General features: G+C 39.7%; 85 protein-coding genes and 1 pseudogene (1 of these 86 running past the window's edge). 69 read left to right on the top strand and 17 right to left on the bottom strand.

What is annotated here, in order from left to right; all coding sequences use genetic code 11:
- Nucleotides 1-477: 477 nt before the first annotated feature.
- Nucleotides 478-921, bottom strand: coding sequence for a hypothetical protein (locus tag ACGLYD_RS16155; RefSeq protein WP_399629253.1), 444 nt, complete (start codon nucleotides 919-921; stop codon nucleotides 478-480).
- 591 nt (nucleotides 922-1,512) lie between these two features.
- Between ACGLYD_RS16155 and ACGLYD_RS16150 the strand changes: the two genes are divergently transcribed.
- The 9 genes from ACGLYD_RS16150 (at nucleotide 1,513) to ACGLYD_RS16110 (ending at nucleotide 21,483) form a co-directional block, all read left to right on the top strand.
- On the top strand, nucleotides 1,513-5,028 hold the full coding sequence (locus tag ACGLYD_RS16150; protein ID WP_399629251.1) for an S-layer homology domain-containing protein: 3,516 nt from the start codon (nucleotides 1,513-1,515) through the stop codon (nucleotides 5,026-5,028).
- Between the two features lie 101 nt (nucleotides 5,029-5,129).
- Nucleotides 5,130-9,947: an endonuclease gene (locus ACGLYD_RS16145; protein ID WP_399629248.1), complete on the top strand. Its 4,818-nt coding sequence runs from the start codon at nucleotides 5,130-5,132 to the stop codon at nucleotides 9,945-9,947.
- Between the two features lie 606 nt (nucleotides 9,948-10,553).
- A complete protein-coding gene (locus tag ACGLYD_RS16140; protein ID WP_399629245.1) occupies nucleotides 10,554-13,541 on the top strand; it encodes an S-layer homology domain-containing protein in 2,988 nt (995 codons plus the stop codon).
- A gap of 842 nt (nucleotides 13,542-14,383) precedes the next feature.
- On the top strand, nucleotides 14,384-14,719 hold the full coding sequence (locus ACGLYD_RS16135; protein ID WP_399629243.1) for a hypothetical protein: 336 nt from the start codon (nucleotides 14,384-14,386) through the stop codon (nucleotides 14,717-14,719).
- Between the two features lie 311 nt (nucleotides 14,720-15,030).
- Nucleotides 15,031-15,927 (top strand): DUF2628 domain-containing protein, encoded by an 897-nt coding sequence (locus ACGLYD_RS16130; protein WP_399629240.1) that lies wholly within the window; start codon nucleotides 15,031-15,033, stop codon nucleotides 15,925-15,927.
- An 886-nt stretch (nucleotides 15,928-16,813) separates the two neighbouring features.
- Nucleotides 16,814-17,842: an extracellular solute-binding protein gene (locus ACGLYD_RS16125; protein ID WP_342539149.1), complete on the top strand. Its 1,029-nt coding sequence runs from the start codon at nucleotides 16,814-16,816 to the stop codon at nucleotides 17,840-17,842.
- A gap of 16 nt (nucleotides 17,843-17,858) precedes the next feature.
- Complete coding sequence (locus tag ACGLYD_RS16120; RefSeq protein ID WP_338655024.1) at nucleotides 17,859-18,989, top strand: ABC transporter ATP-binding protein; 1,131 nt, start codon at nucleotides 17,859-17,861, stop codon at nucleotides 18,987-18,989.
- Nucleotides 18,986-20,689: an iron ABC transporter permease gene (locus tag ACGLYD_RS16115; protein ID WP_187045881.1), complete on the top strand. Its 1,704-nt coding sequence runs from the start codon at nucleotides 18,986-18,988 to the stop codon at nucleotides 20,687-20,689. Before ACGLYD_RS16120 ends, ACGLYD_RS16115 begins: the two co-directional genes overlap by 4 nt.
- Before the next feature lie 20 nt (nucleotides 20,690-20,709).
- Entirely contained in the window at nucleotides 20,710-21,483 is a 774-nt protein-coding gene (locus tag ACGLYD_RS16110) for an HAD-IIA family hydrolase (protein WP_187045880.1), read from the top strand.
- Here the strand turns inward: ACGLYD_RS16110 and ACGLYD_RS16105 are convergent.
- Nucleotides 21,478-22,041, bottom strand: a complete 564-nt coding sequence (locus ACGLYD_RS16105; protein WP_187045879.1) for a glycerol-3-phosphate responsive antiterminator — start codon at nucleotides 22,039-22,041, stop codon at nucleotides 21,478-21,480. The genes ACGLYD_RS16110 and ACGLYD_RS16105 overlap by 6 nt on opposite strands.
- A 168-nt stretch (nucleotides 22,042-22,209) precedes the next feature.
- Here ACGLYD_RS16105 and ACGLYD_RS16100 point away from each other — a divergent pair, with 168 nt between their 5' ends.
- The 3 genes and pseudogenes from ACGLYD_RS16100 (at nucleotide 22,210) to ACGLYD_RS16090 (ending at nucleotide 28,034) form a co-directional block, all read left to right on the top strand.
- Entirely contained in the window at nucleotides 22,210-23,850 is a 1,641-nt protein-coding gene (locus tag ACGLYD_RS16100; protein ID WP_399629235.1) for a glycerol-3-phosphate dehydrogenase/oxidase, read from the top strand.
- A 429-nt stretch (nucleotides 23,851-24,279) separates the two neighbouring features.
- Nucleotides 24,280-26,472: a 5'-nucleotidase C-terminal domain-containing protein gene (locus ACGLYD_RS16095; protein WP_399633272.1), complete on the top strand. Its 2,193-nt coding sequence runs from the start codon at nucleotides 24,280-24,282 to the stop codon at nucleotides 26,470-26,472.
- 101 nt (nucleotides 26,473-26,573) lie between these two features.
- Nucleotides 26,574-28,034: pseudogene (locus ACGLYD_RS16090) on the top strand (IS3 family transposase).
- A 71-nt stretch (nucleotides 28,035-28,105) separates the two neighbouring features.
- Here ACGLYD_RS16090 and ACGLYD_RS16085 read toward each other — a convergent pair.
- Nucleotides 28,106-31,624 carry an S-layer homology domain-containing protein gene (locus ACGLYD_RS16085; protein WP_399629233.1) on the bottom strand — a complete coding sequence of 1,173 codons (3,519 nt, stop codon included), beginning with the start codon at nucleotides 31,622-31,624 and terminating at the stop codon, nucleotides 28,106-28,108.
- 293 nt (nucleotides 31,625-31,917) lie between these two features.
- Nucleotides 31,918-32,259, bottom strand: a complete 342-nt coding sequence (locus tag ACGLYD_RS16080; RefSeq protein WP_399629230.1) for a thioredoxin family protein — start codon at nucleotides 32,257-32,259, stop codon at nucleotides 31,918-31,920.
- 327 nt (nucleotides 32,260-32,586) lie between these two features.
- Between ACGLYD_RS16080 and ACGLYD_RS16075 the strand changes: the two genes are divergently transcribed.
- From ACGLYD_RS16075 to ACGLYD_RS16025, 11 genes are all read left to right on the top strand, one after another.
- Nucleotides 32,587-33,861, top strand: coding sequence for a serine dehydratase subunit alpha family protein (locus tag ACGLYD_RS16075; RefSeq protein WP_399629228.1), 1,275 nt, complete (start codon nucleotides 32,587-32,589; stop codon nucleotides 33,859-33,861).
- Between the two features lie 33 nt (nucleotides 33,862-33,894).
- Nucleotides 33,895-34,851 (top strand): thioredoxin-disulfide reductase, encoded by a 957-nt coding sequence (trxB, locus tag ACGLYD_RS16070; RefSeq protein ID WP_399629226.1) that lies wholly within the window; start codon nucleotides 33,895-33,897, stop codon nucleotides 34,849-34,851.
- Between the two features lie 253 nt (nucleotides 34,852-35,104).
- Nucleotides 35,105-36,496 carry a TldD/PmbA family protein gene (locus ACGLYD_RS16065; protein WP_399629223.1) on the top strand — a complete coding sequence of 464 codons (1,392 nt, stop codon included), beginning with the start codon at nucleotides 35,105-35,107 and terminating at the stop codon, nucleotides 36,494-36,496.
- Nucleotides 36,496-37,848 carry a TldD/PmbA family protein gene (locus tag ACGLYD_RS16060; protein ID WP_399629221.1) on the top strand — a complete coding sequence of 451 codons (1,353 nt, stop codon included), beginning with the start codon at nucleotides 36,496-36,498 and terminating at the stop codon, nucleotides 37,846-37,848. Before ACGLYD_RS16065 ends, ACGLYD_RS16060 begins: the two co-directional genes overlap by 1 nt.
- A gap of 164 nt (nucleotides 37,849-38,012) precedes the next feature.
- Nucleotides 38,013-38,354 (top strand): thioredoxin family protein, encoded by a 342-nt coding sequence (locus tag ACGLYD_RS16055; protein ID WP_399629220.1) that lies wholly within the window; start codon nucleotides 38,013-38,015, stop codon nucleotides 38,352-38,354.
- Nucleotides 38,355-38,397: 43 nt separating this feature from the next.
- A complete protein-coding gene (locus ACGLYD_RS16050) occupies nucleotides 38,398-40,149 on the top strand; it encodes an ABC transporter ATP-binding protein (RefSeq protein WP_399629217.1) in 1,752 nt (583 codons plus the stop codon).
- A 30-nt stretch (nucleotides 40,150-40,179) separates the two neighbouring features.
- Nucleotides 40,180-41,922: an ABC transporter ATP-binding protein gene (locus ACGLYD_RS16045; protein WP_399629215.1), complete on the top strand. Its 1,743-nt coding sequence runs from the start codon at nucleotides 40,180-40,182 to the stop codon at nucleotides 41,920-41,922.
- Nucleotides 41,923-42,103: 181 nt separating this feature from the next.
- The gene (locus ACGLYD_RS16040) at nucleotides 42,104-42,586 is read left to right on the top strand and encodes a hypothetical protein (protein WP_399629212.1); all 483 of its coding nucleotides are present in this window, start codon (nucleotides 42,104-42,106) and stop codon (nucleotides 42,584-42,586) included.
- A gap of 205 nt (nucleotides 42,587-42,791) precedes the next feature.
- On the top strand, nucleotides 42,792-44,126 hold the full coding sequence (locus ACGLYD_RS16035; RefSeq protein ID WP_399629210.1) for a sensor histidine kinase: 1,335 nt from the start codon (nucleotides 42,792-42,794) through the stop codon (nucleotides 44,124-44,126).
- A gap of 6 nt (nucleotides 44,127-44,132) precedes the next feature.
- Nucleotides 44,133-44,876 (top strand): LytR/AlgR family response regulator transcription factor, encoded by a 744-nt coding sequence (locus ACGLYD_RS16030; protein WP_399629207.1) that lies wholly within the window; start codon nucleotides 44,133-44,135, stop codon nucleotides 44,874-44,876.
- 188 nt (nucleotides 44,877-45,064) lie between these two features.
- The gene (locus tag ACGLYD_RS16025; RefSeq protein ID WP_399629204.1) at nucleotides 45,065-45,274 is read left to right on the top strand and encodes a hypothetical protein; all 210 of its coding nucleotides are present in this window, start codon (nucleotides 45,065-45,067) and stop codon (nucleotides 45,272-45,274) included.
- 837 nt (nucleotides 45,275-46,111) lie between these two features.
- Here ACGLYD_RS16025 and ACGLYD_RS16020 read toward each other — a convergent pair.
- The 3 genes from ACGLYD_RS16020 to ACGLYD_RS16010 all read right to left on the bottom strand — a co-directional run bounded on the left by ACGLYD_RS16020 (nucleotide 46,112) and on the right by ACGLYD_RS16010 (nucleotide 46,854).
- Entirely contained in the window at nucleotides 46,112-46,228 is a 117-nt protein-coding gene (locus ACGLYD_RS16020) for a YvrJ family protein (protein ID WP_399629201.1), read from the bottom strand.
- Nucleotides 46,229-46,296: 68 nt separating this feature from the next.
- Complete coding sequence (locus tag ACGLYD_RS16015; protein ID WP_399629198.1) at nucleotides 46,297-46,515, bottom strand: DUF2922 domain-containing protein; 219 nt, start codon at nucleotides 46,513-46,515, stop codon at nucleotides 46,297-46,299.
- 147 nt (nucleotides 46,516-46,662) lie between these two features.
- Nucleotides 46,663-46,854 carry a DUF1659 domain-containing protein gene (locus ACGLYD_RS16010; protein WP_399629195.1) on the bottom strand — a complete coding sequence of 64 codons (192 nt, stop codon included), beginning with the start codon at nucleotides 46,852-46,854 and terminating at the stop codon, nucleotides 46,663-46,665.
- A 558-nt stretch (nucleotides 46,855-47,412) separates the two neighbouring features.
- Here ACGLYD_RS16010 and ACGLYD_RS16005 point away from each other — a divergent pair.
- Complete coding sequence (locus ACGLYD_RS16005; RefSeq protein WP_399629192.1) at nucleotides 47,413-48,981, top strand: glycoside hydrolase family 10 protein; 1,569 nt, start codon at nucleotides 47,413-47,415, stop codon at nucleotides 48,979-48,981.
- A gap of 506 nt (nucleotides 48,982-49,487) precedes the next feature.
- Here the strand turns inward: ACGLYD_RS16005 and ACGLYD_RS16000 are convergent.
- Nucleotides 49,488-50,396 (bottom strand): LysR family transcriptional regulator, encoded by a 909-nt coding sequence (locus ACGLYD_RS16000; RefSeq protein WP_399629190.1) that lies wholly within the window; start codon nucleotides 50,394-50,396, stop codon nucleotides 49,488-49,490.
- A 130-nt stretch (nucleotides 50,397-50,526) separates the two neighbouring features.
- Between ACGLYD_RS16000 and ACGLYD_RS15995 the strand changes: the two genes are divergently transcribed.
- The 38 genes from ACGLYD_RS15995 to ACGLYD_RS15810 all read left to right on the top strand — a co-directional run bounded on the left by ACGLYD_RS15995 (nucleotide 50,527) and on the right by ACGLYD_RS15810 (nucleotide 94,571).
- Entirely contained in the window at nucleotides 50,527-51,789 is a 1,263-nt protein-coding gene (locus tag ACGLYD_RS15995; RefSeq protein WP_399629188.1) for a dicarboxylate/amino acid:cation symporter, read from the top strand.
- A gap of 26 nt (nucleotides 51,790-51,815) precedes the next feature.
- On the top strand, nucleotides 51,816-53,096 hold the full coding sequence (locus ACGLYD_RS15990) for an aminotransferase class V-fold PLP-dependent enzyme (protein ID WP_399629186.1): 1,281 nt from the start codon (nucleotides 51,816-51,818) through the stop codon (nucleotides 53,094-53,096).
- Between the two features lie 678 nt (nucleotides 53,097-53,774).
- Nucleotides 53,775-54,656: a DUF1672 family protein gene (locus ACGLYD_RS15985; RefSeq protein ID WP_399629183.1), complete on the top strand. Its 882-nt coding sequence runs from the start codon at nucleotides 53,775-53,777 to the stop codon at nucleotides 54,654-54,656.
- Nucleotides 54,657-54,888: 232 nt separating this feature from the next.
- Nucleotides 54,889-55,551, top strand: coding sequence for a hypothetical protein (locus ACGLYD_RS15980; protein WP_399629180.1), 663 nt, complete (start codon nucleotides 54,889-54,891; stop codon nucleotides 55,549-55,551).
- Between the two features lie 162 nt (nucleotides 55,552-55,713).
- Complete coding sequence (locus tag ACGLYD_RS15975; RefSeq protein ID WP_340767061.1) at nucleotides 55,714-56,367, top strand: hypothetical protein; 654 nt, start codon at nucleotides 55,714-55,716, stop codon at nucleotides 56,365-56,367.
- A 215-nt stretch (nucleotides 56,368-56,582) separates the two neighbouring features.
- On the top strand, nucleotides 56,583-57,245 hold the full coding sequence (locus tag ACGLYD_RS15970; protein WP_399629177.1) for a hypothetical protein: 663 nt from the start codon (nucleotides 56,583-56,585) through the stop codon (nucleotides 57,243-57,245).
- A gap of 645 nt (nucleotides 57,246-57,890) precedes the next feature.
- Nucleotides 57,891-58,553 carry a hypothetical protein gene (locus ACGLYD_RS15965; protein ID WP_399629176.1) on the top strand — a complete coding sequence of 221 codons (663 nt, stop codon included), beginning with the start codon at nucleotides 57,891-57,893 and terminating at the stop codon, nucleotides 58,551-58,553.
- A 48-nt stretch (nucleotides 58,554-58,601) separates the two neighbouring features.
- Complete coding sequence (locus tag ACGLYD_RS15960) at nucleotides 58,602-60,569, top strand: DUF6792 domain-containing protein (protein ID WP_399629174.1); 1,968 nt, start codon at nucleotides 58,602-58,604, stop codon at nucleotides 60,567-60,569.
- Between the two features lie 17 nt (nucleotides 60,570-60,586).
- Complete coding sequence (locus ACGLYD_RS15955) at nucleotides 60,587-60,937, top strand: hypothetical protein (protein WP_340767065.1); 351 nt, start codon at nucleotides 60,587-60,589, stop codon at nucleotides 60,935-60,937.
- A gap of 145 nt (nucleotides 60,938-61,082) precedes the next feature.
- Nucleotides 61,083-61,376, top strand: a complete 294-nt coding sequence (locus ACGLYD_RS15950; protein ID WP_067212644.1) for a WXG100 family type VII secretion target — start codon at nucleotides 61,083-61,085, stop codon at nucleotides 61,374-61,376.
- An 80-nt stretch (nucleotides 61,377-61,456) separates the two neighbouring features.
- A complete protein-coding gene (locus ACGLYD_RS15945; protein WP_399629170.1) occupies nucleotides 61,457-61,696 on the top strand; it encodes an EsaB/YukD family protein in 240 nt (79 codons plus the stop codon).
- A gap of 13 nt (nucleotides 61,697-61,709) precedes the next feature.
- Nucleotides 61,710-63,065 carry a type VII secretion protein EssB gene (essB, locus tag ACGLYD_RS15940; protein ID WP_399629167.1) on the top strand — a complete coding sequence of 452 codons (1,356 nt, stop codon included), beginning with the start codon at nucleotides 61,710-61,712 and terminating at the stop codon, nucleotides 63,063-63,065.
- Nucleotides 63,066-63,110: 45 nt separating this feature from the next.
- Entirely contained in the window at nucleotides 63,111-67,592 is a 4,482-nt protein-coding gene (gene essC, locus ACGLYD_RS15935; protein ID WP_399633270.1) for a type VII secretion protein EssC, read from the top strand.
- A complete protein-coding gene (gene esaA, locus ACGLYD_RS15930) occupies nucleotides 67,589-70,417 on the top strand; it encodes a type VII secretion protein EsaA (RefSeq protein ID WP_399629164.1) in 2,829 nt (942 codons plus the stop codon). The genes essC and esaA overlap by 4 nt, the downstream gene beginning before the upstream one ends.
- Complete coding sequence (gene essA, locus ACGLYD_RS15925) at nucleotides 70,407-70,943, top strand: type VII secretion protein EssA (protein WP_399629162.1); 537 nt, start codon at nucleotides 70,407-70,409, stop codon at nucleotides 70,941-70,943. Before esaA ends, essA begins: the two co-directional genes overlap by 11 nt.
- An 11-nt stretch (nucleotides 70,944-70,954) precedes the next feature.
- Entirely contained in the window at nucleotides 70,955-71,317 is a 363-nt protein-coding gene (locus tag ACGLYD_RS15920) for a DUF5082 domain-containing protein (protein WP_067212631.1), read from the top strand.
- Nucleotides 71,314-71,616 carry a YwqI/YxiC family protein gene (locus ACGLYD_RS15915; protein ID WP_338655059.1) on the top strand — a complete coding sequence of 101 codons (303 nt, stop codon included), beginning with the start codon at nucleotides 71,314-71,316 and terminating at the stop codon, nucleotides 71,614-71,616. Before ACGLYD_RS15920 ends, ACGLYD_RS15915 begins: the two co-directional genes overlap by 4 nt.
- A complete protein-coding gene (locus ACGLYD_RS15910) occupies nucleotides 71,613-73,190 on the top strand; it encodes an LXG domain-containing protein (RefSeq protein WP_340740733.1) in 1,578 nt (525 codons plus the stop codon). Before ACGLYD_RS15915 ends, ACGLYD_RS15910 begins: the two co-directional genes overlap by 4 nt.
- Entirely contained in the window at nucleotides 73,187-73,975 is a 789-nt protein-coding gene (locus ACGLYD_RS15905; protein WP_399629158.1) for a hypothetical protein, read from the top strand. Before ACGLYD_RS15910 ends, ACGLYD_RS15905 begins: the two co-directional genes overlap by 4 nt.
- A gap of 21 nt (nucleotides 73,976-73,996) precedes the next feature.
- Nucleotides 73,997-74,452 (top strand): hypothetical protein, encoded by a 456-nt coding sequence (locus tag ACGLYD_RS15900; RefSeq protein ID WP_399629155.1) that lies wholly within the window; start codon nucleotides 73,997-73,999, stop codon nucleotides 74,450-74,452.
- Nucleotides 74,449-74,898, top strand: a complete 450-nt coding sequence (locus ACGLYD_RS15895; protein WP_399629153.1) for a DUF5085 family protein — start codon at nucleotides 74,449-74,451, stop codon at nucleotides 74,896-74,898. The genes ACGLYD_RS15900 and ACGLYD_RS15895 overlap by 4 nt, the downstream gene beginning before the upstream one ends.
- 74 nt (nucleotides 74,899-74,972) lie before the next feature.
- Nucleotides 74,973-75,311, top strand: a complete 339-nt coding sequence (locus tag ACGLYD_RS15890) for a hypothetical protein (RefSeq protein ID WP_399629152.1) — start codon at nucleotides 74,973-74,975, stop codon at nucleotides 75,309-75,311.
- Between the two features lie 27 nt (nucleotides 75,312-75,338).
- Nucleotides 75,339-75,596 (top strand): hypothetical protein, encoded by a 258-nt coding sequence (locus tag ACGLYD_RS15885; protein ID WP_399629150.1) that lies wholly within the window; start codon nucleotides 75,339-75,341, stop codon nucleotides 75,594-75,596.
- Nucleotides 75,597-75,643: 47 nt separating this feature from the next.
- A complete protein-coding gene (locus ACGLYD_RS15880; RefSeq protein WP_399629148.1) occupies nucleotides 75,644-76,198 on the top strand; it encodes a hypothetical protein in 555 nt (184 codons plus the stop codon).
- Between the two features lie 310 nt (nucleotides 76,199-76,508).
- The gene (locus tag ACGLYD_RS15875; protein ID WP_197485340.1) at nucleotides 76,509-77,060 is read left to right on the top strand and encodes a hypothetical protein; all 552 of its coding nucleotides are present in this window, start codon (nucleotides 76,509-76,511) and stop codon (nucleotides 77,058-77,060) included.
- Between the two features lie 223 nt (nucleotides 77,061-77,283).
- On the top strand, nucleotides 77,284-77,664 hold the full coding sequence (locus ACGLYD_RS15870) for a hypothetical protein (RefSeq protein ID WP_399629146.1): 381 nt from the start codon (nucleotides 77,284-77,286) through the stop codon (nucleotides 77,662-77,664).
- 21 nt (nucleotides 77,665-77,685) lie between these two features.
- Nucleotides 77,686-78,249, top strand: a complete 564-nt coding sequence (locus tag ACGLYD_RS15865) for a hypothetical protein (RefSeq protein ID WP_399629144.1) — start codon at nucleotides 77,686-77,688, stop codon at nucleotides 78,247-78,249.
- Nucleotides 78,250-79,350: 1,101 nt separating this feature from the next.
- The gene (locus ACGLYD_RS15860) at nucleotides 79,351-80,277 is read left to right on the top strand and encodes an aldo/keto reductase family oxidoreductase (RefSeq protein WP_067212603.1); all 927 of its coding nucleotides are present in this window, start codon (nucleotides 79,351-79,353) and stop codon (nucleotides 80,275-80,277) included.
- A 738-nt stretch (nucleotides 80,278-81,015) separates the two neighbouring features.
- A complete protein-coding gene (locus tag ACGLYD_RS15855; RefSeq protein WP_399629142.1) occupies nucleotides 81,016-83,754 on the top strand; it encodes a M14 family metallopeptidase in 2,739 nt (912 codons plus the stop codon).
- 911 nt (nucleotides 83,755-84,665) lie between these two features.
- Nucleotides 84,666-84,935 (top strand): excalibur calcium-binding domain-containing protein, encoded by a 270-nt coding sequence (locus ACGLYD_RS15850; protein ID WP_187045853.1) that lies wholly within the window; start codon nucleotides 84,666-84,668, stop codon nucleotides 84,933-84,935.
- Between the two features lie 704 nt (nucleotides 84,936-85,639).
- A complete protein-coding gene (locus ACGLYD_RS15845) occupies nucleotides 85,640-86,944 on the top strand; it encodes a glucose-6-phosphate isomerase (protein WP_399629140.1) in 1,305 nt (434 codons plus the stop codon).
- 870 nt (nucleotides 86,945-87,814) lie between these two features.
- Nucleotides 87,815-88,639 carry an alpha/beta fold hydrolase gene (locus tag ACGLYD_RS15840; protein WP_399629138.1) on the top strand — a complete coding sequence of 275 codons (825 nt, stop codon included), beginning with the start codon at nucleotides 87,815-87,817 and terminating at the stop codon, nucleotides 88,637-88,639.
- A 172-nt stretch (nucleotides 88,640-88,811) separates the two neighbouring features.
- Complete coding sequence (locus tag ACGLYD_RS15835) at nucleotides 88,812-89,453, top strand: hypothetical protein (protein WP_399629136.1); 642 nt, start codon at nucleotides 88,812-88,814, stop codon at nucleotides 89,451-89,453.
- 135 nt (nucleotides 89,454-89,588) lie between these two features.
- A complete protein-coding gene (locus ACGLYD_RS15830) occupies nucleotides 89,589-89,723 on the top strand; it encodes a hypothetical protein (RefSeq protein ID WP_399629134.1) in 135 nt (44 codons plus the stop codon).
- A gap of 350 nt (nucleotides 89,724-90,073) precedes the next feature.
- Entirely contained in the window at nucleotides 90,074-90,658 is a 585-nt protein-coding gene (locus tag ACGLYD_RS15825; protein WP_067212581.1) for a TetR/AcrR family transcriptional regulator, read from the top strand.
- The gene (locus tag ACGLYD_RS15820) at nucleotides 90,648-91,940 is read left to right on the top strand and encodes a cytosine permease (RefSeq protein WP_399629130.1); all 1,293 of its coding nucleotides are present in this window, start codon (nucleotides 90,648-90,650) and stop codon (nucleotides 91,938-91,940) included. Before ACGLYD_RS15825 ends, ACGLYD_RS15820 begins: the two co-directional genes overlap by 11 nt.
- Nucleotides 91,924-93,018, top strand: a complete 1,095-nt coding sequence (locus ACGLYD_RS15815; RefSeq protein WP_399629127.1) for a DUF917 domain-containing protein — start codon at nucleotides 91,924-91,926, stop codon at nucleotides 93,016-93,018. The genes ACGLYD_RS15820 and ACGLYD_RS15815 overlap by 17 nt, the downstream gene beginning before the upstream one ends.
- Nucleotides 93,015-94,571 (top strand): hydantoinase/oxoprolinase family protein, encoded by a 1,557-nt coding sequence (locus ACGLYD_RS15810; RefSeq protein WP_399629124.1) that lies wholly within the window; start codon nucleotides 93,015-93,017, stop codon nucleotides 94,569-94,571. Before ACGLYD_RS15815 ends, ACGLYD_RS15810 begins: the two co-directional genes overlap by 4 nt.
- A gap of 1,325 nt (nucleotides 94,572-95,896) precedes the next feature.
- On the opposite strand, the gene ACGLYD_RS15805 is transcribed toward ACGLYD_RS15810, so the two are convergent.
- The 8 genes from ACGLYD_RS15805 to ACGLYD_RS15770 form a co-directional block, all read right to left on the bottom strand.
- Nucleotides 95,897-96,949 (bottom strand): acyltransferase family protein, encoded by a 1,053-nt coding sequence (locus tag ACGLYD_RS15805; RefSeq protein ID WP_187045845.1) that lies wholly within the window; start codon nucleotides 96,947-96,949, stop codon nucleotides 95,897-95,899.
- Nucleotides 96,950-97,255: 306 nt separating this feature from the next.
- The gene (locus ACGLYD_RS15800) at nucleotides 97,256-98,017 is read right to left on the bottom strand and encodes an IclR family transcriptional regulator (RefSeq protein ID WP_342539123.1); all 762 of its coding nucleotides are present in this window, start codon (nucleotides 98,015-98,017) and stop codon (nucleotides 97,256-97,258) included.
- Nucleotides 98,018-98,074: 57 nt separating this feature from the next.
- Nucleotides 98,075-99,343 (bottom strand): ArgE/DapE family deacylase, encoded by a 1,269-nt coding sequence (locus ACGLYD_RS15795; RefSeq protein ID WP_342539122.1) that lies wholly within the window; start codon nucleotides 99,341-99,343, stop codon nucleotides 98,075-98,077.
- Complete coding sequence (locus ACGLYD_RS15790) at nucleotides 99,340-100,290, bottom strand: DUF1177 domain-containing protein (protein ID WP_338655095.1); 951 nt, start codon at nucleotides 100,288-100,290, stop codon at nucleotides 99,340-99,342. Before ACGLYD_RS15790 ends, ACGLYD_RS15795 begins: the two co-directional genes overlap by 4 nt.
- A 19-nt stretch (nucleotides 100,291-100,309) precedes the next feature.
- Nucleotides 100,310-101,278 (bottom strand): dipeptide ABC transporter ATP-binding protein, encoded by a 969-nt coding sequence (locus tag ACGLYD_RS15785; RefSeq protein WP_342539121.1) that lies wholly within the window; start codon nucleotides 101,276-101,278, stop codon nucleotides 100,310-100,312.
- Nucleotides 101,271-102,284, bottom strand: coding sequence for an ABC transporter ATP-binding protein (locus ACGLYD_RS15780; RefSeq protein ID WP_342539120.1), 1,014 nt, complete (start codon nucleotides 102,282-102,284; stop codon nucleotides 101,271-101,273). Before ACGLYD_RS15780 ends, ACGLYD_RS15785 begins: the two co-directional genes overlap by 8 nt.
- Before the next feature lie 17 nt (nucleotides 102,285-102,301).
- Nucleotides 102,302-103,195, bottom strand: coding sequence for an ABC transporter permease (locus ACGLYD_RS15775; RefSeq protein WP_399629117.1), 894 nt, complete (start codon nucleotides 103,193-103,195; stop codon nucleotides 102,302-102,304).
- Nucleotides 103,192-104,160, bottom strand: a complete 969-nt coding sequence (locus tag ACGLYD_RS15770; protein WP_187045838.1) for an ABC transporter permease — start codon at nucleotides 104,158-104,160, stop codon at nucleotides 103,192-103,194. Before ACGLYD_RS15770 ends, ACGLYD_RS15775 begins: the two co-directional genes overlap by 4 nt.
- A 311-nt stretch (nucleotides 104,161-104,471) precedes the next feature.
- Between ACGLYD_RS15770 and ACGLYD_RS15765 the strand changes: the two genes are divergently transcribed.
- The 5 genes from ACGLYD_RS15765 (at nucleotide 104,472) to ACGLYD_RS15745 (ending at nucleotide 109,992) form a co-directional block, all read left to right on the top strand.
- Complete coding sequence (locus ACGLYD_RS15765; protein ID WP_399633267.1) at nucleotides 104,472-106,064, top strand: ABC transporter substrate-binding protein; 1,593 nt, start codon at nucleotides 104,472-104,474, stop codon at nucleotides 106,062-106,064.
- A gap of 79 nt (nucleotides 106,065-106,143) precedes the next feature.
- A complete protein-coding gene (locus tag ACGLYD_RS15760) occupies nucleotides 106,144-107,223 on the top strand; it encodes an amidohydrolase family protein (protein WP_399629114.1) in 1,080 nt (359 codons plus the stop codon).
- Nucleotides 107,223-108,383 carry an amidohydrolase family protein gene (locus tag ACGLYD_RS15755; protein WP_399629111.1) on the top strand — a complete coding sequence of 387 codons (1,161 nt, stop codon included), beginning with the start codon at nucleotides 107,223-107,225 and terminating at the stop codon, nucleotides 108,381-108,383. The genes ACGLYD_RS15760 and ACGLYD_RS15755 overlap by 1 nt, the downstream gene beginning before the upstream one ends.
- On the top strand, nucleotides 108,380-109,051 hold the full coding sequence (locus tag ACGLYD_RS15750) for an AroM family protein (protein WP_399629109.1): 672 nt from the start codon (nucleotides 108,380-108,382) through the stop codon (nucleotides 109,049-109,051). Before ACGLYD_RS15755 ends, ACGLYD_RS15750 begins: the two co-directional genes overlap by 4 nt.
- A gap of 29 nt (nucleotides 109,052-109,080) precedes the next feature.
- Complete coding sequence (locus tag ACGLYD_RS15745; RefSeq protein ID WP_399629107.1) at nucleotides 109,081-109,992, top strand: aminopeptidase; 912 nt, start codon at nucleotides 109,081-109,083, stop codon at nucleotides 109,990-109,992.
- A 1,082-nt stretch (nucleotides 109,993-111,074) separates the two neighbouring features.
- Here ACGLYD_RS15745 and ACGLYD_RS15740 read toward each other — a convergent pair.
- Complete coding sequence (locus ACGLYD_RS15740) at nucleotides 111,075-112,205, bottom strand: DUF5050 domain-containing protein (protein WP_338655108.1); 1,131 nt, start codon at nucleotides 112,203-112,205, stop codon at nucleotides 111,075-111,077.
- Between the two features lie 397 nt (nucleotides 112,206-112,602).
- Between ACGLYD_RS15740 and ACGLYD_RS15735 the strand changes: the two genes are divergently transcribed.
- On the top strand, nucleotides 112,603-113,220 hold the full coding sequence (locus tag ACGLYD_RS15735) for a class D sortase (protein ID WP_338655109.1): 618 nt from the start codon (nucleotides 112,603-112,605) through the stop codon (nucleotides 113,218-113,220).
- Between the two features lie 139 nt (nucleotides 113,221-113,359).
- Nucleotides 113,360-115,343, top strand: partial view of a SpaA isopeptide-forming pilin-related protein gene (locus ACGLYD_RS15730; protein WP_399629104.1) — the 5' portion only. It continues 4,058 nt past the right edge of the window; 1,984 of the gene's 6,042 nt are visible here — the first part of the coding sequence; it begins with the start codon at nucleotides 113,360-113,362; the stop codon falls past the right edge of the window.

Genomic DNA, 115,343 nt, shown 5'->3' with positions numbered 1-115,343 from the left:
TAATCGACGTAATAAACAATTGATTCCAGATACCTGCGGGCGAATGGCTAAACAAATGACTAACCTTTAAATGCTTCTTAATTCATTTAAAGAAGAGCTCGATGTACGTTCTTGTAAGTCTCTAAGATTTTTGCTTCAGTTAAATCGAGACGATTCGTGATTAGAAGGAAAGACGTGCCTTCAGAATCAACAAATTCAATGTAGCGTAACGGTTTTTCACGTGTCCGCATTAACACCAATTCATTCTTCACGAAATTTGGAAGGGGAGGTGTATATGATTTGAGTGTTTCTGTCGTGAAGGTTTTTCGAACACGTACGAGAAATTGTATGTTCCGCTGCAGCCACCCATCTTTGTTTTATGTGCATAATCTCGATGATGTGATTCACGGCATCAGAGTCCGCTAGATTCCCATGGATGGAATCATATTTTCGGAAAATACACTATTCGAAGAAGCGACTACTAAACGAATATGCAGTTTAATCCGACTGGATACTTTGGAAATGGCTGTCCAATTTGTTGCGTTGTCTGATAGCTTGATATGTTCCATCAATAATTCTCAAAATCACGACTTTGGGATTAATCCCTTCTGCATGCCTTTGTAATAGCCAATAGTGTCGAGCTATGCGGCCGTGCAAGTCGGCCAGGTCAGCCGTATTCAAATCAATGAGTCGACGACTAATTTGTGAGTGACCAATTGATGTAAGCCCTAAATCTCGTTGTAAGGTTTTTTTTGACCGAATCCCTTCTTCGATTTCACGAAGACTTTCCCACTTACATAAGTTGGCCATAATCAAGATTTTCACCAAGGAAAAGTCAGTTAACTTTTTCGTATCATAATTCATCAATGGACAAGCCAGAATATTAACTGGCAATAGAGATAAATATAGACGAAAGACTAAATTTTCGTCTACAATTTTCATAAGGAAGCTTCTTTCTGTAGAGTAGATAACTGATTAGTCGTCAGTTTCATTTTACAGGATGAGCCCTTTTTGTATTAATTTAACTTTATTTCTGATTCCAATCCTTTGTTTCACATTACTTTACTGCTATGCAAGGCTAGTGGGCACCGGGAATACGATTGAAATATAGAAAAAGTTTTCTACATAATCTTACATAATTACCTAAAATATCATGTAGGTTAATAGGATGTGAACTACTGGAATTTACTATTAGGTCGAAAATCTGTTAATTTGTCGGTATATTTAAATTAACATAATACTAATAGGATTGTATGCTTGAAGTGGACATATGTGAGATTTAGATAAACTATTGGCCTTATGTCATTTGGGAAGAAATTCTTGAACAGGAGTGGATTGATGTAAATAGATAAAATAGACAACCACGCAGTGATATCATTAAAATTCCAAAATAAATTTAACACTTTTTACAATGATATAACAAAACACGCCAATGTTAATAATCACTTAACATTTAAAGGGATTTAAAATGGTAACCTTAATTTAAGGATTAACGTAATCCTCAAATTACATACGATTAAAGGAGGTCAGTAAATGAAGAAGCATACCAATCCGTATCAAAAAATATTCGGAGCGTCATTAGCTGTAGCGGTAGCAACGGGAACGATAGCAGTAGGTGCACCAGTATATATAAAAGCCGATGAGGTGAAAATACCCGCGTTTTCTGATGTAAAGGATATTGAAAGTCATCATTTCTATGAAAGTGTTAGAAGTCTGGCTTCTAGAGGTATAGTAAAAGGTTTTGCCGATGGTACTTTTAAACCTAATCAGTCAGTAACTCGGGGACAAATCGCAAGCGTTTTAGCGCAAACAATTGGATTAGACACAAAAAACGTGAAAAACCCGGGATTCAAAGATTTGAAAGTGACTGACCCGCATTATGGATCAATTGCTGCCCTTGTTGAAGCAGGCATAGTAAAAGGGTATGACGATAAGACATTTAAACCTGGTGGGTCACTGACACGTGCGCACATAGCCAAGATGATTAGTATCGGATTTAATCTAGAAGAAGCCAAGCTTACGAATAGCCCATTTAAAGATGTGAAAGCTGAACACTGGTTTGCAGATTATGTTCAAGCATTGATCACCAATGAAATTACAACTGGAACCACACCAACTACATTTGAACCGAATGCTTTCGTTACAAGAGGGCAAATGGCTTCTTTAATCGTTCGAAGTGAAACGTCTTCCCTTGTTGAGCAAAATGACTCTACAGTTAAAAATACGGGAAAACTGGTTAGCGTAACAAATGAGTCAGTTAAGCTATCGACTGGAACATATGCGTTGTCCGCAGACATGAAGAAAGTTTTGAATGCTTCCAATTCGACAGCTCTTATAGGAGCAGTCTTAGACTATACAGTTAAAGACGGCGTACTCATTGAAATTGCTTCAATTGAACTTACAGCGAATGGCAATGAAACAAACAATGTTGTACTAGATGGACAAGGATCTAAATTTGCAGGAACAGTACGTGTTAATGGTGATTATGTTTCATTGAAAAACATAACGATTGCAGTCGATTTGGAGATAGGGAAAGAAGTAGAAAATAGTTTCAAAGCGAATAAAATGACAGTTTTAGGCGGAATAAATCTTACCGATAAAACCTCAGTAAGCCAAGTCAATAAAGTGTTTTCAACAGCTGCTGTAGAAATGAAAGAACCAAGTTTTGTTTTCACGGACTCTGTCATCCAAGCTGTTGAAGTGTCGAAGAGTAAAAAAGTACTAATTGAAGTAAAAGGGAATTCAACAGCCCAAGGCTTCACCCTTTTATCGAACGTCCACTTAAAAGCCGATAAGGGAATTACATTGCCAAAAGTGACTGTCGAAAAAGGTGCAACGAAGGTAACGCTTGACGCGTCAGTGGACAATCTTATAGTGGACACGCCTAATCCATTGACGATTGATGGAACAGCCACTATCAAAAATGTCACTGTCGAATCCAAGACTGACTTGAAGCTCTTAACAATCGGGGAAATCGGAAAAGTCATTGTTAAACTTAAAGGTACGACAATTACATTAGGAGATAGAACAAAAGTTGGTAGTTTTGACCTACCAGAAGGAATAACGTTAAAAGATGTTATTGTGAATTTTGATGGATTCAATAGCGGTGGTACTAGTGGTGGAAACACAGGCTCAGGTAAGGATCCTAGCCCAAATCCAAATCCGAATCCAAATCCACCAATCATCGATGATGGAAAAACGTTTAACCTTTCTTTGATGCACGTAAATGATATACATGCGAATACGGACAAAGCACCAAGGCTTGTTACAGCAGTGAAAGAAGTACGGACAGTTAAACCGGATGCATTGTTATTAAATGCAGGGGATGTCTTCTCAGGTACGTTATATTTCAATGAATTCCTAGGCCAAGCAGACTTAGCGTTTATGAATTTAATGAAGGTCGACGCTATGACATTTGGTAACCATGAGTTTGACCTTGGTTCATCAGCGGAAGGTCACAAAGCATTGGTCGACTTCATTAAAGCTGCAAACTTCCCATTTGTATCATCGAACGTAGATTTCGCGAAAGATCCATTGTTTGATGGATTGTTCAATACGAAAATTTCATCAACTCCTGACAACAGCAATATCTACACGGGAATTGTAAAAGAGATAAACGGAGAAAAAGTCGGTATCTTTGGTCTAACAACTGCGGAAACGAAAGACATTGCCAGTCCAGGAAATATTACATTCTCTAATTATATTGAGGATGCAGAAAAAATGGTTAAGGAATTTGAATCGATGGGTGTTAACAAAATCGTTGCACTTACACATATTGGTTTTGATGATAATGCCGCTATGGACAATGACAAAGAACTAGCTGCACATGTAGCTGGGATTGACGTAATTGTGGGTGGACATAGTCATACGCAATTAGACAAGCCGGTAGTTGTAGACAAAGATGGAAGTGGGAAAGCGAAAGATAAAACAATTATAGTACAGGCCTATCAATATTCAGATTACCTTGGGACTTTAGATGTTGAATTTGATAAAAATGGTGTCGTTGTTGGTCATGCAGGAAAATTAATTAAGACTGCAGATAAAGCAGAAGATCCTGAGGCAGTTGCGCTCTTAAAACCTTATAAAGATAAAATCGCAGCTGTAAATGAAAAGGAAATTGGAGTAACACTTAATAATGCACTATTAAGTCCAAGAACATCGGATGAAGGTTATGTACCGGGCACTAGCGTACGAGCTCATGAAACAATTCTTGGGAACTTAATTACAGATGGCATGCTTGCAAAAGCGCAAAGTTATGTAAAAGACAAAAATGTAATCATGGCATTCCAAAATGGTGGGGGAATTCGCGCTGGTATTGGAGCAGGACCAATCACGGTGGGTGAAGTAATCACAGTACTTCCATTTGGTAACACATTAGCGACAATGGGTCTCACAGGTTCCGAATTAAAAGCTACATTCGAAATTAGTTTTAAAGATTATCCGAAAGAAAGCGGTGGATTTTTACACATAGCTGGGGCGAAAGTAGAATTCGATTCTTCAAAACCCGCTGGACAACGTGTAGTTTCAATTGCTTATGAAAATGAAGAGGGTACTTACACTGAAATCGAAGACGCTAAGTCATATACAGTAGCAACAAACGCATTCACTGCAAAAGGTGGAGACGGCTATGATGTTCTAAAAAAAGCTTATGAAGCAGGTCGTGTAACTGATCTTGGCCTTTCAGATTGGGAGAATTTAAGAGAACATTTAGTATCACAAAAAAACATAATTCCAACTAAAATTGAAGGTCGTATTGTAGATGTAGCAGGTGTTGTAGAAGAACCAGGTACTGAAGACGTAGCAGGTGAAGATTTCTCAGGTACAGTTGACACACCGAAAGTTTACAAAGGTAACGTAACAGTATCGGTTACAGATGTAGTTTCATTTGAAAATGTAACTGTAAAAGGAAATTTAATTCTTACAGGTACGCCAACTGAAAACGTGTCATTCGCGAATATTACGGTTGAAGGTAATTTAGATCTATCAGGCTTGAACTCAGATGTCTTTGAATTTGATGGTATTACTGTAGCTGGAGAAATAACGCTTTAATTCTTCTCGCAAAGCCTTCTGCTTGTAGGCTCAAGGCTTTGCGTATTCAATGTCACATTTGCTTTACTCAAAAACTGTATTTATAAAGGAGAATTGTTTAGATGAGTAAAAAAGATTGGAAGAAACCTGTGAATACTATGTTAGCGGCAAGTCTAGTAGCAGGTATAGTAGCACCGGCAATACCAACTACAGTAAGTGCTGCAACGAATGCGACTGACCTTATTATTTCTGAATATATTGAGGGAAGCAGTAGTAACAAGGCGATTGAACTTTATAACGGGACAGGGGCTCCGATTGATTTAAGCGGGTATGTCCTCGAACTTTATGCGAATGGGGTAACTACAGCTAGTGCAAAATTGAATTTGTCGGGAACATTGGAAGATGGTAAAACGTATGTGTTATACAATAATTCGGCCAATGCCGATATTAAAAGCAAGGGAAATCTTGCAAACTCGACCGTTATTAACTTTAATGGAGACGACCCTGTTGTATTAAGAAAAAATGGTAACGTGGTAGATTCAATTGGCCAAGTTGGAACGAGAATTGAGAATTTAAAAGATGTTACACTAGTGCGTAATAGTTCAATTACAACTGGCGATACAATAATTGATGATGCATTCAATCCATCGGTCGAATGGACAGCGCTACCTAGTGACGATTCATCCCAATTAGGGGCGCATACGATGGATGGTTCAGTACCGACTGATCCAACAGAACCAGTTGAAGTGACGACAGCAACAATTAATGGAACAGCAAAAGTTGGTGAAACGTTAACGGCCTCAGTAAATGAAGGGGCGACAAATGTAACTTACCAATGGCAAGTGGCTGATACAATAGACGGTGTTTACGCAACTATTGATGGAGCTACAAATGAGACATTGACATTAGGTGAGGGACAAGAAGGTAAATTTATTAAAGTTATTGTTCATGGTGATAGTGGTTCATCGATAACAAGTGATGCGACGACAGCAGTTGCGGCAGCAGATTCAACAGATCCTGAAACACCTGTTGAAGGGATGTCAATCGCAGATGCACGTGCTCAAGGAATTGGTAAAGTAACAGTAAAAGGTATCGTAACAGCAAAATTGAAAAATACGATTCATATCCAGGATGGAACGGCTGCAATTGCAGTTCGTCCAGCAACTCTGAATGTTCAACTGGGTGATGAAATTACGGTCGACGGTTCATTAGGAGAATATAATGGGTTACTACAATTAACTGGAACACTTGTAGGTGAACCAGTATCTAAAGCAGTACCTAGTTCAGAAGTACTTACAGGTGCACAACTGAACGAAGCGAGCGAATCGAAACTAGTAACAGTAAATAAAGTAACGATATCTGGAGCTTCTCAAAACTATAAAGGTACGGATGCGGCTGGAACAGAATTTATTGTTCGCGATGAAAATAGCAACTTAGGATTAGTAGCGGGTACAACATACGAGTCAATTACAGGTATTGTTCAAGAATTTAGCGGCGCCTATCAAATTATTCCACGCTCACAACAAGACATTGTCGCAGACAGCTCAATTATCCAACCAGTCTTCGCGAACCCTGGGAGTGGAACATTTGTTGGAAAGAAAACAGTAGAATTATCAACGACTACAGCAAATGCAGAAATTTATTACACGTTAGATGGTAAAGATCCCACAGTAGATGGCCAAAAATACTCAACTCCGATTGAAATTACTAAAGATACAACACTAAAAGCAGTTGTAATAGCTGAAAACGGTGACTTTAGTGAAGTGAAGACGTTTGAATATAAAATTACAGACAGTCTTCAAATTCACGATATCCAAGGAGAAGGTCATACAACTCCCTTTAACAATCAAACAGTGGACGGAATTGAGGGCGTAGTCACTTATGCTTTCACATTGAATGGTGCATACTATTATCACATTCAAACGCCTGACGCGTTAGCGGATGAGAATCCAAATACGTCAGAAGCGATTTTACTATACAGTGGGAATAAATCGTTGCCGATCAAAGTTGGTGATCTAGTATCAGTTAACGGTAAAGTAAGTGAATATGCATATGATGGTTATTCTGATGCGAATACAACTGACTTGAAAACTACACAAATCAATGTCCGTGATGACGCGGGTGGAAGTGTTCAAGTTCTAAATAGAGACGTGAAATTACCGGATCCAATCATTATTAACGAAGAAACAATGGCGACTACAGCGATTGATAGTGATAATTTATCCGTTTTCAACCCTAAAGTGGATGCCATTGATTTCTGGGAAAGCATAGAAGGTATGCGCGTAGAAGTTGTTGATGTGAAAGCAGTAGCACCACAAGAACATGGGGATCTTGTAACTGTTCTTGAAAGTGCACCAACAAATTCACTTCATGGCGGAGTGTTATATGAAGAAGGAAAACAAAATCCAAATCGTGTCCAATTCCGTTTGGAGCCAAATGGACCTGGTCGTGATTTCGAAGTAGCAACTGGTGATAAATTCAAAGGTCCTATCACAGGGGTAGTAGGCTATTCATACCAAAACTATAAGATCTATGTTGATTTGGATAAAATGAAGAGTGCCCAAACAAAAGGTGCTGCAACACCAGAAAAAACGACGATTGTAAAAGCGGATGATAAGTTAACGATTGCTTCGTATAACTTGGAAAATTTTTCGAATAACAAAACGTCTTCTCCGAACGCTAAAGCACAGAAATTAGCACGTGCATTTGCTACAGATATGCAAAACCCGGACATTATTGGCGTAACGGAAGTTCAAGATAATAATGGTGAAAGTGCAGGGGATTCAGCGGCAAATCAAAGCTATGAAAGATTGATTGCTGAAATTGAAAACGCTGGGGGTGTTAAATATAAGTATGCCAACATCGACCCTGAAAACAACAAAGACGGCGGCGCACCAAATGCAAATATTCGCGTTGGATTCCTCTACAATCCGGAACGTGTTGCATTAACAGAAGGTGCTACACCAGGTACTGCAACAACTACTGTGGGTTATAAAAATGGCAAGTTAACACATAACCCAGGTCGTATCGATCCAATAAATAGTGCGTTTAACAGTAGTCGTAAACCATTAGCAGCACAATTTGAATTCCAAGGGGAAAGTGTTGTTGTTATTGCGAACCACTGGAATTCAAAAACGGGGGATACGCCATTATTCGGATCTATCCAACCACCAAAATACGATAGCGAAATCCAACGCCATAAAATTGCAACTATCGTAAACAACTTTGTGAAAGATATTAAAACGGATAATCCGAAAGCGAATGTTGTATCATTAGGTGACTTTAATGATTATCAATTCTCTGAGACTCTTAAAATTCATGAGGGTAGCATAATGACGAATATGATCAATAAAGTTGAAACTTCTGATCGTTACACATACCTATACCAAGGTAACTCACAAGTGCTAGATCATATTTTAGTGACTAACAATCTAGTGAAAAATACAGTAATCGATATTCTTCACATTAACGCAGACTTCACGGATATGGCTGGTCGTGCATCTGACCATGACCCAGTAATGGTTCAAATCGATTTAAAAGGTGAAGGTGAAGACGAAGAAGTAGATGTAACACCAATCACACCTGAAAAACTATATGATTTCAAAAATCTTACAACGAAAAAATTAACAATCACTAAGCCAAGTATCTCACTTACACTAGGTGAAAATACAACGATTACAGATGGCGTTTTATTCACAGGAGATTATGCAGAATTCCACGGTGAAGGATTCGCTGACAAAACAATAACAATCAAACCATTAAAAGCTGATGCAATAATTGATTTCAAAGGAACAACTATTCAAAAAATAATTATTGATGGAACTAACGTAAAACAAATTCGTGAACTTCCTAAAAATGTTGAAATTGAATACACTAATGGAGCATCTGCAGCTAACATTCAGTTCATAGACAAAGAAGGGAACCTCGAAAATGAGGTTCCTTCTTTACCTACTGAAAACAAAGCGCCAATTGTAAAAACAGCAATTCCTAATTCAACTGTTGCCACTGGAGAAACGTTAACCTTCTTGTTATCAGATCACTTCTCTGATCCCGACAAAGATGAACTAACATTTACTTCAACAAAAGGGACGATTGAAGGAGCTACATTAACGTTAAAACTTGAAGTGGGAAGCCATATCGTTGGTGTTACTGCAACTGATGGTAAAAAAACGACGACTACCAGCTTTACAGTTACGGTTAAAGCGGATACTGGAGAAGAGTCACCACTAGATACGTATTACAAAGACGCGATTGGTAAGAACGGACAAGCGTTAAAAACTGCACTTCACGAGATTATCGATGACCATACCCAACTCACCTACGCTCAAGCATGGGAAGCACTCCGTGAAACAGATGAGGATCCAGATAACGTAAACAATGTCATATTGTTTTATTCCGGAGAGTCCCGCTCTAAAAGTCGCAACGGTGGATTGGTTGGCGATTGGAACCGCGAACACACTTGGGCAAAATCACACGGAAACTTTGGCACAAGTCTAGGACCAGGAACGGATATCCATCATTTACGTCCGACAGATGTGCAGGTCAATAGCTCTAGAGGTAACTTAGATTTTGATAACGGCGGAAGCGCAGTTAAAGGATGTAACGGATGTTTTAAAACTGCAAGTTCATTTGAGCCACCAGATCGCGTAAAAGGCGACGTAGCAAGAATTCTCTTCTATATGGCAACTCGCTATGAAAAAGGTGATCGTGTAGACCTCGAATTAAATGAAAAACTCAATAACGGAAGTGCACCATACCATGGTAAACTTTCAGTCCTACTAGAATGGCATAAACAAGATCCAGTCGATGAATTTGAACGGAATCGCAACAATGTCATCCAGGAATGGCAAGGAAACCGCAATCCGTTTATTGATCACCCTGAATGGGCGGAATTGATATGGAAACAAGTTGGTTTAGCTGATATGGAAATTGCATCTTGAGTCAAGATTAGTTAAGAACTAGGAATAAATGAAAATCATGATGTCTAACACATTTCAGCAAACCCGTCATAGCATGATTTATATGGATGGATAAAGGCTGGTTGAAGAATAAACTGTACCACGAATTTCTGACTTCAATAAAGAAATTGATGTAAGACTAAGATAAAAACCCTGTAGTATAGATTGAAGACGCCCTCCACCTGATCACAGTAAATGATCATGCGGAAGGCGCCTTTTTCTGTCTATGATTGTGTGGGTACTAGTAGACTTGAGCAATTAGAATCAGTTGAGGTCTTCAGGAATCGCCTCATAGTGTCCAACGAAATCAGTGAAGCCTCTAACGAACCGCCGAAAGTGTCCAACGAAATTATTTTAGAACAAAATATTATCCTAAGTATTTGTTTTTATACGCAGGTAACCTTCTGATAAATTGAGTAACTAGTACCCGGCACTAAGTTGCACAAATTTCCCAATTAAATTATACTATTAGTAAGAATAATTTGTACATATTTATCTCGCAATTGATGAAAAGCCTAACTACTATAAAGAATAGGCAAAAGCGAATGGCATACAGAGAGTACTACTACATTATATGGGGGTTTAAAAATGAGGAAATCTAGTTATGAAAAAATATTCAAAGCTACGTTGGCAACAACAGTTGCAGCAGGGGCTTTTGTTGCGGTTGCACCCGTAAATCCGCAGGCGGCCAATCCAACATTTACAGATGTGAAGGACATCCCAAGTCATCATTTTTATGAAGCGGTCATGGACTTTACTGCAAGAGGCATGATTAGTGGATATCCAGACGGTACATTCAAACCAGGTCAAAGCATTACTCGTCAGGATGCTGCCAAACTATTGGCTCTTGCATTAGACTTAGATACGAAAGAGGTCCAAAATCCAGGGTTCAAAGACGTTAGCAAAACGAGCCCATACTACGGATATATTGCTGCACTTGTTGAAGCGGGAGTCATTTCGGGTTTTGAAGATAACACATTCCGACCTGGGGATAGTCTGTCAAGGGCACAAATGGCAAAAATTATTGTACTCGGCTTTGAATTTGAAGAAATGAAATCTGGAAAACTTCCATTTAGCGATATTAATGATAAGCAATGGCATATTGACTATGTCCGGACATTGTATGCCAAAGAAATTACAACTGGGACAACACCTACAAAATTCTCGCCGAACGCACTTGTGACGCGCGGACAAATGGCTTCATTTGTCTTCAGAAGTGAAGCACTCACAACGCCGAAAGTAGATGTAGACAAGGTAGCAGTAGAAGCAGCAGCGGGTCAATTGAAAGCTGGTGTAGTCACAGTCTCGCGTGGCAATGAGGCAACTGATGCCAACAAACTTACAGCGGTTCAAACCTATGTTAATTCACTCATTACGGAAAAAGGCGTAGTAGCAAAAGTGGCGGCAAGCACAACAGCTGGCAATTATGTAGTAACGCTTACTAAGGGTGAAGCAAAAGTAGAAAAAACAATCACTGTGACATTTAGCTTTGCTGCTGACGATCGTTTTGTTACTGAAGTAACCGCGATTAACGCTAAACAAGTTGAAGTTAAATTCGCAACACCTGTTACGAAAACAACCGTACTAAACGCTTCGAATGAAGTTCAAAATATGACATTTACGATGGTGACGGGCGCGACTGTGAACCCTGGACAACTTAAAGGCTCATTGTCCGAAGATGGTAAAACATTAACGATTACCGCAAATTGGATTTTTGACGGCGAGTATGCCTTTAAGTTAACTGATGCTATTAAATCCATATCAGGTGAAAAGTTCGAGGAGTATACAGCGATTGTCAAAGCCAATGATAAAGTTGCGCCGAAACTCGTTTCAGGATCAGCTGCCGGAAAAACATCTACGAACTCGTTTGCCCTACTATTCGATGAACCTGTTAATGCAGCAGGAGTCATCGCATATGTCAATGATGCAGCAGCGACTGTTGCGAACAACCCAACGAATCCAAATCGTTTAGATGTTACTTCTAGCAAACAAGTTGCAGCAGGTACGGCAGCAACAGTAAAATTGACCAATGTAAAGGATTATAAGAATAACGTGATAGCTCCAAATCCAGTGGAAACGACAGTTACAATTTCTGCTGACACAGTTGCTCCAACTGTGTTGAATACAAAGGTTATTGGAGAAAATAGAGTAGAAATCACATATGATAAAAATATGAATATCGCTTCATTTGCAGGAAAAGCACGTCTCGTCCAATCAAATGGCACGGTGACAAATCTCGTAGCTTCGGCTGGTAGTAATGAAAAAACGGTTGTCTTAACGGGTTCAGGATTATTCTTTAATGGCGCGTACAATGCCATTCTATTTGTCGACGCTGATGTGAAAGATACAGTCGGTAATAGCACAGCCCTTTATTCAACTAACGTTACTCTAGATAAAGATACTATTGCGCCAGCATTTACAACTGTTGACTATAAAGATGGCAAAATTGTTGCGAACTTTACAGAGGATATAGCAATAGGCGGAACTAATGCAGTTACAGTCATTGATCAAAATACAGGAGCCGCAACTCAAATTTACCTAAACCATTACAATGCGGCGAATGCAGTGATTACTAACAATACATTAACAATTACTCAGGCATTGCCAAACGGAACCTATCAAATACGTCTGCCAGCAAACACAGTCGTTGATAAAGCGGGCACACCAAATCCAAATGCGATTGCAACACAAACGTTTATTGTTCAAAATACCATCTCATCGGATAGTACGCGTCCCGTAGTTGTTGCTGTTACTAACTATCCACCAGCAAATGGACAAGTTCCTGGTGTTGAACAAACGGCTACTTATACAGCAATTGACGCTGATAGTGGAGTGAACCTAGCAACGATTCAAGACATCAATAACTATACGTGGGACGGTAGAGCATTACCGGTAGGATCTTATGTCACAACTGTTATCACTGGGTCGGCAGATAAAGCTACATCTGTTGCCGTAACAGTCCGTGTCCCATCTGCAAGTATCACAACAACTAAAAAAGCGCTATTTACGGTCAACAATATTCGAGACAATGCAGGAAACACCATTGCATCCGCTGGAGCAGGCGAAGTTACATTTGTTAGCGGAAACCAAAACCAACCGGAATTCAATTATGCAACTATTTCTTCTGACGGTACTTCACTCGTACTTGGTTTCAGTGAGGCAGTTCAGTCTAAACATTTAGATGCATACGATTTCGACATTACACTTAATGGTTACCTTCTGGCAACAAATTCCATCGCATCGGTTTATAGTCCGAATTCAAATGTCGATACGTTTGTCGTCAGTATCAAAGCTTCTGTAGCGAATGATATTTCAATAAATAATCGCATTAGTGATGTGGTTTATTTAGATACTAATAATAATGGAGTATTTAATGAAGGAAGAGATATAGTCCTTGATGTCTTAAATTCTGGAACTCACTCGTATAATGCAGTCGACTCAGTTACGGTCAATTTGAATTCCAAATATATAACGAGTTTAAGAGTCAAACTTGTCCGGGATACTGTGTCACCCGTTCAAAATGCGCAAGGTAACTATGCTAACTTCAATAAAGAAATTGATGTAAGACTAAGATAATAGTTTTGCAATATTATTTGAATACGCCTTCTGCTTGATCACAGTAAATGATCAGGTGGAGGGCGTATTTTTCTGTCCATGTTTGAATGAGTACTAGTAGAGTCGGGTAATTAAAATCTGGGGTCTTTGGGGAATCGCTTCAAAGTGTCCAACAAAATCAGAGTAGCCTCCAACGAACCGCCGAAAGTGTCCAACCATTCCCGGGAACTGTCCAACCAACAAAGGAGTGCCCAACAAAATCCTCGAAGTGTTCTACAAACTCGGAAAAGCCCCCAACGAACCGCTGAAAGTGTCCAACCATTCCCGGGAACTGTCCAACCAACAAAGGAGTGTCCAACAAAATCCTCGTAGTCTCCAACAAACTTAGAGAAGCCTCCAACGAACCGTGGAAAGCTTCCAACCATTCTCGAAAAGTGTCCAACGAATAAGGGAGTGTCCAACAAAACCCTCGTAGTCTCCAACAAACTCAGAGAAGCCTCCAACGAACTAAAATTTCAAGTACTTGTACACGACACTATTTAGTCAATCCACTCCGATCATATATTTATTAGTTAAGGAGTAAAGAAATAACTAATCATCTAAACTTCTTTAAGTTTTATATAATTGTGTGAGTCGTGGATTGTTTTTTGTTACACAGGCATTCATACAATTAATGTCAGACCTATTCTTTTATTAATCTGAATGATATAATACGACTATATAAATAGAAAATATTTACTACGAGTATAGTATAAGGAAGTAAATCAGAAATATGGAAAGTTGGAAAAACTGCGAACCGCTAATTTAAGAATACATATTATTATAGACTCTTAAACTGGAAACATTAATGGGGGAGTTTTTATTTGTTTTGTTTTAACTGCGGGGAAAAAGCTCGTTTGCAGGCGGAGTTCTGCTCTTTTTGTGGTACTCGACTTGATAGGCAACCAGAAAAAAGTAGTTATTCAAATCAAAAGTGTGAAGATTCATCAGCGATGGTGGAGCCAATAGCCAAAAGCGTTCCAGAACATGTAACAGGAACTTTTTTGCAAGCTACTGAAAAAATAAATGCACTGGTTGGAGAAAAAGGTGCCATTGATGTGAATTTACGGGATGTTTTTTCCGCTGTCTTAAAAATACATGTGAAGGACCGCTATAGCAGGTGCAGCGCTTGTGTTTGTGAAGGAAGGAAATCTATTTAACCAACATCATCTATTGAATGCAAAATTCATTAAATTATTTTCAGTGTCTGTTATTTTGCATTCCATTTGGGATATGCCGCTCTACTATTTGCAGAATTTTAATTTTTTATATATTTTGCTGATTATCATCGCATGGATTTTTATATTTACTTTAATAAACGCGGGACTTCAACAGATTGTACGACTAAATATAGAGCAAGTTGATGAAATTGATTTGCCAGTGGGATAGGGGATTGTATATGCATTGCACTCATTGTGGGGGTACGATTTTTGAAAAAGATCAATTTTGTGGGGCTTGTGGAAATAACCTTTTGGACAGTAATGTGGAAACACCTAGTGAGACAGAAGCACCGGACTTGTTGAAAGCTTTTGTTGGCGAGTATAAAGAGTCGTATTACTTTGGGAAATGGGCAAAAAACGAACGACGATCATGGAACTGGGCCGCTTTCTTTGCTACGCTTTTCTGGCTCGGTTATCGGAAAATGTATAAGCATGTACTAGTGATACTACTGTTTTTGCTCATAGCTGACGTAGTACACTATTTAGTAGGGGCCTCCACCGCTCAGTTTGACTTATATATCAACATCGGTATTGCGGCGGTACTTGGTATTTGGGGTAATTTTGAATATAAAAAGTTTGCACAAAAGGAAATTAACAAATTAGAAAAGCGCTTTTCAGGTGACGAGCTTCTTGAGAAAGTACGAAAACGTGGTGATAGTAGTTGGAAAGGCTTTTGGTTAACGCTTTTGTTGATATTCGGGTATGCAGGCATTTCGGTCGTTTTCGAATCGGTCGTACATTCTTTTACTGAGGTAGAGAGTAACGCAGAATTGACAACTTATACAGATGAAGACTACGGGATCTCATTTGATTATCCAGTCATTTGGAACGATTCGGTAGAGATTAGTTATGGAACCTGGGAAAATGATTCGGAGGAAACAATCGATTTTTATTATTTAAATCACTCGAAAGAAATTGAACAATACGTATTTAGCATCATTATTTATGATGAAGTTTTAGAGGGAAGTTACTGGGAAAATAGCGATGAAATATACTTAACCAATGATAGTAATAAAACCTACACGTTGGCGATTGCTGGTGAGGCAAATGAAGAAATGCATGACCCTTTAAACCAAGAGGACGTGGATATTGTGTCAAATATGATACGTGAGTTGGAGTTTGTAATAGATTCATTTCGATTGGAATAAGGAAGTAAGGTGAGGATTTTTGCCAAATAAAAGATTAGTTGTTCTCGATTTAACGCATAAAACGGAAAGTTCGAGCTGTAAACAATGATGTCTTCCGTGAGGGAACTTAGTGTCAGAGCGTTGCGTAGAAACCATAATAAATAAAAAACCCGGTACTTTTACATTTGTGGTCAGACTAAAAATTAAAAAAGGAATTGAGTCTGTGTAAATTGACTCAGTTCCCTTTTTTTATAATTTATTTTTTGGTCGTTCTCTTGCATATTTAAAAAATGTTCTTTGGTTATTGGGCTAACAATGACGAAATCCTTTCCATATCGTATGGGCTTCGGTACTTTCTGTCTACCTTTGCTCTTCTTCTTTTTTCGCTGGTACTCTTGCAGTGTCCTATAGCATTGCTCTGTAATAACCAATAATGACTGGCGAAACGACCAAGTAATTCTGCTAAATCTCTTGTATCTAAATCAATAAGCCGCCGACTGATTTGCGAATGACTAATGGACATTAAATTAATCCCATTCCCGAAATTTTTACTAGAACGAATACCAGTTTCAATTTGTCTAAGAGATTCCCACTTATAAAGATTTGCCATAATAAACGTTTTATCATAGAAAAAACGGTTGGCTTTTTTTGCGTTGTAATTCAGACTGGACAGGTGCTCACACATTTTAGCTTTGTTACAAGCACAGGCCTTCTTCAATTAATAATTATTTCTATTAATTAGGGGTTGTATTATTCTGAATAAATTGTATACTGGGTATAGTTACATAACTAGGCAGAGACTATGAGATGAATGCCTAAATGAAAACCCTTACATTGATAGGGGTTTCATTTAGCATTCATCTTTTTTGTTGCCTAGATTACAAAATATTACTATAGGGGGATAATCATGAAAAGAGCGGGCTTAATGGCTGCTAGTATTCTATTAGCGGCAAGTGTACTAGGTGGATGTGCGGGTGGATCTTCAGATGGTGGGAGCGGCAAAGGTAGTCGAATTACACTTTATTCACCTGAGACTCCAGACTTTACGAAAGAACTTGCTCAAAAGTATCAGGAAACGCATGATGAAAAAGTGGATGTCCATTATGCAGGTACGAACGTCCTTGTCAATCAGATGTTAGCGGAGAAAGATAATCCGAAAGCTGACGTTTGGTATGGCGGTGGGGGGATTCTTCCCTTCGAAGCAGCAGTTGAAAAAGGGATTCTTGGTAAGTATATTCCTGATTTTGCAGCAGATTGGGACATAGTTGAAAATGGTATTAAAATGAAACATGGAGATGGCAACTACGTCGGAGTCGAAATCTTCGTATTAGGTTTCGCATACAATACGGAGCTCGTTACAGAAGAAGAAGCCCCGAAAACGTGGGAAGATTTGCTTGATCCTAAATGGGAAGGGAAAATTCAGTTCCCTAACCCGGCAGCTTCCGGAACAGCAACATTAATGGTCATGGATCAAATGATGCGCAATGGGGAAGACGAAGCATGGGCTTATTTTGAGAAACTTGTTAAACAAGCAAACTCTATGCCGGATTCAGGGTCAACGCCTACAAAATCAGTATCTATGGGTGAAGCGCATATTGCTGTCGGTTTTGACTTCATGGCATATGAACAAAAAGCCAAAGGTGAAAGTGTGGACTTCGTAGTGCCTGATAAAACGCCAGTTCTCGTAAACCCAGTATCCATCATTGAAGGTGGTCCAAACGAAGAAGGCGGAAAGAAATTCATCGATTTCCTTCTATCTAAAGACGCTCAACAAATAATGGCAAACTGGTACCATATTCCGATAAACCCTGAAGTGGAATCGAAAACACCACTAACACTTGATAACATTAAAGAGCATGCGGTTGAGCTCGATATCGATTGGGTTAACGCAAACTATGACCGTGTACGAAGCGAATGGCAAGCTAAATTTCAATAAATAAGGGGGTGTAGTGATGGGCTCAGTAAGAATAAGCAATCTCATAAAAACATTTGGTGACTTTACTGCACTGAATGATATTAACCTAGATATAGAGGAAGGCGAGTTTTTTGCCCTCCTCGGCCCTTCTGGGTGTGGAAAGACGACGACTATGCGTTGCATAGCCGGTTTTGAGGATCCTACCTCTGGAAGCATTTACATAGGCGATCGTGAAGTGGAAAATATTCCGGCAAACAAACGAAATTGTGGAATGGTATTTCAAAGCTATGCATTATTCCCTCATATGAATGTATTCGACAATGTTGCCTACAGCCTGGATATCAAACAATTAAATTCTAGTAACCCCATTAAGCAAATGGGTATCTACGCACGACTTTTGAACAAGAGATTTGGAAAACATCCGAAAGAGACAATAGAGAAAGTAATGAAAATACTTAAATATGTGGAATTGGATAATCATGCGGAACGGATGACTAGTGAACTGTCGGGTGGGCAGCAGCAACGGGTCGCTCTTGCTCGGGCACTTGTCATGGAACCGGCAGTACTTCTGATGGATGAACCACTTTCGAACTTGGACCAGGCACTTAGGCATTCAATGAGAAATACGATAAGAACAATTCAACAGGATTTAGGGATAACTGCTATTTTCGTTACTCATGATCAGGAAGAAGCCATGAGTATGGCTGATCGTATTGCAGTTATGGATAAAGGAAATATAGTTCAAATCGGTACGCCGACAGACTTATACAGTAATCCTGCTTCTCCATTTATAGCAAACTTTGTAGGAACGTCTAACATACTAAAGGGGACAGTCTTAGGTGAAGAAAACGGATTAACAATTGTAAAAGGCGAAGGTTTCTTAATTAAGTCAGCTAACAAGACAACAAAAAAAGAAGTAGATGCAATCATACGTCCTGAACACGTGAAAGTCGAAGCCGCTGATAGTGTCATTGATGAAACGAAAACAAATGTTATTGAAGGAACAGTTGTTATGTCCACATATTTGGGCTCAGTGGTTCGCTATGATGTACAAGTCGGTGGTTATCAACTTATCGTTGATACAACATATACTTCCGGAGTAAGCATTTTTAAAGAAGGAAGGAAGGTTAAACTGACGGTGGAACATGGAAGGGTGCTGTTGATATGAAGAAATTCAAAGACAGATTTAGTGGATTAACGCTCATTAAGATATTGATTTATGCGTTTTTCGGTCTGTTTATGCTCCTTCCCTTGTTTTCAGTATTTCTAGTCAGTTTTACTGGCCAACCCATCAATCTGCTAGGCTCATTAACGGATCCAGCTATATTCAGTTCAACAATAGAAAAATTGAAAGGTATGTCTTTAGAAAACTATAAAAAGATATTTACGAATGCGGGCTATTTATCTGCATTGAAAAATAGTCTACTTTTAGGATTCACTGTTACCATTATTGTCATTTTGGTATGTATCCCGCTTGCATATGGGATTGCTAGAACGAAGATGCCTTTCAAAAAAACGATTTCCGCACTATGTATGGTACCACTAATCGTACCGACATTCATATCTTCATATGCGTTTATCATTATGTTTGGACGCGCAGGATGGGTAACACAGATTTACAACGCACTAGGCGGGGAGGGAATGTTTGTAAACCCGTACTCGATGACGGGTGTTGTTTTAGTACAAGTATTCTTCTTCTTCCCTTATGCTTTATGGCCACTTGTTGCTGCATTTAAAGTAAGTGATGTCAGTTTGGAGGAAGCATCACAGAACTTGGGAGCCAAAAGTTGGTTTACATTTGCATTCGTGACATTTCCACTTGCACTACCGGGTGTCATTTCTAGTGCACTCCTAATTTTCACTGTTAGCTTCTCGGATTTTGGGACACCAATCGTTCTTGCTCCTAAGGAATTGAACTTGCTTGTCGTTGAGGCGTATCGTGAAATTTCCGGTTTCTTTAACTGGGGTGGTGCTGCAATTTTGACCGTTGTCATGGTGATTGTTGCCGCATTCTTCTTTTGGCTTCAACACTTGTTTACAAAAGGAAAGAATTATGGTTCTGTGTCCGGAAAGCCAAAACAGCAGAAATTAATTGAAAATAAATTATTGACTAGAATTCTATCAGGCTATTCTTTCTTTATCGTATTAGTGCCGCTTCTAGCAATGCTTTCAATTGCATTACAATCAGTTGCAACGACCTGGGGAAAAAATCTATTGCCGAACGGTTATACACTAGATCATTATAAGACTATTTTCTCTACCTCAATGGGGAATATTCAAAATAGTATTATGCTTGCCACTGGAGCGCTAGTACTGAGTGTAATTATTGCTACTTTTGTTTCTTACTTTGTTGTAAGACAAAACTCTGCGAAACTCGATTTCATGGCATCTATTCCACTCGTTGTTCCTGGAATTGCGTTTGGTATTGCAATGATCCAAACATTTAATACTGCACCGTTACAATTGACGGGTACAGCGTTTCTCCTCATCATTGCATATACAATTCGTCGGCTCCCTTACATGGTTCGTTCGACAATGGGGGCGATGCGCGCTATAAAGCAAGACATTGAAGAAGCTGCTATTAATCTTGGTGCAACACCACTTACTGCAGCCATTACGATTATCGGACCACTTATGCTTCCGGGAATAGCAGCAGGATCGGTTTTGGTATTCATTACAGTCATAAAAGAAGCAAGTGTATCTATTTTGTTAGCTCCACCAGAATGGGCGCCAATGAGTTTGGCGATTTTCCAAAATATTTTACGTGGAGAATATTACTCTGCGGCTGCAATGTCGATTATTTTAGTAGTACTCGTTCTTGTACTGCAGGCAATTGCTACTGGAATAGGTAGAAAACAAAAGCTATGAATTTATGGGAGTGAAGTGTCTTGAAAGGATTCATATTTGATCTTGATGGAACAATATATGTGGATGATGGAATCATTAGTGGTGTTGCAGAAGCAATAAAAGAATTGAAGGAACGCGGCGATAAGGTCGTGTTTCTTACGAATAAATCAATTGCAAGTAGAAATGATTACGTTGAAAAGTTAAATAAGCTTGGTATTGAGGTAAAGATTGATGAAGTGATCAATTCGAATTACATCACTGCACATTATCTGAAGTCAGCAATGGATGAAGGGGATACTGTATATGTAATTGGAGAAGAGCCTTTATTCAAAGAGCTTTCAGATGAAAAAATAAAGTTGGCAGATGTACCTGAAAAAGCATCCTATGTTGTTCTCGGATGGGACCGTGAGTTCACTTATGATAAGTTAAATATCGCTTTTCAAGCATGGCGAAATGGAGCAAAAATTATTGCGACTAATCCTGATCGGACATGCCCAGTACAAGGTGGGGAAATTCCAGATTGTGGGGCTATGATTGGAGCAATTGAGGGGGCCACCGGTGAACCCATAACAACAATTACCGGAAAGCCATCTTCGATGATGGCGGAATACGTTTTGAATAACGTTTTAGACATGCAGGCGAGTGATTGTTACATGGTCGGAGACAGACTTGAAACGGATATTAAAATGGCTAAAGAAGCCGGTATTCAATCCGTACTTGTCATGACAGGCATCACAACACCTGAAATGTTAAGGAAGACTGACTACCAACCTGATTTTGTACTTGAGAGTGTAAAAGATATTAGTACGTTATAAGTCGAAATTCCACATTTCAGGATCTCCAGAAGAAACGGCGAGAGCGCCAGCCTGTAGTGCATCATGGACTTCAGATATTTGAGTTATTAGTCCACCTGCAATAATTGGATAATTCAGTTCTGAGGAGAGCTCATCAATTATTTTTGGCATGATACCAGGCATGATTTCTACAGCGTCAGGGCGACAAGATTTCACCATCTCAATACCTTTTTGGATTGCGCTTCTGTCTAATAAAAAAATACGCTGTATCGTCATTAGTCCAACTTCATTTGACATTTTAACAATGTGGCTCTTTGTTGTGATAATACCCGTAGGTTTCCAAAATTCAGCAACATAACTGAGGGCATTTTTAGAATTCGAAATTCCATCTATAAAATCTAGATGGATGAAGACGTATTTACCTGCCTCTTTAAGTTGTTTGATATAGTCAGCTATCGTCATTAAATTTCCAGTGAGTAAGAAAACAATATTAGCATTACTTGTAAGTGACCGTTGTAAATCTTCTTCATTTTGCACAGATGCAATTATTTGCGATTCAACCATATCAACTAAGCGCATAGAGGATTTCCTTCTTTCAATCATTGGAGTGTTTACCTAATAATTATAACATACTAAATAGAGTAATAAATTGAATGAAGGTCAGAGAAGAAGAGAAAGGCCATTACGATGCCCTCCCATAGAGTGAGGGATATTGTGATGGCCTTATTTTGTAAAGGAGATTATAAAATGAAAAAATTTTCTTATATGGATAGAAATAGAGTGTTGTCAGGGATTGAGGGAGATGAGTATGATGTCATAATCATCGGGGGAGGTATTACTGGAACTGGAATAGCCCTGGATTGCACAACACGTGGGCTGAAGACGCTTCTTGTGGAAATGCAAGATTTCGCAGCGGGGACATCGAGTCGGTCAACTAAATTGATCCATGGAGGTCTTCGGTACTTAAAACAATTTGAAGTGAAAATGGTAGCGGATGTAGGAAAAGAAAGAGCAATTGTTTATGAAAATGCCCCACATGTCACTCACCCGGAATGGATGCTTCTTCCTATTTATAAAAAAGGGACTTTTGGAAAGTATTCTACTTCTATCGGACTTCAAGTGTATGACTTTCTAGCTGGTGTTAAACGTAGAGAAAAGCGGAAAATGTTATCTCGGGATGAAACACTAAAAAAAGAACCTTTACTAAAAAAAGAGGGCCTTTTGGGTGGAGGATATTATGTTGAATATCGTACAGACGATGCCCGGTTGACAATTGAAGTCGCGAAGAAGGCGGTAGAAAAAGGTGCAGACCTACTAAGTTATACGAAAATGGAAGAATTCTTATATACCTCTGATGGCCGTCTATCAGGTGTTTATATTAAGGATATGTTGACAGGGAAAAGATTTAGGGTAAATGGTAAGAAAATTGTTAATGCTTCCGGTCCTTGGGTTGAAAAAATAATTGGCATGGATCGAAAGATTGATGGTAAAAGCCTTCTTCATACAAAAGGTGTCCATATTGTTATTGACGGAGAAAAGTTCCCACTTCGACAGCCGATTTATTTCGATACACCAGATGGACGAATGGTTTTTGCGATTCCAAGAAACGGAAAAGCCTATGTAGGAACGACAGATACTGTATTCGAAGATGAATTGCAGCATCCTCAAGTTACAGTCAAAGATAAGGAGTATTTATTGAAATGTATCGAGTTTATGTTTCCAGCGGCAAGCGTTGGTTTGGATGATATTGAATCGACTTGGTCGGGTGTAAGGCCCTTAATTCATGAGGCAGGAAAGGGTCCTTCAGAAATTTCGCGGAAAGATGAGGTATGGATCTCGGAAACCGGACTTATCACGATTGCAGGTGGGAAATTAACAGGCTATCGGAAAATGGCTGAAACAGTAACTAATTTACTCTGCAAGGAACTGCGAAATGTAGGAGTGCAAAGTGGTAGTTCAATCACTAAAGACTTGAAGTTATCAGGAGGGGAATTTAATAACCCCAAAAAATTACCAAACTTTATAACTTCCAAAGCAAGAGAAATTACATCACTTGGTATTTCGATTGAAGATGCGACAAATATAGCTGCCTTATATGGGACAAACACAGACGTTATTGTCAGCCTGAAGAACGAGGTACTAAAGGAGACAGGGTTACCGCTCTCAATCACACTGACACTTCATTATGCCATAAAACATGAAATGATCTTAACCCCAGTCGATTACTTTATGCGAAGGACTGGAACAATCTTCTTCGATATTAATTGGGTAGAGACTTGGAAACTTTCGGTGATTGACTACATGGCACAATTTATGGAGTGGACACAAGAACGGAAAGAGGAGCTTACAGAAGAATTAGAGATGCGCATATTGGAAGCAAAAGCATAGAACTTGAGATTGATGAAGCCCGTTCGTGATTCGGATGTAGGATACGGGTAAGCCTCTTAATTGGTCAAAGTTCTCTGATTTCTTTAAGTACCAGAGACGAGTTGAACCCTAAAATTAAAAGGAACCCTGAACTATTGTGCTATTTGTCTGGCTACTTATACTAGTTCCAATTTAATATTGTCCTTCGGATGTACTCGTCCTAAGTATTATAGGAGTGAATAAATTTCAAGTATGCTGCGCTCCACGTCATTCGGAAAACTCACTTTAATTGAAGGACAACTTGTTAGAAAAAGGTGTAAATGCTATACTCGGAGAGGTATTCTTAAGATTCCGAAAATAATAGGGGGAAATAATGAAATGGTTAAATTTAAAACGTTTATATCAATTATTTTAGCAATCGTATTGGTTCTTGGAGCAGGGACTTTCTCTATGCCAATAACTGCTAGTGCGGAAGAAAAAGAGATTAATATTACACTGCTTGCAACCTCAGATATTCATGGTCGTTTCATGCCTTGGGATTATGCAGTGGACGGATCAAACCCAAGCGGAAGTTTAACGCAATTGTTTACAATTATTAAAAATGTACGTGAACAGAATCCAAATACAATTCTTCTGGATAATGGTGATATGATTCAGGATAATTCTGCAGAACTGTTCAATGATCAACCAGAGTCACCTTTAATGAAGGCTTTAAATGAAATGGATTATGATGCATGGTCTTATGGTAATCATGAGTTTAATTTTGGATTGGATACGTTGGATAAGGTATCCAGCCAGTACAAAGGTCCGAAATTGGCGGGAAATGTTTATAAAGATAATGGCGAGCGATTTTTACCGGCTTATACGATTATCGAAAAAGAAGGCGTTAAAATTGCGATTATTGGTATGGTCACGCCATTAATCGTTGAATTTGAAAAAGGTACTAATCATCTGGATGGTTTGGTTGTTAAAAATCCAGTTGAAGAGACAAAAAAGGTAGTTAAAGAGTTAGAAGGAAAAGTAGATGTCATGATTGGCATAATGCATATGGGTCTAGAAAATGAAAATGGGATTCCTGGAACGGGCGTGCGTGATGTTGCAAACGCGGTACCTGAGTTAGCTGCCATTTTTGGGGGCCACAATCATGTACTGATTGAAAAAGAAGTGGTAAATGGTGTTTTAATTACAGAACCCAATAAATACGGTACACATATTTCCCAAATAGATTTGACTTTCAATCGCGAGGGTACAAAATATATTTTGAAGGATAAAGATGCAAAAGCAATTCCAGTTAAATCAGTTGACGGAACGATTGTTGAATCGGACAGTAAGTTGGAAAAACAATTGGAATCGTTTCATGAGTTCGCTCGTGCGGATGCGAATATTGTTGTGGGGCAGCTGAAAGGAATGAACCTTGTTCCGAAAAATGAAATCACTGGAATTCCAGCTGTACAAATTCAAGAAACACCTTTGTCGGACTTTTTCCATGAAGTCATGCTTCATTACAGTAATGCGGATGTAGTGGCGCATCAAATTGATAACGATAAGGCTTTCTTGGATATCGGTCCTATTAAGAAAAAGGATATTGCATACAATTATCAGTTTGCCGGTGGAGAAATATCGGTATATGAAGTAACCGGAAAAGATTTGAAAGACTATATGGAATGGGCTGCCGGCTACTTTAACAGTACCCGATCAGGTGATGTAACGATTAGTTTTGATAAAACGCGTCGTGCATCAAAATATAGTACAAACGACTTTTTTGGCAACGTCAAATACGATATCGATTTAACAGAGCAAGCAGGTAACAGAATCAAAAATCTTCGCAGATTAGATGAAACACCAATTAACATGGAAGACAATCTAACACTTGGTATGAATGCGTATAGGATGGACTTCCTTCTTTCAAAGGGACAGCCATTTGAAGCACGAAAATTCAATATGCTTTGGTCCTCTAAAAATGAAAGCGCATATGGTGAAACAGGAGGCACAATCCGTAATTTGGCGATTAAATATTTAAAAGAAGAGATGAAAGGTGAGTACACACCGATTCTTCAAAGCAACTGGAAAGTTATCGGAGTAGATACAAAATCATCGTCATATTCAGCGGTCGTTGATCTTATCAATAAAGGCATTTTGGAAATCCCTACTACGGAAGACGGGAAATTCACAAACATCGCATCCATCAATGCAAATGATGCTGTAACGAAAGAGGAGATTAAAGCCCTTTCCTTAAAAGCCAAAGTAAGTGATAGTCATTTTTCCAAAGTGAAAACGACAGGAGAATTTTATCAGGAGCTATCAAAAGTATTAAAAACCCCTGCCCCTGTCGAAGATGAAGGAAAAGATAAGCCGGTTAGTCCGAGCAAACCGACACCGGATAAAGTTAAACCAGTTAGCCCGAGTAAACCCGCACCAGATAAAGCTAAACCCGTAGTCACAAAACCAGCAACACCTAAAGGAAATGTTACCGCATTCTACTTGAATGTTCGTTCTCATCCAGCAAACAGCGGGAAATCTTATGGCACCGTATCTAAGAATACAGAGCTAACTATTTTAGGAGAAGAAAAAGGCTGGTATAAGATTTCATACAAAGGCAAGACAGCATATGTTTACAGCCGATATGTGAAAATACAAAAGTAATAACTAGAAAAGAAGGTCATTGTTATTAATTTCAGGTGATATGCTCCCCCTAGGTAGACAGATGAAAAATAAAATCTGTCTACCTAGGGGGAGTATTTTTTTTGGCTCGAAGTAAGCATTCTGTTGAAGTGAAATTACAAATTCTTCATTTAATAAATGAAGGGGAATATTCTCAAAGTGAATTATGCGGAAAATTTTCTGTCTCGATAAAAACCATTCGACGATGGAAGATGAAATTTGATAAAGCTGGTGTGGATGGGCTAATTGAATCTACTACTTGGAAAAATTACTCGAGAGAATTGAGGATTAACGCAATCGAAGACTTTCTACAAAATGATTTGACTGTTAGTGAGAATCTTGAAAAATATACGATCAGTAGTGATTCTATTTTAAGAACATGGATAAAAAAGTATACTAGTCATAGTGAATTAAAAGATTCAGGTAAAGGAATGAGCCAAACTATGACTAAGGGAAGAAAAACAACTTTTGAAGAAGGTATCCAAATTGTCGACCATTGTTTAAAACACCAGAGAAATTATCAAGCAACGTCGGAAACATATGAGGTTTCTTACCAACAAGTGTATCAATGGGTAAAGAAATATGAAGTAGCTGGTGAAGAAGGATTACGCGATCGCCGAGGACGTATAAAAGAAGAAATCGAGTTAACAGTGGAAGAAAAGCTACAAGTAGAAATCAAACGCATCGAGCGTGAAAATGAACGATTACGTGAGGAAAATCTGTTTTTAAAAAAGGTAGAGGAAATCGAAAGGAGGCGTCGCTAAGCCAAATCCGTTTACAACACTCCAGCGAGGGAGTTGGAAAATGAGCAATTGTGGGCAGGTATTCAATTACTTGCGCAACAAGTAAAAGGCATCTACGGCTACCGTCGTATGACGTTAACAATCAATCGTTATCGAAAATTTGCAAACCAACCAATTATTAATGAAAAACGTATTTACCGAATTATGAATACGCATGATTTACAAGCGGTGATTCGTCGAAAACGAAAGGGTTATCGTAAAACAAAGGCCGACCATGTCGCAGAGAACATATTAAATCGTGAATTTAAAGCAGATCACCCAAACAAAAAATGGTGTACAGATGTGACAGAGTTCAAATATGGCGTTGGGAAAAAGGCTTATTTAAGTGCGATTATCGATTTATATGACGGCTCGATTGTCAGCTATCGATTTGTACGTTCGAATAATAATCCGCTTGTATTTGACACGATGAAACCAGCTATTCAGGCACTACCATTTGGTGATCGTCCGCTCATTCATAGCGATCGTGGCTACCAGTACACATCAAAAGGATTTAACCGAATAATAGACAAAGCAAACATGACGCACAGTATGTCTCGCCCTGGTCGTTGTCTAGATAATGCACCAATCGAAGGATTTTGGGGCTCTTTGAAATGTGAAATGTATTATTTGAACAAATTCCACACATACGAAGAATTGGAAAAATCCATTGCATTGTATATTCATTTCTACAACACAATTCGCTACCAGAAACGACTAAACGGCTTGAGCCCTCTAGAATACAGGGCTCAAGCCGCTTAATACAATTTTATTATTTCCACTGTCTACTTGACGGGGGGCAGTTCATAGTGAATGCGCTTTTCCTATGTTACTTATTGTATAGGAATATCCAGTGCAGTTAAGTGGATTGGGTTTTGTTTAGCCTTATCCATCACATTCACTATAGATAACGTTGAATCATATAAGTCGATTTTTTGTAGGATGGAACCCTTTGTAAGTTTTGGAATACCTAGCTCGTCAAAGGAAAGAAGCAGTTCGTTTGAGTTTTCAACTGTCGCGATGGTTCCAAACACCGTTCCGTTAACCCCTTCATTTGTATATCCAATCTTCACACTATCAATACTGGGGAACAATTCAATATTGCCTCCGAAAGTTAGTGTTAGAGTTCCTTCGTTTGTACTCAAAACCACATTTGTAATCTCAGGCACTGTCACGTTTTTTGAGGACTCGTTTTGGGCAATCGCTTCTATTACACCTGCTTGCAGGGCAGCGACATCTGTAAACGTTTGGGTTGTCAAGATTGCTTCAACAGCTGTTTTATCTTCTACTGAAAGTGCATGATAGGCACTTAAATCCAAGTCTGGCACTGCAAGTAGGGTGGTTACGGTAGCTGTGTTATTGACATCATCAATTGCGGCTGCAACCAACTTTGCATATTCGACTTTATAAAAACTTTGTAAACCATCTGAACTATATCCGATGCTCGTACGCTGCGTAAAAACAGCAGTAGACAATAATGTTTTTTGAGTTGAATTCAAGTCATTAAACGCCGGGCTCATACTAGTGTTTCTAAGTGCGTTTACTACTTGTTCCACTGTTGTTGCATTATTGACTTGGCTAGTTGTAGAAGAGGACGTGCCTAAAGATACGATTTCGAACGTTGTTTTTTCATTTTCTTGTTTAAAAGTAACATTTGCAGATCCTAAGTTACCGGTAATTAAGGATTCAAATTCTTTTAAGTCTATAATCACTGCTCTTTCATTTTTATAAGTAGCATTATCATAGCTAATGGGAGTCTTCCCGAAAAAAGTAATGAGCTTCGTTGTGGTATTCAAATCCGTTACCATACCAGTGTACAACATGCCGACTGATTGAGTGGATACGAATTCAAATGTCGATTCATTGCTACCCAAATCAATTGGATTAGCTGTGTTATTTGGCAATGTCTTATCTGGTATCGCCATGCCGTTCGCGACGACTTTAACTGATGAAGACGTATCGCCTACAGTTTCAACCGATATCGTTGGGTTTTCAAAGCGTGTTCCACTTAGCATTGATGTTGTATGGCTTCGATTTGGTGAGATCACTAGTTTTCGATTTTCACCTGCGTTCGTTGTATACGAAACCTCGATATCTTCCGCTCCCGTATTCCAGATTGTGAATGTAGCATCTACATGACTATATTCTGTTGGGAGGTCCAATGGAAAAAAGCTTTGATTGGCAGCCCATAATTCAACTGTTGCCACATCTGTTCCTTTAAATGCTTTTTTATCAGTTCGTGGTATAGCACCTTCCCCGTCCGAGACAAATAATGATGAGTAAGTAGGTTTTTCTTTGGCGAAGTACGTAATTGGCCCCACTTGGAAAGGCTCGCCCTCATCCAATTTACCTTCCTTGGCATTCGGAGAGTTTATATCAATCCATGCAATAGGTGTTGCGTAATCGCCTGGATTCTCACTGTAGATTTCGAAATCTGCTTCACCATAGGCATTTGTTTTCACTGCAATTTGTTTTTTATGCGAATAGTCGCCCATCAAATCCAAGAACCAAGCTTGAGTGTTCGTATTTATAACCCGATCCAGATCTTCATGGAATGCAAGGTTCACGACTTCATTCGCAACGGGTTCACCATTTTTATCGAGTACCATTGCAGAGTATATGCGACCATTTTCGAAACCTACCGCTGCCTCAGGATCTTCACCGTAAGCACCGAAAATTTCAATAAAATACTCTTGTTGAAGAGCTGCAAATGTCACAAGATCGGCTTTGGCTTGTAGCTTAATTGACTCGTATGTTTTAGCTCTTGCTTCATTTTTATCGCCGTTATCAATGAATACAACTGGTGTCACCGATGTGTTTGAACCTGATACTGTGAAGATTGCTTCACCTTTGCCGTCAGTTGTGACGGCAGTGACTGTTGGGCTGTCGTTGTTCAGCAATTGCATTGGAGTTGTACCGTTAACTGTCGCTTTGGACGTCTTATCAATATTGACGTTAATGTTTTCTTCTAATGTGACGAAGAAACGTTGGTTTGCAACGGGCTTACCTGTTTCAGGGTTAAGGTAAGTCAATTTGTAAGTCTTGCTTTCTCCGTTATTAAGTGTATTGCCTTTTTCTTCGCTTGCTTTGTCAGTAGGAGCAATTGTAAGGATGTTGTTTACGCCCCAGAAGATGAATGCATGGCTACGAACTGTCGGAGCACCAGTAGGGTAAGCGACAACTTCGTCAGTGCCTGCATTGTATTGCGTGTAAGAGAATGTCGCAATACCATCAGCGTTTGTTGTTGCTTCAAACACTTGGTCTTTGTTAAGTGTTTTGTTTGTGTCCGGAGTCACGTTGAACGTTACAGGGACTCCTGCTTGTTTTACGCCTATATCAGCGAAAATAATTGCTTGTTGACCTATTTTACCTTGAACTGATTGAGTTGTGATGGCAATCTTAGTAGGTACTATAGTAGAAACGCCTTTGAATTTTCCGATTTCTTTACTATCAAGTGAGGCTGTGTATTCCTTGCCGCCTTCTTGAACGGTAGTCGTCAATATAACTGTTTTGTTGTTGAATTGTTTTACTACTACGTTAGAAACAGTCAGTCCGTCAATTGTGAATTTCAAAGAGTTTACGTTTTCTATTGCATCTTTGAAAGTTACTTCAACTGTTGTTGCGTTAATAGCTTTAACGGCTGTATCGCCTACTACACCTACACCAACAGTTAAAGCAGAGAAGTCTGCGTTGATGAACTTGTGCAAGAATGTAGCAAAGTGGCCGCGAGTTGTTGTGTTTTTAGGGTTGAAAGTCGGTGTAGCTGGGTTCGTGATATCGAAAAAATCGAGAATGTCGATCGCTGGACGTGCTTCAGCTTTTGCTATCCCTAGGTCGTTAACATCTTTTTTGAAATCTTGTCCTGCCACGTATGTAGCGAGGTCGATGTCGTTTACATGGTCAAATGCACGAACCAGAACGATTGCCATGTTTTCACGAGTGATGTCGCCGGCTGGATCTAGCTTGCCGTCTGGAGTGCCTACGAATACGCCGTTGTCTTTAACAATTGCAGCATATTCTAGTAATTCTTTGTTGGAAGTAGATGTCAAGTCAGCGAAACGTGGGTTCGAAACAGCATCTGTTGGTACTGCGTATCCTTTAGATACAAGCCATTTACCCATCAGTTTGACAACGTCAGAACGAGTCAATATTTTGTTTGGCTGGAATGTGCCGTCTGGGTAGCCAGTGATGACGACAGCGTCAGATAAAGCATTAATTGCTTCGTTGTGAGTGTTACCTTTTGTGTCTGAGAAATCTTTTGCGCTTGCGATGGGTGCTACAGCAGATGCTACAAGAGCAGCTGTTGCGGCGGTTGCGACAAATTCACGATATTTTTTATGAAGTACTCCCATTAAATACACTCTCCTATTTTTCGATATCTCTATTTAGAAATCAATAGAGATAATCGTTTTAATAGTTATACTTTATTAATTTTTCAATCAATTAACAAGGTGGTTTGTTAATCTGGGCTTTTTTTATGTCAATTTGGTCATACGAAATGGCATTTTATGCGAATCACTGTTATTTGAGGCAACAGAAACTTCTCGGTAGTAAATTTCAACAAAAAACTGCACCTCCAATTGTTAGATGTTGTCTAACAAATGGAGGTGCAGTTCACAGATAGATAGAAGCCATACTGCATCTATTATAGAACTTCTTCCAGAAAATCGATGAAATCTTTGCGGTTCAAATAACCGACATATGTTTTAAGAACTTCACCTTTATTGAACAAATAGAGAGAAGGGAAAGAAGCAATATCATATTTCAATTGAACCGGATTAGATTTGTTTTCGAAGTCTTCATAAGTGACCCAATGCTTTACAAATTTAATTTTTCCATCTAGCTCTTCTGCAACATCTTCAAGAACTGGCTCGAATGCTTGGCAAGGACCACATTCGTCAGTATAGAAATCAACGAATACTGGTAAATCACATTCCATTACTTCCTTTTGGAAATTTTCTTTCGTTACAACTACTACTTTTGACATTCTATTTCCCCCTTAAAATTAGAGCTTATTCACTTATAAGCGCTTTTAGAAATTTGGTATTCTGTGTTGTCACTTTATCTCGGTTTAGTCTCCGCTACAATAGCATTTGTCAAAAGGGTCCTATTTCACGTTAATTTGGTACAGTGCTAGACCAAATGAACATGAATCGAACCACGTTCGTCATCTTCTATTGAAGATTGATGGGTAAATAGATAAAGTCGGATTACGGAAGTTCCTAATCATTAAAATTATGTGAGGAGTGTGTGAATAACTGTTATTACCTACAAAAAGGATAGTAAATGATTGCGAAAGTGAGATGATTAGAGAATGGAGAAAGATAAAATTCTAGCATTGATCGAGAAGGAACTGGTCATTGTGTTTGGTTGTACGGAGCCAGTTGCAATCGCATTAGCAGCTGCAACGGCAAAAAGTTATGTCAGAGGCGAAATTGAAGAACTTATAGTGAAGGCAAGTGGAAATATAATTAAGAATGCCAAATCGGTTGGAATTCCAGGAATGTCAGGGAAGGGGTTAGAATTCTCTGCTGCAATCGGAGCTGTTGCAGGTAATCCCAAACGGAAGTTAGAATTGCTTGATGGATTGACGAAGAGCGATGAAAATCGAGCATTTGACCTAATAGAAGCGGGTATTGTACTAGCAAGTCAAGCGGATACGGCAAAGCTACTATATATAGAAGTGATTATTCGAACGAATACACAAAGTTCACGCGTTATTATATCTGACAATCATACTAATATTACGTTAATTGAAGTTGACGGAAAGCTAATTATGCATGGTGGATGCGAAAATAGCAGTAATCTATCAGCGGAAAATAATTTGGTTGATCTAACAATTGATGAGATATACGAATGGATTCTACAAGTGGACATAAACAAACTTTTACTCGTCAAGAAAAGTGTCGAGTTGAACAAAGCAATCGGAATGGAAGGTCTATCAGGTAATTATGGATTGAATGTGGGAAGAACGATTAAAGAGAACGTTGAAAAAGGCATTCTTTCTAATGATATAGGTACTGCTGCAATGTCGTTGGCCGCTGCAGGATCGGATGCGAGAATGGCCGGGTCCACGTTGCCTGTTATAGCTAATACAGGAAGTGGAAATCAGGGAATCGCAGTAACACTACCAGTTGTAGCTGTTGCCGAAAAGCTTCAAGTATCTGAAGAAAAGATGATTCGTGCAGTGGCGCTAAGTCATTTAGTGACGATCCATATTAAATCGAAATTTGGTCGACTCTCTGCATTGTGTGGCGTGACGACAGCAGGTATGGGGGCAAGTGCGGCCATAGTATATTTACTGGACGGAACGCTTCAACAAGTAAAGGCAGCCGTCCAAAACACAATCGGCAATGTGTCTGGAATGATTTGTGATGGTGCAAAAGCGGGATGTGCAATGAAGGTGTCCACCTGTTCAAATGTGGCGGTGCAATCTGCACTATTGGCATTGAGTGATCAAGAGATTCAGTCTACAGATGGTTTCATCCACAATGATGTCGAAAAAACCATTGAGGCTTTTTGCACTTTGGGAAATGAAGGTACAAGGCAAACGGATGAATGGATTTTAAAATTAATGATGGAAAAATAAGGATTTATATACATTTAAACGGGGTGAATAGATATGACAGAAAGTAAAATTTATGACGTTATTATTATTGGAGCAGGTCCAGCAGGTATGACGGCAGCGGTGTATGCGTCACGTGCAAATCTATCAACACTAATGCTTGAGCGAGGTGTTCCGGGGGGGCAAATGGCGAATACTGAGGAAATTGAGAACTACCCAGGATTCGAACAAATCCTTGGCCCTGATTTATCAAAAAGAATGCTTGCTCATGCGAAGAAATTTGGGGCGGAATACGCTTATGGAGATATAGAAGAAGTTGTGGATGGCCCTGAATACAAGACGATACATGCCGGGAGAAAACAGTATAAAGCAAAGGCAATTATTATTTCTGCTGGTGCAGAATATAAAAAACTTGGAGCCCTTGGGGAGAATGAGCTAAGAGGACGGGGCGTTTCCTACTGTGCGGTTTGTGATGGCGCATTTTTTAAAGGGAAAGAATTGGTCGTCATTGGCGGTGGCGATTCTGCAGTAGAAGAAGCGTCGTATTTAACGCGATTTGCTACAAGTGTAAAAGTAATTCACCGCCGGGATGAACTACGAGCTCAGGCTATTTTACAAAAAAGAGCTTTTGACAATGAAAAAATTGAATTCATTTGGAGCCATTCTGTTAAACAAATCAATGAAGAAAACGGCAAAGTAGGTAGTGTAACACTCGTTTCTACAAAAACAGGTGAAGAACAGAATGTTGTAACAAATGGCGTTTTTATTTATGTAGGGATGCTTCCTTTATCCAAACCATTTGTCGCTCTAGGCATTACGAATGACAATGGATACATCGAAACAAATGAAGAGATGGAAACGAAAGTTCCCGGAATTTTTGCCGCTGGGGATATTCGAGAAAAATCGCTTCGTCAGGTCGTTACAGCGACGGGAGACGGGAGTATCGCCGCACAAAATGTCCAACATTATTTAGAAGCTTTGAACGAGAGAATACAAGTAGAAGTGTCCAAATAAGCATGAAAATGGACGTGATTGCCTAAAAGTATTGTAAAAGAGTCTGAAAATAGATAAATTTAGTACAATCATTATATATATCAGAACAATCGGAACAACTATTTAATATGAAACATCGTTAAATAGTTGTCAAAAGAGTTCTAAATACTATTTAAGAAAACGGTTTCCGAGTTCTTTGGAAGTGCTATCGAACAACTACAATTTATAAATGATAGAAAAAGCAATTTATATATTTAAAACGAGAGGTGACATTATGATTAAAAAATCTGTAGCCGAAAATATCATCTATGCAGCACTTGAAACAGGTGGAGATTTTGCTGAGATATTTATTGAGGATAAAAGAAATTCAACCATTGGCATGATAGATGGTGTGGTAGAACGTGCGCTGGCGGGGCGAGATTATGGTGTAGGCATTCGTATCCTTAAAGGGGAATACTCGGTATATGCATTCACTAGCGATGATAGTGAAAGTAATTTACTAAAGGTTGCCAGAGAAGCAGCACAAGCCATTCGAAGCAATCCTATAAATCTTTCATTGAACTTGCAAAACACAATTGTAGAAAATAGGCATCCTATTATTATTACGCCTAATTCTGTAGCTAAAAGACAAAAGGTGGAGTGGCTCAGACGGGCACATCTAGCAGCAAGCTCCTATGATCCAGTTATCGCACAAACGACGACGACATTTATCGACACCATCAAGGATATATGCATTGTGAACTCGGAAGGTCTGTTTGTAGAGGATCGTAGGGCATATAATCGCATGGGAATTAGTGTCATAGCGGAATCAGGTAATGAGAGGGAATCTACCAATGTGGGACCAGGCTATTTTGGTGGGCTTGAATATATGGAAACGCTTGATATTGAAGGGATTGCAAAAGAAGCCTCACGGAGCGCAAAGACGATTCTTTTTGCGGACCATGCGCCATCTGGTAATTTTCCGGTCGTTATAGACAATGAATTTGGTGGGGTTATCTTCCATGAAGCATGTGGTCATGGTTTGGAATCACACGCTGTTGCTCGAAAGGCATCCGTTTTCGCGGATAAGCTCGGGGAATATGTTGCTTCCTCTCTCGTGACAGCTTATGACGATGGAACAATTCCAAATGCTTGGGGCTCTCTTAATATAGACGATGAAGGCATGAAGACGCAGAAAAACCTTTTAATTGAAAATGGAATATTAAAAGGATATTTAATAGACAAATTAGGTAGTCGTAAGATGAATATGTCTCGGACTGGATCAGGACGTCGCGAATCCTATAAATATGCACCAACTTCACGGATGAATAATACATTCATCGCACCAGGTAAGTCGACACCTGAAGAAATTATCGCGAGTACAGAATTGGGTATTTACGCCAAGTATATGGATGGTGGATCCGTTAATCCAACAACGAGCGATTATAATTTCTCAGTAAGTGAAGGGTATATGATACGCAATGGAAAAATAGCAGAACCTATCAAAGGGGCAGCAATTATTGGAAAAGGAATCGATACATTGAAAAAAATAGATATGGTCGGAAATAATCTCGGACTTGGTATTGGAATGTGTGGAGCATCCAGTGGAACGGTACCTGTCAATGTTGGGCAACCAATGATCCGAGTTTCTGAACTCACAATTGGCGGTAGAGGAGGGGAAGCTTAATGAACATTCAAGACTTTCAAAAAGAATTATTTGCCGTTGGAGCCAAAGAAGGATTTCAAGATATGGAGATTTTCTATTCCTCTAGCAAAGCGCTATCAATTTCAATTTACCAGCAAGAAATAGATGACTATACAATTATGGAAGAAGGCGGCGTTTCTTTCCGAGGATTATATAATGGTCAAATGGGTTATGCATATGCCGAAAAAATCGGGATGGATTCTATTCATCTATTACTTGATGAAGCACAGAATAACGCACTGGTCATTGAAGTAGACGATGGTGAAGATTTGTTCGAAGGATCATCCGAATATGCCGAAGCTAGAACTTTTTCGGAATCGATTGACCAACTTCAACCTGAAGAAATGATTCAAGCAGCAATGGAGATGGATAGAATTGCGTACGAAACGGATAAACGAGTGACATTTGTCCAAGCATCTTACGTATCGAAAGTTATCAATGAAAGTTTGATAGCAAATACGAAAGGCTTGAATTGTCATTCGAAAGCTGCATTCGCTTCGGTTGGAATTTACTTGACTGCAAAGGACGGCGAATCCACAGCAACTGGTGGCGAGTCCGACTTTACGTTGACGAACTTCTCCGAATTGAATGTAGATGAAATTGCGAAAAAAGCGGTAAAAGAAGCCGTTTCCAAATTACATGCAAATTCCATCGCAACTGGGACATATCCAATTATTTTCCGCTATGATACAGCGACTGAGCTAGCTGGTTCATTTTTAGGACAATTATCTGCTGAATCTGTCCAACAGGGCTATTCCAAGTTAAAAGGTAAGCTAGAAGAGCAAATCGTTGGTGAAAATATTACATTTGTGGATGACCCGCTGATGAAAGATACAATTACCTATTCACCTTATGACTCTGAAGGATTTGCTACTCGTAAGAAAGATTTGATAAGGAATGGGAAACTGATAACGTTTCTTCACAATCGGAAAACAGCGAAGAATGATGGAGTGAGCTCAACTGGGAATGCTGTCAAAGGTGGATTTAGGTCACCAGTAGGCGTCGGACCCTATAACCTATATTTGGAACCTGGCACCACAACTCTAGACGAGATGATTGCAGATGCAGATAACGCTATTTTAATCGTTGAGCTACAAGGTACAAACGCAGGCATTAACTATACTTCAGGGGATTTCTCTCTAGCTTCGATAGGGTTTTTGATTGAGGATGGGAAAATCACCCGTACAATTGATCAGTTTACGATTGCCGGTAATATCTTCGATGTTCTAAATGATGTGAGCATAATTGGCAGTGATCTCCGTATCCGAGGGTCTATCACGCTTCCGTCTATTAAAGTGAATGCATTACAAGTCTCTGGTAATCAATCTAACTAATTCCATAAATAAATTTAAATACCCGAATTGAAGTAGGAATTCGGGTTCCATCCTAGTATACTGAATCATTGTAATTATAAATTATGAACAATTTTGTCTTTAAATAACAGAAGATTCTAATTAGAGATACAGAGAGAAAATATAATGTCGAGGGGGAAACTACAATGTCAAACGTAATCGCTGTAACGAAAGAAAACTTCCAACAGGAAGTAATAGAGTGTGAAATACCAGTATTGGTCGATTTTTATGCAGATAGCTGTGGACCCTGTGAGTTCATAGCGCCTATTCTAGAGGAGCTTGCCGAAGAATATGGGGAAAAGTTAAAAATCACCAAGTTCTATGTCCCGATGAATGAAGTATTGGAAAACTCAAATGAGGTAATGGTTAAATATGACGTCATGGGATTCCCGACACTTTTAATTCTTAAGGATGGAGAGGTAGCGCACTCTCATTTAGGATCATTGGATCGAAAAGAGCTTATATCATTCTTGGATTCTGCACTGTGAGTTGACTAGTCAATTGGAATTGACCTGGAGAGAGGGATAACATATGGCAACCAGTGAAAAACACGTAAGAAAACAGGATGAAAAAGGAATATGGAAATCCTATATCCGGTTAATGTTCAAAGCTAAATTACCATGGGGTTGGATCATATTTGTATCAGCTCTCTATATTATTTCGACCACTATCACACTAGCGTTTCCAAATTTCGCTTCAAAAGTAGCGACCGGCGTATTGAAGCCATACATCATTTGGGGGACAGTTGGATTGATTGTCGCAGACGTCGTCATGTCTGGCATTATCCGTTATTTTAACAAACTACTTGTTGCTAAAATTGATGTCAGTTACCGCTCATTGATTTGGGAACGACTAATTAAATCACCTTTACGTTTTTTTGACCAGATGAAACCAACAACAATGATTTCTCGTATCACAACCGATGCATCTACAATCAGCACAGTCTTAGGATCATATCTGCCATCCTTAGCAGCTACTATTTATGGAAGCATCGGGGTTGTGGCAGTCATATTTACATATGATTGGCGTCTTGCATTATCGGTAATTGTTTATATCCCACTGTATCTTATTTTCAATCTGTACTATGGGAAATGGAATTACCGTGCATTCAAGGAGACATACAATCGATTATCAACCTTGACCCAATTCCTATCCGAATTACTTATGAGTGTTCCGCTCATTAAGACATTTGTTGCAGAAGAGAAAGAGGACGTACGTGGTCATAAGAACTTGCAGTATTACTATAAAGCGAATATGCGTAGATATATCATTATGTGGGTTGAAAATCCGATAAATGGTATTTTGAGCGTAACATCAGATATTCTCGTCATTATGTATGGCGGCTATCTTGTGAAATCTGGAATTATCACGATCTCTCAATGGCTTGGATTTTTCATGTATATTGGAATGCTGTGGGGTATGCTAGGCTCCTTACTAATGATGTATGTGGAAATTAAGAAAAGCCAAGGGTCAACTAATCGCATCGCAGAATTGATGGATGGTGATTTGGAAGAAAGTGAAAGAAGTTTCAGCATTGCAAAGTTGGAAGCTGATATCGTGTTTAAAAATGTAGCATTCAGTTATAGTGAAAACCCCGTTTTAGGATATATCGATTTTACCATTCCTGTTGGGAAAGTAACGGCAATTGTCGGACCAAGTGGAAGCGGGAAGTCAACAATATTTTCATTGCTACAACAATTTTATCAACCGGATTCTGGTGAAATCCAAATTGGAGATACACCAATTTCAGAATATCACTTACCAGATTGGCGAAACTTGTTTGCTGGGGTAGCACAAGATAGTCCAATGATTTCTGGGACGATTCGAGAGAATATCGTCTATGGGGTTAACCGAGATGTTACCGATATTGAATTGGCAGATGCCGCTCAGAAAGCAAATGCTTTGGAGTTCATCCAAGGATTCAAAAACGGGTTCGATACTTACGTCGGTGAGGCAGGTTCGAATTTGTCAGGTGGGCAACGCCAAAGGGTCGCCATTGCGAGAGCAATCCTTCGCAACTCCGAGATTTTATTACTGGACGAAGCCACTGCAAGTTTGGATAGTCAATCAGAGAAATCCATTCAGCAAGCGATGGAATTATTGAAGAAAGGTAGAACGACTATCATGATTTCCCATGATTTATCAACAGTCCAAGATGCTGACCAAATTATTGTATTGAATGGCGGAACAGTGGATGGTATTGGAACACATGATGAACTCTTAAAAACGAATGAGTTATATCGTCTTTTAGTTCAACTCCATACAAGTTCATCGGTAGGTTAAGTCATGCAAATTAGGCAAGGGGGGGGAATTATGGAGGGAACGAAAGAACGTGGTTGGAAAGAGTTTTTTACGCTCATCTTCAAATCTAAATTACCATGGCGTTTATATATTATAGGTACTATAGTAGCGGCTGCTTCCACAACTGTAGCTTTAATAATGCCGAAGTACATTCAGGGGATATTTGAAGGGGATATTTTCAATAACGAGGTCGTTAGGAATTATGTCTTGTTAGGAGTACTCGCAAACACACTAGTAGCTATCTCAGCACTGTTTTTCTCGATTACACCGCCAATCGCTATGCGGAATGTACAGAAAACGGTATGGTCAAAAATCATGAATATGAAAATGAGAGACTATTCAAAACAACCTTCTCAGCAACTAATTAGCCGTATTACAGATGACCCGGTTTACATTGATAGCGTCGTCGCGGGTATGAAGACTGTTTTGACTTCAACATATTCGCTAGTGGGCTCTTACGTGATCATGTATAATATGAACGCCAAATTGACGTTTGCACTATTGCCGGTCATTCCATATATTCTAATTGTCTCGGCGGTTGTGGGACATTATACACAAAAAACACAAATGGGCGTCCAAACACAATACTCAGGAGTTACCGCATTTTTTGCGGAACGGCTGCCTAGAATCCGATTAGTGAAATCTTTCAACAAAGAAAAAGAAGAAATTAGGTTAGGAAAAGAAATACTAATTGGTCAATATAAAGCGGAGAAAAAAAGGATTACCGTAGACTTGTTTGCAGAGCCTTTAATGCAAAGTGTTCGAGCAATCATTGTCGGAACCGTACTACTATACGGTAGCTATCTTGTTTCCAAAGGGGAACTCAAGGTCAGTCAAATTATTTCCTTCTATTTATACGTTCAGTTCATCCATATGAATGTATTGCAGTATGGCTTATTTTGGCAGACGTTGAAGCAGGCAAAAGGGGCTTCTGTGAAAATCTCCAGCATCCTTGACGCTGAGAGTGAAAGGATGAAACGTGAAGAACCGATTCCAGCCACGGAAAAACAGGACTTGATATTTGAAAATGTCTCCTTCAGTTACGATGAAAGAAACATATTATCACGTTTAAACATGACGATTCCAGCAGGCAAGGTGACTGCAATTGTTGGACCAAGTGGCAGCGGAAAGTCAACTGTTTTCAAACTAATTGAACGTTTCTATGATCCAAATGTAGGACGGCTAGTTATTGGAAATACAGCTGCCGAAAAAATCCATCTTGATGATTGGAGAAAATCCATTGCATCTGTATCGCAATCAAGCTCGTTAATATCTGGTTCAATTCGAGACAATATAACATATGGGCTCGATAGGAAAGTAAGTGCTGAAGAAGTAAGACGAGCAGCAGAATTGGCGGATGCCCTAGAATTTATAGAGGAGTTCTCTGAAGGCTTTGATACGGAAGTCGGTGAATTTGGCTCAAGACTGTCAGGCGGACAGCGCCAACGAATCGCGATTGCACGTGCATTTATACAGGACGCACCTATATTGCTTCTTGATGAAGCAACGTCAAGTATCGACGCCCAGTCCGAGAGTAAAATTGAAAAATCGTTGGCTTTGCTCATGAAGGGTAGAACAACGATTATAATCGCTCATGACATGAATTTCATAAAAAACTCTGACAAAATTATCGTCATTGACGCAGGAACGGTTTCTGGTTCAGGTACCCATGACGAATTGATAAAAACCAATGTACTATACAAAATTTTAGCGGATATTCAGTTGTCTAAAGATGAGAAAATGGCAATTATCTAAATTCAGCAGTAGTGTACAAGCGTATAGGATTTTGCTTCCGTTCAGCATTGAGTCAAACTTCCTTTGAATCTGGATAAAGGAATGTAATCCAATTATGCGCATTAAAAGAATGCTACAATCTCTGTTTGAATCACTGATCTTTCAGTGTTCAATATAAAGAAACCTATAGGAGGAATGTAAGATGAAAAAGCTATTTATGTTATTAATGGTGGTATTAATGGTTTCTGCACTTGCTGCTTGCAGCGAAGAAGACAAAAATACTGAGAATGAAGCAGAGAAAAATGACTCGACGGAAACAACAGATGGTGCGACTTCAGAAGAAATAGAGAATGAATACTACAACAACGTCGTAGAAATCCTAAAAGACGAAGGTTATGAAGTGACAAATATCACTGCAGGGGATATAGACTTTTTTACGGATACAAAAACGTCTTTTGCAGCTGAAGTCAATGGAGAAGACATGCTTACATTACAAATGTTTGAAATTGACCCAAACAGTGAGCATTTGAAAAATGCGAAGGAAACTGGAATGGGACAAGCGGAATATGAAGGAGAAGTAGCGGAGATTCCAGTTCTTGTTGTCGGGAATTATTTTGTTTTCATGGCGGAAGGTCATCCAAATCAACCAGATATCTATAAACTTCTTCAGGAAAAATTGAAGTAAGTGATTTGAAGGTTTACTCAAAAAATGCGAACGAGGATTTTTCTTCCTTGTTTGCGTTTTTTTAGATTCATAAACTTTGAAATTGATACTTGATGGATTTTTCGATATAATAATTTAATGAAGGTTATTAAAAGAATATTTTAAAATCTTAAAAATCCATATCGTATAGATGGAACAATGACTAGAAACAGGTGACGAAATGGGTATGACTTTAGTTATCCACATAATGGAAGTGCTTGTATGGTCCATTCAACTTTTCACAGGACTATTATTAGGCCTCTCAATGGTTGGTTTAAAAGTTCGACACTCACTTAAAAACTTGATAATACTTAGTTTCCTATTCGGGATAATTTACAGCGTCGCTCATACTTTTTATCCGTCAGATTATATTCCTTTTCTTCTTTTCATAGTGCTATTTGCCATACTTGTCCAGATGATGAAAGTGCCTGTCACACAAGTCTTAATCGCTTTACTCCTTGCACTTATTTTCAATTTACTTATCATTACACTTTTGGAGTATAATATATTCTATCTTCTGCTTGACATGGCGAATGTAACACTCGATGTTGGAACGAAAATGTCGATTGATTTTTTTGCAATGTTGACTAATATATTATTATCAATGATCATTGTTTCGAGATCACCGGTTATATTTCCGAAAAGCTTATTTGAAAAGTCATTGAGTCCAGACGATTCTGAAATTTCTTTTAGTAGTCAGGTATACTCTGTTATACTCATATTATCCCTATTAGTTATGGGTCTCTATTTTACGTCGATGGAACTTCAACACATACGCATACATTACCGCTGGTTCCTCACAATTTGGTCACTGGCCGTTACAGTTGCCATTATCTTATTCCAACGTAAAATTATTTTATTTAAAAACGAAAAATTTCAACTATTTTTAGATCAGCAATATCAGAAGGAACTATTATCGTTTTTCAGTATAATTCGATCGCAACGTCATGATTTCAATTTTCATTTGACCGCCATTAATGGTCTTATTCAAAAAAAAGAATATGACGCCTGTAAAACATATATTGAAGAAATGGTGAAATCGGCAACGGTGATAAACGATTTGTTGCCACTCCATCATCCGGGCACTGCTGCAATGTTAAGCACATTCAAAGAAAAAGCCGCAGCGAATGGGATTACAATTGAATTCATTATAACGAATGATTTACGGAATTGTCCTTGTTCAGTTTACGAAACCAATAAAGTGATTGGTAACCTTCTCCAAAACGCAGTGGATGAAGTGGAGCAGCACCTAAATCACAAGCAACCGATTGTAGTAGAGATGAATACGCAAGGAAATCAGCTCCTCATCACTGTAACAAATGAAATCAATTTAATGGGTGATAAGTTGGATAATCTTTTCCAAGTTGGATATTCCACAAAAGCCCATCATGAAGGGCTTGGATTGCCTGCTGTAAAAAAGATTGTCGAAAAGTATCACGGAATTGTATACACAGAATTAGATGGTGGGAACATTAGTTTCCGTATCTCGATTCCTGAAGTGTCTAATACTAAATGGGGGTGAAGAGCATTGAATATACGGGCGTTAATAGTGGATAATGATCGAAGCTGTATTGACGACCTGAAGATCCATCTAGCATCACACCCATTTGTAAACTTAGTAGGTGAAGCGAACAGCTCCGAAGACGCCCTTGTGTTTCTGGAGACTCATCGTGTTGACTTGTTATTTCTTGATATTGAAATGGAAGGCATGAATGGGATTGGTTTTGCACACCTTGCAGAATCACTCTATCCAAATGTGTTGATTGTATTCGTGACGGGGCACCCCCAATTTGCATTGGAGGGCTATGAAGTTCATCCTGTTGATTTTTTAACTAAACCTGTTAATCCGATACGCTTAAAAAAAGCCCTTCAAAAAGTGGAGGAGCGCATATTGGAAGCGCCGTTGCCTAGAGATGTGAAAATTGGCTTGAACGTGCCTGGTGGCATACATATGATTTTAGTAAGTGATATAAGGTTAATAGAAAAAAGAGGAAGAAAAGTTTTTGTAGAGAGCAAAGGGGGAAACAGATACGAAACGAGAGAAACAATGAAGAAGTTGGAGGAAATACTCCTTCCTTTCAACTTCGTCCGTACCCACCAATCCTTCCTCGTTCCTCTTCATACAATTATGTCTATCACTCCCGATTCTTTTTCTCGCTCTTACACGGTCCATTTGAAAAACTTCGATGACCTGGTCCCACTTAGTAGGAAGAATTATAATGAACTGAAAGACAAATTGCAAAAACAAGTTGAAGGATTGACGATACACTAGCAACATATGGGTCGCTCACACAACTCCGACACTAGTCTGACGATTGAGTAGAAAACCATAGAATACAACCACTCGACCGAGCAATTGGTTGGGGGGCTGTTTCTATTTTTGACAATTAAGGTTACTAACGCTGACATGACAACGTTTCTCCATCTTACTAAAAAGATAATACTAGAGAAAGAGAAACCGTGTTAAATTACACGGAGACGGACCGTGTGGATTTGATGGCGATTGTCCAGTTATTGCTTCATGGGCGTAGTGCGACGAGCGTAGACTCATTACTGGAGCTAGAAGCGTTAAAAACGTTGACGAGAGCCAGACGGACAGTAGTGAACACACAAACGCTGACTATCAAAAATCTACGTTTGTATATGACCATATTTTCCATGAGTTTCTAGAGGGAAATGTAAAGGTTGATGGTGAAAATAAGGTGATTAAAATCCCGCTTCATTGACAATGTGCATTTCAACTTTCTTAGCCGGGGAAAAGGTTATTCTGTTTACAGTGAGAAATCGTATACGATTTGCACTCGAGTTGACTGTTGGAAGGGACAGTGACTGTAGATTATCCAGTGACTGCGCTTATTGGTCATAGTTATGTAACGATTATTAAGAATATAAAGAGTTTAGTTGAATAAGTATGACATGGTCTTTGGGCAGAAATCTAATTTCCTTGAAGGCCTTTTATTAATTTACAGCACATTAACCCGATTCATTCTCTCCGTGATAGGTTAAGAAATATTTATGACTGGTTGAAGTAAGATGGAACACGATTAATACTATTGGGTTACTCAGATATTGTGGCACTATGAACTTGTAATGTGAGTTCTATTTTTAACTTTATGTGGTAGATATTAAAAATGAGAAAAAAGGCCATATTATTATGACAGCTTATATCATTTTAGAAAACAACAAAGATACACAAGAGCTGATCAATCATCTAAGTGGGAAAGATAATGGGACGATTACCGTCGTTGACTAAAATCTTGAAAATATGTTAACCAAAAGAGGTGATGCCACTTATGTAAATGGGACTTATATAGATAGCATAAAAGACATGGATCTCCCATTCGTGTATTACCACTACATCCAACCAATCCATTGAAGAGATGTATGGAAATGGAGACAAAGTTTAAGTAGTAAACGGTAAATCCGAGACACTTTAGATAAGGTTTCCCCGTAATTTGGGAGATTACCGACCTATGAGTAAAAATTTTATATAGTGACAGGTACCTTTTACTTAATTTTTAATGTAACTAAAACATCATGTATAGCAACAAGTTTTGTTTCGAGCCGGTGCAAAAGATAAAATGATCCAAATATCGGAAAACCGAGTTCCTGTATGAGACTCATCGATTGTTCGATCCCGTTACCTCCTCTCTTTACATATGAAAAACTGGTAAACCAGTCATTGCATCCTGTTAGCCGTTTACAAGTTCAGTTACATTTCGTTCTCCAATTTGGGGGCCCGCTATTGTTGCGAGTGGAGTACCGTTCAATTCGAATACAGCTGAAGCGATTATTTCCTGCATCACAGCCTCTACGCTTTGCTCCGTCAAATCCGTACGGGGTTCATCCAACGTCATGGTTACCTTTTTATCGGTTGCTGTGTTGAAGTTAAATTGTAGTGTTTTAGCCATCTTTTATCCCCTTTTTTCTTATGTCTAGCTCCAATGCCTAGAGGCTCGGATCATAAGTCGGTCCGGCTATACAGCAAAGAACGCTGCTTCGGCAGCCCATCTTATGCCTGTCGTCTCTACTCAGTCGTTTCCACATTTCATTATTAGTCAATTACTCTTGATGTTTCTAGGATTTCTGCTCCGATGAAGGGGGAAATCTGATAGCTGGGCAAGTTGCTCCAGAGCGTTGTACAAGTTATCCGCTTGTACATTGTCCTTGATATTGCGGTACATTTTCGATTTACGGATGAGCTTGCCGTCATCTGTCAAGCCTCCGTCCAAGTAAACCCGACCGGCCACCTGTTAAAATTCAGTTGTCGCTACCATGTGATCACATCCTATAATCTTATATATAGTGAATATAAGGAAAGGGATACATTGTTAGTGATATTGATAATAAAAATCGTTTATGGTATTAACGATGATTGCATCATACCTTTCGTAAGTTTTAGGAAGTACCGAATAAATGGGGGAAGTTCAACAAAACTATCGTTGAGTCTAACAATGTCCAGAATGTTTCCAACCAATCCCATGGAGTCTACAACTGTCTTCGGAAAGTGTCCAACAGAACTATCGAAATGATCAACATCTTTAGAGCATCTGGAAGTATTTAAAGAGCTTTTTAAACATATCCAATAGCCCCGAATCCAATAATTCTACCTCCCATTGTGGAGGTAGGATTATTTTAACTGAAGTTAGATGATTGGCAAAAAAATATCAAAGATCGAATAAGTACCAAAACATGGTATGATTGGGCATGGAAGCACAAGTATGTTTCTGGAAAGCAATTGCTAAGACATTCTTTTTGATACGAAAGTTATGACTTGAGTAGATTATAATGGAAGGAAGTTATCTTTAATGAAAAAATATCTCTTTAAAGCTACAATATCAGCAGCAGTAACACTCGTTTTACTTATTTCACTCCTACCGTTACAGGTTAAAGGAGCAAGCGTGACGCCCCCTAAAAACGAGATGCGTGCGGCTTGGATTGCAACCGTTCAAAATGTGGATATGAAACCTGGCATGAATGCAGCTCAATATACTGCTTGGGTACAGAAAACATTGGATCACTTGAAAGCTAATAAATTCAATGCAGTTATTTATCAAGTAAAACCAACAAATGATGCGTTATATCCTTCAAAATTGGCGCCGTGGTCATCCTATATAACAGGGGGTAAACAAGGGAAAAGCCCTGGTTACGATCCTTTATTAATAATGATTAATGAAGCGCACAAGCGTGGTATGGAGCTACATGCATGGGTCAACCCTTACCGAGTAACAATGCCTGGCCAAACATTAGCAAGTCTTGCGCCTAATAATGTAGCCCGCACAAATCCTGGCTGGGTAGTTAAATATGGTAAGCAATATTATTTGAATCCTGGACTTCCTGAAGTACAAAATTATTTAATAGCTACAGTCAAAGAATTAGTAGCTAAATATGATATTGATGCTGTTCATATGGATGATTATTTTTATCCTTATAAAATTAAAAATGAAACATTTCCCGATCAAGCTGCATTTAAGAAATATGGATCTTCTTTCAAAAAAATAGCCGATTGGCGTCGAGATAATGTCAACCAACTTGTCAAAAAGGTTTATTCATCAATTAAAACAACTAAACCACATGTGCAATTTGGGATTTCTCCATTTGGAGTGTGGCGCAATCAATCAATGGATCCTACTGGCAGCAGTACGCGAGCTGGTGTAACAAATTATGATGACTTATATGCGGATACAAGACAATGGATTAAAGACGGCAGTATTGATTATATTACGCCACAAATCTACTGGTCTAATACACTGTCAGTAGCTAAGTATTCAACTCTATTAGATTGGTGGAGTAAAGAAGTAGAAACATATGCCGACAAACATCCTGTTAATCTATATATTGGTCTAGCTGATTATAAAGTTGGCGTTGACGCCGATAAAGCATGGAAGAACAAAATGGAGTTACCAAACCAAGTATTTGCTAACAGAGCAAACCAAATAGCTACGGGTCAAATGCACTTTTCTTTAAAGAGCATCCAAAAAAATCAGCTTGGTTATGCAACAATCCTGAAGCAACAACTTTATAATTATACTGCTTTAACGCCAGCAACTTCTTGGAGCAACGCAGCAATTCCAGCAGAACCAACATGGGTACAAGCTAACAATGATATAGCAGGAATGAAGTTAGTCATCCAGGATCAAACGACTACACAACCAAGAAAATATGTCATCTACCGTTTTGAAGGAAACCAAGTGGGGTCCTATGAAAATCCTCACAGCATAGTAGATGTTGTCTATAATACAAAAGGAAATACCGTATTTTTAGATAAGACAGCAAACCGCAACAAACAATACACATATGGAATTACTTCCGTATCCGCCACTGGCATTGAGAGTGAGAATGCATATGTTGTGACGTCTGAAGAGGTTAGGCGCTAGGGAAATAACGCTAATTTGTATGGGTTGGACAGATGAATACCTGGAATAAACGAAGTGTAGGTGCGCTATATTGAGCCTACAGGTGTTTCGGTAACCAAAGAAAAGTTAGTCATTCATAGCAAACAGAAAAGCCCTTTTAGCAATCAAAGGGCTTTTTGTGTTTTGATGATAGAGACAAGTTAATGTGAGTAATAAAATTTGTGGGGTCTCCAACGAATCGTCGAAAGTGTTCAATCTTTCACGGAAAGCGCCCAACCAACGAAGGAGTGTCCAACAAACTCAGGAAAGCCTCCAACCATTCCCAACCCGACGTCATCAATCCACACCAAAAACTCCAAAGAGAAAAATCCCTCCAGGTGTTCCACATAACCTAGTTATTCATCCCATGAAAAATCATGTTAGTCAATATCTGATTCCTGTTTCCTTTAGTCTCGACAAAATTAAAATAATCCTTCGGTAGATTGAAACCAATTTCAAACAGTCCCAGTTATGCAATCGGACAATAGTTAGTAACCAATTTGATTTTCCCAAGGTCTTACTATTTGCTCAATCCTTGTTTTTGATTGAAAAATGAATTCACTGACCTGTTGTGCGTGGATGTTTAGACCTTCTCTTTCAACCTGGTAGCAATTCCTAAATGGCGGAGGATCTTCGAGTAAGCAGACATCAATCCACCCTTGTTTATGAAAATTCCTGGCAATTGAAACAGGAACAACCGCCCAATACTCCCCTTTAGATAGGAACTCCAGTAGCATTTTTGCCGTGTCGATTTGAATATATGTATTAGTAGGTGGCCCCCAATGTTTCTCATGCCAAATATGATAATCGATTCCCCAATTAATATAAAGCTGGTTTTCCGGGATAAGTTCATTATTGGGAATAAGGCGATCGATAAAGTCATTTTTCTTACTTCGAATCAATACCATTTGTTCTTCAAACAATAGACTTACCTTTACGTTACGCAGAATACGATCTTGTAAAGAAAAGCCTATATCGATTTCTCTGCGATCAATCAGGGAATAAATTTCATTGGATTGATGTGTGTGAATAGCAATACGGATATGGGAGTTTTGCTGAGAAATCAATGGATATATGGTATTCAATATATAATTATGCACACTATCGACAGCCCCAATTGTGATGGTAGCTTCCGTGCTCATCGATTTCAAATTTTTCGCTTCCAATAATAAGGATTCATACTTCAATGCAATTTGATAAAATCGTTCTCCTTCATTTGTCAGTGAAACACTTTTTACACCTTTTTCACGTTCCAACAATATGACACTGTATTCTTTTTCAATGTTATTCAAACGCTGGCTTATTGTTGATTGAGAAACATAAAGATGATTCGCCGCTTTCGAAAGACTACCCAGTCTGACAATAGACAAGAAAGTTTCGACTTGACTAAGATTCATATAATGCCCCCTATATATCTAATTTATCGATAATTAATAGTTATATATTTAATTTTACTATATATATCTTGCTTGTTACACTTAAAACTATGAAAGGGCTTTCACAATATTTCAAAAAGGGGGAATTGAAATGAAACGGTGGCTTAAATTACCATTGTACACGCAAATCGCAATCGGGGGGATACTTGGAATAATCCTTGGATTTATTTTAGGGGAGAATGCAAAATACATAGCACCATTGGGGACGTTATTTATTCGCTTGCTCCAAATGTTAATTATACCGCTGGTTATCACGTCGGTTCTGGCTGGGATATTAAGTATGAAAGATGCAAAATCAGTTGGTAAAGTCGGCGGTTCTTTTTTAGTCTATTTGATCATTACGAGTATCATTGCAACAACGATTGGGGTAATTGTTGCGCTTATACTAAAACCAGGTAAAGGATTACAATCATTATTAAATCATGGAGAAAAGGTTGAAACGGTGGAGTTCGATTTCGTAGAACACTTTCTATCGTGGGTGCCTAATAATATATTCCAATCATTGGCGAATATGGAGATGCTCCAAATCATTGTATTTACAGTGATCATTGGACTTGTCATGCTTACCCTTGGTGAAGAAAAGGTTCCGACTATTACAAAGTTTGTTAATGAAGGTGCGAACCTCATGCTGAAATTAACGGGATATATTATTCAATTAGCGCCTTATGGAATACTTGCACTGCTTGCAAATCTGGTAGGGACATTCGGGTCAGAAATGTTATCTGCTGTTGTGAAATTTGTAGTTGCAGACTATATTGCATTGATGGTTGTATTGCTAGTTGTCTATCCCATCATGTTAAAATTTACAACTGGTTTAAATCCGATTCAATTCTATAAAAACATATATCCATCGATGCTCTTTGCATTTACGACATCTACAAGTTCTGCTACCATTCCGGTTTCACTTCAAGTTACAAAAAAGAACTTAGGAATTTCTGAAAAAACTGCTGGATTTACAATTCCGTTTGGTGCAACGGCGAATATGGATGGTTTTGCGGTTGCAATTGGGATCATTTCTGTATTTGCCGCAAATCTATATGGAATAGAAATTACATTTGGTTTAATAGTACAATTCGTTTTATTAGGATTGGTCTTGTCAATAGGTGCCGCAGGGGTGCGTGGTGCGGGAATTGTCATGTCTATTGTCCTTTTGGAAGCATTAGGGATGCCACTATTGATTATTCCAATTTTAGCCGCAATTTGGCCAGTAATTGATATGGGACATACAACATTGAACATTGCCGGTGATTTGACAGGTACAACAATCGTTGCCACTAAGAACGACGATTTAAATGAAGAAATATTCAATGCGAAAAATAATAAAATTACGACGGATGCAAAAGAAGTATTTTAAACTATCATTTGAAAGGTCGTGTTGTTATGTTAGAACGCAATACTAAATTTTTCCCACAACAGTTACAAGAATTGATATCTTCCAGTTTCTTATACGTAAATGAGGATGTTTACGGGAATGATCGGCTATTTTTTGAAAATGCCGGGGGATCGTTAAGATTAAAATCTGCTGTTGACGCACAAACACAGTTATCCTCGTTGCCGGACTGTCCTGAGCGTACGCATGATATAGCAATGGACATTCGGAAAGTAATTGAAAAAGGAACGGAAGATATCCGACTTATTCTGAATGCCAAGGATGGTTCGATTGCAACGTCCCTCACTGCATCCAAGTTGATGTTTGAAATAATTACGACCATTGCAATGGATAAGTCTAGTGGTAACATTGTAACAACAGACATTGAACATCCTTCATCTTATGACGCATGTCAGTTTTCAGCAGAGCAGTACAAACATGAGTTGCGGGTTGCTAAGGCTGATCCAAAGTCAGGCAGCATTCCTTTGGAAAATATTCTGAAGCTGATTGACGAAGAAACAGTTCTTGTATCCGTTATTTTAACCTCCAATATTACAGGAGCCATGCATGATATTAAAGGCTATGCGGATGCGATACGTCTAAAAAATCCTGATACTATTATCGTGGTAGATGCCGTACAGGGAGCCCCCCATGGTCCAATTGATGTTGATAAATGGAAAATTGATGCTCTAAATATTGCTCCATATAAAATGTTCGGCAATCGCGGTGTAGGATATGCGTATCTTTCTAATCGCATTGCTTCGCTTCCGCATCATAGATTACTTGCGACAGATGATGATAACTGGAATATTGGTAGTCCGACACCTGCACAATTTGCAAGTTTTTCTAAAGTAATTGATTATATTTGCGAAATAGGCAGTTATTTCAACTCGTCTGACGATCGTAGAACATTAATTTCAGAAGGGATGAATCGAATCCATTTGCAAGAGCAGGCTATCTTAAACCGGCTGATTAACGGATCGAATGAAAGGCCAGGTATAAAGGATATTTCGAATGTTACAGTACATTTCGAAGAAGCGAATGGAATTAGACAAGATCTTATTTTGGCATTGACCTTCGATAATATATCTTGCGAGGAGGCTGTCCAATTATATGGAGAACAAAATATTTTGGTCTACGCAAGGGAGTCGAGCAGCCACTACTCCAAAAGAATTCTGGATGCAGTGAATTTGGATGCCATTGTTCGAGTCTCTCCAATTCATTGCCATACGTCTACAGATGTAGATAAATTCCTTGAAATCACACAGAAGATTTCTGAAATAACACGGTGAAAGGGGACTGGAAATAAACTCTGTTTTACGCGAGGGCTCTAAAATAGAAACAGCTTCAATTCAGACTTTATATCTGGATTGAAGCTGTTTTTATTAGGATTCGAAGATGTGATAATGTCGAACTTGGTTAGGTGGCACCGTAGGAATCTAACTATTCTTGGGTTAGTATCCAATGAATCCGCGAAAGCGTCCAGCAAAGGGGGGAGTGTCCAATCAAATCAGTAAAGTGTCCAACAAACAGAAATCCAATTATCTACTAACCACATAAATCCCTTCATATCAAGGTATTTTCCGATTCTTGAAAATAGGGAGAATGAACTTAAAGTAATGGTTACGGGGCAGTCCGTAAGGTATCTTACTGTATTAGTAACAGTTTACTAGAATGGTATTAACTAATAGCAGACAATTGTTACTTGTTTAAATGGAATGGCATATTTCGTGTGGGTTAAATGATCTAAGCTTATATCATTGTATATTGTCTTTCTTTGACAGTTGGTTATCTTAGTGGTATCTATTAGTATTATGGGAAATTCATGTAAATCATTGATAGCGCTTTTTATATAGAAGAGGGACAACAATCTACTATAGACATTTGAGGTGTATTCATTGAATATTGGCTATAAAAACATACTGGTACTAACATTGAGCTCCTCATTACTAGTAGGAGGATGTACGGGTATGGATAATTTAACCAACGATGAAAAAATTGAGGTCAAGAAACCGTCGACTGAAAACAAGAGAAATGCGTACGAAATAGAGAACTTCGTACGTGTACAGGACTACACCGGTGAAGGTTATAAATTGCGCGACAGCAGACCAGAAACAGGAAAACTGGTTGAAGAACACCGGGGAGAAATCGAAGAAGCGGTCCAAAAGTATTTCTTAAGCACCTATAAAACAGAAGTGATTGTCCATAACATCATCGGGGCAGTCGATGGTGCAACCGTATTTGTGGAATCAGTAGGTGAACCCCATTTTTATACGTATGCAATTATACCAATCGATGTGGATAGTGAAACCGTGGAAACTGATGAAGTCTGGTCCGAAGAAGGGCAAGTTGAAAATGCGATTCAAGGCGCATTATATGCAATGATTTATGAACAAGAATTTGCAACGCTAGATGAATACTTGGAAAGTATACTTCAAAAATACCCTGTTGTCGGAGTACCAATAGAGGCAATAGAAAAAGTCGGAGGTTCTGGATTCTCGAGTTCAGTGTACAGAACAAGCAAGATCGGTAACGAATTTCAAGGGATATATGATATGTATTTAGAAAACCCGGAAATTAGTAAAGAAGAAATAAAAAAGAATTTGAGTAAAGCTGATTACAAGCCAAATCAAATGTTGATTCTCATAGAATTATTTATGAAAGAATCTGACACGGAACCCGATCAGGCGGTCTTTGATAAAATCGTTTCAGATATTAATGAGATGGAAGGTATACCTAGAGGTGCGTATACAATTATTTTGAATGATAACTTGATTGATAAAAGAAGAGGTATCGGAACAAAGGATAATACGCTGGAAAGTATGAATCCAAATGAAATTTTGAAAGAATGAGGAGGTAGAAAAAAATCCCTCAAGTCTCATATTCGGTGGATGAAGAACCCTCCCTCTGATTGAAGATTAACTTTATATAGCGATAAAGATTTAGTCGAATTGACTGGTTAATCTAAGCTGAGTACTCCCTTGTATTTTGGATTTTTTATTTCTGGCAAGATTAAATTCCATGATGAAAACCTCATACAAACCAACTTAGAAATGAAGGGTTCAATTGGAAGGAGACTATGAGTTGAAACGATTACAAATGACAATCTTGATAGTTTTTACGATTTTGATAGTGGGCTGCACGGGCATGGAGAAATCGGGCGATAATGAAGAAACAACAACGGACCTTCCAGATAAAATTGCAGCACAAGATGAGTTTACACGTACTTTCCTCGTTTCAACTGACGAAGTGGCAGAAGGGCATTATGCTTTTAAGCCATGGACAGAGGCATATACGATGTGGATACCTGTGGATGCTAAACTATCCGAAGGGTTTTATGAAAAGCGAGAAAAGCACTGGGAACGATTTTCTTATGCATGGCTAGATAACGAAGAAAATCTTTCCTACGGCTTATTTGCGCAGTTTGAAGATCGACCTGACTCTGAAGTGGTAGGGTTAGAACATTTGTCTGACTACGCTCAGTATGTGGGTGAATATAGTAAAAGTGACGATGAAAACAATATCTATTATTATGGTAAAAGTGTTTATGAGACTGGACAAGAAGGGGAGGAAAAAATTCCTGTCTATTCACATATAGGCTTCATTAAACATAAAAACAGTGATAAAGCATTGGGGATATTATTTGATCACCATTGCAGTGATTGGACAACAAATTGTAATGCAGATACAAAAAGTATTAAAGATCATTTTTGGGGATTGGTCAAATCAGTAAAATTTGAGGATTAAGCTAAATCATGGATTAACTAGCATGAGGAATCTAAAGGATGAACTCAGCAGTTATTAGATTTATTTTGCAAATTTGTATTTCAGCTATATTGTATTCCCTTCATCAAAAACACATACAAACCTACTAAAAAACGAAGGGTTCCATTGGAAGGAGACTACGAGTTGAAACGATTACAAATGACAATCTTGATAGTTTTTTCGGTTTTGATAGTGGGCTGCACAGGCATGGAGAAATCGGGCGATAATGATGAAACAACAACGGACCTTTCAGATACAATTGCAGCACAAGATGAGTTTACACGTACTTTCCTCGTTTCAACTGACGAAGTGGCAGAAGGGCATTATGCCTTTAAGCCATGGACAGAGGCATATACGATGTGGATTCCGACAGATGCAACATTGGATTCTACATTTTATGAAAAAAGGGAAAAACATTTTGAACGATTCTTATATGCATGGGAAGAAGAGGAAGAAAACATTTCCTACCTATTGTATGGCCTTTTTGAAGAACGACCTGATTCTGAAAAAGTAGGTTTGGATCACCTGTCTTTCTACGCAAAATATGAAGGAAACTACGAACGTTTCGAAGAAGGCGATAATATTTATTACTATGCAACTGATATTTTTGAAGTTGGAGAAAACAGTATACCTGTATATGCTCATATGGGTTTTATTAAACATAAAGAAAGTGATAAATCGATTGGAATAATATATGAACGGAATTGCAGTGATTGGACCACAAACTGTAATGCAGATACAAAAAGTATTGAAGATCATTTTTGGAAACTGGTCAAATCAGTAAAATTTGAGGATTAAAATAGATTATGAATTAATTATCCAAGTCTTGCTAGAGGGGAGGACAAGATTAATAAATCAAATGACGAATAATTAGATAAATAAATCCAACAGTGTACGCCGTAGTTCGTAGAATGTCTATTGAATATAGTGTTCCGGCGGGATTTATTCCCATGATGAAAAACACATACAAACCAACTTAGAAACGAAGGGTTTAATTGGAAGGAGACTACGAGTTGAAACGATTACAAATGACAATCTTGATAGTTGTTACGATTTTGATAGGGGGCTGCACAGGCGTGGAGAAGTCGGGCGATAATGGGGAAACAAAAACAGACCTTCCAGATACGATTGCCGTACAAGATGAATACACACGCTCTTTCCTCATTTCAACTGACGAAGTTGCGGATGGGCATTATGCCTTTAAGCCCTGGACAGAGGCATATACGATGTGGATTCCGACAGATGCAACATTGGATTCTGTCTTTTATGAGAAAAGAGAAAAGCACTGGGAACGATTTTTATATGCGTGGCTAGATAACGAAGAAAATTTATCCTATGGAGTTTACGGTCAATTTGAGGATCGACCTGACTCCGAGAAAGTAGGTTTACAACACCTGTCTGACTTTGCAAAGTTTGAGGGTGAATATAGTAAGAGCGAAGATGAAAACAATATCTATTATTATGGTGAAAGAATTTATGAGTCTGGTCAAGAAGGAGAAGAAAAAATCCCCGTCTATTCACATATAGGCTTCATTAAACATAAAAACAGTGATAAAGCATTGGGGATATTATTCAATCACCATTGCAGTGATTGGACCACAAATTGTAATGCAAATAAAAAAAGTATTGAAGACCATTTTTGGAAACTGGTCAAATCAGTGAAATTTGAGGATTAAAGTAGATCATAAATTAATTATCCAAGTCTTGTTAGAGGGGGGGACAAGATGAATAAATCGAATGACGAACAACTAGATAAACTCAATTCCGCTATGCCCCATGAATAAAAACCCTCAGTCAATTTCCAAATCAAATACATCCCTTCATTTCAAGCATCTTTATATCGAGATATTATTTTAATTTTCAAAAACTTAAAATGAATCTAAAGTAATAGATTCGGAATAGAAATCTTGATTATCTATTAAATAATAACTACTTAACTAGATTGATATCAACCAATTATTACTCCGAAAAATAGATTTTAAATAGTTAAGTGGGCTTAAAGGGCTGAGTCTAATTTGCTGAAAATTGGTGTTCTTTGACAGCGGCTTATCCAAGTGTTATTTATTAATATAATGGAAACCTATGGGAATTAATTAAAATGAATTTTTAGCAAATAAAAGAGTCAGTAAAAATCAATCGAGTAACATATTCGTCGGCTAGCGATAAAGACTTAGTAAAATTGGCTGGATAATCTAAGCGGCGTCCTCCGAAGTTATAAGATTTCTTATACGAAGCCGTATTCCGGCAAGATTGAATTCCATCATGAAAAACACATGCAACCAACTAAGAGATGAAGGGTTCAATTGGAAGGAGACTATGAGTTGAAACGATTACAAATTACAATCTTGATAGTTTTTTCGATATTGATAGGGGGCTGCACAGGTATGGAGAAATCGGGCGATAATGAGGAAACAACGACGGAACTTCCAGATACAATTGCAGCACAAGATGAGTTTACACGTACTTTCCTCGTTTCAACTGACGAAGTGGCAGAAGGGCATTATGCTTTTAAGCCATGGACAGAGGCATATACGATGTGGATACCTGTGGATGCTAAACTATCCGAAGGGTTTTATGAAAAGCGAGAAAAGCACTGGGAACGCTTTTCATATGCATGGCTAGATAACGAAGAAAATCTTTCCTATGGCTTATTTGCGCAGTTTGAAGATCGCCCAGACTCTGAGGAGATAGGTTTAGAACACTTGTCTGACTTCTCTAAATTTGAGGGGGAATATAGTAAAAGTGAAGATAAGAATAATATTTATTACTATGGTAAAAGAATTTCTGAGGTTGGAGAAGAAGGAGAAGAAAAAATTCCGGTCTATTCACATATAGGCTTCATTAAACATAAAAACAGTGATAAAGCATTAGGTGTTTTTTTAAATCACCATTGCAGTGACTGGACTACAAATTGTAATGCAGATACAAAAAGTATTGAAGAACATTTTTGGAAACTAGTCAAATCAGTAAAATTTGAGAATTAAAGCAGATCGTGTATTTACTATCCAAGTCTTACTAGAGGGGAGGACAAGATGAATAAACCAAATGACGAACAATTAGACGTACTCAACTCCGCTATTCTTAAAGCGCGAATTGCGCAATTAGAATATGGAACTATAGATGATGGGAAATTCACTTCAATTACGGTAGAGGAAATACGTCGCATTTATATTGAAGAAACAGGTGCAGAACCACCAAGTGCGATTACTTTATATAAATCCGATGATTTCAAAAGAGAGGGTAGAGATAGCGGTTTCGATGGGACGGTCATTCATTTCTACGATCCAGAGAAGGGCGTTAATCAAAGTTATACGATACCTCGTGGCTCTGAGCACGCAGAGAGTGGTGGAGAGGGAGACGGGCAACCACTCGACTGGATATACAATGGGTTAGGTATTTTCACTGGGAAAGTAAATGATCAATTGCAAGATGCGAAGGATTTCGAGAAATGGGCAAGCGAAGAAATAAATAAGGTAATTAAAACGAGAAATACGAGTGAAAACGATATGAGTATTCCAGAACTAAGAAAAATTGGCATAGGCCATTCGCTAGGCGGCAACCACATTCAAATGCTGAATTTAATGGGGGCAGATTTTGACGGAGTTTATGCATTAAATGATGCAGCGCCGACCGTCTATCAACTTGCTGCAAATGACACGGACTTTTTTAATGGAATTCAAAAAAGGTTCGGACAACACTTCCAAGATGTCGATGAACTATACGAACTCGACCCAAATCAACTCCGTACTTTCGCATTAAACTACTACAAATCAAAGGGCAAACACATCGAGCATATTACATCTGAAGAAGATGCGCTCTATCCCTTACATCTTACCAGAGGATTTATACGTTTTGGAAATGAACAAGTAGTCGATACGGACCCTAACATAACAGGACTTCACGATGTAATCAGTAGAATTCCGGATAAGCAGTTGCAATCATTGCAAAAGTACGTAGCGACAGCGGCACCTTACTATGAGGAGGCGGGGATGGATGGGTTATTCTACTTTGCAACGGGCATCGATAATAACTTCCTTCAAAATGTTAATGTCTTGCTGACTGGAGATCCCGAAAGTGAAGGGGCTTTAAGCCTGAAAAACATTGCGAAATTTACAATCTCCAATCCATTCAAGGCGGCAAAGAATCGGCATGCGGCTTTCAAGGGAATTGTTAACCAAATTCCTGTTATTCAAGAACGGCTGCTAACGTTGATCAAGCAGCTTCCGACGCTTATAGTGATTGCCGATGCAATGTCGGGGGAAGAGGGACAACGGATTTCAGATTATTTGAGAAGCATACAGGAGCGTGCGGAGAAGGTGTCGAATGTGTTGCTTGCAATTTCGACTTTTGATATCACGACAATAAAAGGGTTCAATGATAGCTTCAAGGGAATTAAGTATGCGATTCAACAATTGGATGGTATCGTATCTGACTTTCATCTTTTATGGGAATCAGGGAAGGACCTTCTAGCAGATGTATTAGGATCATTCGATGCGCATGCATTAGAGGCTCTTATCAACGGGCTTTCCCAACCGAATCGGCGCTATGTAGGGAATGACCTCATTTATTCCGCAGGAGGGGGAGCTTCCATTATCGAGGTGAATGTATCTTCTGCGACCCGGTTGTATTGGATGGGATTGGATAACTACGAAGAAAAGAGCCATGTCATCCAGCGTATACAACGTGCTTATATCGAGAAGTTTGAACAACCTTACGAGTCCAGACGAAAAGACTTACTAACTCAAATAGGCTATATGGAAACGAATCCTCATTCATACAGTTATTTGCTTGGCGGTGGTGATCGCGAGATGATCGGTATTTCTGTTCAAGAACACATTCCGCCCATGCCGTCACAAATTACAAATGTGATGGATGGAATTCAAAGTTTCTACGCAGCCGATATAGAAAAAGGGAAGCTGTTATTCAGTCAAATGAAGGATGCAATTATTCAACTTTTTACTGAAGATCAGCAACTTACGGTGATGTTTGAGCTTCGCTAATGGAGGGGGAGTTGAAATTGGGACAAATCAATATGGATTATTGTTTTTTACCAAACGAAGACATGCAGCCCAGTGGTGTATATGTGAATGGTCTGCTGGGCGAAATGGAAGAATTGGCGCTTCGATTGAATCGGTTGGTTGATGCGGAATTACAGCATGCAAAAGGCACTATTGTTGAAAAAATAATAGCTGAAGTCGATGAACGAGCGATTGAACAAGTTAATATCAGCAACTTTCAAAAGTATTTTGTGACAGGTGCAACACGGGAATATAACACGATTTACAATGACCTTGCGACTCAACCAATCACAATCACTTATCGGATTAGGGAAACAGTAGAGACTACATCGATGATTCTTGCACCATAATCGCTCATCGAAACGGAAAGGAGGTGATGCCGCAAAAAACGCGAGTCTAAATTCAGAAGTTTCTGTATTGCGATGAGAAATTGTCGTTATCCATACAGTTATTTTATACATGCACTAAAATTCAAGGAAAAGGGAGATGTTTGGAATGTCAGGAATTATTCGCGTAACACCAGCAGAACTGGATGCAATGGCATCACGCTACAATCACGAATCAGGGGAGGTTGCTTCACAAATCGGCCGTTTGGACGGAATGATTGGTGAATTGCAATCCATGTGGGAAGGGGCTTCTAGTGCAGCGTTTGCGGAGCAATATGAGCGCCTTAAGCCAAGTTTTAACGAAATGCGTGAATTATTAAGTGAAGTCGGAGTACAGTTAAGCCGTGCAGGACAAGCATTACAAGACGCGGATCAGCAAATCGCTGGTCAAATTCGCGGCTAATTGTTCAGATTCAGAAGTTGAAAATAGTGGAGCGTCATTCCCTAAAAGGAAGGCGCTTTTCCTTCATTGAGGTGGAAATTATGTATATCGAAATTACTGTAGATATTTCAAATTACGAGGGCGATATAATCGATCTTAGATTATCCGATTACTATACTATGAAAAAAATGATAGACATTGCTTGGCAGGCAAATTCTATTTCAATAAATCCGCGTGAAGGTCACTGGATACGGGTAGTTAATAAAGACAAGCTATTTCCAGGGCATTTGACACTGGCACATTGTGGGATTAGGACAGGTGACCGTATTGAAATCATTTGAAGGAGAAAAAAAGATGCCGACTCATGTACATACATATTTAAAAGATTTGATAGGTGTAGAGATAAATGAAGAAGAGAACAAAAGAACATTCATCTTTCAAAAAGAACGTTTCGGATTTAAAAGAAGTACTGAGATTGTCTTTTTAAAAGAAGTCAATCCTGAAATCAGAAAAGAAATTGTCATAACAGATGACGAGTTAATCATACAAGCAGACATTCCAAGTTCGTTGAAGCAGTTTGATGAAATTCAAACGGAAGATGCTAAGTCAAGATGGATGTTTGCGCATCAGCTTGTAGAAAAGGTTGATGCTCATCCGTATCCCCGTCTAAATCTGATCGTTTGTCCCGAAAATATAGTGTATAGCAAAGGCATGGCCCCTGTTTTCATCTATTACGGGGTGATGGAGAGTTTGCCGCCATTTAGAAATGATGCAGAGCGCGTCTGGCTGGAAACGAGGGCGGCAGTAGCTGCGGCAGTAGATGGCTCATTCACATATGAAGAATATTTAAAGTATAACGAGGTCCTGGAGCTTAATGAGACAAGTGCGAAAGTGATGTCCATTCAGAATAGCCGAGCGCTACTCGACTATATTGAGCAACAACTTGAAAATCTGGATATCAAAGAACAAAGCTTTGTGAAATTACCGCGTAAAAAGTGGAAAATGACTAAATGGTTATCTATCGGTCTTAGCGTGCTACTTATTCCAGCACTACTATTTGCATTTATTTATTTCATACACGAAAAGCCGAAAAATGAAGCGTACATTGATAGCCATGAATACTTTTTGCAGCGGAATTATAGTCAGGTCGTCACCGTACTAAGCCCGTACAGCATAAAGTCGATGCCTTATGTGATGCTGTATGAACTGGCTCATTCATTCGTAACAAATGAAAAATTGGATGAAGAACAAAAAAGAAATGTGCTCTCGAATATCACGTTGCAAACAGATTCCGACTACTTGAAGTATTGGATTTACCTTGGCCGGGGGGAAGCCGCGAATGCGGTTGATTTGGCTAGGTCAATGGAAGATGGTGAACTCATCACTTTTGGATTACTTAAAAGACGTGAAGAACTCCAAGCTGATCATACGCTTACAGGCGAAGAGAAACAATATCTGTTAGAAGAAGTAGATAGAGAAGTGGAAGAGTATGAAAAATTGATGGAGCAGAATGAGGAAGACGAGGCAGAAAAAGCCGAAGCCGAAGCAGAAATAGAGAAGCAAGAAAAGGCAGCTAAAGTAGTGGAGCAACAAAAGCTAGACAAAGTAGAGAACAAAAAACAGGCAGCCGAAGCAGAGAAACAAGATAAAGCAGACAAAGTAGAAAAGCAAGAGAAGGTAGATAAAGTTGAAACAGTAGATAAGGAATGAAATTCGTAAGCGAAAACTAGGAACTAAAAAAAGAAGGTGTACATGATGAAACAACTATGGGTGTTTTACGGGGAACATTATCAACGTATCGATGTGGATGAAAATTCTTTTACTTCACTAACTATCGGGCCAGCTATCGAAAATGATATCACAATCCTGTCGTATCCATTTACATCGGGCCATTTCACAGTAGCGAAGGAAGAGGATGGTTTTACGGTTCATGATGGAGTCGATCACGTCGGTCGAATATCGGACAAAGGGAGTTTGTCGATTGAACAAAAAGAACTAATTCTTCATTTATATGTCTTAACTGCTCCCGCTTCTACCAAAACGTACTATCTCGACTATGAAAATGAAGTTTCGTTTGAGAGTCGACTTGAATCTGCAACATTCAACCGAGAAGAAGTTACTTTTTCAAATGTAGAATCCGGTCAATTTTCATTGAATAAGACATTGGCTGGCTGGATTATTAAGAAAAATTACAGTTGCCCGCTCTATGTGAACGGCAAAAGAGTTGACATGAATGAGCCCCTTCAAATCGGAGATGTAGTTCAGTGGGCATTCATGGAAATGAAATTAATCGAACAAGACATTTTAGAAGTCGTTACTGCTGCCCAGTACGAAACCCGACTGTCAGAAATTGACGTACCACAGTCTGAACTCGTTACGATGTATCCCGATTACAGACGGACACCCAGAATGATCTACGACTTGCCTGAAGACAAAGTGTCACTATCCTTTCCAACGCAGGAAAGTGATGATTCAGGGCGCGGTCTTTTGCTTATTATTGCACCGCCGCTAGTTATGCTCATCGTCATGGGGCTTGTTGCCATTTTGATACCCCGTGGGATTTTCATCATCATTTCCATTTCCATGTTCCTAATGACCTTGGTCACTTCAACTGTGCAATTTTTTAAAGATCGGAAAAGACGTAAGGTAAATGAAGCGAAAAGACGCCGTGTCTACACAATCTACTTGCAAAATATGCGTCAAGAACTATATGAATTATCCAAAAAGCAAAAAGAAGTATTGGACTATCATTTTCCACCGTTTGAACAGATGAAGCAATTGACGAATCAGTTGTCGGGTAGAATTTGGGAAAAGACATTGGAAAGTCATGATTTTATGGAATTTAGACTTGGCACCGGCAATGTGCCCGCTAGTTATGACATTAAGTTGTCATCGGGGGATTTGGCGAATAGAGAAGTCGATGATTTGTTGGAACAAGCACAGCGTATGGAAACGGTCTATAAGGAAATTCCAGGTGCCCCAATCACTGCCCGTATATCGCAAGGAATTTTAGGACTTATCGGAAAAGCATCGATTATCAAGCGTGAATTACGCCAGATCGTTGGGCAGCTCGCATTTTCTCATAGTTACCATGATACACGTTTCATCTACATCTTTAACAACAAGGACTACGCAGACATTGAATGGATGAAATGGTTGCCACATTTCACACTTCCAAATATGCATGCAAAAGGATTGATTCATAACGAAGAGACGCGCGATCAGTTGCTGTCGTCACTCTATGAAATAATTCGCGAACGCGATATGGATGACATGAAAGGGAAAGTGAGATTCACACCACATCTCGTATTCATCGTTTCCAATTACCCGTTAATTGCGGAGCATGTCATTCTAGAGTACTTGGAAGGGAAAAGTAATGAGGATCTCGGCATTTCTGTCATATTTGCTGAATCGGCACAAGAGCGTATGACTGAAAATGTTCATACGCTTGTCCGTTACGTAAATGACTGGGAAGGCGATATCCTCATCAATGCTGGAAAAGCAGTTAATACGCCATTTCAACTGGATGCCTATGATGAGAAAACGAATGAACGCTTTGCTCGAATGCTGAAGTCGCTCAATCATCAGATTGGCATGAAGAATTCGATACCGAGTTCGGTCAGTTTCCTTGAAATGTTCGGGGTGAAGGACGTTAAAGATGTTCCGATTGGACGCAATTGGCTGACGAACGAATCTTCGAAGTCACTTGCCGTTCCAATCGGTTTCAAAGGAAAAGAGGAACTTGTCCATTTGAATCTACACGAAAAAGCGCATGGTCCTCATGGTTTGCTGGCAGGGACGACGGGTTCAGGGAAAAGTGAATTTCTTCAAACGTATATTCTATCGCTTGCCGTCAATTTCCATCCCCATGAAGTCGCTTTTCTATTGATTGACTATAAGGGTGGAGGAATGGCGCAACCGTTTAGAAATATTCCTCATCTATTAGGCACCATCACAAACATTGAAGGCAGTAAAAACTTCAGTATGCGTGCACTTACTTCTATTAATAGTGAACTGAAAAGGCGGCAGCGTTTATTCGACCAATACGTCGTCACACATATCGATGATTACACGACGCTCTATAAGGAAGGAAATGCAGCTGAACCCTTGCCGCATCTGTTCCTGATTTCAGATGAATTCGCAGAGTTGAAAAGTGAAGAACCTGAATTCATTCGCGAGCTAGTTAGTACCGCCAGAATTGGCCGAAGCCTGGGTGTCCATCTTATTTTGGCAACACAAAAACCGGGCGGTATCATCGATGAACAGATTTGGAGTAATGCCCGTTTCCGTGTCGCATTGAAAGTACAGGATGCATCGGATAGTAAAGAGATTTTGAAAAACGGCGATGCTGCCACAATTACTGTAACCGGTCGAGGCTATTTACAAGTGGGGAACAATGAAGTCTATGAATTGTTTCAATCTGCTTGGAGCGGCGCGCCGTATATGGAGGAAACATTGGAGGGCGAAGATGACATTGCGATTGTCACAGACCTTGGTCTGCATTCTCTTTCCGGCATCGAAACAAATATCAGTAAGAAACGAAGCGGTCTAACGGAAATGGAAGCCGTAACAGCAAAAATTGCACAAACACAAGCGGATATGTCCATCCGGAAGTTAGCGAGTCCGTGGTTACCGCCGCTGGCAATGCGAATCGAAACGATGGAAGATCGTTCTGCAATACAAGTTGGCTTTCCGCTCGGGATGATTGATGAGCCAGAAAAACAAAGTCAAACACCAATTGGTTATGATTGGACGAAGGATGGCAATCTGGGTGTTTTCGGATCATCAGGGTATGGAAAGTCGTATACACTGCTGACGACAGTTCTTGGAATAGCTGATCATCTACCGCCGAGCGAAGCGAACTTTTATATTTTGGACTTCGGCAATGGATCGCTACTACCACTCCGGCAACTACCGCATACAGCTGACTATTTCACGCTGGATGAAGAGTTGAAGCGGGAAAAACTCGTTAAGTTGATGAAAGATGAGATTACGAAAAGGAAATTGGCATTCCAACAAGCGGAAGTCAGCAATATTAATATGTACAACGAATTGTCTGCGCATCGTTTGCCGCTGATCTACATTGTTGTCGATAATTACGATATCATCCGTGAAGAGATGGAAGAGCTCGAAATGCAACTGATTCAATTCGGGCGTGACGGACAGTCGCTCGGTATCTATCTGTTTATCGCTGCGACACGCGTGCAGTCAGTTAGACAATCACTCATGAATAATTTGAAAACGAAAGTTGTTCATTATTTAATGGATGCGACAGAATCATTTACAGTCATTGGACGTGTCCCATTTGAGTTGGAGCCGTTCCCTGGCAGGGCCATTATCAAAAAAGAGGATCCACATTTCGCGCAAGTTTTCCTTCCGGCGCCGGGGACAAATGATTTCGAAGTCCTGGAAGCGATTAAAATGATTGCCCGAGAACTGAAGGAGAAATACCGTGGGCAGGAACTTCCTCAACCGATTCCGATGTTGCCGTTCGAATTGACGTCAACCATTTTCCCTTCTTATGTATCAGGGGAACAAGAAAATGGACTTGTTGCAATCGGATTGGATGAAGAAACAGTACGGCCGATAAAGATCGACTTCAGGAAAAATCGCCATTGTCTGCTAGTTGGACAAGTACAGCGAGGGAAAACAAATACATTGAAGTGGATCCTTCATACGCTGATGGAGCAAGACGTTGGCTTCATCGCCATCTTCGACTCATTTGACCGGGGCTTATCCATGTTTTCCGGAGACCCGAAAGTCGACTACTTGGAAACGAAAGAACGTCTCATGGAGTGGTTAACGCAAGCCGAACAATTCTACATTCAAGCCGAAAATGCATATCTGGAAATCGTCCAGTCAGGAAATAGGGCAGCTGAACTTGTACCCTCTTATTTCATCATCGATGGCTATACACGGTTTTTACAAGTAGCAGATATTGGCATACAAGATCGCTTATCGAAGCTGATGAAAAAGTATTCCCACTTAGGGTTCAATGTCATTATCTCTGGAAATAATGCAGAAATTACGAAAGGCTATGACGCATTTACGAATGAATTGAAGCTGGTTCGCCAAGCGCTTATCTTCATGAAAAAATCGGAGCAGACATTATATACCGTTGCGTACGAACGCAAAGAAATGGATCTTCCGTTAGGATTTGCACATTATATTTTGAATGGCAATGCTAGTAAAATACAAATTCCGTTAAGTGAGATTGAGAGGAAGATTCTGCAATGAAAAAGAATAAGAGTTTACTGAAAATTGGTGCGGGAATTGTACTGATACTAGCTGTTCCCATTTTGTTTTTTCAACTACTAGGTGTGAATCTGTTTAACGCGGATAGTTCCAATAAGCGAATTATAGCGATTGTCAATGAAGACCAAGGTATGTCCAAGGATGATGAAACCGTCGATATGGGAGAAGAGGTTGTTTCCATTCTAGCCGAAGATTCAAAGTATGAATGGAAAGTCATGAGCCGTGGTACTGCCGTTAACGGATTAAAATCGAATCAGCATGAAGCGATTGTGTATATTCCTTCAGACTTCTCGGAAAGCATCATGTCATATGATCAGCAGAATCCTGAGCAAGCGGAATTCTCCTATGAAGTACAACGCCAAAAAGCGGGTTCAGAAAAAGAAAAAGTACTCCATGAAATTGAAACGGCCACAAACCGTGTAAACGAAAAGGTTTCGACACTCTATTGGAGTTATGTTGCACAAGAAATGGATCATATTAAAAAAGAGTTCACAACTATTCTTGGCAAGGAAACGGAATTCCTTACTGCGATGTCCGACTATTATAAACCAGGGTCCGAGAAGCTAGCGGAAGAGATGAAGAGCCAGAAAAAACAAATGGAAGGACTTCGCTCCGTAATCAGTGATGCAAATAATGGTCATAATGCCCGAATTGAAAATGCAGACTCATTCGGACAGCAAATGAACGGTTTCATCACATATGTACAGCAGTATAAAGAATTTCAGCAACAGCAAAAAAATATACTTCAACAAGTCCAAGATGACAGTCTAGCTAAGATTCATGCAGCTGCCGCAACTCAATCGAGCCAGTTCAACGAATCGGTCCAGATGCTTGAAGAAAATAACGAAAAGTTAAACGGTGAAATTGTCAAAGTGAATGAGAAAATTGACGCAAATAAGGAGAAATTCAATGCACTGTCCGATTTGCGTAAAAACGAAGTCGATCGACAACTAGTGGACCTTCTTGTCGTCCAAGGAACTGCGATTGACCGCTATAATAACTCGATTTTAGGTAATTTAGAAAAAGGAATTGCGGCTGGAAAAGACGGATCGGCTGTAGGTGGCACAACTAATCCAACAGCTGATCAGCAACAAATGAACGCAATCAAAGAAGAAATGGACCGCAAAGCCGGTGCTAAGCTCGCAGCTGCATTGCCAGGGCTCGAAGAAGAGCAAAATAAAGTGACTGCGATTTTAGCAGCATTGACCGCGATGAAAGCTAGTGTTGCCGAAGCGACTCCCGATTCTACATTCATAAGTGAATTGGAACAGCTTGAAGGCGAGCTATCATCGATGAACGCAGTCATGTCAGAAAAGGAAGCACTTTGGAGCGGTACAAAGAAAGAAGGAACGGATGATTATGTAAAAGCATCCACCGACTACAAGGATCTGGTTGGTGATTATGATGTATTAAACAAAGAATATGAATCGATTCAACAAATTTTGAATTCAGCCCCTGCAGATACAGCGCAGATGATTTATCAAATAAAGCAAAAAGAAGCATCCCTTCTTAAGCACGATGGATTGTCGGGGAATCAACGGAATAGACTGGCAGACTTGTTTGCGAAAGGTGCTGCTAGCACGGAAACTAAAACATTGTTGAGCTATTATGCAACGCTCGAACAATTTGGCTTTACCCTCGATGAACAGGGGCAAAGTACGCATAAAGATGGCGTTCTAAAAGATGAAATCTTAACCGCATTATTGAAAAACGTTGTCGAGATGAATGAAATTGAACTCGAAGGCTGGACTTCTGTAGGGGACGGTATCCCTGAAACTGAGCTCGGTATGAGTGAGTTGAGTACAACGTTTGCTGCAATCATGTCCGGTTACAAAGAAACAGTGCAAGAGCAGCATGCTGCGCTATTGAATGATTTGAGTTTGATTGATGAGCAAGCAAACGTTTTACTTAGCCAGATTCAAAATACTGCAGGCGAACCTGTTGCGGCAACAAGTGAAGGCGAAGTTGCTGCTAGTCAAAGAAATGTGAGTGGTCAACTTGTTTCGCTCAGCGGCATGATGGATTCATTGTCAGAGAGGCAAAAAGGTCTTGTCAATTACGCGAGTGATCTAACTGCAAAAGCGGATAATATGAAAGAAACGTCTACCGCATTCAGCGATAAGTGGGAAACGAATGTGGATGCAATGTCAGCATTTGATACGGATATTCAAGACTTTCTTGGTAACACCTATGTTGACGGCCAAGAGAATGGCTATGTGTTCAATCATTTTGTCAATCCACTCCAGGTAAAAGGAGAGGCCGCATTTGCGGATGAAGTGAGGAAAGTACCGCCTGTTATTCTACTACTCATTTTGCTTATTAGTAGCCTGTTAATTGGTTTCTTTAGTTATCAAATTAAAGAAGGTCCAATTGGCTTCCGCTTAGGATTGACTTGCATGCTGTCTTTACTCGTAGGTCTTATTATCAGTCTCTACAGCATAAACATGTATGTGCTGAATGACCAACGTGCAGTTGAATGGACAGTATTCACCATCCTTCTCCTATTGGCTAGTGCCGCGGTTATTCGTGCAGCACTTGAATTCGGGCAAACAGCAGGATGGATTGCGAGTGTCGTACTGATGTGTCTATACATTACGCCGCTGCTGATCCTTGCAGTACCTGAAATAAACATTCCAGATATTTTATCGACTGTTTATATGTCCATAAAATATGAACCTGAAACGAACTTCATATGGGGAGCAGTACTTACAGGTATCATTGCGATTGCGATGATCATGATTTCTTATTTGATCAATAAATACAAAACAAATGACACGTCAACGGCAGAACAAGCTCATGATAACTAAATCGACTTGGCTGCTACTTGTAATCCTGTTAATCGCTTGGACGGCGGGTCATAGTACCGTTCAAGCAGCTCCGGATGATGAACCCAATCTCGATTTGGAACCAGTTGTTTATGAAAAACTAAAGTTCAAGAAAAACACCGATTATTTGCATGACAGTAAAAAGGTTGAAATGAAAAACACAATTCCTGTTAAACAGTTTGATATTTACTTTGATGGTAGAAGGCAATTACCGAAGAGAAGCAATGGCTCCTATCTTTTCCAGACTAAGGAACGTGGAGAGAAAAGTACTGTCGCAGCAAAAACGGCCGAACTCGGTCTCTTTACAAGTGCCGAAAAGAGTGGAAAGAAAACCAACGCTGTCAAGATCGTAGAAGAGAATACCGCTACTAATAAGCCGAGGACACTGATTTTATTGGCCATTATTGTGGCTGGGCTCGTTACCTTGTTTACGTTTTTCTTGCCAAAGCTAGTCAACACTTCTGAAGGGGATCAACGAAATTTACGGAGTGATAAAACAACAGGATAGGAGGAAAAGACTTGCTGGCTTATTACAATGAACTATTACGGAAAAAGCTGGAAGAAGTGAGGCGTCTCACCAAATGCCAATCAGACTTAGGGATAAAACAATCGGAATTTCAATCGGATGAAAAAAAGTGTCTGGAACCAGAATTATCTACGAGTACATGGCATGGTACGCTGGCCACTGCTTTTCAAGATATTCGTGAAGCGGGAATCCATACACCTTTCCTGGAAATAACCGGAGCCCAGTTCACGAACGTGTTTACTGCAATTGCTGACAAGATTAATTCGCTTAACGCTGAAATCGTTTCTATCGAACAGACCATTGCGCGTCTTGAGGCGGAAGCTAAGGAAGAAGCAGAGGAGGCAAAAACTAGATGACTACCGAAGTGAAAATAGTGTATGCAGATGTTGAAAGTAAAGTCAGTGACATGAGCAATGCAACCACATTGCTTAATCCGAAAGCAGAACCACCAATTACAGGGAATACACTGGATGTCGTGACGAAATTGACGGAGCTTTCGACTAAGCTAGAAACGTTACTAACGAGTTATCAAACGGTGCTTCTTGCTAATAGTGTAACGACTACCAATTCAGTCAAGTTTATGAGTGAATCCGATGAAAAAGTAGCATCTGTCATGCAGTGCACACTAGCAGGACCGAAGCAGGTGTCACAATGAAGGTACTGGACGTCAGCCCATTTGAAGAGGGTTTGCAGAACAATATTACTATGCTCAGCCGTTTGGAAGGTGAGATGAAAGCAATTGAAACTGCCGTTGGAGGGCTCGTTGCGCTGGATGATTCCCTGAAGGGACAAGGCGGGAACGCTATCCGAGCATTTTATAACGATTGTCATATGCCGTTCTTACAGTTTTTCACGACCTTTAAATCTTCTTATGACAGCGTTCTAAGCCAAATGAAATCCGCTCTCGACACGCTGGAATCGGCTTCGAACGGTTACATCCAAGAAAGTTTTCTCGAAGCGGACGTTAAACAAGGACTGACAACAATTGACCAATTAACGCTCACTTTGACGGACGAAGCGAATGCTATCATGGATGAAGTCAGTGACATCGTCGCTCTTCCGCACTTGAATGACAGCGAAGTGCACGAAGGCGTGAAACGTGCACAAACGAAGCAGGAAAAAACGGTCACTGATCTCCATGAATTCGATGCAACGCAGACAGCCGCATTAACGCAGATTGAAGCGGATTTGCTGACAATGGAACTGTGGTTGCTTGAAATAGAAGGTATGATGAGCAATGGCCTGACCGATATAGATTTTCAACCTGAACAGTGGGCGGAGCAATCGGAAAACCAACCGCTCAAAACAGAACTGCAACACCGAGTTGACGTTATGAATGGCGTTGTCGAAGACGGTTCAGAGGATGTAACGGGAGAGGTATCAACAGCTTCTGCCAATGGCTATGTAATGATGTTGAAAGAAGCTGTCGGTTTGGCAAAAAAAGCGAACAGTACGATTACTGGAGGGCTTTCTAGTTTTGGCATGTATGTTGCAGGTAAAGACGGTGGTTTGAGTACTTCAAGACACTTAAATCTGCAAACAGGCAACTATTCATATCGCATCAATGCAACCCAAACCGCATTAGACCGTTTAAAGGTCAATCCCGATGCGAGAGCACTTAAAGAACTCATGGCAGGACTTCCTAAAGGGAATAAAAAATGGTCTCCGAAGCATTATGGCATTCAAGCTACCAATCAGGCGATGCTGAAGTTTGCGTCACAGAAACCGGGACAGAGCGGCTGGTCAGGTACTGGAGAGAGTGTACTGAAAAAGCATCCAACTTTGGCTTACTGGAATGACCAAGCAACCATTAAACAACAGGCAAAAACAATAGGAACAGCGACCATTAAAGGCGCAGGTAAGTCCTTTACGGATGTCGTTGATTTTAAAGGCATTGCGAATAGCGGCATTGTAAAAGGAGCTGCTAAATCACTCGCACCTTTAGGAGCAGGTCTTAGTTATTATAGTAACTATTCTACAGCGAAAGACGAAGGACTAGACGACGGTGCAGCTGCAGGTAGGGCAACAGTTGACACGGCAATCGATTTAGCGATCGGCGGCGCAGTACAAGTCGGATTCACTGCAGCCGGAACAGCGCTCATCCCAATACCGGGTGTAGGTACAGCAGTCGGTGTAGTGGCAGGAATAGCAGTGAACTCCTTATTGAATGTTAAATTTGGAGATGACGATAAATCAGCAATGGACCATATTAAAGGGTGGTTCCATTGAGCGAAGAAAGGGTGCATTTGATGTCCTCCAAACGAACAGTAGAAGATTTCGAAGTACTGAGAGGACCTCTTGAATCGGGTAGACAACGTCCCTCCGCTTTGGCGGGTATCCTTGTTCTATGCGTATTTTTACAGGCATTACTATTTTCACTGGAATACTTTGTTGCAGGAGATGTGACAGCTTATCCATACAAAGATGAAATATTGAAGGTTCATTTCTGGATAACGGCGGGACTTATTGTGCTGTCTCTTATTTATGCAATTCCAGCAGTGTATAAAAGAAGTGGCAAGGTCCAGTATTTACTGTCCATCTTAGTAGCCCAAAACCTATTTTCCGTTTCTCTTTTTATCTGTGCATTATTTTTCATCGGAAAGAAAGGGGAAGGCTCGTCGGTTGCACCAGAATCACTTCTGAATTTCACCTATATCACACTCCTGATAGGGTTACTGGTTTTTATCGCAACATTCGTTCGTTTCGCTATTTTACTGCGCAATGGACATTATCGCAAAGGGTCGAAAAAAGATGTGCTTAGAACACGGTTTGAAACAAAATCGTACATACCAGCCGCTGTTCTTGGCGGAATTGGATTGGTCTTTGTGATCCAGTACATTGCCAGGACCTCTGCAATCACAGATATCAATATCATGGTTGTCATTGCGATAGGCATTTTACTGTTCTACGTAATGCTATTCATCCTGCCCGAGCAGCTCGTCATCTTGTATTGCAAGTTCCGTTTTAAAAGCTTTAATTTTAATGAACAAGGAAACTTATATAACGAAAAGTGATGTTAGAAAGGGTGTTTGTAAATGGGAATCGAAAAACGTTCACTGACTTTCAATAACGTACTAACATATGAAACAGAACAAAAAAAAGAGAACTGGCAAGAAGCTATCTTCATGCTAGAAGAGTTCACGCTCAATAAAGATGTCTACAAAAACGGTCCGGTGTTTTTCTCGTTTGTTCAAAACCTAGGGGATGAAACGTCTGGAAAATTCACCTACTACTTGCCGATCAGCAGTCCAGTCGTTTTAGTAGATGACTCTGACTTTACTTTCCAAGAAAACCTAAGCATCGGAAGTGCATTGGTCCTGCGGCAGGCGGATGAAAAAGTGGATTTCGCGGCTGCCCATGAGGAAGTAAAGGCATACGCCAATACGCAACAAATTGAATTGGACACTACCTATTATTGCGTTTTACTGGATGTCTACGGAGATATCATCATCGATCTCTATGTGCCGATAAAAGGGCAGGGCGATGCATGATGATTGCAGAAAACCATCAGATTGCATACCGCAATGTCGCGTCCAAACTATATAACTTTCTACCCGAAGAAATTGACCTTGCTTTAACGGATTTTGTCTCGATTCTAGACGAGTATGGCTATCAAATTACGGGACCGATGTTCTTTTCAATCATCAGTAATCCGACCGATGAAGTCATGACAGCTGAATTATTCCTTCCCATTAAAGGGAAGCATTTTACAATCCCGAAGGAAGCAGAAGTTAATTTCCACAGCTATTTCCTAGTTGACCGTATGCTCACGACACGAATCAAAGGCGATTTTGAAGTGGAAGCACAGGTAAAGTATTGGGAGCTCATGGAGTATATGAACACACATGAAAAAACTCAAAAAACACCTATTTTTGTTGAGTACAAAAAAAGCCGCGCGGGGCAGACCTATACGGAGATGAGTGTAGGAGTTTTATAATACTTATTTTGAAGATTGGGTCAAAAAAACCTTGACTGGCTTTAAGTCTTTCAAGGTTTTTTGAGTTTGGAGGTGTGCTATTCGTTGCTACTCTCATCCGATTTTCTATTTTATTGAAAAGAGGGAAGTATCGAAAGGGATCGAAACGAGATGGACTCCTAGCGAAATTCGAAACGAAAACGTATATTCCAGCCGTTATTATTGGAGGTACTGGACTTGTGTTTATCGTTCAATTTGTCGTGAGAACGTTCAATTTGGCTGATATCGAAGAGGCTGTCATAACAGTCCTATGCTTTGCCGTATTCTATACGATGATTTTTGTATTGCCCGAGCAGCTCGTCATCTTGTATTGCAAGTTCCGCTTCAAAAGCTTTAATTTCGATAAAAGGGGTTATATGAACTCTGAAGACTAAGATGTAGGAAAGAAGTTATTTTCCATTATGAGCAATCCCACTGCCGAACTGTTTATTCCAATTGAAGCAGAAGAGGAAATTAATTTCAGCAGTTATTTCCTGAACGACCGCATGATTATGACTCGACTAAAAGATGACTTTGATGCCCAATCACAGGTAACGTTTTGGGAGCTTCTCACCTATATTGAAGAGCATGAAATGAGTCGAAAAACGTCTATATTCATAGAGTTCAAAGAAACGAATGCAGGGCAAACCAATGTGGAGATGTCTGTAGGGGTGCAATGATGAACAGGCGATGCGTTACTATTTGCAATTTGATTAGGAGGATTCGCATGAAAAAAACCATATTTTTTTTGATAGTAGTTTTACTATTGGCAGGATGTGCCTCAAAGGATAATAATAGGGAAAAAGGGGCTGAAGAAAAAGTGGATAAAACAGTTGAACAACAGACACTTTCATTACAATTATTGAAAGCAGACGAAGAAGCCGGGGTAACGATTGAAAATAGCGAAGTCTATAAAGAGTTAAATCGAATGATTATGGAAAATGCAGACATGGGACTCGCCAATGATTTCAGTATTAATATTATTGATATCGTGGACAGTGGAACAGAAAACGCTTCATTGCTTTTCTTAGCCATCAATCGTTTGGATGAACCCATGAAAAACATCAAGTTCGACTATACATTAGGTCATGATAATGGTGCATTTGTGTGGGAGGGCGTTGAAGTGGACCTTTCCGAGCAGGAAACAGGTATCATTCAACCGAATCATGCAGTTCCATTCTCTCTGAGCATAACGCCTGAACAAGAAGCACTCATCGACACACTTGAACAAGATAACCAAGTCGTGAAGATGGATAACTTTAAATTTGATTCAGTAAATTAATGAAAGCGTTGCAATGCTACTTATGATTGCAACGTTTTTAGATATTCGTATTTATAATTTAATTGGTGATGCAATAAAAAAGAGAACAACAGGTATCATTAATAAAGTTTCATCTTGGTATGACGGATAGGAGAGTATCAAAATCGGGGAAAATAGAATCGATACAATTACATTATCTTATTTAAAATTCCAAACGCCTAAGGAAAACAGATCTAATATTATTTGTTTTTTCTTAATATTATTATATGTAATTGGTGTAATTCCAATTTTAGGAGTACCATTTTCGTTTATTTATTTTATGGCGGCAATTGTGCCGGTAGCAATCCTACAAATTTGGGCATTACTTTATTTATTCGCCCCATACAAATTTGAGAAGTCCTATTATCTCTTTTTTGGTGTATATGGGGTTGTTAATACATATGTCTATTTTTTAGCAATACAAAAGTTATTGTATCTTCACTTAGGAGCAGAAGGGAAAGGTCCTTTTATTATTGGATTTCTTCTCTTTATCGGCTTACTGGTAACGATGAACTGGTTGAATATAAAGGCGCTGTACACAGGAACATATCATAAAATGCAACAGATGGAGAGTATTAATGTTAGATGGTTATCATTCGCAGGATTAGGTTATGTAATCGGCCAACTTATATTAACGTTTGTCTATAGTGAGTCCGCAAAAATGATGATTTTCATTTTTTTAATTTCACTATTATCAATTATAACAGCATATTTTTCTGTATATCTGCATCGTTACTTTTATATTGTCAAAAACAAGGATCTTGTAAAGCAGGTTTATCCGGAATTTAGTTTACCACTGAAAGAAAGACAAGACGGATCTAAAAAAAGTAATAGAAAGAAGTGAAGATATGATTCCAGAGTTTACGGAAAATGATATTTTCGTTATGTTGCAAACGCTGAATACAAAGTCAATCATCGGTTTTTCCAATCCATTTATAGCGTTAACAAAATAGGAAATAGAAAAGGAATGGGAGAAAACGTATAAGAAATTTCATCTTCGTGGGCTTGTTAACCTCGTCGACGGTGAAGTTAAGTTAGAGGAAGTGTTCGCCAATGCGCTCTGGATTATGTCCAGAACGAATTTGACTGTGGAAATTCTTACTGACGGAAAAAAGAAAAGCGTATTTTATTTCGGTACAGAGAATGTAGTTGAATGCTCTAAAACTTTGGGGAATAATTACACGCTCTATATGCACGGGGCTCCTAACGACACATGGAATGGCGTCATCTATCCACGTATACTTACTGGCGTTGAAAAACAACACGTGCAAATGAAGGATAGGATTCTTATTCCGACATCTATGAATAATACATGCGTGGAAAAAGATGTAGTTTTGGATACCGATAAACTAGGGCCGTTCAATGAAAGTCCTAATTTGAACAGCGTAACTAAAAAGTTGAATCATCCCATTATAGTAAACTTATACATAGTCAACAGTAATTTTTAATCATGATTGGAGAGTCTCGAAATGAAGAAGCTACTTGGAATTTTATTCGCCGCAATACTATTAGTGGGGTGTAATGCCGACAATGACCAAAAACCGCAGACGGGAGAGAAAGAAAACGTAAAAAAAGAGATAGAGCAACAAGCGCTTTCGATGCAAGTATTAAAAGTAGACGAGGAAAATGGCGTCACGTTGGAAGAAGAGATGTATCAACAATTGTCCGGACTTGTAGAAGTCAATCCCGATATTGGGGTTGCGGAAGACTTTAGTATTCATGCAATTGACTTTGTAGAAAAGAGTGCAGGCGAGAGTGTCATGTTATTTTTAGGAATTAACCGATTGGAAAAGGGAATCAAAAATATTACGTTAGAATACACGTTGGGCGTTGAAACGGAGGATACTATAAAATATGTATTCAAGAGTGAAAAAGTAGACCTATCCGAATCATTTGCAGGTGTTATTCAGCCAAACCATGCGATTCCATTTACCCTTCCGGTTACACCTGAGGGGAAAGAACTGCTTCAATTGATGACTGAAGAAAACAAAACTGTGAAAATTGAAAACGCTAAATTCGAATTGGAAAAATAACTAAAATGCTACAGCTTTTTACGAAGTTGTAGCGCCTATTATGTTTAAAGTATGTAGGGAGGTAGGTCTAGAAAACGTGAAGAAAATAATAAGGAACGTATGGGAAGTATTGAAGCAATCTGCTTCGGAAATTAAGGCGACTTGGAAGTTTAGTCAACTCGTACAAGGAAGAAGTAAAAAGATGAGAATGTATGTATTAGTTTATATGAATACCTGTTTTTTTCTTGTCTACGCAAGTCTTTGTTTTATTTCTATGATTTATATTCTGTTTGGTATCATAGGCGGCACAATCCTAGGAATCACGGAAAGCCCATATTGGTTCTTGTTATTTCTATTGCCAGTAGCCGCGCTGCCCTTTTTATATTTTGTACATAGCATTTGGACCTCAAACTATTCCGGCTTTAAAAAGGAATATTTAAAAACACATTTGATTCAAGTGCCTCAAGGGGATTGAATTTTCCAGTGCATTCCTATTGGCTGATATCGAGGATGCCTTCATAACAGTCATATGCTTTGTTTTATTCTATCCGATGATTTTTGTGTTGCCGGAGCAACTCGTTATCTTGTATTGCAAGTTCCATTTTAAAAGCTTTAATTTTAATAAGAGAGGTAGCTTATATAATGAAGAATAAGTAAAGAAACTATGCGGGGCGGACCTATACGGAGATGAGTGTAGAGCCCTTGAAGTGTCCAACGAATCGCCGCAAGTCTCCAACCATTCTGGAAAAGTGTCCAACCAACGAAGGAGTGTCCAACAAAACCCTCGAAGTGTCTAACCAATCGCCGTAAGCCTCCAACCATTCTCGAAAAGTGTCCAACCAACGAAGGAGTGTCCAACAAAACTCTCGAAGTGTCCAACGAATCGCCGCAAGTCTCCAACCATTCTGGAAAAGTGTCCAACCAACGAAGGAGTTTCCAACAAAACCCTCGAAGTGTCTAACAATCGCGGTAAGCCTCCAACCATTCTCGAAAAGCGTCCAACCAACGAAGGAGTGTCCAACCAATCGCCGTAAGCCTCCAACCTAAGCATGAAATTGTTCTTTTACCTAGATTGTGAGGTATTCTAAATAGTGTGACTACATTTAAGGGAGGCTTTTTTCCATGAAATATACGCAAATTAAACATACCGAACTCAACGCATCCAACATTATTATGGGGAATATGCGTTTGACACAGCTTTCTTTAACGGAAATAGAGCAGTTAATCCGCACTGCACTTGATGAAGGGATTAACTTCTTTGATCATGCAGATATTTATGGTCAAGGTAGGTGCGAAGAATTATTTGCCGAGGCGATTCAAATGAGCCCTAGTATTCGTGATAAAATGATTTTGCAGAGTAAATGTGGCATCAAAGGTCAAGAAAACTACTTTGATTTTTCCAAAGAACATATCCTCGACTCAGTTGACGGTATTTTAAAGCGTTTAAACACGGATTACTTGGACCTGCTGCTCCTTCATCGTCCGGATCCACTAATGGAGCCTGCTGAAGTTGCCGAGGCATTTGAGAAATTGCATAGCAGCGGAAAAGTAAAACATTTCGGGGTGTCGAACCATAACCCAGCACAGATCGAATTGTTGCAAAAATATACACCACATAAATTAGTAGTAAACCAAATTCAGTTTAGTATTGCACACACACCGATGATTGACGCGGGAATTGCGTTAAATATGAATATAGATCAAGCTATCAATCGTGATAGCAGTATACTAGAATACAGTCGTTTGCATGATATCACGCTACAAGCATGGTCACCATTTCAAAATGGGTTCTTTGCTGGTCCATTCCTTGGCGACTTAGAGAATTTTTTAGAGTTGAATAAAGTGATTGACGAAATTGCTGCCAACTATGACGTAACAAACACGGCCATCGCAACCGCCTGGATTAGCCGCCATCCAGCTAACATCCAAGTCGTACTCGGAACAACGAATCCTCAGCGATTAAAAGACGCATGTAAGAGCACAGATATTACGTTAACAAGGAAAGAATGGTACGACATTTATAAAGCAGCTGGAAATATCGTTCCGTAACGTATTTATTTTTCATGAATAAGACCGTAAAAGTGCCTCCCGACTAGTCTGGAGGTTTTTCTATCTTGAACTAATCTTATATCCAGGGGATGAACGATTATATCCCGCACTGAACAATCATATCTCCGCGTCAACCGATCATATCCCGCACAGCCCAAGCATATATCGCGCTAACCGATCATATCCCGCGTGGCCCAAGCATATATCGTGCTAACCGATCATATCCCGCGTGGCGCAATCATATCTCCGCGCAACCGATCATATCCCGCGTGGCGCAATCATATCTCCCCGCTAACCGATCATATCCCGCGCAGCCCGATCATATGTCCGCGCTAACCAATCATATCCCACGGGGCCCGATCATATGTCCGTGCTAACCGATCATATCCCACTGCAGACCAACCATAGATGATACCGAATGCCGCCCGTACAATCCTACTACTGAGAATTATCGATAGTTGTGCGAGGAAGGCAAGCCGGAAATTAGCGCAAATCCATTCAAAGTTTGGAAGCACTTAGTTGCTTCCAAGGAGCTATATAAACAGTAGAATATCGGACAAACTTTGGACCTTCAAACCTAATCACGATATTAAAGTAATATCTCACTATAATAATAGGCGCACTATTCAAATTAGTTTAGAATTCGAAGTAAATTCACTGTCAAACAATTTGTAGATTTGTTATATTAAATCTGTAGTCTGACAATCTACAAACAATATGAAAAGGGGGAGTTAAGTAGTGAAACGGTTTTTAGTAGCATTTTTATCCATCTATATGGCAATTACGATGGCATTGCCAGCATCAACGTTAGCTGCCCAAACAGTTGATACTGTCCAAGTTAGCCGAGCGACCCAACTAGAGGTTAGCCAATCCCTATTCTCACTTACGGAGATTCGCGATGTAGAGTTGGAAGTTGATTTTGGAAAGAAAGTAGACCTAACCAAACTGGAATTTCAATTTGGTGGGAAAAGTCTATCGGAGTGGAAGATGTGGGATGCGAAAGCGGAATCATATTCTGGGGATCCATTCATCATTGTTAAAAAAGAACCACACTATGTCGGCGGTACAACTAAGATTGCCGCTGAACTAGAGTTTGGACTACCTTTTAATACGGACAATCTATCAACACGGTCAATCCGTGTCATCTACAAAGAGCTAATTGGAGACTATGAACTTGCTCTGGTTGATGCTGCAAATGATTTAAATGCATCAACGACTGTAAAGTTAAATGTCTATGACCAATATCTCGACTGGGAAGCTATTAAGCCATCTATTGATAGTATTTTTGCCGAGTCAAATAAATTAAACGATCGCTATTTAGAGTATCAAAGCCCAGGTAAATCTGTCGAGGGCCGCGACTTTCACCTTGTAGTACTTGCAAAAGATAAAGAAGCAGTGGATAAGTATCTCAATCAAACACTACCGACTGCGCTTGAAAATCCGGAAGAGCTAATGAAGAAGATTAAAGACGGCACGATGGGTGATTATCAAGTTCCAGTCTGGTTCAATAATATCCATCCAGATGAAGTGGAAGGAATCGACTTCCAAACAGAGCTGCTAAAGAAATTCGCGATGGAATCACAAGTGAAATTCACATCAACGGATAAAAATGGTGATTCTGAAGAAGTCATTTTGGATATGGACAAAGTATTAGATAATATTATTTTTATCTTTAACTTTTCACATAACCCGGACGGACGTGTCCTGAATACGCGCGCTAATGCACTTGGATTTGATTTGAACCGTGACAATGCTTACCAAACACAGGTCGAAACGATTCAATTGAATCAGGAAATTGCGAAGTGGACACCGCTTACAATGGTAGAAGGGCATGGCTATGTAAATGGATTCTTAATTGAACCGGCTACACCGCCGCATAACCCGAACTTTGAATATGATTTACTTATTAAAAGCATGACTGAACAGGCACATGAAATGGGGAAAGCGGGAATTGGTAATTCTAATTTAACTTCTTATTTCCTAGCTTCAGAAGGCTATAAAGATGGATGGGATGACATGGGTCCTTCCTATACACCTATCTTTTCAATGCTTCATGGAACTCTTGGACATACTGTCGAGGTGCCAACTTTAAGTCAGGACTCTTTACGCGCTATGGTAGGTACTGGCCTTGGAGCTACAAACTATGTCCTTGAGAATAAAGACGAGTTATATTTAAACCAGCTTGAAATTTTTAGTCGTGGAATTAAAGGACAAGACAATCGTCTCGTTGATCCATTGTTAACAAATGCAGCTGGAGAGTCAATTGGTCGGGTTCGAGGGGATCATGAAAACTTCTTCCCGGATTACTATGTATTACCGGCTGATGCAAGAAATCAGAAGAACGTGCTAGAAGTTTATAATATGGTAACGTATTTAATCCGCAACGGTTTAACAGTTGAACAAACGACTAAAGACATAATGATTGAAGCAACTACTTATCCGAAAGGAACTTATGTTGTTCCGATGAAACAAGCAAAGCGCGGCTTGGCGAATGCGATGCTTTATAAAGGCGATGACGTTTCTGATTGGGAAGCAATGTACGATCCCGTAGTCGTTAATTTCCCAGCGCTTAGAGGTTTTGACGTCGTTGAAGTACGTTTTGGAGAAGAAGAAGGATTCGAAGGAAATACAACTAAGGTTAGTGCAATCGAAGTTCCAGCAAGCGAAGTTAAGAAAACGGCTACTAGACAAGTACTAAAAAACACTAATAATGACACAATCAAACTTGTGAACAAACTCCTTGCAGAAGGAAAACAAGTCGGCTTGGTGCAAGAGGAAAAATTCGGATTCCGTAAAGGCGATTTCGTAGTTAATACAAATGATTTACTATCCTACGTCGAGGATTATACCTTTGAAGCGAATCCTTTACCAGCATACAATGCGTTTGAAATAAAGTGGATTTCGGAGCCAAAGGTAGCAGGAAGTGGTTCTAGTCAATTGGCATTTTCGTTGAAAGAGCTAGGCTTTAAGCTAGTTGATGAGAAAAATGCAGAAGTCATTATCTCTGATAGTACTTTGCCGCAAGATTTATCAGGTAAAACGTTCGTAGGTATTGGTAACAGTGTACTAAAAGCTGTTAAAGATGCAAAGTTACTAGAAGGATTCGATTATGTAACGACTCAAGGTGGACATGAAGGACTTGTGAAAGCGACAGTAAATGTCAATCACCAATTAACTTCTGGTTATAAGGCAGATGAACTTCTATATACAACGAGGGGTTCATGGATAACTGAAGTGCCTGTGGATGCTGAAGTATTGGCAACAGTCAAAAATACGGATGATTTCTTCGTTTCGGGATGGTGGCCTGGACATGAAGGAGCGCAGGGGCAAACATTCGCCTTTACGCAGCAGTTGGAAGATTCAACAGTGACGCTATTTGCGAACGACTTAGCATTTAGAGCCCACACGAAATACTATTACCGCATGCTTGCGAATAGCATCTATGCTTCGGCAAGTGAAGATACAACGGCAGAGTGAGTAGTTGATGCGAAACCGGCTACCGCCAAGTTAAATTCGAAGCAAAATAGAAAATTTCAAAGTATTAAGGGGACCCAGTCATTAATACAATGACTGGGTCTATTTGCTTCTGCTAAATTGAAATCTCTAGGATTTGTCATTTTCATAGGCAGGTCATTCATATACTAGCTGGAGCCGATCATATCCGCGTGCAGACCAATCATATCTCCGCGCTAACCGATCATATTCCGCGTGACCCAATCATATCTCCGCGCGAACCGATCATATCCCGCGTGGCGCAATCATATCTCCGCGCAGCCGATCATATCCCGTGTGGCCCGATCATATCTCCGCGCAGCCGATCATATCCCGTGTGGCCCGATCATATCTCCACGCAGCCGATCATATCCTACGCGACCCGATCATATCTCGACACAGCCGATCAAATCCCGCGCTAACCGATCATATCTCGACGTAGCCGATCAAATCCCACGCGACCCGATCATAACTCCGCGCTACCGATCATATCCCACGTGGCCCGATCATATCTCCGCGAAGCCGATCATATCCCCCGATGAACCGATCATATCTCGACATAGCCGATCAAATCCCACGCGACCCGATCATATCATGACGCAGTCGATCAAATCCCGCGCTAACCGATCATATCATGACGCAGTCGATCAAATCCCGCGCTAACCGATCATATCATGACGCAACCGATCATATCCCAAGTGACCCGATCATATATCAGCCCCAACCAGTTTTTTCAGGGTATTCAATAAACTCAAAGTCTGTTAAGGTAATTATATAGTTCAAGAGGGATGCCTTCAGCCTGATCGCTATGAATGATTGGGATAAAGGAAGGCGTTTTTTCATGCCTATAAACAGGTTCATACCCAAGAGGGTTAATTGAAAAGGAGGTTTTTGTTATGAAGAAAGTATTTACTGTCTTGCTGGCATTTACTATTGCGATAGGCTTCTCATTCAGTTCGGTGAATGTTGAGGCGGCTAGCCCGAAAGTCGTGACATATAAAAATTGCACAGAGTTAAACAAAGTGTATAAAGGCGGCGTAGCAAGATCTGCATCTATTAAAAATGTAGGCGGGGAAACGAAGTACAAGCCATTTGTATCTCAGGCAATCTATGATGCGAACAAAAAAAGCGACCGCGATAAAGATTTAATCGCGTGTGAAAAGTAACTATAAAAGTAACGAAACAGCTTCAGTCCAGATGGATAGGAGCTGTTTTTTACTATAGTGTCTGGCTAGGCTTGGTTGTTGTTACACTAATTCGGACTTCAAATTTATAAGTATCCGCTCCCGATGTTTCTTTTTACCAGCTACTTTTATACCGAATTACTGCACATATTCTGCGAGTGTAAATCCTCTCCTATACAACAAGTGGACAGACTTTTAAGTGCACGTTTGACTAATAATTTATTCATTCAGCTATAACGGGAGCCACTAAACCGTGCACGATACATTGTATTCCAAGGTGATTAAATCATAGTTCATTAACAGTGGTTAAAATTACAGTAATTCGTTACGTATTACTGATGTTGTGTAAGTGGGGTAGTTGCATTACGATAACTAAGTGTTACTGAAGGAAATTCCTTCATATAATATATCTTCCACTGTTAATCACCCACGGAAATTTAGAATTGAAGTTAAGATGCTTCTTGGGCATAATAGAGAAGAAGAGCTTTGATGATCTATTTTTAATTGAGATAGCTGAAGAGGCTCACCTAATAGGAAATGAGTTACTGCCCTATCTTGATAAAAGATGAGTGGGAGTTGAAAGTGATAGACTGTTATTGAACCCGTAGAAAGAAGTCGGACATGTTAGATGAATAGTAATTTATGACTTAAATTGATAAAACCACCTAGAAGGGGAGAATGTCGAATTGGTAATTCCGTTAACATTAAATCAATCACATGTATCTATAAGTAAGCTTGAGGAAGTATTTGGTACACAGGTGAAAACGATTCATCAAGAAATGAATAAGGGTACTTCTGAAGGTGCTGATTATTTGGGGTGGAAGAATTACCCGAATGAGATTTCGTCACATGAATTAGAGGATGCTCTGAAGGCGGCGAAAAAACTGCGTGAAAATGCAGATTTAGTTGTTGTCATAGGTATCGGAGGTTCTTATTTAGGAGCGAAAGCGATTCAAGACGCTCTATCACCGTATTTTGAAAAAAAGTCGGATGATCCTGAAGTACTCTTTGCTGGCCAAAACTTGAGCGGTGCATATATGAAACAATTATTAAGCTACATGGGGAGTAAAGAAGTTGCCATTATTGTTATTTCGAAATCTGGAACAACGACGGAACCTGCAATTGCTTTCCGGATTATGCTTGAATATATGGAAAACCGTTATGGTTCATCCGCAAGCGAACGAATTGTTGCGATTACCGATAAATCAGAAGGTGCTTTGAGGGAAATGGCTGTCCGTTCAGGATTTACGTCTTTCATTATACCAAATGATATTGGGGGCCGTTATTCTGTTCTCACGCCAGTTGGTTTAATCCCTCTTGCAGTAGCTGGTGTCGATATTGAACAACTCCTTGCAGGAGCAAAAAAAGCCATTCATGATCTCTCGAACGCAGATATAGGTTCGAATATAGCTTATCAGTATGCTGCTTTACGAACGCTACTGTTATCTGAAGGCTACAATGTCGAAATTTTAGCGAGCTTTTCCCCATCCTTTGAAACTTTCCATGAGTGGTGGAAGCAGCTCTTTGGTGAAAGTGAAGGGAAGGGCGGAAACGGTATTTTCCCTGCCGCCGTCGCATATCCTACCGACTTACATTCCCTCGGTCAATATATACAAGATGGTCAACGGATGCTCTTTGAAACGTTTGTCCATTTCACAGAAGAAGCGGAGGATTGTGCGATACCTTCATCTAAAGAAAACTTGGATGGCTTGAATTATCTATCGGATAAAACATTAAATGAAATAAATGAAGTAATGATGCATGGGGCTATGGAGGCGCACCGAGATGGAGGCGTACCTTTACTACGTCTTGAAGTGGCTAAGCAAGATGCCTATCATGTTGGTTATCTCATATATTTCTTCCAACTTTCATGTGCAATGAGTGCTTACTTACAGGGCCTAAATCCTTTCGACCAGCCTGGTGTTGAAGAATATAAAAACAATATCTTTAGATTGTTGGAGAAGCCCGGGCATGTAATAGCGGCTCTATAACAGGTGTAAGTTTTAGTGATCTACAACTTAATAAAATGAAGATCAGACATGTACGTAAATGTCTGATTTTTTTTTGTATATAGGAAATGATTGGGCTGGGGGGTGTATGTGATTGGTTATGTGGGGGTTATGATCGGTTGGCGGGAAATATGATCGTTGGTGTGGCGTTACTGATCGGTTGGCGGGAAATATGATCGAGCGTGTGGTATTACTGATCGGTTGGCGGAATATATGATCGTTCGTGCGGCGTTACTGGTTGGTTGGTAGGATATATGATCGTGCGTGTGGTATTACTGATCGGTTGGCAGGGTATATGATCGTTCATGCGGCGTTACTGATCGGTTGGTAGGAAATATGATCGTGCGTGAGGTAGTAATGACTGGTTGGTGGGATATATGATCGAGCGTGTGGTGTTACTGATCGGTTGGCGGGTTATATGATCGTTTGTGTGGCGTTATGATTGGTTGGCAGAGGATATGATCGTTCACGCAGGGTTATGATCGGTTGGCGGATTATATGATTGTTCGTGTGGTATTACTGATCGATTGGCGGAATATATGATCGTTCACGCGGCGAATGTGATTGATTACCGGTGGAATATGAACGTCCTATACAAGCGGATGAGTTTGAGGAATAATATTTGGCTAATAATGGATAAACTCTCTAAGGGTAGCGTGCACAAGGAGATAATTCTCTTTTGTGACAACAAAAAGTACAGTGGGAAAATTCGAGGCGATTCTTTCAGGCTAGCACAAGACTTTTGTAAACGAATGAATTACAATAGTATTCATAAGATAACAAAAACCGACAAATTTCGATAAAATGTAGGTTTTTTGTGGATTGCTCTAAAGGGAAGAGGGTTAATTTCATTTGTTACATTATGAAACGCATAACTTAGGTCCTCAGCATGAGTGGGTCGTATTTCTTCATGGCTTGGGTGGGAATTCGAATATATGGTATAAACAAATAAAAGAGTTTAAAAAGCATTTCAATCTTCTCTTCATTGACTTAAGAGATCATGGCGGTTCTGCTAATTATGAACCTGAAATGCTGACATATACACCTGAAATTTTAGCTAAAGATGTCGTAATGGTAATGGATTCCCTTTCTATTGAAAAGGCTCACTTTGCGGGGATTAGTTTGGGTTCTGTTGTCTTACATGCGATGCATATTTACGCACCCGGTAGAATTAAAAGCATGATTTTAGGCGGGGCAATTATCCGGTTAACAAGTGTTGCGAAAGTGATTCTGAGAACAGGAAATTTGCTTAAAAGTGTGGTCCCCTATATGTGGTTGTATAAAACATTTGCACGTATCCTTATGCCTAAAGCACACCATAAGAAATCAAGGGACGTTTTCATCCTAGAAGCAAAGAAAATCCGTCAAAAAGGGTTTATTAAATGGTATCGATTTGCTGCCAAGGTTTGTGAAATTTATCCGCGAATTGATTGTGAAAAACATGAAATTCCCAAGATGTACATCATGGGTGATCAAGACTATATGTTTCTTGGCCCCGTTGAAGAAGATACGATAAAGGATAAAAGCGCTAGATTGCATATTATTGAGCAATGCGGCCATGTCTGTAATATTGAGAAGCATAAAGAGTTCAATCAAATAGCCATACAGTTTATCAAGGAACAAGTTAAAGTGGAGCAGGAATTATTAGCAACTAGTAAGCTTGTTAGTATTGCGTAATGTTAAATGAGGACCAGCCTGGATTGTGAGGGCTGGTTTTTTGTGTTAGTTAAAAAGCAAGAAGACGTATTTCGAGTGTACATTTACAACCCCATTGTAGAAAGTATGTTCCTAAGCATGTTATGATTATAGTAAAGATACGTAAAAGAATAGTGAAAAGGGTGGAAGCGTCATGGATAAGAAAGAACAACAGTTATTTGCACACTACTACAACAAATTTGTTGAAAGAAGTTTTGATGAAAAGGACTTCTATAGTTTCATGATGTTGGTTCGAGACGATGCGCATGGAATTGATAGTGTTAATGGGCTTGCCGATTTCATCACGCTGAGGGAGAAGAGCTCGGGATATGTAGGGGAGTACCTAGGAGACTGCAAACAGGTTATCGCAAATTTGGGTAATGGGGTCAAAGCTAAAAAAATTGAGGATATCTTCTCGTTTAAAGAAATAAGGAATGGTTTTAACGCGCTGTTTTTGAAAAATGGCTTTGAGAAATTACCTGCTGAAATCATCAATGATTTCATTTTATGCACGATTTCTTTATTGCAGGACGTAAAATTAGTATCGGGTAATTTGAATAAAGAAGTGGGACATCTGAGTTTTGCTGTTTCCAGCAAAGAAGTATTTTTGATGGGGAACATGAAGACGTTAAACAAAGGCCGCTATATTCCAGTTACATTTCAGGTTTTGTCTGTCAAGAATAGCTACGAGGCAATAACACCACAGGACAAAAATGATACACCGTATTTGTTTAACGAGGAACTGATTGAGGTTGTAAATATCGATGGAAATCTTGTAATAACGTTTCCGGAATAACTTTCTGGTGCAATGACATAAAACCTAAACTAAAACCAGCCAAGATTATAAATGGCTGGTTTTGCTGTTCATAGCTAAGAAAGTATACGTTTTTTTGACTTAGAATAATGTCTAGACGGCTCGGAGGCCCACAGGATGCGGGTTACGCAGCCATTGCCGTATTTTTCCGTTAAGCAAGATATGGGCAAGGCGATGAGTCTTGAAATGTCTGAACTAAAAGGCAAAGCTGAAGCTGGTTTGATCAGCAACGTTGTAAAAGCATTTTTGTAGTATAAAGAATTTCAGGTGCCACACTACGTGAAGCTATTCTGAAAATACAGTGGCAATCAGATTTACGGACCTCTTCCTGACTCCTTAGTATTATTATGGAATCGTATGATTTATTTTACTTTATTCCTAACACCGACACCCGCGCAAATTGTTTTCTGTCGAAAGACCCCCCAGAACAGGTACATTATAATCCATAAAAGCGCTCGAAAATTGCTATCTCAAAGAATAAAAAAACTCTTTCAAAATTACAAAGGCTAAGAAGTTCCATTAAATGATAAGTCGGAATGTTGTTGATTATTAAAAAGTATCGTTGTATTATTAACCTAATACTTATTAGGTGGGGATACACAATGAGAGAAAAATTATTGAAAGCGGCTATTTATCATTATTCACGTTACGGTTATCAAGGTGCAACGATGCAAAAAATTGCTACAGAAGTTGGCATTAAGCCTGCTTCCATCTACTTTTTTTACCAAAACAAAGAAGCTCTATTTATTGCAGCATTCCAGAAGTTATTAGAAGAACACTTTAGTCAGATGAAAAAAATTATGGATGAAGTAGAAAACTCCCCAATAGAAGAGATTTTCTGTAGTTTGCTACATGGTACTGTCTCATTCCATAAAGAAAAAGAAGAAGAAACGGCGGCTTATATTTCATTGATCACTTCTCCTCCGCCAGAGATAAAGCAGTTTCTGAAAAATCATATGGAGCAATTTGATAACTGGCTCATACAATCGCTAAACACTTCTTTAAAGCATTACTACCCATCCATTTCTGATCAACAAAGTGTCAATGTAACAAAACAATTTCTTTTACTAATGGACGGCATCTTTTGGGAAATGAATATGTACGATGAAAATATTTTGTCAGAGCAACTCCAACATGCTTTCCATCTAACAACTCTAATTTTGAGGGGTATTGAAGATGCAAAATGATTATGCTCGAGAAGTTGTACCGATGCATGAACGTAAGAAATGGTTTTCCATCAGTCTAATCTGGATTGCTGTTGGAATTGATTTATCTGCTATGCTATTTGGCGCACAACTCGGGGCAGGAATGGCTTTTAATGACGCCTTGCTGTCTGTGGTAATCGGATCTCTGATATTGGGTGTTCTAGCTTCATTTTGTGCATACGTTGGGGCGGCTACTGGATTATCAACGTCTATGATTTCTCGTTCCGCCTTCGGAAGTTCAGGCGCGAAAATTGTTTCGGCCTTTCTTGCTATCTCGTTAATGGGGTGGTTTGGTGTACAAGCTGGTTTTTTTGCCGAAAACGCAACTGTTGCTATCTCCGAGGCAATCGGAATTCAATTACCCATTCCGCTTCTAGCTGGAATAGGTGGATTGCTGATGATGTTAACGGCAATGTTCGGATACCGTGCAATAGAGAAGCTCAGTTCTTGGTCTGTACCACTATTAATCATATTAGTGATTCTCGCGGTTGGAATGGCCATCACTAAATTTGGCACTGCTAGTATCAAGGCCCCTGTAGAAAATACATTCTCGATAGGAATGGCAATCTCACTGGTGATTAGTATCTTTGTTGTAGGTGCGGTAATTTCACCGGACATTTCACGCTGGGCTCGAACAAAAAAAGATGCAGTTCTAGCTTCTTTCTTTGGTTTCTTTATTGGCAATAGTTTTATGTTGGTCATTGCGATGATTCTATCCCGTGTCATGAATGAAGATAATTTGACGACGATTATGCTGACTGTCGGTCTTGGGATTCCGGGTATTCTCGTATTGATTTTGGCGCAGTGGACAACTAATACGAGTAATGCTTATTCTTCTGGACTCGGTTTAGCTGTTATTTTTACAAAGACTAGTAAAGCGAAATTAACTTTTGCGGCAGGTACAATTGGGACGCTTATGGCCGTTTTCGGGATTTATGGAAACTTCATTAACTTCCTAAGTATTATCACAATGTTTATCGCACCAATAGGCGGTGTGTATACGGCCATTTACTATATAGGTGGGGCAAAAATGCTGTCATTTGAATCCTCTGCAAAGTACAAAGCATATCCGTTGATCGCTTGGGGGATGGGGACTTTAGTGAGCTGGATGACATTGGAGAATCCAATTGGACTGGGACTTTTCAAACTGACAACAATTCCATCTTTAGATAGTTTCATCATCGCTTTTGTTACACAGGGAATTTTTTGTTTTGTCATTAAACGTCAATTTACGAAGGAGAATCAGTATGAAGTGGTTAAATGAAGAAGATATCGAGCACATTGCAATCGGAGCATCCGTTCTTGGAACAGGTGGGGGCGGGGATCCCTATATAGGGAAATTAATGGCCCTTCATGCGATTCGTAAATATGGGCCGGTTCAAGTAATTACGATGGATGAGTTGAAAGAAGATCATTGGATTGTCCCTATTAGCGGGATGGGGTCGCCCAGTGTACTCGTCGAAAAAATTCCTTCATTCGAAATGTTAATGGCACCTTTGGTTGCGTATGAAAAAGCAAGTGGTAAAAAAATTGATATTGTTATGCCAATCGAAATTGGTGGGGTTAACTCATTGATTCCCGTGGCTGTAGCAGCAATGAAAGGCATCCCGATTTTAGACGGTGATGCAATGGGACGTGCCTTTCCAGAAGCTCAAATGGTTACTTTTCATCTTGACGGGCTAAAACCTGAATTGGTCACGATTGCAGATGAAAAAGGAAACACGGTCACGATTGAACCGGCAGATGGCCACTGGAGTGAAAAAATTGCTCGTAGTATTACTATCTCGATGGGAGGATCGTCAATTGTAGCTGATTATGGAGTGACGGGTACACAAGCGAAAAAAAGCGTCATTCCTGGTACATTGACACTTGCTCAAAAAATAGGTGAGATACTGAAACAGCCACGAAATGGAGCAGTGCATCCGATCGAACAAATGCTTACATTATTAGATGGACATCAATTATTTAGAGGAAAAGCAGTTGAAATTAAGAGGGGAATCGAGGGTGGATTTACGAGAGGGAAAGCTGTTTTTGAAGGCAGCGAAGAAAATGATCTTGATTCTTGCGTGCTATCCTTCCAAAATGAACATCTTCTTGCTGAAATAAATAACAAACCGATTGCTATGACACCAGATTTAATTGCTGTTTTAGATGAAGAAACGGGCATGCCCATTACAACAGAAGGTTTGAGATATGGAGCTCGCGTCATCATTGTAGCTTTCCCGGCGAACGAGAGATGGCGGACGCCAATTGGTATTGAGACGGCAGGCCCGCGTTATTTCAAGTATCCATATGACTATACGCAATTAGAAATACTGATAAAGGAGTTTGTGCCTTCATGATACGGTTAGGAATTGACGTTGGCGGTACCAATACAGACGGAGTTCTGTTGAATACAAAAAATGAAGTAATCTGCAGTACAAAAACGCCCACCACAAAGAATGTTTTTTCAGGGATTCAAACGACAATTAAAGAACTACTAGCTAGTTCTGCGGTCAATGTCAGAGATATTAAAATAGCAACACTAGGCACGACGCATTGCACAAATGCAATCGTGGAGAGGAAATCATTAAATAGAATTGGAATCATTCGCATTTGTCTTCCTTCTGGAACAACGGTTCCTCCACTTGTCGACTGGCCAGAAGATTTAGTCGATAAATTACAGGCTAAAACCGCTTTGATTCACGGAGGTTACGAATTTAACGGCTCCCCAATTACAGGTATTGTGCGAGATGAATTAATAGAGACTGTCGAGTTGTTTAGAGACTCAGTAGATTCGATTGCTATTACAGGTGTATTTTCTCCGGTTCTAGCCGATCAGGAAAAAGAAGTAGCAGCTTTTTTCCGACAGGAGTTACCGCATATTCCGATTTCCCTTTCAAGTGAAATCGGTACGATTGGTTTAATTGAAAGGGAAAATGCAACCATTTTGAATGCTGCACTTAAGAATGTCATCAAGCATGTAGCAGAAGGCTTTGAGCAGGCATTGGTTAATGAAAGTATTCATGCAAAAATTTATTTCGGTCAAAATGACGGTACACTGATGACTAATGTCTTTGCTCAAAAGTACCCGATTTTCACCATCGCATGTGGGCCAACCAATTCAATTCGAGGGGCTTCATTTTTATCGAAAGAGCGCAATGCAATTGTCGTGGATATTGGTGGTACGACGACTGATATCGGCGTATTAGCAAATGGATTCCCGAGACAAACTTCTCTTGCTGTTGAAGTGGGTGGTGTCCGTACCAATTATCGCATGCCTGATATCTACTCACTTGGTTTAGGGGGCGGTACTCAAGTAACTTTAGAAGACAGTGCATGGAAAATTGGTCCTGAAAGTGTGGGTTATCAACTGCCCGAGAAAGCACTCATCTTCGGTGGTGAAACACTAACTGTGACGGATGTTGCTGTAGGAGTAGGCATGATGCAGATGGAGAATGCGCAAGAAGAAAAACTTCTTTCCATTCCTACACAAGAAATTTACCCACAAATTGTCGAAATGGTAGAAAAAGCAATTGATCGCATGAAAACAAGCGGGGATGACGTGTCAGTCGTGCTGGTTGGTGGTGGTGCAGCCTTGATGCCTGCCACATTAAAAGGTGCGAGTCGTATTATCAGACCCGAACACGCGGGAGTGGCAAATGCAATTGGTGCAGCACTTGGCGACATTAGCGGTACATGTGAAAAAATTTACTTGCTCGAAAATCGCGCTCACCATGAAGTGATTGAAGAAGCAAAACAAGAAGCAATCCAAGCGGCTATTACGGCAGGCGCAGATCCTGATCAAATCGATATTATCCAGTTGGAAGACTTTCCATTGGCTTATATTCCAGGGGAAGCAATCTTGGTTAGAGTGAAAGTTGCTGGGCCTCTTTTGTTGGAGAGTGTGAAGTGATTTTGAATTATTTTGTAACCTGCTACTCTTTTTTACTTTTAAGGTTTTATCTGTTAAGAATAGCTACGAGGCAATAACACCATAGGACAAGAATGATACACCGTATTTGTTTAATGAGGAATTGATTGAGGGTGTGAATATCAAAGGGAATCTTGTGATAACGTTTCCTTAGTAATTATCTGGTTCAATTACATTGGGTGCAAATGAAAACCTGCCATGGACTGGACTAAGAATTCCTCACTCTACACGCTTCGGCGCTGGATGGTCTATGTCGAAATCGCATTACGTTATCTATAATTGCGGTGGAGATGAATAAAAGTCCTATTATGATGGATAGATTCAGAAATCCCTACTCTACACGCTTTGGCGCTTTGTGGATGCCTCCCGCGATAAGCCAGAAAGAAGACCGCTTTCAGTCTTATCGCTCCGGCTACCACGAAGACGCGCCTTCGCTGGATGTTCCAATGTATTTTTATAGAATATAGTATCCCTGTTTTTATTTTAAGGAAGTGTCACTTTCTTATAGAGGATCACATAATCTTTGAAAAGTTAGCAAAGAATACAATATACGTCGTGCTAGAGTGCCCGAAATTACATCTTCGGGCACTTACCAAGTTATCTATTCATTTCTTTCAAAGCAACTGCATTTTTGGCTTGAATAGTGTAGGAACGCAGCAGGCGATTAGTCGCAACAGGAGTCACTTCTAGCTGCTCTTGCCCCTCGGTAAAAAAGTGTCGTGATTATTTCGCCGAAAGCAGGCCGGAAATATTCCAGTGAAAATGGCGGTATTCAAGCCCTTCTCGCCAGTGTTTTAGGTAGGTGAATGGTTAATCATCAGACGTGTTAACTAAATGACATAAAGTCCAAATTAAAACCAGCCAAGATCGTAAATGGCTGGTTTTGCTGTTCCTAAGCTATGTATTACGCGGCACTACTGGACAATCTCCAGTCAGATTATGCTTGGTATTCTTTTTCACCTTCCGTCGAAAGTGCCCCCGTGCGGGACAGAGGAGTGCCGCCTCTCTGTGATTAGTAGTATATGCGCGAATGCCTAGACATATACCTGTTGATCGTCTCACCGGTGTAACGAACAAATCTAGCGACAAGCGGTGTTGGAAGAACATTCTATTTGTTAAATGCCGACTATCTATATAAGTTGAACTAATGATCTTATAAATCTCCAGCGAAGGCGTCTACTGGGGTAGCCGAAGCAATAAGACTGACAGTGGTTTTCTGTCCGGCTTATTGTGGGAGGCATCCCCTAGCGCCGAGCGTTGTTGGTAGGATTCTTTATTTCAACTTATATAGTACAGATTTTAGTGTGCTACTGCTGAATGGGTAGTGGCCTTTTTTGAGAAAATCCACCAAGTAGTAGCTTTCCATGTGGTATCAATTTTTGAATGATGATTGAAACCACGATTGGAATGACCAATCCAAATGCTGTGAATCCAATAATGCCATATGTGAAGTAATCATTTAACAAAATATCTGTAAAGATGTGCAAGTACATGATCGTTAGGGAGTGCTTCTCGATCCTTTGCAGCCAATTGAGTGACAGTTGAGTAGCGATGAGTTGGAATACGCCCACCAATACAAGTGTGAATGAAAGTGGAATGATCAAATCTAAAACGAAATGTTCATAACGCAAAAATTTCATGCTCAAATGATAGTCAATTACATTAAAGTTATCAAGCAAAACTGCTGTCACACTACCGATCAATCCCGCGGTTAACCATCTTTTCGAAACATTCATCCAAATACTCTTCATATAATAACCGAGTGAAAAATAGACGACTGCCATGAGTGCAACATCGATGTTCCAAATCATTGGGATTGTTTGAGAAGCAGTATCTGGTGATCCACCAATGACGCGCATCGCAAACAAACTTTCAAAATGGGCAATACTATAAAAGATAGCCAAAATAATAATTTGTTTCGTACGACTAAAGTATTTTGTCATCCATAAGAAGAACAAATACGTAAAGAAAAGCGTAGTTACAAACCAGAATACACCATATGCACCACGTGCAAAACGTCCGCCGACAGCGAGTGTCCACAAATCATTTACATACCATGATAGATCCATATTGCCTGAACCAATTTCTATCCCGTAACGAATCAGCGTAATGCTGACGAGGAAAAACAAATAGGGGACAATCAATTGCATAAAACGTTTTTGAATGGACAGTTTCATTAAGCCCTTTTCTACAACAGGCTTAAAAAACAAACCACTTAAAATAAAGAATGCTGGCATGTGAAACCAATAGATATACTTCGCCAGTGGGAAATCGAGCTGTCCAGGATAATGACCAATGACGACAAGAATCATTAAAAATCCTTTGGTGACATCCACCCAGGATAAACGTTTCTTATTCATAATCAAACTCCTCAAGAAAATTGACGTATATCTAGTGTACAACGTATCAGTAGTTGGGAACGGTATGTAACAGAATTGACTCGGGATTGAAAGAAAGGTAGCAATGCTTGGAGATATTTCCTTGATTTATTACGGATAACTAATTTAACTGACTATTTAACGTGGTTGGATAGAGAAGCTACAGGGGAACTATCAAGGCACGCACCTTTCAAAGCAGCAATGTTCCAATATAATTGACTTAGAATCATCTATATTCAAAAAAACACCCCTCGATGATTTTTAGTCGGGGGGTGTTGTCTCGTCACTTCATGTATTCAATTTCAACTTATATCGCGTAATTACTTCCACAACCTCATCCCGAGTCTCATGCAACAATGGAAGGGCAATGTTTTTTTGTTCTTCTTCTATTCTATATGAAGGACCCGCTACCGTGATTGAGCCGATAATTGTGCTATCGACTAGTAGCGGAACTGCAAGTGCGACAACGTCAGGTGTATATTCACCTTGGCTTTCGGCCCAGCCATTTTTGCGAATTAAAGATAACTCATTACGCAAATCAGTAGAATCTGTCATCGTTTTCCCAGTGTATTTCACTAATTCACCAGTAATCACTTTTTCTCTGGTTTCTTCAGACATATATGCCAATATTGATCGGTAAGAAGCTCCTACATAAAGTGGAGCACGGCTGCCGGCTGAAACAGAGAACTTTACCTTGTTTTTAGGTTCGATTACCATCAGTGTGACAGCTTCTCCCTTATCCAGGACCGTTAGAAAAACAGATTCTCCTGTTTTCTCGCTTAACTTCTCTAGAATAGGGTTAATAAGAGTACTAATATTTAGTCCCTCATAAAAAACCGTACCCAATTCCCAAACAACTGAACCTAATGAGTATTGTTTAGTAATCGGGTCTTTACTGACGAAACCGTTCCGTTCCAATGTCTCCAGAATTCGATAGATATTGGTGTGATTCAGTTCCATTTCATGTGCTAATTCCCGGCCACCCCAAACAGGCTTGCTTTTGGAAAACATTCTCAATACCTCTAAAGCTAGATTCACTGTCTTTAACATTAATATACTCCTTTTATACGAGCAATTATAGATATTGGATATCATACTATCATCCTACTATTTTTCGTATAGGAAATCAATTACAGCCGCAGCATACACTTTTGCGCAGCGGATTATATCTTCTACTTGTACTTTTTCATTGTAGCCATGGATACTTGGAAGATAGGCAGGCCCGTATTGTAAGACTGGAATATTATAATCTCTAAAATGTCTTGCATCACTGCTTGCCCACTGCATAACGCCATAAGCTTCATGATCAGTAACGAACGTAATATTGTCCACAATTGCGCGGCAAACTGGATCTTCTGCAGAAGTGTAGTTAGCATGACTTTTAAATCCGAACAATCGAATGGAATAACGGATGCCTAAACTATCTAAAGCATCTTTTAGATACAGAGAAACTTCGTCATGTGTAATTCCGAATGGTAGGCGGCAGTCTACTTGTACTTTACAACTTTCTGGAATAATATTTGATTTTGTTCCACCTTGAATTGTTCCGATGTTAACCGTGATTTTTTCCAGCACAGGCTGAAATTTCAGTCTGTCTTTTTCAACTTCGCGCATATAGCGTTGGGATACTTCGATTAACGGTTTAATTTCATCCGGGATGGTAATGTTTAGATCCCATAAATCTTGAATTTTATCGATGGCTTTAATGGCATCAGTGATTGCATTATTCCCGGCAATTGGTGAAAGACTACCGTGTCCTGGTGTACCGAACACCTCGAGCTCAAACCAGTAAGACCCTTTTTGACCGATCGTCGGGTTGTACGGAGAAGAAGGTTCTGCGATGAGTGCACCATCGCCTGCAATCAGCTTGTTTTCGAGTAACCAAGGCACCCCGAATTCGCCACCCGTTTCTTCATCGGGAACTATCGCTAATGTTAATTGTCCAGGAAGCTGAATGTCCATCCGTTTCATTAGACCGTAAACAAAAATGAGTCCCGCTAGTCCAGCTTTCATGTCACTCGCACCGCGTCCGAGCATCCAGCCATCTACAACCTCACCAGAGAATGGATTGAAATCCCATTTCGTTAAATCGCCTGCTGGAACAACATCCGTATGCCCGCAATAAATGAGATTTTTACCTTCTTTGTTGCCATACGAAGAGATCAGGTTGAACATTTTGTCGCTTGCCTCGTGCCACTCAGGCTCTAAATCATATTGTTTTAAGTAATCTGTGATAAATTGGCTGATATCCGTAGAGTCTCCCGGTGGATTTTCACTTGGAATTTGGATAAGGGAACTGCATAGTTCAATTAGTTCGTCTTTTCTTTTTTCAACTTCATCGATTAATAATTGCTTGAGTGCTATTGTATCAGTCATACTGCTTCCACCTTACTTCCTTTTGTTTGGAGGTGATTCATTGTGCCGTATAGTTTTTCAATCAATTCAAATTCAGTCTCATCGTAGAAGTCACATTTACCTTCACCAAATGATTTTGCAACTTCGATTGCAAAACGAACAACTTGTTCAACATCAGTAGGGTGGGAAGCACCGGTTGCACAGCCGGCTACAGCCGTTTCTGTCGTAATTGCAACTCCGACAACCGGTGCATTCGTTGCAACAGCAGGCTGTAAAATACTGTTTACATGGTAAAGTCCATTGCCATAAGGCGTAATATCCTGTGTTGTAATAGGTAGTGTGACAGGCAGGATTCCTGCAGATTGTGTGTAGATGTGTAAAAGATCATCACTGACTTTTAGTATGTAACCAGCTTTTACTGTAGGTGTAATTGCAAATCCTTTATGGTTCGTGATCATATTTCCCTTTGTCGTGTCAATGGAGATAATAGCATCCATTTCAGCCGTAACTTCATGTTGATTCATCGCAAGGATATCAACAGGCGAACCCATAAAAGCAACCGGCTCATGAGGAGTTGTCGGAGCATCTGGGCAAATATGTGTTGTTAACACGATATCGCCTTTCAGGTCATCACCTTTTCCAGACATATCAAGAAGTTTAGCAGCAGTAGAAATACATGCCAGCGCGCCATCTCCATCAGAAACGAAGCCCTTCATTTCCGGGCGTGCACCGATACCGCCTAAACGTCCGATAATACCGAGAGTAGGGGAAGTACCGCCTTTGGATTTTCCATTTTCGCCTGCAAGTGTAATTTTGATGAAATCAGTGGATCCTTTTTCACCGAAAACTGTTTCTACAGAAATGTCCCCGTTGGAAGAGATACCTTCCAAATAACTTTTGATGCTTTCTCCTGTTACAAACTTACTATCCATTAATTCAAGAACTTCCATTACGTGTTTGAGTGACATATTCATTTCCTCCTAGTTTTTAATATAGATGACAAGCGACTTGGTTTTCTGGTTCGATTGTCTGCAATACAGGTGCGTCGGTTTTACAAATATCCATCACATATTGACAGCGTTCATGAAAAGCACAGCCTGAAGGTGGATTAACCGGACTTGGTACGTCACCTGTCAAAATGACACGTTCCTTGTGTTCGAACGGATTTTCTTTTGGAATTGCAGAAAGCAGGGCCTTTGTATAAGGATGCTTCGGATCTTCGTAGAGCTGTTGGAAAGTACCTGTTTCAACGACTTTCCCTAAATACATAACTGCAATACGGTCACACATATAACGAACGACGTTTAAGTCATGTGAAATGAAAATATAGGTCAAGTTAAATTCCTTTTGTAAACTTTTAAGTAGATTGATGACCTGTGCTTGTACAGATACATCTAACGCCGATACCGGTTCATCGCAAATGATGACATCGGGATTTAGCGCAAGAGCACGTGCAATATTGATCCGCTGCTTTTGACCACCAGAAAATTCATGCGGATAACGGCGGGCATGGTAGCTACTTAGCCCAACTGTTTCCAATAGTTCGTGCACCCGTTGTTTACGGCTTTCTTTCGTGCCAATATTATGAATAACTAAAGGTTCGGCAATTAAAAACTCAATCGTCTTCCGTGGATCTAGTGAAGCATCAGGATTTTGGAATACCATTTGTATCGATTTCCTTGCTGCACGAACGTCTTTAGCGGATAAAGTTGCTAAATCTTTACCTTTAAACTCTACAGAACCAGCAGAAGGGTGAACAAGCTGATTGATTAGGCGTGCTAATGTCGACTTGCCGCAACCTGATTCACCCACAATACCGAGTGTTTCGCCTTTATAAACATCGAAGTTCACGCCATCAACAGCTTTGACACTTTGATGCGATTTCACAAAAGGAATGGCACTATGAATAGGAAAGTGTTTTTTTAAATCACGTACTTTTATAATCGATTCAGTCAACGTACATTCGCTCCTTTCTTTCTAAACGAGTCGTTGTCGTTTGGAAATGGCAGGATACAATATGATTCTCTTCTACTTCAATTGGCTCAGGTTTTGTTGTTAAACAAATCTCTTGGCCGAACGGACAGCGGTCATAGAAAGGACAACCCGGCATAGGCTTTCTCATGTCAGGAGGACTTCCCGGGATGGCAGGCAATTTCTCACCGTGAATTACGTCTTTTGTAATTTGTGACTCTAGTAACCCCCATGTATATGGATGGAGAGGGTTATTAAAGATTGTTTCTACCGTTCCGGATTCAACAGTTGAACCGGCGTACATGACAATCAATTTGTCGCACATTTCCCAGACAACACCAAGGTCATGCGTGATCATGATGATAGATGTATCGTTTGTTTGTTGCAATTTTTTCATCAAATCTAGAATTTGCGCTTGTACCGTAACGTCCAGTGCAGTTGTAGGTTCATCTGCAATCAATAGCTTCGGATTACATGACAATGCAATCGCAATCATAACCCGCTGCCTCATGCCCCCCGAAAACTCGTGCGGATACATGTTAATTCGCTTTTGAGGTTCCGGAATGCCGACCACTTTTAACATTTCAATCGCTTCTTTTTTAGCATCTTTTTTGGATATCACTTTATGGTTTCGAATCGCTTCGATGATTTGATTGCCAACTTTGAACACTGGATTCAAGCTCGTCATTGGATCTTGGAAAATCATTGCGATGTCATTGCCTCGTATCGCTTTCATTTCTTTTTCAGAGAGCTTCAGCAAGTCTTTGCCATCGAAATTGATGGTCCCGCCGGATATTTTACCTGGGGGGGAGGGGATTAGCCGCATTAAAGCGGTAGCTGTTACGCTTTTACCCGATCCGGACTCCCCGACGATACCGAGTGTTTCTTTTTTATTTAACGTGATATTTACACCATTTACGGCTTTCACTACAGAGGAGGAAGATCTGAATTGAACGTCTAAGTCCTCTATGCGAAGTAAAGTTTCCGACATATTCATCCCTCCAATCGTCAAATTTTCATTTTCGGATCTAGTGCGTCACGCAGACCATCACCGAATAAGTTAATACCTAACACCGTTATTAATATAGCGAGTCCTGAGAACGTAGCCATTTGAGGATTCAAGACCAGGAAATCTTTCCCGTCTTTCAAGATGCTTCCCCAAGAAGCAGTAGGTGGCTGGACGCCGAGACCTAGGAAACTAAGGGCAGCTTCTGAAATGATTGCGCCTGCAATGCTCATCGTTCCATATACAATCAGCGGCGCTAAACAGTTCGGCAAAATGTGATAGAAAATAATTCTTGGATGTGTGGCTCCCAATGAATTCGTAACTTCTATAAACTCCTCTTCCTTAACACTTAAGACTTGTCCACGAACAATCCGTGCAAATCCTGGAATATTAGCAACTCCGATTGCAATAATAACGTTTACCAGTCCTTGACCAAGTACCGTCATTAACGTAATTGCCAAAAGAATAAAAGGAAATGCGAAAAGTCCATCCATCGTACGCATAATAATCGAGTCAAGTTTCCCACCGAAATAACCAGCTAACAGGCCAAGCAAGGTACCTAAAATGGCCCCAAGCAGAACAGCTGAAACACCGACGATAAGGGAGATTCGGGCTCCATAGATAATTCGACTGAAAAGGTCACGGCCATAGTTATCAGTGCCTAAAAGATGACCTTCAGTTCCAGCACTCGCAAGTGTATTCGCAAGATCCATACTATTGGGAGTGTGTGTTGCGATTAAAGGCGCAAATACAGCTACGATGACCATTAAAATAGTAACTCCTAATCCAAAAGCGGCTAATTTATTTTTGAACAGCTTTTTAAGAAAACTCGCTTCTTTTGGAATTACATTATCCTTGGCAGTTGGACGAGAACTAGTAGGCTGAGTCAGTGTCATTTTCCACCGCCCCCTTTTTTCGAGAGATAATTGACTCGCGGATTGACAACTTTATAGAGCATATCTACTAGCAAGTTGACGACAACAAAGATGATGGCGATGAATAATACAGTTCCTTGTACAACGACAAAGTCCCTTTTATCGATGGCATCGACAATCAATCGTCCCATCCCCGGCCAGCTAAAGATTGTTTCTGTTAAAACTGCTCCTCCAAGTAGCATTGAAATTTGCATGCCTAGCACCGTCAAGATGGGTGTAAGAGAATTTTTAAAAGCATGTTTTGATATAACCCAAAACTCGCTGACCCCTTTTGCACGTGCCGTTTTAATATATTCTTGTGATAAAACCTCTAACATACTAGATCGTGTTATCCTGGCGAAAGTCGCCATTGGAATGGTGGCAAGTGTGATAGCTGGTAATGCAAGATGCTTGAGATAAGGGATGAGCCCTTCACTTAAGGTTCCCATTCCTGTTGCAGGAAACCACCCTAAACCTACGCTGAAATAAAGAACTAACATAACACCGAGCCAAAAAATGGGCATCGACACGCCGATTAGTGAAATTAACATAACCACATAATCCAAAATGGAGTTATGACGAGATGCAGAAATCATTCCTGCCGGGATACCAATAACCAGCGCAATGATTAATGCGGCTACTGCCAGGACAAGCGTATTTGGAAAGCGCTCCATGATCAATTCCGTTACGGGTTGGTTATAACTTAATGAAGTGCCAAAATCCCCTTGTAGCAAACCAGTTATATAACTGAAGAATTGTTGATATAAGGGTTCATTTAATCCCAATTGCTCCGTCAGCTTTTCTATATCTTCTACGCTGGCGGTAGGGCCTAGCATAACGGCTGCGGGATTTCCGGGTATTAGACGTGTAATGATGAAGACGATAATAGCTACAACAAAAACAGTAGGTAATAAATCAATCAGTCTTCGAAGAAAGTACTTACCCATTCACTTCCACCTCTCATTCTATTATTCTGAAACACTGGTTCACAATGTGAATTTAGGATAGCGTACCACCCTCTGAATAAAAAGTAAATGGTAAATCTTTAGAATTCTTAATTACCTGTGAGCCTTATAATGAAGTGACTTTTTGAATAATTATGCACGTTATAAGATATTAGAATCTTTTAAAATAATACTTTACATTTGATGATAAATCGTGTTAAGTTAGTAACTAATTTAACGCTGTTGAATCAGTGGTTCACAGTGTGAATCAAAATGGAAGTGGGGGGATTATATTGGGATATAAAAGGGCGAAAATGTTTTTAGTTGGTATTTCGCTGTTACTCGTATTAGCTGCTTGTTCAGGAAAGTCATCCACGCCAAGTTCTGATAGTAAGGACGGAGACAAAGGGGGAGAAAATAGTGGGGAACCTCAAGATGGAGGGACTTTGCAAATTGGCCTCTCAGCAAATCCACAAACACTTGACCCGGTTAAATATACAGGCGTATACGAATCACAAGTTATGCGTTCGGTTGCAGATACACTCGTAGTTTATAGTAAAGACTTGAGCGAGATCACTCCATCGCTCGCAACAGATTGGCAAATCTCTGACGACTTGCTTGTCTACACGTTCCAACTAAGGGACGACGTCTTCTTCCAACCTGGTGAATACCAAGACGGCCGTCAAATGACTGCCGAAGATGTAAAATATAGCTTGGAAAGATCAGTAAATGAATCTGTCATGAACAGACTTAATGGCGTTACAAAAGTAGATGTATCAGGTGAATTTGAAGTACAAGTCCATCTTGAAACTCCTAATGCTGCTTTGCTAGCTGTATTGACTGATGCTGGTAACTCAATTGTGCCAAAAGAAGAGGTTGAAGGATGGGGCGATGAGTTCGGTGCGCACTTAGTGGGTACAGGTCCGTTTGCCATTAAAGATTGGAAAAAGGATCAGCAAATTGACTTGGTAAGAAATGACAAGTATTGGGGCGGTAAACCGCATTTAGATGGTGTACGGATGAAAGTTATTGCGGACCCTAATATGATGACAAACGCATTGCGTTCAGGCGATATCGATGTCGCTTTGGATGTTAAAGGACAAAATAGAGAATTGATTAACAAAGACGAGAACTTTGAATTACTAACTATCCAAGCGCTATCTATTACGTATCTTGACTTGAATAATAAAGTTGGACCAACTGCGGACGTTAAAGTTCGTGAAGCGATTTATAAAGCAACAAATGTTGACGAACTAGTATCTGGTGTTAACCAATGGGGCGGTGCTGTCCGTTCTTATCTGCCACTTCCTACTGGATCTTGGGGCTACGATGAAGAACTAGAAAAACTAGTCCCAACTTATGAACCGGAAAAAGCGAAAGAGTTGCTTGCTGAAGCAGGCTATCCAGATGGCTTTAAAACAGAAATTTACGTTGGGGCAGCGCGAGTTCCATACGCAACAATCTTCCAAAATCAAATGAAAGAAAACCTCAACATCGATGTAGAAATTAAAGTCGTAGAGTGGGGAACTTACAGTGACACGGTATCTAAAGGGAATGCACCGATGTCCATTGGCGGCTGGTCATGGTATCCAGACCCGTACTTCTTCCTTTATCAGTTGTTCCACACAGATCAACTTAGTGCTTTAGGAAACGGGAAAGGCTATGACAACCCTGAAGTTGATAAACTGTTAGATCGTGCATTATCTGAAACGGCCGATCAAGATGAACGCGCAGCAATTTATCAAGAAGCATTGAGAATTATCTTGAAAGACGTTCCGCGTATCGAAATTGATGTTCAGGAAGCAACAGCGGGCATCAGTAAAAAAGTTCAAGGATATGAAGTGTCTGCGGATAACTCTATCCAAATCGTTCACCCGAACGGAGCAAATGTTTGGATTAAAAAGTAAGTAGTAAAATAGGTATTGCTGAAAAAAGTAGAGGGTCTGAGTCTCTGCTTTTTTCAGCGTATATATGAGGAGGAGTCATATGACAACTGTTATTAAAAATGGATGGGTACTAGATTCCAACAGTGGGGTGTTTAGTAAACAAGACATCTTTTTCACGGATGAATTATTGGCTAGCTGTGATGAAAGTACGATTTCTAAGACGATAGATGCTACTAATCTATACATTACACCCGGATTGATTGACACTTGCTCTCAAATTGGATTACGCGAAACAGGTGTCCGTTGGGAAGGCAATGATTCCTATGAGCCCCAACAAGAAGATCCGACACAACTATCTGTGACGGATGGCATTTATCCGTTTGATCCTTCATTTAAAGATGCAGTTGCATCAGGAGTCACAACTGCACATATCCTGTCCGCGCCTAACAGTGTGATAGGTGCAAAAACGGCTATCATTCATATGAATGGTTCTACCGTTGAAGAGATGCTGATTGATAATGAAGTAGGTTTTTCTTTTTCGATGGGTGATATTCCTAAAAAGTCCTTTATGGAACAAACAAAGATGCCTTTAACGCGAATGGGTATTGCTCAAAGGATTAGGACTACACTGAAGCGGTTAAAAAGATCAGGGGAATTGGACAACAGAAAAGTATTTGTAAGATGCCATCGAGCGGATGATATCGAAACCGCAATCCGAATTTCAAAAGAAGTGGATGTGCCAATCACATTAGTTCACGCGACAGAATGCGGACTAGTCGATAAAGAAGTATTGACGCATTCCAACAGTAGTATCGGAGGACCCAGTTTTCAAGCGATTGAACGATTGGAGCTGAAGAATCTGAAACCGGCGCTCTACAAAACGCTTCAAGATTCAGGCTTACGCTTCGGCTTTGCGACCGATCACCCCGTCAATTCTGTTACACATTTAAAACTCGAAGCATCGCTTGCTTTTCGCGAAGGGGTTTCATCTGAAGATGCATTGTTAGCCTTAACGAAAAATGCAGCTAAACTACTGGAAATCGATCATTTAACAGGCTCTATTGCACCCGGACTATTTGCCGATATCGTTATCTGGGATCAGCATCCGTTAAATTTAACTGCAAATGTCCTGCATACCTTCATTAAAGGACAAGAAGTTTACCGTAAAGGAGGATTTTAATGGTTACTGTATTGAAAAATGCCACACTTTATACAATGGACAAATCGAATACAGTCATTCAAAACGGTGAATTTTGGATACAAGGCGGTTTAATCACACATATAGGCACTGAAGTTCCTATTCCAAGCGAAGCTAAAGTAATCGATTGTTCTGGAAAGGTGATAACGCCAGGTCTAATCGATGCGCATACGCATGTCGGGATATGGGGAGAGATTAGTGAGCAGATAAATGATGCCAATGAATACTCAGATCCTTGGACGCCTTCGATGGCAGCAGTAGATGGGATTGATATTCGCCACTTTTCATTTGACTTAGCGGTTGAAGGAGGAGTAACTACGATTCAGACAGGTGCAGGCAGTGCGAATCCAATAGCTGGTACATGGAGTATCATGAAAACTGGTGGAGGAAGTTTGGAAAAACGTATTCTTGTAGAACGCAGTGGCTTAAAAGGAGCGCTTGGGGAAAATCCTAAAAATGTTTTTGGCAATCAATATCAAAAAAAACCGATGACGCGGATGGCTGTTGCAGATATTATACGTCAAGGTTTTCGCGATGCACAAAAATTGACGAAAGAGCAACGGGAAGTGGTAAGGGAAGATGAAAGTGAGCTAATGCCCTTTATACAGGTATTGGAACACGATATGCCGTTACGTCTACACTGCCATCGCGCTGATGATATTGCGACTGCTATCCGAATTGCAAAAGAATTCGATGTGTTGCTATCGCTTGAACATTGTACGGAAGGGCATATGATGTTGGACGCGGTTAAGAATAGCGGAGCGAGTGTGACGCTTGGTCCATTCATGTTGCCAGCAAGTAAATATGAAACGAGAAATTCCACGCCAATGGCACCGAAAATGTTTCATGATGCGGGAATACCATTTGCAATCATGACGGATCATCCATTTATTCCGATTCAATACCTTATTTATTGTGCTGCGGAAGCAGTTAAATTCGGATTGGATGAAATGGTAGCTTTAAAAAGTGTTACATATGAAGCAGCTCGACTTATGGGCGTAGACGAAAAGGTAGGTTCACTTGAAATTGGAAAGCATGCAGATTTTGTCATTTGGTCTCATCAGCCATTCCAGGCCCAAGCAAATGTACTCTCAACATATATTAATGGTGAAAGTGTGTACGAAAAGGGATTTGTTGAATGAAGAAAACTCTTTGTATCCTTACAATTGGGCAAAGTCCAAGGGCCGATATGATTCCAGCCATCACTCAATACTTGCCGAAGAATTTACGATTAATAGAAAAAGGTATACTGGATGATTTATTAACATCAGAAATTGAAGCACTTGCGCCTGTGGATCGTAAAAAAACATTAGTTTCACGGCTACGTGATGGCTCGAGTGTAACGCTAGGGAAACAATTCGTGGTTAGCGCATTGCAACGGCTAATAGATGAATGTCAGATGGAAGACATTGACACAATATTACTTGCTTGTACGGGGAAATTTGACCTTTTTGATTCTGCTATACCTATCGTTTATCCGGACTATTTATTGAGCCATGTCGTTAAAGGCTTATTTAAAGAGGGGGAATTAGGTATCGTCGTCCCATTACTTGAGCAATCACAAAGCATTACGGAAAAGTGGGACGATGCAGGTTTTACTTGTTCCGTTTTAGCGAGTTCTCCATATGACTTTAAAAGTGAAAATTTAATTAATGTTGCAAAGGAAATGGACAAGTTGCCTGTCACTGCGATAGTGTTAGATTGCATGGGATATACGGACGAAATGAAGAAAATTATGGTTGAGTATACTACAAAACCAGTACTTGTTGCGCGTAATGTAGTGTTTTCTTCACTAGCTGAGATGTTGTGAATAATTTAAAGCGAAAGGGTGGAGAAAAATTGAAAGACTTTCAACAAACGGTCGCAACGTTAATGGTCAATAACTTCTCGGTCGATAAAACCGTCAATATTCTCGTTCTTACGGATGTCAGCACCGAAAAACTAGGCAAGAAGTTCAGTGATGCACTGGAGAAAGACGGATGGCAAGTGAGTTCGCTTATCATGGAAGACAGAACAAAGTCTGGCGAAGAACCACCGGAAGCAGCTGCGAATGAAATGTTAAATTATGAACTAGTCTTTTGTTTGACGAAACATTCACTGACACATACTGTCGCACGAAAAAACGCAAACGCAAAAGGTATCAGTGTCATTACAATGCCAGGCATTACGGAAGATATGTTCCTGAATGGGGCGATGGCTGCCGATTACAGCGTAGTGGAACAAGAAACAAATGAAATGACTGCCAAACTAACAGCTGCGAAAAAAGTAACAATTCGCACGGGAGGTCAATATGAATTGGTCATCCCGATAGACGGAAGGAATGGTGTTCCAAGTACGGGAGTATTCCGGGAAAAAGGGGCTTCTGGTAACCTTCCATCGGGGGAAGCTTATATTGCACCGATTGAAGGAACAGCTGAAGGAACAATCGAAATAAACGGCACGATTTCTACGATAGGATTACTAGAAGAACCAGTCATCCTATCGATTGAAAAAGGTAGGTTAACGACTGCAAGCGGCAAAAATGGTGAAAAGTTGCTAGAAATACTGGGCGAAGGTGACGGACGACTGCTTTGCGAATTTGGTATTGGCACGAACTACGCTGCCCGATTGACGGGCATTATACTGGAAGACGAAAAAGCCTATCATACGATACATGTGGCATTTGGCTCGAATCATACGTTTGGCGGCACCATTAAAACAAATGTGCATATCGACTGTGTAACGAAAGAACCTATTGTTGAGTGGGATTGAGTGGATAATAGCTAATCATACGTGATATAAAAATGAAACAGCTCGGATTCAGTTAATGAATCTGAGCTGTTTTGAATGGAGGTTTTCAAAGGGACAGGCTGTCAGAATATATAAGACTGTCGCCCGATCATATCCCAAGGGGAACGATCATATATCCCGTCCAACCGATCATATCCCAGGTAGAGCGATCGTATAACCCGCCCAACCGATCATATCCCATTTTGAACGATCATATAACCCGCCCAACCGATCATATTCCATGTAGACCGATCATATATCCGACTTAACCGATCATATCCCATGTTGAATGATCATATATCCCGCTCAACCGATCATATCCCATATTGAGCGATCATATATCCCGCTCAACCGATCATATCCCATGGCGAGCGATCATATAACCCGCTTAGCCGATCATATCCCATGTTGACCGATCATATAACCCGCCCAACCGATCATATCCCATGTTGACCGATCATATATCCCGTCCAACCGATCATATCCCATGTTGAATGATCATATATCTCGCTCAACCGATCATATCCCATGGCGAGCGATCATATATCCCGCTCAACCGATCTTATCCCAGGGGGAACGATCATATATCTCGTCCAACCGATCATATCCCATGTTGAACGATCATATCTCCCTTCCAACCGATCATATCCCATGGCGAGCGATCATATAACATATCATTCTTGCTAGCCGACCCACTGCAAAAAAGGTCTATCTGCTATAAAGAACTTGTTTGTCTCTGATGGACTAATGCACTCCAAAGAGTTGGCAAATGTTTTTCGCAAATGTGAAATTGATGTATGGGGTTGAATCTTAGCCTTTTGATATTCGATATCTGGCCAAAGTAAATCGATAAGGAAGATCATCAACTACAATCGAGTGTATGATGAAAATACCTCCTTTCAGTGTAAGAAACCCAGCATTCTATTAACTCTAGATAATCATGATTTTGCAATAAATAACAAATCTATATCTTCAATGCTAAGCCAGTACGAGTAAGCATTCTAGTCAAACTAAAAAGATACCATGAAAAAACTCCTAATCGGCCAAATCCGATTAGGAGTTTTTTATTTTATCGTCAATTTAAGAACTTTTTTAGTTTTGGAATCAGTATAGTGAAGCTGGTTGTTCACTGCGACTAGATTGACTGAATGGATAGCATTTAGTTGTTGAGGTTTGGATCCATTTGTTTTCATCTTATACAAGAAGCCGCCTTTCGAATAATTACTGAAATAAATCCAGTCATCGATAATGGCGAAATAAGGAGCCCTTACATTGTTAACTTTTTGCTTAGATTTTCCATCTTTCTTAACTCGATACAATGTATCCTTGTCCGAAATACTGCTGTAGTAATAGTATCCTTTGAATTCGATCATCGAGCTAAAGTCGTTCAAGAAACTGTACGTTTTACTCTTGGCAATTGGCCAATCCGCTTCGTTCCATTTATGGTCTTTTCGCAGTTGATCGGCAGAGGCTAGGAAGTATTTATAACTAATAGCACCTTTTACATTCGGAACGGGGTCGTCCCAGGTAATGTCCATGAAGTAATACTGACCGTTTAGATTGACTAAGTTCCATGAATGCTGACCGCCATTTCCATATCCGTCAACATAGTAATTTTCAATACCAAGGCGATTAAGTAGAAGTTGAGCAGCTTTCGTATATCCATCACAAACGGCCACACCTTTTATAAGTGCACCATAAGCTGTAATGGAATCAGAAGGGATGGTGTTATTTTGAAAGTTTTTGTGATCATAAGCAACATTCAATACTAAATAATCATGAATGGCTTTTACTTTATCAAAATTTGTGAAGCCGGGCTTGATAATTTGGGCAAGTACCTTGTCAACCTCTTTTGAAAGAGCTGCTTTATTCTTTTTTATTGTGCTATCAGGGAGTGAGTACGAAAACTCAATGTCACCGTTTGACCATGACATCGCCGAATCAAAATAAAGTATTTCAGGATTTTCACGTACTGCTTTTTGAATAAGCGCGTCAACTTGTTTATATGAAACTTCTGCGCTAACAAATTGCCCAGTACGTTCATTTTTTAACAGAGAGGAACGGATTAAGTTGTATGAGTCCGCTGCTACAGCCGTTTTAAATCCAGGATTTTCATTGCTAGCAGCTTGTGTATGGGTCGAATAACTAGCAAATGACAGTGCGATAAATAAGAGTGTGAAAAATATTTTTTTCAATGGAATTCCTCCAAATTAAAGTGCGCCATTTTAACTATTAATATTCCCTTTAACGCTCTTAATTTAATTATCTGATTAGGACTTTAGTTTACTGACTGTAATTAACAGTAGTATACCATAATGCCTGAGTGTGAGATTGGTAAAGTGTTGTTCGCGCATCAATAATTAATGTTACGAATCTGTAAAACGTCTAGAGAAGAATAAACAGAAATCCTCAAATTCAGGCGTACTCATTACTAAAAGACGTTGGCTATTAATTGTTTAAGAGAAGTGTAAGAGGTTGTAAAGCGTTCTATAAGAGGGGCTCCCTATCATAAGTTAAGAAACGTTTGCAAAGGGACTGGGAAAAGTCTTAGCGTACGTTCACTTTTTATGTCCAAGTAAGGAGCGAATAGGATTGCGGAAAATTGTAGGCATTCTATTGATGGTCGTTGGCTTAGCGGTTGTATTTTATCCGCAACTTGAAAAACAGTACTATGATCGTGGTCAACAGCAGCTGGTAAGGAGTTTTGAACAATTAGGCAATACGGAACAAATTGAGCAGGCCTCCAATCAATCTGAAGATATACTCACGGTGCAGAAATACAATCAGTCAACTGGCGAGAAATCCAAACTATTGGAAGGAGCTCGCGGAATTATTAATATTAACAAAATTGACCTTGAAATGATTATCTTTGACGGGACGAGTCCCGAAACGCTCAGTAAAGGCATCGGTATGATCGAGCCTAAAAAAGAATTCGGCGTCAACAACATTGGTTTAGCGGGACACAGAGCTGTAGCGAAAGGGAAACAATTCAATCGTATGAATGAATTAAGGATAAATGATGAAATTCAAGTGACCACACAAGAAGGAACATATGAATTTGTCATAGTGGACTCATTTATCGTCCATCAATCGGATGTGTCCGTCCTCGATGATCAAGAAGGACCATTTCTCACACTGGTAACTTGCACACCGCTTGGAGCAGTTAATCCGCCGAACCGATTGATTGTTCAGGCGGCATTAAAGAAGTAGCAGTTGCAAAAATCAAAAATTGATATTTATAGAAATTGATATAAATATATTTATTATGAAAAGGGGAATTGGGTATGAAAGTTCGAAATGCGTATTATTGGGCGGACAAGTCGAATAACAAACAGAGAGGAGGGATAGCGTGAAGAAGTTAAACATATTTGCCTTGATGTTACTGCTGATTGGGCAAGCTATTTTAGGACCATTGGCTTCCGCAAGTGCAAACGAATTCAGTGAAACCGAACTGAATGAGGATAATCAGATAATTCAAGTTGAAGCTGCCCAGGAAGAAGTGGGGGGAATAGAACCAGAGATAGAACCAGATGAACCAGTAACAGAACCAGAAGTAACTCCTGGTGAAGATGAAGAAGGTGCCGAAAACGAATCTCCAGAACTACCAGAAAATGAAGTGCCGGAAATTGAAATACCGGAAATTGAAGTGCCAGAGATTGATGTACCAGAAGTTGAACCGGGATGTGAGGAAATTGGAGAATCCCCGGAATGTGAAAAACCAATAGAATGCGATGAAACCGATGAACTATTGGAATGCGAAGACTTGGAAAAACTGCCGTTGGTCGAGGAAAAGGGTGAACCAACAGTAATAACCGAAAATATTCTAACGAGTTTCGAATTAAAATATAAGGATAAGGATGGAAAGCCAATTGAAAATCCTGGTTTTGATTCACTAATTTCGGTGGGTTACAAGTGGGCACTTGTGAATGACCACGGCTATAAAGCAGGATCCACATTTACGTTCAATCTGCCAAAGGAGCTCGAAGTTTACAACGTCATTGAAAAAGAAGAAATGAAATTTAATGGTGAAACTGTAGGGCATTTCGATGTTAGGCTTGATGGCCAAGTTACGATAACATTCACTGAGTTTATAGAGAGTTTTTCAAATATCTCAGGTGATATTCAAGTTTGGACCGAATTAAGTGAAGATATTATCGTTACTGAAGAAGGAACGATAACAATCACGCCGATAGAAGGTGGAGCTTCTATAACAATCCCTCTTACCTTTGAACCAGGTGGGCCAGCTGTCGAAAAAAGTGGGGTGCCCAATAAAATCTATAACTCTGAAACGATTAAATGGACAGTCGATTTCAATAAAACTCTGAAAAAGATTAATAATGCAATCCTGAGCGACCCAATACAAGATGGCCAAGAGTTTAAGGAAGGAACTCTAGAACTTTACCATCTAAAAGTCCAATTGAATGGATCTGTAAGTCTAGGAGATCCAGTGGATCCTAGCAGGTATTCTGTTGGAAAAACAGAAGATGGAAAAGATTTTACAATCAATTTTAATACAGACATCAGCACAGCATATCGAGCCGTATATTCAACAACAATTACGAATCATGACCAAGCAATTTTTACAAACACAGCAACGTTATTATCAGATGGCAGTAATGCTGGAGATGCAACTGCAACTGTTAGTGTTAAGAGAGGGAAGCCGTTAGAAAAACGGTCAAGTCACTATGATGCTAAGACGCAAACAATCACATGGGAAATAAAATATAATTATAATGAAAAGGATATTGCTATAGCGGACGCATTATTGAAAGACTTATTCAATGGTAGCCAGGAGCTTATAGCTGATTCTTTTAACGTACAGAAAGTTGCAATCAATGATAGCGGCGGCGAAGGTGTAGTTGAAGAGTTTACAAATTACACTGTTACTCCAAAATCTGAAGACAATAAAAATGGATTTGAGCTTCAGTTCAATGAAGATATCAATTCCGCTTACAAAATCACCTATCAAACAAAAGCAACTGACCGTGTGTTTGACGGAGAAAAAATCATTAATACAGTTAAAACTGGTGAAATATCAAAGGATGCAGGCAGAGATATTAACCAACAAATTCTGTTCAAATCACATGGAACACCCAATTACAAAGACAAAAGAATCGAATGGACAATCTCCTTTAACAACGACAGTCATGAAATGAAAAATGTGATTTTAACAGATGTCTTTACAAATGCAGGACTTACGTTAGATTCTAGTAGTATCAAAATTACAAACAACACCGGAATGTTAACTGAAGGTACCGATTATGAGTTAACAAAAAACGAACAAGATGAGTTCATTATCGAGTTCAAAAAAACAATCAATACTCCACACACAA

The organism is Sporosarcina sp. SG10008 (assembly GCF_044569405.1).
Classification (GTDB): Bacteria; Bacillota; Bacilli; order Bacillales_A; family Planococcaceae; genus Sporosarcina; species Sporosarcina psychrophila.
Note: the sequence above shows the minus strand (reverse complement) of the source record. Positions and strands in the feature narration are given on the sequence as shown.

Bases quoted from the DNA above. Each gene is read 5' to 3' on its own strand.
- ACGLYD_RS16155 (WP_399629253.1), bottom strand. From the start codon at position 921: ATGAAAATTGTAGACGAAAATTTAGTCTTTCGTCTATATTTATCTCTA.
- ACGLYD_RS16150 (WP_399629251.1), top strand. From the start codon at position 1,513: ATGAAGAAGCATACCAATCCGTATCAAAAAATATTCGGAGCGTCATTA.
- ACGLYD_RS16145 (WP_399629248.1), top strand. From the start codon at position 5,130: ATGAGTAAAAAAGATTGGAAGAAACCTGTGAATACTATGTTAGCGGCA.
- ACGLYD_RS16140 (WP_399629245.1), top strand. From the start codon at position 10,554: ATGAGGAAATCTAGTTATGAAAAAATATTCAAAGCTACGTTGGCAACA.
- ACGLYD_RS16125 (WP_342539149.1), top strand. From the start codon at position 16,814: ATGAAAAGAGCGGGCTTAATGGCTGCTAGTATTCTATTAGCGGCAAGT.
- ACGLYD_RS16120 (WP_338655024.1), top strand. From the start codon at position 17,859: ATGGGCTCAGTAAGAATAAGCAATCTCATAAAAACATTTGGTGACTTT.
- ACGLYD_RS16115 (WP_187045881.1), top strand. From the start codon at position 18,986: ATGAAGAAATTCAAAGACAGATTTAGTGGATTAACGCTCATTAAGATA.
- ACGLYD_RS16105 (WP_187045879.1), bottom strand. From the start codon at position 22,041: ATGCGCTTAGTTGATATGGTTGAATCGCAAATAATTGCATCTGTGCAA.
- ACGLYD_RS16100 (WP_399629235.1), top strand. From the start codon at position 22,210: ATGAAAAAATTTTCTTATATGGATAGAAATAGAGTGTTGTCAGGGATT.
- ACGLYD_RS16095 (WP_399633272.1), top strand. From the start codon at position 24,280: ATGCCAATAACTGCTAGTGCGGAAGAAAAAGAGATTAATATTACACTG.
- ACGLYD_RS16085 (WP_399629233.1), bottom strand. From the start codon at position 31,624: ATGGGAGTACTTCATAAAAAATATCGTGAATTTGTCGCAACCGCCGCA.
- ACGLYD_RS16080 (WP_399629230.1), bottom strand. From the start codon at position 32,259: ATGTCAAAAGTAGTAGTTGTAACGAAAGAAAATTTCCAAAAGGAAGTA.
- ACGLYD_RS16075 (WP_399629228.1), top strand. From the start codon at position 32,587: ATGGAGAAAGATAAAATTCTAGCATTGATCGAGAAGGAACTGGTCATT.
- trxB (WP_399629226.1), top strand. From the start codon at position 33,895: ATGACAGAAAGTAAAATTTATGACGTTATTATTATTGGAGCAGGTCCA.
- ACGLYD_RS16065 (WP_399629223.1), top strand. From the start codon at position 35,105: ATGATTAAAAAATCTGTAGCCGAAAATATCATCTATGCAGCACTTGAA.
- ACGLYD_RS16060 (WP_399629221.1), top strand. From the start codon at position 36,496: ATGAACATTCAAGACTTTCAAAAAGAATTATTTGCCGTTGGAGCCAAA.
- ACGLYD_RS16055 (WP_399629220.1), top strand. From the start codon at position 38,013: ATGTCAAACGTAATCGCTGTAACGAAAGAAAACTTCCAACAGGAAGTA.
- ACGLYD_RS16050 (WP_399629217.1), top strand. From the start codon at position 38,398: ATGGCAACCAGTGAAAAACACGTAAGAAAACAGGATGAAAAAGGAATA.
- ACGLYD_RS16045 (WP_399629215.1), top strand. From the start codon at position 40,180: ATGGAGGGAACGAAAGAACGTGGTTGGAAAGAGTTTTTTACGCTCATC.
- ACGLYD_RS16040 (WP_399629212.1), top strand. From the start codon at position 42,104: ATGAAAAAGCTATTTATGTTATTAATGGTGGTATTAATGGTTTCTGCA.
- ACGLYD_RS16035 (WP_399629210.1), top strand. From the start codon at position 42,792: ATGACTTTAGTTATCCACATAATGGAAGTGCTTGTATGGTCCATTCAA.
- ACGLYD_RS16020 (WP_399629201.1), bottom strand. From the start codon at position 46,228: ATGAGTCTCATACAGGAACTCGGTTTTCCGATATTTGGATCATTTTAT.
- ACGLYD_RS16015 (WP_399629198.1), bottom strand. From the start codon at position 46,515: ATGGCTAAAACACTACAATTTAACTTCAACACAGCAACCGATAAAAAG.
- ACGLYD_RS16005 (WP_399629192.1), top strand. From the start codon at position 47,413: ATGAAAAAATATCTCTTTAAAGCTACAATATCAGCAGCAGTAACACTC.
- ACGLYD_RS16000 (WP_399629190.1), bottom strand. From the start codon at position 50,396: ATGAATCTTAGTCAAGTCGAAACTTTCTTGTCTATTGTCAGACTGGGT.
- ACGLYD_RS15995 (WP_399629188.1), top strand. From the start codon at position 50,527: ATGAAACGGTGGCTTAAATTACCATTGTACACGCAAATCGCAATCGGG.
- ACGLYD_RS15990 (WP_399629186.1), top strand. From the start codon at position 51,816: ATGTTAGAACGCAATACTAAATTTTTCCCACAACAGTTACAAGAATTG.
- ACGLYD_RS15985 (WP_399629183.1), top strand. From the start codon at position 53,775: ATGGATAATTTAACCAACGATGAAAAAATTGAGGTCAAGAAACCGTCG.
- ACGLYD_RS15960 (WP_399629174.1), top strand. From the start codon at position 58,602: ATGAATAAACCAAATGACGAACAATTAGACGTACTCAACTCCGCTATT.
- ACGLYD_RS15950 (WP_067212644.1), top strand. From the start codon at position 61,083: ATGTCAGGAATTATTCGCGTAACACCAGCAGAACTGGATGCAATGGCA.
- ACGLYD_RS15945 (WP_399629170.1), top strand. From the start codon at position 61,457: ATGTATATCGAAATTACTGTAGATATTTCAAATTACGAGGGCGATATA.
- essB (WP_399629167.1), top strand. From the start codon at position 61,710: ATGCCGACTCATGTACATACATATTTAAAAGATTTGATAGGTGTAGAG.
- essC (WP_399633270.1), top strand. From the start codon at position 63,111: ATGAAACAACTATGGGTGTTTTACGGGGAACATTATCAACGTATCGAT.
- esaA (WP_399629164.1), top strand. From the start codon at position 67,589: ATGAAAAAGAATAAGAGTTTACTGAAAATTGGTGCGGGAATTGTACTG.
- essA (WP_399629162.1), top strand. From the start codon at position 70,407: ATGATAACTAAATCGACTTGGCTGCTACTTGTAATCCTGTTAATCGCT.
- ACGLYD_RS15915 (WP_338655059.1), top strand. From the start codon at position 71,314: ATGACTACCGAAGTGAAAATAGTGTATGCAGATGTTGAAAGTAAAGTC.
- ACGLYD_RS15910 (WP_340740733.1), top strand. From the start codon at position 71,613: ATGAAGGTACTGGACGTCAGCCCATTTGAAGAGGGTTTGCAGAACAAT.
- ACGLYD_RS15900 (WP_399629155.1), top strand. From the start codon at position 73,997: ATGGGAATCGAAAAACGTTCACTGACTTTCAATAACGTACTAACATAT.
- ACGLYD_RS15895 (WP_399629153.1), top strand. From the start codon at position 74,449: ATGATGATTGCAGAAAACCATCAGATTGCATACCGCAATGTCGCGTCC.
- ACGLYD_RS15885 (WP_399629150.1), top strand. From the start codon at position 75,339: ATGAGCAATCCCACTGCCGAACTGTTTATTCCAATTGAAGCAGAAGAG.
- ACGLYD_RS15880 (WP_399629148.1), top strand. From the start codon at position 75,644: ATGAAAAAAACCATATTTTTTTTGATAGTAGTTTTACTATTGGCAGGA.
- ACGLYD_RS15870 (WP_399629146.1), top strand. From the start codon at position 77,284: ATGTCCAGAACGAATTTGACTGTGGAAATTCTTACTGACGGAAAAAAG.
- ACGLYD_RS15865 (WP_399629144.1), top strand. From the start codon at position 77,686: ATGAAGAAGCTACTTGGAATTTTATTCGCCGCAATACTATTAGTGGGG.
- ACGLYD_RS15860 (WP_067212603.1), top strand. From the start codon at position 79,351: ATGAAATATACGCAAATTAAACATACCGAACTCAACGCATCCAACATT.
- ACGLYD_RS15850 (WP_187045853.1), top strand. From the start codon at position 84,666: ATGAAGAAAGTATTTACTGTCTTGCTGGCATTTACTATTGCGATAGGC.
- ACGLYD_RS15835 (WP_399629136.1), top strand. From the start codon at position 88,812: ATGGATAAGAAAGAACAACAGTTATTTGCACACTACTACAACAAATTT.
- ACGLYD_RS15830 (WP_399629134.1), top strand. From the start codon at position 89,589: ATGCGGGTTACGCAGCCATTGCCGTATTTTTCCGTTAAGCAAGATATG.
- ACGLYD_RS15825 (WP_067212581.1), top strand. From the start codon at position 90,074: ATGAGAGAAAAATTATTGAAAGCGGCTATTTATCATTATTCACGTTAC.
- ACGLYD_RS15820 (WP_399629130.1), top strand. From the start codon at position 90,648: ATGCAAAATGATTATGCTCGAGAAGTTGTACCGATGCATGAACGTAAG.
- ACGLYD_RS15815 (WP_399629127.1), top strand. From the start codon at position 91,924: ATGAAGTGGTTAAATGAAGAAGATATCGAGCACATTGCAATCGGAGCA.
- ACGLYD_RS15810 (WP_399629124.1), top strand. From the start codon at position 93,015: ATGATACGGTTAGGAATTGACGTTGGCGGTACCAATACAGACGGAGTT.
- ACGLYD_RS15805 (WP_187045845.1), bottom strand. From the start codon at position 96,949: ATGAATAAGAAACGTTTATCCTGGGTGGATGTCACCAAAGGATTTTTA.
- ACGLYD_RS15800 (WP_342539123.1), bottom strand. From the start codon at position 98,017: ATGTTAAAGACAGTGAATCTAGCTTTAGAGGTATTGAGAATGTTTTCC.
- ACGLYD_RS15795 (WP_342539122.1), bottom strand. From the start codon at position 99,343: ATGACTGATACAATAGCACTCAAGCAATTATTAATCGATGAAGTTGAA.
- ACGLYD_RS15790 (WP_338655095.1), bottom strand. From the start codon at position 100,290: ATGTCACTCAAACACGTAATGGAAGTTCTTGAATTAATGGATAGTAAG.
- ACGLYD_RS15780 (WP_342539120.1), bottom strand. From the start codon at position 102,284: ATGTCGGAAACTTTACTTCGCATAGAGGACTTAGACGTTCAATTCAGA.
- ACGLYD_RS15775 (WP_399629117.1), bottom strand. From the start codon at position 103,195: ATGACACTGACTCAGCCTACTAGTTCTCGTCCAACTGCCAAGGATAAT.
- ACGLYD_RS15770 (WP_187045838.1), bottom strand. From the start codon at position 104,160: ATGGGTAAGTACTTTCTTCGAAGACTGATTGATTTATTACCTACTGTT.
- ACGLYD_RS15765 (WP_399633267.1), top strand. From the start codon at position 104,472: ATGTTTTTAGTTGGTATTTCGCTGTTACTCGTATTAGCTGCTTGTTCA.
- ACGLYD_RS15760 (WP_399629114.1), top strand. From the start codon at position 106,144: ATGACAACTGTTATTAAAAATGGATGGGTACTAGATTCCAACAGTGGG.
- ACGLYD_RS15755 (WP_399629111.1), top strand. From the start codon at position 107,223: ATGGTTACTGTATTGAAAAATGCCACACTTTATACAATGGACAAATCG.
- ACGLYD_RS15750 (WP_399629109.1), top strand. From the start codon at position 108,380: ATGAAGAAAACTCTTTGTATCCTTACAATTGGGCAAAGTCCAAGGGCC.